The organism is Pseudomonas sp. QLc11A, assembly GCF_052112305.1.
GTDB classification, from domain to species: domain Bacteria; phylum Pseudomonadota; class Gammaproteobacteria; order Pseudomonadales; family Pseudomonadaceae; genus Aquipseudomonas; species Aquipseudomonas laurylsulfatiphila.
Window position 1 is genome coordinate 1 of the sequence record NZ_JAVAJJ010000012.1, and the last position, 114,612, is coordinate 114,612.

The 114,612-nt window shown below is 59.4% G+C and carries 105 protein-coding genes, 4 tRNA genes and 1 pseudogene (1 of these 110 only partly in view); 51 read left to right on the plus strand and 59 right to left on the minus strand.

Annotated elements, in window-relative coordinates:
* Window positions 1–209: 209 nt before the first annotated feature.
* From msrQ to mrcB, 9 genes are all read right to left on the minus strand, one after another.
* Window positions 210–824 (minus strand): protein-methionine-sulfoxide reductase heme-binding subunit MsrQ, encoded by a 615-nt coding sequence (gene msrQ / locus Q8X48_RS17755; RefSeq protein WP_407802369.1) that lies wholly within the window; start codon window positions 822–824, stop codon window positions 210–212.
* Window positions 824–1,837, minus strand: coding sequence for a protein-methionine-sulfoxide reductase catalytic subunit MsrP (gene msrP / locus Q8X48_RS17760; RefSeq protein ID WP_407802370.1), 1,014 nt, complete (start codon window positions 1,835–1,837; stop codon window positions 824–826). The genes msrQ and msrP overlap by 1 nt, the downstream gene beginning before the upstream one ends.
* Window positions 1,838–1,895: 58 nt before the next feature.
* The gene (gene pssA, locus Q8X48_RS17765) at window positions 1,896–2,750 is read right to left on the minus strand and encodes a CDP-diacylglycerol--serine O-phosphatidyltransferase (RefSeq protein ID WP_407802372.1); all 855 of its coding nucleotides are present in this window, start codon (window positions 2,748–2,750) and stop codon (window positions 1,896–1,898) included.
* Window positions 2,751–2,894: 144 nt separating this feature from the next.
* Entirely contained in the window at window positions 2,895–3,911 is a 1,017-nt protein-coding gene (gene ilvC / locus Q8X48_RS17770) for a ketol-acid reductoisomerase (RefSeq protein ID WP_003228216.1), read from the minus strand.
* Window positions 3,912–3,956: 45 nt separating this feature from the next.
* Window positions 3,957–4,448, minus strand: a complete 492-nt coding sequence (gene ilvN / locus Q8X48_RS17775; protein ID WP_003176102.1) for an acetolactate synthase small subunit — start codon at window positions 4,446–4,448, stop codon at window positions 3,957–3,959.
* Between the two features lie 2 nt (window positions 4,449–4,450).
* The gene (locus Q8X48_RS17780) at window positions 4,451–6,175 is read right to left on the minus strand and encodes an acetolactate synthase 3 large subunit (protein WP_015096847.1); all 1,725 of its coding nucleotides are present in this window, start codon (window positions 6,173–6,175) and stop codon (window positions 4,451–4,453) included.
* A 483-nt stretch (window positions 6,176–6,658) separates the two neighbouring features.
* A complete protein-coding gene (locus Q8X48_RS17785; protein WP_095965611.1) occupies window positions 6,659–6,994 on the minus strand; it encodes a YqcC family protein in 336 nt (111 codons plus the stop codon).
* Window positions 6,994–7,731 (minus strand): tetratricopeptide repeat protein, encoded by a 738-nt coding sequence (locus Q8X48_RS17790; RefSeq protein ID WP_407802376.1) that lies wholly within the window; start codon window positions 7,729–7,731, stop codon window positions 6,994–6,996. The genes Q8X48_RS17785 and Q8X48_RS17790 overlap by 1 nt, the downstream gene beginning before the upstream one ends.
* Before the next feature lie 16 nt (window positions 7,732–7,747).
* Complete coding sequence (gene mrcB, locus Q8X48_RS17795; protein ID WP_407802378.1) at window positions 7,748–10,066, minus strand: penicillin-binding protein 1B; 2,319 nt, start codon at window positions 10,064–10,066, stop codon at window positions 7,748–7,750.
* A 115-nt stretch (window positions 10,067–10,181) separates the two neighbouring features.
* Between mrcB and Q8X48_RS17800 the strand changes: the two genes are divergently transcribed.
* From Q8X48_RS17800 to Q8X48_RS17815, 4 genes are all read left to right on the plus strand, one after another.
* Window positions 10,182–11,738 carry a bifunctional aminoglycoside phosphotransferase/ATP-binding protein gene (locus tag Q8X48_RS17800; RefSeq protein ID WP_407802380.1) on the plus strand — a complete coding sequence of 519 codons (1,557 nt, stop codon included), beginning with the start codon at window positions 10,182–10,184 and terminating at the stop codon, window positions 11,736–11,738.
* An 89-nt stretch (window positions 11,739–11,827) separates the two neighbouring features.
* Window positions 11,828–12,172 carry a pentapeptide repeat-containing protein gene (locus tag Q8X48_RS17805; protein WP_102675579.1) on the plus strand — a complete coding sequence of 115 codons (345 nt, stop codon included), beginning with the start codon at window positions 11,828–11,830 and terminating at the stop codon, window positions 12,170–12,172.
* A 240-nt stretch (window positions 12,173–12,412) separates the two neighbouring features.
* Entirely contained in the window at window positions 12,413–12,685 is a 273-nt protein-coding gene (locus tag Q8X48_RS17810) for a TfoX/Sxy family protein (RefSeq protein WP_007971093.1), read from the plus strand.
* A 467-nt stretch (window positions 12,686–13,152) separates the two neighbouring features.
* Complete coding sequence (locus Q8X48_RS17815) at window positions 13,153–13,470, plus strand: Rieske (2Fe-2S) protein (RefSeq protein WP_407802383.1); 318 nt, start codon at window positions 13,153–13,155, stop codon at window positions 13,468–13,470.
* Here Q8X48_RS17815 and sfsA read toward each other — a convergent pair.
* Window positions 13,467–14,180, minus strand: coding sequence for a DNA/RNA nuclease SfsA (gene sfsA, locus Q8X48_RS17820; protein WP_407802385.1), 714 nt, complete (start codon window positions 14,178–14,180; stop codon window positions 13,467–13,469). The genes Q8X48_RS17815 and sfsA overlap by 4 nt on opposite strands.
* On the minus strand, window positions 14,180–15,352 hold the full coding sequence (locus Q8X48_RS17825; protein ID WP_102701633.1) for a pyridoxal phosphate-dependent aminotransferase: 1,173 nt from the start codon (window positions 15,350–15,352) through the stop codon (window positions 14,180–14,182). Before Q8X48_RS17825 ends, sfsA begins: the two co-directional genes overlap by 1 nt.
* A gap of 335 nt (window positions 15,353–15,687) precedes the next feature.
* On the opposite strand from Q8X48_RS17825, the gene dksA reads away from it, so the two are divergent.
* The 15 genes from dksA to Q8X48_RS17900 all read left to right on the plus strand — a co-directional run bounded on the left by dksA (window position 15,688) and on the right by Q8X48_RS17900 (window position 36,388).
* Window positions 15,688–16,128, plus strand: a complete 441-nt coding sequence (dksA, locus tag Q8X48_RS17830; protein WP_007971100.1) for an RNA polymerase-binding protein DksA — start codon at window positions 15,688–15,690, stop codon at window positions 16,126–16,128.
* A gap of 199 nt (window positions 16,129–16,327) precedes the next feature.
* Window positions 16,328–17,221, plus strand: coding sequence for a tRNA glutamyl-Q(34) synthetase GluQRS (gene gluQRS, locus Q8X48_RS17835; RefSeq protein WP_407802388.1), 894 nt, complete (start codon window positions 16,328–16,330; stop codon window positions 17,219–17,221).
* A 78-nt stretch (window positions 17,222–17,299) separates the two neighbouring features.
* Window positions 17,300–17,476 carry a hypothetical protein gene (locus Q8X48_RS17840; protein ID WP_003176118.1) on the plus strand — a complete coding sequence of 59 codons (177 nt, stop codon included), beginning with the start codon at window positions 17,300–17,302 and terminating at the stop codon, window positions 17,474–17,476.
* Window positions 17,460–20,414 (plus strand): sensor histidine kinase, encoded by a 2,955-nt coding sequence (locus Q8X48_RS17845; RefSeq protein WP_007971103.1) that lies wholly within the window; start codon window positions 17,460–17,462, stop codon window positions 20,412–20,414. Before Q8X48_RS17840 ends, Q8X48_RS17845 begins: the two co-directional genes overlap by 17 nt.
* A gap of 22 nt (window positions 20,415–20,436) precedes the next feature.
* Window positions 20,437–21,876, plus strand: a complete 1,440-nt coding sequence (locus Q8X48_RS17850) for a sigma-54-dependent transcriptional regulator (RefSeq protein ID WP_407802391.1) — start codon at window positions 20,437–20,439, stop codon at window positions 21,874–21,876.
* Window positions 21,877–22,694: 818 nt separating this feature from the next.
* Window positions 22,695–24,095, plus strand: coding sequence for a polynucleotide adenylyltransferase PcnB (locus Q8X48_RS17855; protein WP_173862160.1), 1,401 nt, complete (start codon window positions 22,695–22,697; stop codon window positions 24,093–24,095).
* Window positions 24,096–24,098: 3 nt separating this feature from the next.
* Entirely contained in the window at window positions 24,099–24,584 is a 486-nt protein-coding gene (gene folK / locus Q8X48_RS17860; protein WP_407802394.1) for a 2-amino-4-hydroxy-6-hydroxymethyldihydropteridine diphosphokinase, read from the plus strand.
* A 387-nt stretch (window positions 24,585–24,971) separates the two neighbouring features.
* The gene (gene panB, locus Q8X48_RS17865) at window positions 24,972–25,772 is read left to right on the plus strand and encodes a 3-methyl-2-oxobutanoate hydroxymethyltransferase (RefSeq protein ID WP_015096862.1); all 801 of its coding nucleotides are present in this window, start codon (window positions 24,972–24,974) and stop codon (window positions 25,770–25,772) included.
* Window positions 25,769–26,629, plus strand: a complete 861-nt coding sequence (gene panC, locus Q8X48_RS17870) for a pantoate--beta-alanine ligase (RefSeq protein ID WP_407802397.1) — start codon at window positions 25,769–25,771, stop codon at window positions 26,627–26,629. The genes panB and panC overlap by 4 nt, the downstream gene beginning before the upstream one ends.
* Before the next feature lie 195 nt (window positions 26,630–26,824).
* Entirely contained in the window at window positions 26,825–27,205 is a 381-nt protein-coding gene (gene panD, locus Q8X48_RS17875; protein ID WP_003228271.1) for an aspartate 1-decarboxylase, read from the plus strand.
* Window positions 27,206–27,429: 224 nt separating this feature from the next.
* Window positions 27,430–29,094, plus strand: a complete 1,665-nt coding sequence (pgi, locus tag Q8X48_RS17880; protein WP_015096864.1) for a glucose-6-phosphate isomerase — start codon at window positions 27,430–27,432, stop codon at window positions 29,092–29,094.
* Window positions 29,095–29,287: 193 nt separating this feature from the next.
* Window positions 29,288–31,225 carry an acetate--CoA ligase gene (gene acs, locus Q8X48_RS17885; protein WP_126047582.1) on the plus strand — a complete coding sequence of 646 codons (1,938 nt, stop codon included), beginning with the start codon at window positions 29,288–29,290 and terminating at the stop codon, window positions 31,223–31,225.
* Between the two features lie 126 nt (window positions 31,226–31,351).
* Window positions 31,352–32,224, plus strand: coding sequence for an oxygenase MpaB family protein (locus Q8X48_RS17890; RefSeq protein WP_407802400.1), 873 nt, complete (start codon window positions 31,352–31,354; stop codon window positions 32,222–32,224).
* A 96-nt stretch (window positions 32,225–32,320) separates the two neighbouring features.
* A complete protein-coding gene (locus Q8X48_RS17895; RefSeq protein WP_407802402.1) occupies window positions 32,321–33,337 on the plus strand; it encodes a class I SAM-dependent rRNA methyltransferase in 1,017 nt (338 codons plus the stop codon).
* A 93-nt stretch (window positions 33,338–33,430) separates the two neighbouring features.
* Window positions 33,431–36,388, plus strand: coding sequence for a DUF748 domain-containing protein (locus Q8X48_RS17900; RefSeq protein WP_407802404.1), 2,958 nt, complete (start codon window positions 33,431–33,433; stop codon window positions 36,386–36,388).
* A 215-nt stretch (window positions 36,389–36,603) separates the two neighbouring features.
* Here Q8X48_RS17900 and Q8X48_RS17905 read toward each other — a convergent pair whose 3' ends face one another.
* Window positions 36,604–36,960, minus strand: coding sequence for a BON domain-containing protein (locus Q8X48_RS17905; RefSeq protein ID WP_015096869.1), 357 nt, complete (start codon window positions 36,958–36,960; stop codon window positions 36,604–36,606).
* Window positions 36,961–37,261: 301 nt separating this feature from the next.
* Window positions 37,262–37,684, minus strand: a complete 423-nt coding sequence (locus Q8X48_RS17910; protein WP_407802406.1) for a pilin — start codon at window positions 37,682–37,684, stop codon at window positions 37,262–37,264.
* 227 nt (window positions 37,685–37,911) lie between these two features.
* On the opposite strand from Q8X48_RS17910, the gene Q8X48_RS17915 reads away from it, so the two are divergent.
* From Q8X48_RS17915 to yacG, 4 genes are read left to right on the plus strand one after another with little or no spacing between them, the layout of a single operon-like run.
* The gene (locus tag Q8X48_RS17915; RefSeq protein ID WP_407802408.1) at window positions 37,912–39,129 is read left to right on the plus strand and encodes a type II secretion system F family protein; all 1,218 of its coding nucleotides are present in this window, start codon (window positions 37,912–37,914) and stop codon (window positions 39,127–39,129) included.
* A gap of 1 nt (window position 39,130) precedes the next feature.
* On the plus strand, window positions 39,131–40,003 hold the full coding sequence (locus Q8X48_RS17920; protein WP_407802410.1) for a prepilin peptidase: 873 nt from the start codon (window positions 39,131–39,133) through the stop codon (window positions 40,001–40,003).
* A complete protein-coding gene (gene coaE / locus Q8X48_RS17925) occupies window positions 40,000–40,623 on the plus strand; it encodes a dephospho-CoA kinase (RefSeq protein ID WP_126047595.1) in 624 nt (207 codons plus the stop codon). The genes Q8X48_RS17920 and coaE overlap by 4 nt, the downstream gene beginning before the upstream one ends.
* A complete protein-coding gene (gene yacG / locus Q8X48_RS17930) occupies window positions 40,620–40,820 on the plus strand; it encodes a DNA gyrase inhibitor YacG (RefSeq protein ID WP_007970539.1) in 201 nt (66 codons plus the stop codon). Before coaE ends, yacG begins: the two co-directional genes overlap by 4 nt.
* Before the next feature lie 18 nt (window positions 40,821–40,838).
* Here yacG and Q8X48_RS17935 read toward each other — a convergent pair whose 3' ends face one another.
* Both Q8X48_RS17935 and Q8X48_RS17940 read right to left on the minus strand, forming a co-directional pair.
* Window positions 40,839–41,528 (minus strand): energy-coupling factor ABC transporter permease, encoded by a 690-nt coding sequence (locus Q8X48_RS17935; protein ID WP_095965633.1) that lies wholly within the window; start codon window positions 41,526–41,528, stop codon window positions 40,839–40,841.
* 71 nt (window positions 41,529–41,599) lie between these two features.
* The gene (locus Q8X48_RS17940; RefSeq protein ID WP_407802414.1) at window positions 41,600–42,532 is read right to left on the minus strand and encodes a LysR family transcriptional regulator; all 933 of its coding nucleotides are present in this window, start codon (window positions 42,530–42,532) and stop codon (window positions 41,600–41,602) included.
* Between the two features lie 121 nt (window positions 42,533–42,653).
* On the opposite strand from Q8X48_RS17940, the gene Q8X48_RS17945 reads away from it, so the two are divergent.
* Complete coding sequence (locus Q8X48_RS17945) at window positions 42,654–42,896, plus strand: DUF2790 domain-containing protein (protein ID WP_008052099.1); 243 nt, start codon at window positions 42,654–42,656, stop codon at window positions 42,894–42,896.
* 9 nt (window positions 42,897–42,905) lie between these two features.
* On the opposite strand, the gene Q8X48_RS17950 is transcribed toward Q8X48_RS17945, so the two are convergent.
* Genes Q8X48_RS17950 through Q8X48_RS17960 form a run of 3 tightly spaced genes read right to left on the minus strand, consistent with a single transcriptional unit; the run spans window position 42,906 to window position 46,758 of the window.
* A complete protein-coding gene (locus Q8X48_RS17950) occupies window positions 42,906–44,174 on the minus strand; it encodes an OprD family porin (protein ID WP_407802417.1) in 1,269 nt (422 codons plus the stop codon).
* A gap of 16 nt (window positions 44,175–44,190) precedes the next feature.
* Entirely contained in the window at window positions 44,191–45,411 is a 1,221-nt protein-coding gene (locus Q8X48_RS17955; protein ID WP_102675791.1) for a benzoate/H(+) symporter BenE family transporter, read from the minus strand.
* Window positions 45,412–45,414: 3 nt separating this feature from the next.
* Complete coding sequence (locus tag Q8X48_RS17960; RefSeq protein ID WP_407802419.1) at window positions 45,415–46,758, minus strand: aromatic acid/H+ symport family MFS transporter; 1,344 nt, start codon at window positions 46,756–46,758, stop codon at window positions 45,415–45,417.
* Window positions 46,759–46,977: 219 nt separating this feature from the next.
* Between Q8X48_RS17960 and Q8X48_RS17965 the strand changes: the two genes are divergently transcribed.
* The 4 genes from Q8X48_RS17965 to Q8X48_RS17980 are packed head-to-tail and all read left to right on the plus strand — an operon-like array spanning window position 46,978 to window position 49,714.
* A complete protein-coding gene (locus Q8X48_RS17965; RefSeq protein ID WP_007970534.1) occupies window positions 46,978–47,604 on the plus strand; it encodes a DUF1780 domain-containing protein in 627 nt (208 codons plus the stop codon).
* Entirely contained in the window at window positions 47,601–48,128 is a 528-nt protein-coding gene (locus Q8X48_RS17970; RefSeq protein WP_407802420.1) for an MOSC domain-containing protein, read from the plus strand. Before Q8X48_RS17965 ends, Q8X48_RS17970 begins: the two co-directional genes overlap by 4 nt.
* A 53-nt stretch (window positions 48,129–48,181) precedes the next feature.
* Complete coding sequence (locus Q8X48_RS17975; RefSeq protein ID WP_007970531.1) at window positions 48,182–48,355, plus strand: DUF3094 domain-containing protein; 174 nt, start codon at window positions 48,182–48,184, stop codon at window positions 48,353–48,355.
* A gap of 60 nt (window positions 48,356–48,415) precedes the next feature.
* Window positions 48,416–49,714 (plus strand): NAD(P)/FAD-dependent oxidoreductase, encoded by a 1,299-nt coding sequence (locus Q8X48_RS17980; RefSeq protein ID WP_007970529.1) that lies wholly within the window; start codon window positions 48,416–48,418, stop codon window positions 49,712–49,714.
* A gap of 172 nt (window positions 49,715–49,886) precedes the next feature.
* On the opposite strand, the gene Q8X48_RS17985 is transcribed toward Q8X48_RS17980, so the two are convergent.
* The 7 genes from Q8X48_RS17985 to rluD all read right to left on the minus strand — a co-directional run bounded on the left by Q8X48_RS17985 (window position 49,887) and on the right by rluD (window position 54,981).
* Window positions 49,887–49,963, minus strand: a tRNA-Pro gene (locus Q8X48_RS17985).
* Between the two features lie 95 nt (window positions 49,964–50,058).
* Window positions 50,059–50,134 (minus strand) — tRNA-Lys (locus Q8X48_RS17990).
* A 5-nt stretch (window positions 50,135–50,139) separates the two neighbouring features.
* Window positions 50,140–50,216 (minus strand) — tRNA-Pro (locus tag Q8X48_RS17995).
* A 9-nt stretch (window positions 50,217–50,225) separates the two neighbouring features.
* Window positions 50,226–50,301, minus strand: a tRNA-Asn gene (locus Q8X48_RS18000).
* Window positions 50,302–50,601: 300 nt separating this feature from the next.
* Entirely contained in the window at window positions 50,602–53,166 is a 2,565-nt protein-coding gene (gene clpB, locus Q8X48_RS18005; protein WP_015096877.1) for an ATP-dependent chaperone ClpB, read from the minus strand.
* Between the two features lie 130 nt (window positions 53,167–53,296).
* A complete protein-coding gene (gene pgeF, locus Q8X48_RS18010) occupies window positions 53,297–54,022 on the minus strand; it encodes a peptidoglycan editing factor PgeF (RefSeq protein WP_126047606.1) in 726 nt (241 codons plus the stop codon).
* On the minus strand, window positions 54,019–54,981 hold the full coding sequence (gene rluD / locus Q8X48_RS18015; RefSeq protein WP_007990414.1) for a 23S rRNA pseudouridine(1911/1915/1917) synthase RluD: 963 nt from the start codon (window positions 54,979–54,981) through the stop codon (window positions 54,019–54,021). Before rluD ends, pgeF begins: the two co-directional genes overlap by 4 nt.
* A gap of 151 nt (window positions 54,982–55,132) precedes the next feature.
* Between rluD and Q8X48_RS18020 the strand changes: the two genes are divergently transcribed.
* From Q8X48_RS18020 to Q8X48_RS18035, 4 genes and pseudogenes are all read left to right on the plus strand, one after another.
* Window positions 55,133–56,155, plus strand: coding sequence for an outer membrane protein assembly factor BamD (locus tag Q8X48_RS18020; RefSeq protein WP_015096879.1), 1,023 nt, complete (start codon window positions 55,133–55,135; stop codon window positions 56,153–56,155).
* Between the two features lie 124 nt (window positions 56,156–56,279).
* Complete coding sequence (locus Q8X48_RS18025; protein WP_407802421.1) at window positions 56,280–56,513, plus strand: PP0621 family protein; 234 nt, start codon at window positions 56,280–56,282, stop codon at window positions 56,511–56,513.
* A 69-nt stretch (window positions 56,514–56,582) separates the two neighbouring features.
* Window positions 56,583–56,861: pseudogene (locus Q8X48_RS18030) on the plus strand (hypothetical protein); the annotation flags it as partial.
* Window positions 56,858–58,195, plus strand: coding sequence for a sigma-54-dependent transcriptional regulator (locus Q8X48_RS18035; protein ID WP_126047612.1), 1,338 nt, complete (start codon window positions 56,858–56,860; stop codon window positions 58,193–58,195). The pseudogene Q8X48_RS18030 and the gene Q8X48_RS18035, both read left to right, overlap by 4 nt.
* A 13-nt stretch (window positions 58,196–58,208) precedes the next feature.
* Here Q8X48_RS18035 and thiO read toward each other — a convergent pair whose 3' ends face one another.
* The 7 genes from thiO to Q8X48_RS18070 are packed head-to-tail and all read right to left on the minus strand — an operon-like array spanning window position 58,209 to window position 62,295.
* A complete protein-coding gene (thiO, locus tag Q8X48_RS18040) occupies window positions 58,209–59,309 on the minus strand; it encodes a glycine oxidase ThiO (protein ID WP_407802422.1) in 1,101 nt (366 codons plus the stop codon).
* 56 nt (window positions 59,310–59,365) lie between these two features.
* Window positions 59,366–59,767 carry a type IV pilin protein gene (locus Q8X48_RS18045; protein WP_007970514.1) on the minus strand — a complete coding sequence of 134 codons (402 nt, stop codon included), beginning with the start codon at window positions 59,765–59,767 and terminating at the stop codon, window positions 59,366–59,368.
* A 14-nt stretch (window positions 59,768–59,781) separates the two neighbouring features.
* The gene (locus Q8X48_RS18050; RefSeq protein WP_407802423.1) at window positions 59,782–60,195 is read right to left on the minus strand and encodes a hypothetical protein; all 414 of its coding nucleotides are present in this window, start codon (window positions 60,193–60,195) and stop codon (window positions 59,782–59,784) included.
* Window positions 60,182–60,622 (minus strand): pilus assembly PilX family protein, encoded by a 441-nt coding sequence (locus tag Q8X48_RS18055; RefSeq protein WP_015096883.1) that lies wholly within the window; start codon window positions 60,620–60,622, stop codon window positions 60,182–60,184. The genes Q8X48_RS18050 and Q8X48_RS18055 overlap by 14 nt, the downstream gene beginning before the upstream one ends.
* A 49-nt stretch (window positions 60,623–60,671) precedes the next feature.
* Window positions 60,672–61,379: a PilW family protein gene (locus Q8X48_RS18060; protein ID WP_407802424.1), complete on the minus strand. Its 708-nt coding sequence runs from the start codon at window positions 61,377–61,379 to the stop codon at window positions 60,672–60,674.
* Window positions 61,376–61,825: a type IV pilus modification protein PilV gene (gene pilV, locus Q8X48_RS18065; protein WP_015096885.1), complete on the minus strand. Its 450-nt coding sequence runs from the start codon at window positions 61,823–61,825 to the stop codon at window positions 61,376–61,378. The genes Q8X48_RS18060 and pilV overlap by 4 nt, the downstream gene beginning before the upstream one ends.
* Window positions 61,822–62,295, minus strand: a complete 474-nt coding sequence (locus tag Q8X48_RS18070; RefSeq protein WP_407802425.1) for a GspH/FimT family pseudopilin — start codon at window positions 62,293–62,295, stop codon at window positions 61,822–61,824. Before Q8X48_RS18070 ends, pilV begins: the two co-directional genes overlap by 4 nt.
* A 124-nt stretch (window positions 62,296–62,419) precedes the next feature.
* On the opposite strand from Q8X48_RS18070, the gene Q8X48_RS18075 reads away from it, so the two are divergent.
* Window positions 62,420–62,959, plus strand: a complete 540-nt coding sequence (locus Q8X48_RS18075; protein ID WP_095965649.1) for a GspH/FimT family pseudopilin — start codon at window positions 62,420–62,422, stop codon at window positions 62,957–62,959.
* Here the strand turns inward: Q8X48_RS18075 and ispH are convergent.
* The 6 genes from ispH to murJ form a co-directional block, all read right to left on the minus strand.
* Entirely contained in the window at window positions 62,928–63,875 is a 948-nt protein-coding gene (gene ispH, locus Q8X48_RS18080; RefSeq protein WP_015096888.1) for a 4-hydroxy-3-methylbut-2-enyl diphosphate reductase, read from the minus strand. The genes Q8X48_RS18075 and ispH overlap by 32 nt on opposite strands.
* 154 nt (window positions 63,876–64,029) lie before the next feature.
* On the minus strand, window positions 64,030–64,467 hold the full coding sequence (gene fkpB / locus Q8X48_RS18085; protein ID WP_172435717.1) for an FKBP-type peptidyl-prolyl cis-trans isomerase: 438 nt from the start codon (window positions 64,465–64,467) through the stop codon (window positions 64,030–64,032).
* Window positions 64,468–64,474: 7 nt separating this feature from the next.
* Window positions 64,475–64,987 (minus strand): signal peptidase II, encoded by a 513-nt coding sequence (gene lspA, locus Q8X48_RS18090; protein WP_007970932.1) that lies wholly within the window; start codon window positions 64,985–64,987, stop codon window positions 64,475–64,477.
* Complete coding sequence (gene ileS / locus Q8X48_RS18095; protein ID WP_007970927.1) at window positions 64,980–67,811, minus strand: isoleucine--tRNA ligase; 2,832 nt, start codon at window positions 67,809–67,811, stop codon at window positions 64,980–64,982. The genes lspA and ileS overlap by 8 nt, the downstream gene beginning before the upstream one ends.
* Before the next feature lie 13 nt (window positions 67,812–67,824).
* Window positions 67,825–68,763 carry a bifunctional riboflavin kinase/FAD synthetase gene (gene ribF / locus Q8X48_RS18100; protein WP_007970925.1) on the minus strand — a complete coding sequence of 313 codons (939 nt, stop codon included), beginning with the start codon at window positions 68,761–68,763 and terminating at the stop codon, window positions 67,825–67,827.
* 129 nt (window positions 68,764–68,892) lie between these two features.
* Window positions 68,893–70,431 carry a murein biosynthesis integral membrane protein MurJ gene (gene murJ / locus Q8X48_RS18105; protein ID WP_407802426.1) on the minus strand — a complete coding sequence of 513 codons (1,539 nt, stop codon included), beginning with the start codon at window positions 70,429–70,431 and terminating at the stop codon, window positions 68,893–68,895.
* Between the two features lie 252 nt (window positions 70,432–70,683).
* Between murJ and rpsT the strand changes: the two genes are divergently transcribed.
* Entirely contained in the window at window positions 70,684–70,962 is a 279-nt protein-coding gene (rpsT, locus tag Q8X48_RS18110; protein WP_007970922.1) for a 30S ribosomal protein S20, read from the plus strand.
* Window positions 70,963–71,143: 181 nt separating this feature from the next.
* On the opposite strand, the gene Q8X48_RS18115 is transcribed toward rpsT, so the two are convergent.
* From Q8X48_RS18115 to rplU, 5 genes are all read right to left on the minus strand, one after another.
* Complete coding sequence (locus tag Q8X48_RS18115) at window positions 71,144–71,608, minus strand: CreA family protein (RefSeq protein ID WP_008022496.1); 465 nt, start codon at window positions 71,606–71,608, stop codon at window positions 71,144–71,146.
* Between the two features lie 12 nt (window positions 71,609–71,620).
* Window positions 71,621–72,739, minus strand: coding sequence for a glutamate 5-kinase (gene proB, locus Q8X48_RS18120; protein ID WP_033047437.1), 1,119 nt, complete (start codon window positions 72,737–72,739; stop codon window positions 71,621–71,623).
* A gap of 133 nt (window positions 72,740–72,872) precedes the next feature.
* Entirely contained in the window at window positions 72,873–74,096 is a 1,224-nt protein-coding gene (cgtA, locus tag Q8X48_RS18125; protein ID WP_007970919.1) for an Obg family GTPase CgtA, read from the minus strand.
* A gap of 195 nt (window positions 74,097–74,291) precedes the next feature.
* Window positions 74,292–74,549 (minus strand): 50S ribosomal protein L27, encoded by a 258-nt coding sequence (gene rpmA, locus Q8X48_RS18130; protein ID WP_003281574.1) that lies wholly within the window; start codon window positions 74,547–74,549, stop codon window positions 74,292–74,294.
* Between the two features lie 35 nt (window positions 74,550–74,584).
* Entirely contained in the window at window positions 74,585–74,899 is a 315-nt protein-coding gene (gene rplU, locus Q8X48_RS18135) for a 50S ribosomal protein L21 (protein WP_003176051.1), read from the minus strand.
* Between the two features lie 240 nt (window positions 74,900–75,139).
* Between rplU and Q8X48_RS18140 the strand changes: the two genes are divergently transcribed.
* The 3 genes from Q8X48_RS18140 (at window position 75,140) to Q8X48_RS18150 (ending at window position 77,113) form a co-directional block, all read left to right on the plus strand.
* Entirely contained in the window at window positions 75,140–76,108 is a 969-nt protein-coding gene (locus tag Q8X48_RS18140; protein WP_007970914.1) for a polyprenyl synthetase family protein, read from the plus strand.
* Window positions 76,109–76,311: 203 nt separating this feature from the next.
* Window positions 76,312–76,653, plus strand: coding sequence for a zinc ribbon domain-containing protein YjdM (locus Q8X48_RS18145; protein ID WP_007970912.1), 342 nt, complete (start codon window positions 76,312–76,314; stop codon window positions 76,651–76,653).
* Between the two features lie 202 nt (window positions 76,654–76,855).
* Window positions 76,856–77,113, plus strand: a complete 258-nt coding sequence (locus tag Q8X48_RS18150) for a PA4570 family protein (protein WP_007970910.1) — start codon at window positions 76,856–76,858, stop codon at window positions 77,111–77,113.
* Window positions 77,114–77,240: 127 nt separating this feature from the next.
* On the opposite strand, the gene Q8X48_RS18155 is transcribed toward Q8X48_RS18150, so the two are convergent.
* The 3 genes from Q8X48_RS18155 to Q8X48_RS18165 form a co-directional block, all read right to left on the minus strand.
* On the minus strand, window positions 77,241–77,858 hold the full coding sequence (locus Q8X48_RS18155; protein WP_007970907.1) for an FKBP-type peptidyl-prolyl cis-trans isomerase: 618 nt from the start codon (window positions 77,856–77,858) through the stop codon (window positions 77,241–77,243).
* Between the two features lie 120 nt (window positions 77,859–77,978).
* Window positions 77,979–78,269 carry a DUF6482 family protein gene (locus Q8X48_RS18160; protein ID WP_015096896.1) on the minus strand — a complete coding sequence of 97 codons (291 nt, stop codon included), beginning with the start codon at window positions 78,267–78,269 and terminating at the stop codon, window positions 77,979–77,981.
* A gap of 203 nt (window positions 78,270–78,472) precedes the next feature.
* Window positions 78,473–78,961, minus strand: a complete 489-nt coding sequence (locus Q8X48_RS18165) for a TIGR00645 family protein (protein WP_007970904.1) — start codon at window positions 78,959–78,961, stop codon at window positions 78,473–78,475.
* A gap of 170 nt (window positions 78,962–79,131) precedes the next feature.
* Here Q8X48_RS18165 and Q8X48_RS18170 point away from each other — a divergent pair, with 170 nt between their 5' ends.
* Complete coding sequence (locus Q8X48_RS18170) at window positions 79,132–80,961, plus strand: hypothetical protein (RefSeq protein ID WP_407801064.1); 1,830 nt, start codon at window positions 79,132–79,134, stop codon at window positions 80,959–80,961.
* Window positions 80,962–80,967: 6 nt separating this feature from the next.
* Here the strand turns inward: Q8X48_RS18170 and Q8X48_RS18175 are convergent, their stop codons facing one another.
* The 3 genes from Q8X48_RS18175 to Q8X48_RS18185 all read right to left on the minus strand — a co-directional run bounded on the left by Q8X48_RS18175 (window position 80,968) and on the right by Q8X48_RS18185 (window position 85,427).
* Window positions 80,968–81,309 (minus strand): PA4575 family protein, encoded by a 342-nt coding sequence (locus Q8X48_RS18175; protein ID WP_007970902.1) that lies wholly within the window; start codon window positions 81,307–81,309, stop codon window positions 80,968–80,970.
* A 542-nt stretch (window positions 81,310–81,851) separates the two neighbouring features.
* Window positions 81,852–82,880, minus strand: coding sequence for an IS110 family transposase (locus Q8X48_RS18180; RefSeq protein ID WP_407801062.1), 1,029 nt, complete (start codon window positions 82,878–82,880; stop codon window positions 81,852–81,854).
* A 108-nt stretch (window positions 82,881–82,988) separates the two neighbouring features.
* Window positions 82,989–85,427, minus strand: coding sequence for a Lon protease family protein (locus tag Q8X48_RS18185; RefSeq protein WP_126052828.1), 2,439 nt, complete (start codon window positions 85,425–85,427; stop codon window positions 82,989–82,991).
* A gap of 280 nt (window positions 85,428–85,707) precedes the next feature.
* Here Q8X48_RS18185 and Q8X48_RS18190 point away from each other — a divergent pair, with 280 nt between their 5' ends.
* From Q8X48_RS18190 to Q8X48_RS18200, 3 genes are all read left to right on the plus strand, one after another.
* Window positions 85,708–86,196, plus strand: coding sequence for a DUF3015 domain-containing protein (locus Q8X48_RS18190; protein ID WP_007970900.1), 489 nt, complete (start codon window positions 85,708–85,710; stop codon window positions 86,194–86,196).
* A 120-nt stretch (window positions 86,197–86,316) separates the two neighbouring features.
* On the plus strand, window positions 86,317–88,170 hold the full coding sequence (locus tag Q8X48_RS18195; protein ID WP_407801059.1) for an Lnb N-terminal periplasmic domain-containing protein: 1,854 nt from the start codon (window positions 86,317–86,319) through the stop codon (window positions 88,168–88,170).
* A 320-nt stretch (window positions 88,171–88,490) separates the two neighbouring features.
* Window positions 88,491–88,985, plus strand: coding sequence for a GreA/GreB family elongation factor (locus Q8X48_RS18200; RefSeq protein ID WP_007970897.1), 495 nt, complete (start codon window positions 88,491–88,493; stop codon window positions 88,983–88,985).
* On the opposite strand, the gene gdhA is transcribed toward Q8X48_RS18200, so the two are convergent.
* Entirely contained in the window at window positions 88,982–90,319 is a 1,338-nt protein-coding gene (gene gdhA / locus Q8X48_RS18205; RefSeq protein ID WP_407801057.1) for an NADP-specific glutamate dehydrogenase, read from the minus strand. The two genes, Q8X48_RS18200 and gdhA, sit on opposite strands and share 4 nt — an antisense overlap.
* A gap of 369 nt (window positions 90,320–90,688) precedes the next feature.
* The gene (ettA, locus tag Q8X48_RS18210) at window positions 90,689–92,353 is read right to left on the minus strand and encodes an energy-dependent translational throttle protein EttA (protein ID WP_007970893.1); all 1,665 of its coding nucleotides are present in this window, start codon (window positions 92,351–92,353) and stop codon (window positions 90,689–90,691) included.
* Between the two features lie 556 nt (window positions 92,354–92,909).
* On the opposite strand from ettA, the gene Q8X48_RS18215 reads away from it, so the two are divergent.
* From Q8X48_RS18215 to Q8X48_RS18235, 5 genes are all read left to right on the plus strand, one after another.
* Window positions 92,910–96,758: a bifunctional diguanylate cyclase/phosphodiesterase gene (locus Q8X48_RS18215; protein ID WP_407801054.1), complete on the plus strand. Its 3,849-nt coding sequence runs from the start codon at window positions 92,910–92,912 to the stop codon at window positions 96,756–96,758.
* A gap of 249 nt (window positions 96,759–97,007) precedes the next feature.
* A complete protein-coding gene (glyA, locus tag Q8X48_RS18220) occupies window positions 97,008–98,261 on the plus strand; it encodes a serine hydroxymethyltransferase (protein ID WP_007970889.1) in 1,254 nt (417 codons plus the stop codon).
* Between the two features lie 246 nt (window positions 98,262–98,507).
* Entirely contained in the window at window positions 98,508–99,821 is a 1,314-nt protein-coding gene (locus Q8X48_RS18225; protein ID WP_015096905.1) for a C4-dicarboxylate transporter DctA, read from the plus strand.
* Between the two features lie 48 nt (window positions 99,822–99,869).
* Window positions 99,870–100,574: a FadR/GntR family transcriptional regulator gene (locus tag Q8X48_RS18230; protein ID WP_407801069.1), complete on the plus strand. Its 705-nt coding sequence runs from the start codon at window positions 99,870–99,872 to the stop codon at window positions 100,572–100,574.
* A 25-nt stretch (window positions 100,575–100,599) separates the two neighbouring features.
* A complete protein-coding gene (locus Q8X48_RS18235; protein WP_407801051.1) occupies window positions 100,600–101,289 on the plus strand; it encodes a GntR family transcriptional regulator in 690 nt (229 codons plus the stop codon).
* Window positions 101,290–101,391: 102 nt separating this feature from the next.
* On the opposite strand, the gene yjiA is transcribed toward Q8X48_RS18235, so the two are convergent.
* The 3 genes from yjiA to Q8X48_RS18250 form a co-directional block, all read right to left on the minus strand.
* Complete coding sequence (gene yjiA, locus Q8X48_RS18240) at window positions 101,392–102,363, minus strand: GTPase (RefSeq protein WP_407801049.1); 972 nt, start codon at window positions 102,361–102,363, stop codon at window positions 101,392–101,394.
* Window positions 102,364–102,502: 139 nt separating this feature from the next.
* On the minus strand, window positions 102,503–102,700 hold the full coding sequence (locus tag Q8X48_RS18245; RefSeq protein WP_007895266.1) for a YbdD/YjiX family protein: 198 nt from the start codon (window positions 102,698–102,700) through the stop codon (window positions 102,503–102,505).
* Between the two features lie 15 nt (window positions 102,701–102,715).
* Window positions 102,716–104,782 carry a carbon starvation CstA family protein gene (locus Q8X48_RS18250; protein ID WP_407801047.1) on the minus strand — a complete coding sequence of 689 codons (2,067 nt, stop codon included), beginning with the start codon at window positions 104,780–104,782 and terminating at the stop codon, window positions 102,716–102,718.
* A gap of 160 nt (window positions 104,783–104,942) precedes the next feature.
* On the opposite strand from Q8X48_RS18250, the gene Q8X48_RS18255 reads away from it, so the two are divergent.
* Window positions 104,943–105,311, plus strand: a complete 369-nt coding sequence (locus Q8X48_RS18255; protein ID WP_407801045.1) for a PilZ domain-containing protein — start codon at window positions 104,943–104,945, stop codon at window positions 105,309–105,311.
* 103 nt (window positions 105,312–105,414) lie between these two features.
* Here Q8X48_RS18255 and radA read toward each other — a convergent pair whose 3' ends face one another.
* Window positions 105,415–106,782, minus strand: coding sequence for a DNA repair protein RadA (gene radA, locus Q8X48_RS18260; RefSeq protein WP_007981045.1), 1,368 nt, complete (start codon window positions 106,780–106,782; stop codon window positions 105,415–105,417).
* Between the two features lie 599 nt (window positions 106,783–107,381).
* Between radA and mscL the strand changes: the two genes are divergently transcribed.
* Complete coding sequence (gene mscL, locus Q8X48_RS18265; RefSeq protein WP_015096912.1) at window positions 107,382–107,795, plus strand: large-conductance mechanosensitive channel protein MscL; 414 nt, start codon at window positions 107,382–107,384, stop codon at window positions 107,793–107,795.
* A gap of 42 nt (window positions 107,796–107,837) precedes the next feature.
* Here the strand turns inward: mscL and Q8X48_RS18270 are convergent, their stop codons facing one another.
* Window positions 107,838–108,614, minus strand: coding sequence for a ferredoxin--NADP reductase (locus Q8X48_RS18270; protein ID WP_407801042.1), 777 nt, complete (start codon window positions 108,612–108,614; stop codon window positions 107,838–107,840).
* Between the two features lie 306 nt (window positions 108,615–108,920).
* On the opposite strand from Q8X48_RS18270, the gene Q8X48_RS18275 reads away from it, so the two are divergent.
* Window positions 108,921–109,634 carry a helix-turn-helix transcriptional regulator gene (locus Q8X48_RS18275; protein WP_407801040.1) on the plus strand — a complete coding sequence of 238 codons (714 nt, stop codon included), beginning with the start codon at window positions 108,921–108,923 and terminating at the stop codon, window positions 109,632–109,634.
* A gap of 175 nt (window positions 109,635–109,809) precedes the next feature.
* Window positions 109,810–110,934 (plus strand): methyltransferase, encoded by a 1,125-nt coding sequence (locus tag Q8X48_RS18280; protein ID WP_407801038.1) that lies wholly within the window; start codon window positions 109,810–109,812, stop codon window positions 110,932–110,934.
* A gap of 64 nt (window positions 110,935–110,998) precedes the next feature.
* Here the strand turns inward: Q8X48_RS18280 and Q8X48_RS18285 are convergent, their stop codons facing one another.
* The 3 genes from Q8X48_RS18285 to Q8X48_RS18295 form a co-directional block, all read right to left on the minus strand.
* Window positions 110,999–111,166, minus strand: coding sequence for a DUF2474 domain-containing protein (locus Q8X48_RS18285; RefSeq protein ID WP_095942044.1), 168 nt, complete (start codon window positions 111,164–111,166; stop codon window positions 110,999–111,001).
* 86 nt (window positions 111,167–111,252) lie between these two features.
* Window positions 111,253–112,260: a cytochrome d ubiquinol oxidase subunit II gene (gene cydB / locus Q8X48_RS18290; RefSeq protein ID WP_217836421.1), complete on the minus strand. Its 1,008-nt coding sequence runs from the start codon at window positions 112,258–112,260 to the stop codon at window positions 111,253–111,255.
* Between the two features lie 3 nt (window positions 112,261–112,263).
* On the minus strand, window positions 112,264–113,700 hold the full coding sequence (locus tag Q8X48_RS18295) for a cytochrome ubiquinol oxidase subunit I (RefSeq protein WP_407801035.1): 1,437 nt from the start codon (window positions 113,698–113,700) through the stop codon (window positions 112,264–112,266).
* A gap of 484 nt (window positions 113,701–114,184) precedes the next feature.
* Between Q8X48_RS18295 and Q8X48_RS18300 the strand changes: the two genes are divergently transcribed.
* Window positions 114,185–114,612, plus strand: partial view of an MFS transporter gene (locus tag Q8X48_RS18300; protein WP_407801033.1) — the beginning only. It continues 832 nt past the right edge of the window; the window shows 428 of its 1,260 coding nt (coding positions 1–428); the start codon lies at window positions 114,185–114,187; the stop codon falls past the right edge of the window.

Consider the following 114,612-nt stretch of genomic DNA (forward strand, 5'->3'; position numbering starts at 1 on the left):
ATCTCTCGTCAGCGGGAGGCGAATTCTACAGCGTTACTCGCTGCTGTCAACACCTCTTTTTCAACTTCCTTGGCGCTTCGATAAACTGAAGCAACCTGCTGCCGAAAACTGCGTAACTCTTTGTTTACCAAGGAGTTTTCCGTTTCGACTGCGCCGGAAGTGGGAAGAATTATAGGCCTCCAGAATCTGCCGTCAACACCTATTTACGCCTATTTGGCAGAAGAGGCCTTTTTAGCCGTTAAACGAGGGATTCTACGAGCTACGAGCGGTAGCCGCAGCACTAACAACAACGCACCTATAGACGCATAGATCGCCCACTCCTTGAGGTCGGCACGCACAATCCAGAGCATATGCAGCAATCCAAGCCCGAGAATGACGTAAGCCAGGCGATGCAACTTCTTCCAACTCGCCCGCAATCGCCGCTGACTGTATCGATTGGACGTCACCGCCAATGCCAGCAAACCAAGAAAGCCCAGCGCCCCGACAATAATGTAAGGCCGCTTGCGCAACTCAACGCCCAATTGCGACCAGTCAAAACCAAGAATGAATGCGGCATAGCTACTGAGGTGGAGCACTACATAGGCAAAACACCACAACCCCAACTGTCGCCGCACAACAATCCACCCCGGCCAACCGGTGAGTTTCTGCAAGGGCGTCATACTCAAAGTCACGAGCAGCAGAACAAGCGCCCCCAACCCCAATCGATCGACCAGCACCTTGCCCGGATCCGGCCCGAGGACATCCTCCCAAGCCTGATACAACCACAGCAGCGGCCACACCAGCACCACGACAAAGACACCGATACGCCAAAACGGATAGCGCATCAGTAGTTCTTCCTCAGGTCGAGCCCCGTATATAGAGAGGCAACTTCCTCTGAATAGCCGTTGAACATTTGCGTGTCGCGCACATTGGGCTTGAACAAACCGCTCGGCAGGCGGCGTTCACGAGCCTGAGTCCAGCGAGGATGATCAACCGTGGGATTCACGTTCGCATAAAAGCCATACTCATCCGGAGCAATACTCTGCCAGGTGGTTTTCGGCTGCTCGCTGACCAGACTGATGCGCACAATGGACTTGATGCTCTTGAAGCCATATTTCCAGGGCACCACCAAACGCAACGGCGCGCCGTTTTGATTCGGCAACTCACGCCCGTACATGCCTACCGCAAGAATCGCCAACGGGTTCATCGCCTCATCCAGACGCAGCCCTTCTATATAGGGCCAGTCGATCAAGGCAAAACCGGAGCGCTGGCCCGGCATGCTTTTGGAATCCTGCAGGGTTTCGAAGCGGATGAATCTGGCTTTGGAGGTCGGCTCTACTTCCTTGAGTAACGCCGAGAGGGGAAAGCCGATCCAGGGAATGACCATCGACCAGGCTTCCACGCAACGCAGTCGGTAGATTCGCTCCTCAAGCTGGTACGGCTTCATGAAGTCCTCCAGCGCATACCGCCCTGGCTTGCCCACCTCCCCGTCCACAACCACCGACCAAGGCTCAGTCTTCAGCGTGCCGGCATTGGCTGCCGGATCACCCTTGTCGGTGCCGAACTCGTAGAAGTTGTTGTAGTGGGTCGCATCCTTGAACGGCGTGATCGCCTCATCCTTGACGTTGACCGCACCCCACTGGGTAGCGGGAAGTTTTTCGCTGAACCAGGAAGGCGCATTGCCGGGTTCAACATCCGGGTAACGCGCAGCATCGCCAGCGCTGGCCCATTGCGGCAGGCTGCCCAGGGCGAAACCGGCAACCGCGGCGCCGAGCACATTGCGTCGAGAAAGATAGAGGGATTCAGGCGTGACGTCCGACTCATGACAGTCGGACGTTCTGGTGACTTTGATCAGCATGGTTACTCCGCAGCTCTGGAAGACAGGTGCACCCATAGACTGCGGAGTATGAGGGAAATTACGCGCTCTTGTTACGGCGAAGACGTAACAGGTATTGAACCGGGCCGGAGGCTGCATAGGCGAGAAACACCAGCAACAGGATGCGCGGCGGATCACTGAACACCACTGCAAACACCAGCACCACGGCGAGAATCGCCACGAACGGCACGCGCCCTTTCAGATCCAGCTCCTTGAAGCTGTTGTACTTGATGTTGCTGACCATCAGCATGCCGGCCGCAGCCACCATCAGCGCAACCAGGAAGGACATCTTCGACCCCTGAATACCGTAATCGCTGAACGCCCAGACGATGCCTGCAACAACACCCGCCGCCGCCGGGCTGGCCAGGCCGATAAAGTAGCGCTTGTCCGCCGTACCGACCTGAGTGTTGAAACGTGCGAGACGCAGCGCCGCACCCGCGACATAAACGAAGGCGACCATCCAGCCAACCTTGCCCATGTCACCCAGAGCCCAACCGAAGGCCAACAATGCCGGCGCGACACCAAAGGCAACCATGTCCGACAGCGAGTCATACTCGGCACCAAAGGCGCTCTGGGTATTGGTCATACGGGCCACGCGGCCATCAAGGCCATCGAGCACCATCGCAACGAAGATGGCGATGGCCGCAAACGCGAAATACTTGCTCGCATTGACCGCGTCACCCGCACTCAGGGCCGCCTGGGCGCTCATCGAGTTGATGATGGAGTAAAACCCTGCGAACAGGTTCGCAGTGGTAAACAGGTTCGGCAGAAGATAGATACCACGATGCCGGACTTTACGACCTTCAGCGTCATGGCCCTCCTCGACATGTTCATCGATGGGCAGCAGGCTTTCGGCGTCAGAAGCCTGGCTTGGCTCTTCGGGGCGTTCGCTCATGGACATTACCTTGCAACGGGGTGGAAAGTTTGGACAGGTGTCTGGGACGACGGTTCGGCCGCAAACGATGCAGCTTTATACCAGAACCGATCTCCCAAACGAAAAAACGCGGCCTAAGCCGCGTTTTTCGTACAAGGGCGTGACTTAGTTTTTAGCTTTGTCGACGATCTTGTTGGCACCGATCCACGGCATCATGGAGCGCAGTTGCTCGCCGATGATTTCGATACCGTGAGCGGCATTGTTACGACGCTTGGCGGTCATCGAAGGATAGCCGGTAGCGCCTTCGCTGATGAACATCTTGGCGTATTCGCCGTCCTGAATACGTTTCAGGGCGTTGCGCATGGCCTGACGGGATTCGGCGTTGATGACTTCCGGACCAGTCACGTACTCGCCGTATTCGGCGTTGTTGGAGATCGAGTAGTTCATGTTGGCGATACCGCCTTCGTACATGAGGTCAACGATCAGCTTCAGTTCGTGCAGGCACTCGAAGTAGGCCATTTCTGGCGCGTAGCCAGCTTCAACCAGAGTTTCGAAACCGGCTTTTACCAGTTCAACGGTACCGCCACACAGAACGGCTTGCTCGCCGAACAGGTCGGTTTCGGTCTCGTCCTTGAAAGTGGTTTCGATGATGCCGGTACGACCGCCGCCAACGCCGGCAGCGTAGGACAGTGCAACGTTCTTGGCGTTGCCCGAGGCGTCCTGGTAGATAGCGATCAGGTCAGGGATACCGCCGCCCTTCACGAACTCGGAACGTACGGTGTGGCCTGGAGCCTTCGGCGCGATCATGATCACGTCGAGGTCAGCGCGCGGCACAACCTGGTTGTAGTGGATCGCGAAGCCGTGGGAGAAGGCCAGGGTGGCGCCTTTCTTGATGTTCGGCTCGATTTCGTTCTTGTACAGGGAGGACTGGAACTCGTCCGGGGTCAGGATCATGACCAGGTCGGCAGCCGCAACAGCGGAAGCAACGTCGGTCACTTTCAGGCCGTGAGCTTCTGCCTTGGCAACGGTAGCCGAACCTTTACGCAGGCCAACAGTCACGTCAACGCCGGAGTCTTTCAGGTTGCACGCCTGAGCGTGGCCTTGGGAACCGTAACCGATGATGGCAACTTTCTTGCCCTGGATGATCGACAGGTCGCAGTCTTTATCGTAGAAAACTTTCATGAATTTCCCCTATATCAGGCCGTTCAGGCCGTTCGCTAATTTGGTTTAGATGCTGAGTACTTTGTCGCCGCGGGCAATGCCGGTCACGCCGCTACGGACGGTTTCCAGAATCGAGGCGGTGCCGATGGACTGAATGAAGCTGTCGAGCTTGTCGCTGGTACCGGTCAGTTGAACGGTATACACGCTGGCGCTGACATCTACGATCTGCCCACGGTAAATATCGGTAGTGCGCTTGATCTCGGCGCGCTGGGCGCCGGTGGCCTTGACCTTGACCAACATCAGTTCGCGCTCGATGTGAGCACTTTCCGACAGGTCGACCAGTTTTACCACTTCGATCAGCTTGTTCAGGTTCTTGGTGATCTGCTCGATGACTTCATCGTGACCGACAGTGGTCAGCGTCAGACGCGACAGGGTCGGGTCTTCGGTTGGGGCCACGGTCAGGCTTTCGATGTTGTAGTTGCGCTGCGAGAACAGGCCAACCACGCGAGACAGAGCGCCGGGTTCGTTTTCCAGAAGCAAGGAAATAATGTGCCGCATGATTAAGTACGCTCCGTCTTGCTCAGCCACATATCGCGCATGGAGCCGTCTTTGATCTGCATCGGATAGACGTGCTCGCTGGTGTCGACCGAAATGTCGATCACCACCAGGCGATCCTTCATGGCGAACGCCTCTTCCATCTTCGACTTCAAGTCCTTCGAATCGGTGATACGCACGCCAACGTGACCGTAGGCCTCTGCCAGTTTGACGAAGTCAGGCAACGATTCCATATAGGAATGAGAGTGGCGGCTGCCGTAGCTCATGTCCTGCCACTGGCGAACCATGCCCAGCACACCATTGTTCAGGATGACGATCTTGACCGGCAAACCGTATTGCAGGCAGGTCGACAGCTCCTGAATATTCATCTGGATACTGCCCTCGCCGGTGACGCAAACGACGTCGTCATCCGGAAAGCTCAACTTGATGCCCATGGCCGCCGGGAAACCGAAGCCCATGGTGCCCAGGCCACCGGAGTTGATCCAGCGGTTCGGCTTGTTGAACGTGTAGTACTGCGCCGCGAACATCTGGTGCTGACCCACGTCAGAGGCTACAAAGGCATCGCCCTTGGTCACTTCGCACAGGGTTTCGATCACGGCCTGCGGCTTGATGACGCTGCCGTCGCCCTTGTCATAAGGGAACAGGCCACGATCACCGCGCCACTCATCGACTTGCTTCCACCAGCTGGCAACGGACTCCTTGTTCGGGGTCTCGCCGATTTCCTTGAGGATCGCGACCATTTCGGTCAGGACACTCTCGACCGGACCCACGATAGGCACGTCGGCCTTGATGGTCTTGGAGATCGAAGCCGGGTCGATGTCGATGTGAATGATCTTGGCGTTCGGGCAGAACTTCGACGCGCCGTTGATGACACGGTCGTCGAAACGCGCGCCGACAGCGAGGATCACGTCAGCATGGTGCATCGCCAGGTTGGCGGTGTAGCTGCCGTGCATGCCAAGCATGCCGATGAACTGACGGTCGGTGCCAGGGTAGCCACCGAGGCCCATCAGGGTATTGGTCACTGGCAGGTTGAGCATCTTCGCCAGTTCGGTCAGTGGTGCGGAACCACCGCCGAGGATCACGCCGCCGCCCGAGTACAACACAGGACGTTTGGCCGCCAGGAGCATTTCTGCCGCCTTGCGGATTTGACCGGAGTGACCGCGAACAGCCGGGCTGTAGGAACGCAGCTTGGCTTTTTTCGGGAAGACGTATTCGAACTTCTCGGCCGGGTTGGTCATGTCTTTCGGAATATCGACAACGACCGGACCAGGGCGACCGGATTGCGCCAGGTAGAAGGCTTTCTTCATGACTTCCGGGATTTCCGACGCGTGCTTGATCATGAAGCTGTGTTTCACGATCGGCCGGGAGATACCGATCATGTCGGTTTCCTGGAATGCGTCGGTGCCAACCATGGTGCTCGGCACCTGGCCGGAAATGACCACCATCGGAATGGAGTCCATGTAGGCCGTGGCAATACCGGTGATGGCGTTTGTCGCGCCCGGCCCGGAAGTCACCAGTACCACACCGGCTTTACCGGTGGCACGGGCGTAGCCGTCAGCCATATGGGTAGCCGCTTGCTCGTGACGAACCAGGATGTGGGTCACTTCCGGTTCTTTGAACAGGGCATCGTAGACATGAAGAAGAGCACCACCCGGGTACCCGTAGATATATTTGACGCCTTCGTCGCGCAAAAAGCGGACGAGCATCTCACCGCCAGATAAAAGCTCCACGTTGCTCACCTCTAAAACGCCAGAATACCGCCCACGAAAAATGGGACGGGTCTTAATAGGTTTACTTCTCGGCAGAGCATGAGCGACGGTGGTCGCCGACTACGTCAGCACTGACTGAGCAAGTATTGGGATCGTCCCAAGTGTTGCGGGGCTTTCCCACCCAGCGCGAGGTAACGCGTTGCGGGTGTAACAGGTCGACGCGGATATGCGCCTCATGATCTGCTGAGAGGGTCTGCTTCTGGCAGTCCCTGTACAGCGGACTTTGGATTCTTCTGTTTCGCCCTTCGCAAGTCAAGTCGTCTATGAGCTTTATTCTACTAAGCACATGAGAACGCAAGAAAAAACCCGTAAATCAGCCCCGTGTTAGCTTCGATTGCGCAACTTTTGGCAAAAAATTGGCACGCGCATGCACTTACCCTGCAGTAGCCGACAAAATAGAGAGAGATTGTGGACAACTGCCAGCGGACGCTGGCAGCTTCTGACTCAGCGAGAGGCGCTGATCAACTGATCAAACTCTTTGAGCAATACCTGCAACTGCCGATCCTTGCCCTGGACATTGCGTCCGGCAAAGACCATTTCAGCCATTTCCTGAATGCCCGAAGCATTGGGTAGCGGCAAATCCTGCTCGAGGATCATCTTCATGCGCGGCAGGAAGATCCATTGCAGCCATTGCTCGAAATCCAGTGTATCGACCGAAAACGGCTCGACACTGGAAAGCGCTTCGGCCGATGGCGAGACTTCATCCCACCAGCCTTGCACCCGCAACTCGCGCTCGATCAACAACAGTTGATCGGCGATTTTCAGAAAGCGCGCATCCATCACAGCGTTACCTTGGCCTTCTGGCGCGCCAGTGCGGCGCCCTGGGAGTCACCCTGCTTTTCACGTGCCTGGGCAATCAGATCCCACAAGTTGGCCTGAAGGGCCGGACGCCCATTGGCCAAGGTCAGCCCACGGCGAGCGAACTGCTCGGCCTGGGCTGCATCGCCTTGCGCCATCCGCACCTGCGCCAGGCGGTACAGCACCTGCGGTTCACGCGGAGCAACGCGCTGGGCGCGTTCAAGGCTGGAAGAGGCACCATTGAGATCACCGCTCGCCTGTTGCTGCTGAGCGGTGGTCAGCAAAGCCAGTACCGGGCCGTCCAGCTGCTCGTCGGCAGAGAGCCCGCCCGAGCTGGCCGACGGAATCCCGCTTGGCGACGACGGCATGCTGTAGCTGCCCTGGTTGATCGGCGCCGGCTGTACCGGCGACGTGTCAATCGGCCCCGGCGTGATCGGCCCCGGGGTAATAGGCGTAGTGCTGATTGGCGTTGAAGTCGTTGCAGCACCTGGCACCATCACCACGACGCCGCTGTCACCTTGCACAATCGCCTGGGTCTGCGACTGACCTTGTACAGGGCGCTTGACGGTCGTCTGGCGGAAGCCGCCATTGGCCGAGATGCGCTCACTGTTGGACACCGCGGTGCCGGAATCCACAACCGGAATCGAACCACGTTGGACGGAAGAACAACCGCTGAGCAAAGCTACGGCGGCAACCGCTGGAATCAACCACTTGTTCACTTGAAACCCTCTTTGCTTAATTCATCCAGCCCTTGACCCAATCCATCACCGACTCCGCAGGGTTTTCACCACCGCATGCGGCGCCGGGAGGCGGTTCGCTGCCGCGAATATACGGCATCTGCACGGCACCGGGGCAACCGGCGTCAGAACCTTGCCCGGTTCGCGAATCCACCCAAGCCTGAACGATATTATCCGGCTGCGGCATGTCCAGCGGCAACGGGTCGGCCTTGCGCATGAAGCTGGTCCAGACCTGCAAGGCCCCGGTGGCGCCCGTGAATGGCGTCTTGCCGTTGTCATCGCGCCCCAGCCAGACCACCGCCAGCAAGTCCTGACTGAAACCGGCAAACCAACTGTCTCGCGAGTCGTTACTGGTGCCGGTTTTACCCGCGAGAGTCAGCGTTCTTGGCAACACGTTATAAACCGAGCTGCCGGTACCTTCTCGCATCACGCGCTGCATGGCGCTCTGGATCAGGTAAATGGAGGCCGGATCGAAACGCTGCTGAATCTGGAACGGGTAACGCTTGAGCGGCTCGCCTTCGGCGGTCAGTACGCTGCGAATCCCGCGCATCGGCGTATTGAAGCCACCGTTGGCGAGGGTCTGGTACATGGTCGCCACTTCGATGGGCGTCATCCCGCCAGCACCGAGCAACATCGACGGGAAGGCCGGGAATTCACGAGACACCCCCAGGCGTTCCACCGTCTTCAGGACGTTCGGCACACCGACCGCCAGGCCGAGACGCGCGGTCGACAGGTTGTAGGAATGCGCCAACCCCTGATAGAGGAAGACGGTACCGTGAGAACGACGATCATAGTTCTGCGGCTTCCAGACCTGGCCGTCGGCGCCCTTGACCGAGAAGGATTCGTCCGACAGCCAACTGGTCAACGTGTACTGGCTCGGTTTCTCCAGCGCGGTCAGGTACACAGCCGGTTTGATCAACGAGCCGATCGGCCGCACAGCATCCAGTGCCCGATTGAACCCGGCAAAACCGGCCTGACGACTGCCGATCATGGCCTGTACTTCGCCGGTCTCCGGGTTGGTCACGACCATGGCCGCCTCGACGTCATCGGAACCCTTGCGCCCGGCCAGGCGCTTGAAGGTGTCGTTGACCGAGGCTTCAGCCTTCATCTGCAGGATCGGGTCGAAACTGGTGAAGATGCGCAGGCCTTCCTCGGTCAAGTCTTCGTCGCGATAGTCTTCGCGCAACTGACGCTTGACCAGATCGAGGAATCCGGGGAACGAGCTGTCCGCCAGACTGCCGCGTTTGGTCACGCCCAGCGGCATTTTCTTCGCCGCCTCAACCTGCTCGGCAGTCGCGACGCCCTGCTCCTGCAGCACATCGAGTACCAGGTTGCGCCGCTCAAGGGCACGTTCCGGATAACGACGCGGGTTATAGGAAGACGGCCCTTTGACCATCCCCACCAGCAGTGCGACTTGATGCAGCTTGAGTTCGGCCAGCGGCTGGCTGAAGAAGAACTGGCTGGCCAGACCGAAACCGTGCACCGCGCGCTGACCGTCCTGCCCGACAAACACTTCGTTGAGGTAAGCCTCAAGGATTTCGCGTTTGTCGTAATGCAGCTCAAGCAGCAGCGCCATCATCGCTTCGGTGAGCTTGCGGCTCAGGCTGCGCTCGTTGGTCAGGTAGAAGTTCTTGACCAATTGCTGAGTCAGGGTACTGCCACCCTGACGCATGCGACCGGATGAACCGTTGACCCAGATCGCTCGGGCGATCGACTTCGGCGAAACACCGAAGTGATGATAAAAATCGCGGTCCTCGACAGCCACCAGCGTTTCCAGCAGATACGGCGGCACCTGATCGATCTTGATCAGAATCCGGTCTTCGAGGTTTTTCGGGTACAGGCCACCGATCAGCAGCGGTTCCAGGCGTACCACCGACAGCTTCGAGCCTTTGGGCCCCGCCAACTCGGCCACGTAATCGCCGGAGAAACGCACCCGCACCGGTTGCGCCTGCTCCATGCCTTCATAGAACTGGAAGCCACGGGTGTTCAGGTCAACGGTATTGCCGCTGACCGACGCCGCGCCCGGACCGTTGGCCACGCTTTCACGGCGATAGCCCAGGGCATCGAGCTCGGTCAGGAAATCATCCCTGCTCAGCTTTTGTCCGACGAACAGCTCGAGCGGACGTGCGTAAACCTTGGCCGGAATCGTCCAGCGCTTGCCGGAGAACTTCTCCTGGACAATTGCATCAAGGTAAACGGCGAATCCGGCCAGCACTACCAGGCCGACCAGACTGAGTTTAATGGCCCAGCCCAGCCACGGGCGCAGGCCCCTGGAGGGTGGTTTTTTTGGGGTACGGGGAGTTCGAGTACGAGTCATGGCGGCGGATTATACGCACTTTATTCATACTCAACAGGAGCGCCCCGAGGTTTGCGTCAAGCGGACTTGCAGCCATAATGACGGCCTTGATTTTCCAGACTCTGAAGGATCGCCTGTGAGCCAGACCTTGATCGCTGCCCTGCAAAACCCTGCCCTCTACCCGCACCCGGTAGAAGGATTCCAGGTCATCGAAACCCATATCTCCTGGGTCATTCTCACCGGCCCCTTCGCTTATAAAGTGAAGAAACCGGTCAACTTCGGTTTTCTCGACTTTACCGGCCTTGAGGCTCGCGAGCATTTCTGCACTGAAGAGCTGCGCCTGAACCAGCGCCTGACCGACGATTTGTACCTGGAAGTGCTGCCCGTCACCGGCAGCGCCGAGGCTCCGCAATTGGGCGGCGAAGGGCCAGCCATCGAATATCTGCTGAAGATGCGCCAGTTCCCGCAAAGCGGACTATTGAGCACCCTGCAAGCCAATGGCGAATTGACCACCGCGCACATCGACGAGATGGCCGAGCAAATCGCCCGCTTCCACCTCAGCGCCCCCAAAGTGCCGGCCGGGCACGAAGCCGGCACCCCGGACAGCGTCATGGCGCCGGTACGGCAGAACTTCGAGCAGATCCGCCCGTTCCTCAGCGATAAAGCCGACCTGTTGCAACTCGACGCCCTGCAAGCCTGGGCCGAAAGCAGCTTCGAACGCCTCAAACCACTGCTCGCCCAGCGCAAGGCCGAAGGCTTCATTCGTGAATGCCACGGTGACATCCACTTGGGTAACGCAACCGTGATCGACGGCAAGGTCGTCATCTTCGACTGCATCGAATTCAACGAACCCTTCCGTTTTACCGACGTTTATGCCGACACTGGCTTCCTGGCGATGGACCTGGAAGATCGCGGCCTGAAGTGCCTGGCGCGCCGTTTCGTCAGCCAGTACCTGGAGCTGACCGGCGACTATCGCGGCCTCGAGCTGCTGAACTTCTATAAAGCCTACCGCGCCCTGGTTCGCGCCAAGGTCGCCCTGTTCAGCATGCCGGCCGACGCCACTGCGGTGCAGCGCGCCACAACCCTGCGCCAGTACCGCAATTACGCCAACCTGGCGGAAAGCTACAGCACCATTCCTTCGCGCTTCATGGCCATTACCCACGGTGTTTCCGCTGTCGGTAAAAGCCATGTCGCCATGCGTCTGGTCGAAGCCCTGGGCGCGATTCGCCTGCGCTCCGATGTCGAGCGCAAGCGCCTGTTCGGCGAGCAGACCGTCGAGAATGATGTACAGGCCGGTATCTATAGTGCCGACGCCAGCGCGGCGACCTACGCCCGCCTGCACGAAATCGCCGACGTCATTCTGCGTGCGGGCTTCCCGGTAGTGGTCGACGCCACTTACCTCAAGCGCGAGCAGCGTGACAGTGCGGCGAAGGTGGCCGAGGCCACGGGTGCCCCCTTCCTGATCCTCGACTGCAATGCACCACAGGCCGTGATCGAAAGCTGGCTGGCCACACGCCAGGCCGACAAGAAGGACCCGTCCGACGCCACGCTGGCCGTAATCGAAGCCCAACAAGCCAGCCGTGAAGCGCTAACCCCCGCAGAGATCCTCTGCAGCAAGCGCGTCCAGACCAATGAAAGCGGGACTCTCGATACCGTTGTGGAACAGATTCGCCAGCGCCTGCCGGGCCTGTAAAACTATTTCAGTCGTGAGGCCCTCGCTGGCCTCACGGCTGTTAAACAGTGGCACTATACTGGCGTCATAAAACCATCAGGTGATGCGACATGAGCCAGCCAAAACTTCTCGACACTCCGCTTTATGCCCTGCTGCACAAAGACGACATCAGAGGCTTCAACAGTGAGCGCCCCAAGGATGGCCCTATCGACATGGTGGGTGGCGATTTCCGGGGGCTTGACCTGCGCGAACTGAATGCCGACGGTGTGGACTTCAGCGACGCCTACTTCCGTTCCGCCGACTTGCGCGGCATCGATTTTCGCAACGCGAACCTGGAAGGCGCGAGCCTGGCCCACGCACAAATCTCCGGCACCTACTTTCCAGTGGAACTGAGTGCCGACGAAATCCTCATGTCGATGAACTTCGGCACGCGATTGCGCTACCGTACCCGCTGATCATCGTTGCCGACTGACACGTCCAGTGCCCCCATTGCGCTGGACTGCGGGGATATTCACTCGCCATCCCTGATTGCCCCTGCCTCTTCCTTGCGCGCGCGCCAACTTCCCCCCAGCCAACACTTTTCTCTTAGAAGCTTTTGCGTCGAAAACGAGCAAACGATCACGCTTTTCCTACTGATGGCTACACTCCTCAGAAGATTGCCCACGCTCTCCATTCGGCCATCGCAAGGAGGCTTGATGAATGATGAACTGCAACACCTGAAGAATCTTGGCAAGACGTCAGCGCAATGGCTGCATGCCGTGGGCATCCATAGCGCATCGGACTTGCGTCGCCTCGGGGCGGTGGATGCTTATCGGGCCGTGCGTACGCGCGGTTTTCGGGCGTCCAAGGTGTTGTTGTACGCGATTGAAGGTGCCCTGATGGACGTTCACTGGAATGACATCCCTGCCGAGCGCAAGGAAGCGTTGAACAAACAACTGGAAGCTATTTCTTCACGCCACAAGAACTGATCCGACAAATATTTCCGAAGTTTTTCAACCTGAAACCCAATGATTACGGGGCCTGCAGAAGTAATTTCGGCGAATCGCAATGAAATCAAAAAACAGCGGTTGACTTGGTAATGAGAATCGATATGATTATCACAACTGGTCGCGAGACTGGTCGATATTCTGAATAGCCCTTGGTTCGGACTCTCAGATTATCTCCTCATCAGGCTAATCACGGTTATTTGACCCGGCTCTTGCCGGGTCTTTTTTTGCCTGTGGAAAAGTACTGACGGGATTCGGCGATGGATGCGCCATGCCGATCACCACAATGCGAGTGGTCAGACGCATGACAGTTTCCCGGGCATCGAACGGTCAGGCCAAGTATCCTCGACGATAGGCACTTGTCCCCGGCGGGCAAGACGGCCAATTGATCGCATTTAACCGTCAAGCCCGGACCTATCCGGTCACGAGCTGCGGTACTGAGGATAGAGATGAAGTTGCTTTGCGCAGGCGCCGAACTGGTCAATGACAGCAGTCGCGGTTTCGATATTGACGGCCAAAAGCTTTTTGCGGTGCGCCGCAGCGGTCAGGTCCATGTCTACATCAATCGCTGCCCGCACCGGGGTGTGGCCTTGGAGTGGCATCCCGACCAGTTTCTCGACCCCAGCAACAGCCTGATCCAGTGCGCCACCCATGGCGCACTGTTCCTTATCGAAGACGGCGAATGCGTCGCCGGCCCGTGCGCGGGGCAAGCCTTGACCGGAGTGGCCTGCCGCGAGGATGAACAAGGGATCTGGATCAGCCTTTAGCCGCCCGGCAACACGTCCAGACGCCGGTCGACCAGCATTTCTGCGTGGCTCAACCGCACACCGTAAGCCAGCACCTCGACCCCACACTCAATAGCCTCACGCAAGGCCTGCGCATAAGCCGCATCGATTTCCTGCGCCGGACGCACGGCCTCGATACCGGTCAGGCAAACACAGTACAACTGCACCGCGCGAATACCGTCCCTGGCCAGGTGGGCCAGTTCCCGCAGATGCTTGGCGCCACGCTGGGTGACCGCATCGGGAAACGCCGCCACCGCCGTACCGTCGAAACCCAGGGTCACGCTTTTGACCTCGACGTAGGCAGGCCCTTCGGGGTAATCGAGCCGGAAATCGATACGACTGTTTTCCTGACCATAAGCCACTTCGCGCTTGAGCCCGGTAAAGCCGTTCAATTCCGTGATGACGCCCGCTCGCAGCGCCTCTTCGACCAAAGCATTGGCTCGGGCGGTGTTCACGCAAAACAGCCGACCTTGCGGGGTTTCGCCGATCTCCCAGGTGCCGGGCAACTTGCGTTTCGGGTCGTTGGAGCGGCTGAACCAGACCTGCCCGCCTTCGACCTGACAATTGAGCATCGAGCCCGTATTCGGGCAGTGAATAGTCAGCAACTCGCCGTCAACGGTTTCGATATCGGCGAGAAAACGCTTGTAACGTCGAATCAGGCGACCTTCTTCGAGGGGGGGATGAAATCGCATCAGCCTTGCCAGCTCCGCAACCCACGGGCAATGCGCTCGACCGCTTCCTGCAAACGCTCGAGATTTTGCGTGTAGGCGAACCGCACATGATGCCCGGCCTGATAACGCCCGAAATCCAGCCCCGGGGTGAAGGCCACATGCTCGGTTTCGAGGAAATGTTTGCAGAACGCGAAAGCATCGCCGCCGAACTTGCTGATATCGGCGTACAAGTAGAATGCCCCTTCCGGCTCCACGGCAATGCCGAAGCCCAATTCACGCAAGGCCGGCAGCAGGTAATCCCGACGTCGGCCAAATTCGGCGCGACGCTCTTCAAGAATACTGATGGTTGCCGGCTCGAAACAGGCCAGCGCGGCATGCTGCGCCATGCTGGGAGCGCTGATGTAGAGATTCTGGGCGAGCTTTTCCAGCTCACCGACGGCTGCATCGGGGGCCACCAGCCATCCCAACCGCCAACCGGTCATCCCGAAGTACTTCGAAAAACTGTTCAGCACGAAGGCACTGTCGTCGACTTCCAGCACGCTGGCCGCATCGGTGCCGTAGGTCAGGCCGTGATAGATCTCGTCGACCACCAGATGACCGTGGCGCTCCTTGATCGCGACAGACAGTTTCGCCAGTTCATCGCGGGTCAGGATCGTGCCGGTCGGATTGGCCGGCGACGCCACCAATGCACCCACGCTGTCGTGATCCCAATGACGCTCGATCAGGCCAGGCGTCAATTGATAACGCACCTCCGGACCGACCGGCACCAATTGCGCCGCGCCTTCGACCAGTCGGAGGAAGTGCCGGTTACAGGGGTAGCCCGGGTCCGCCAGCAACCAGTGCTTGCCGGGGTCGACCAGCAAAGCGCTGGCCAGCAGCAACGCGCCGGACCCGCCTGGTGTGATGAGGATGCGTCGAGGGTCGATGTTCAAGCCATAACGCTGCTGGTAAAAGCCCGAAATGGCCTCACGCAGTTCCGGAATGCCGCGCGCGGCGGTGTAACGGGTCTTCCCCGCTGTCAGCGCAGCCTGGCCGGCCTGGATGATCGGTTCGGCGGTGGTGAAGTCCGGCTCGCCGATTTCCAGGTGGATCACATCGTGGCCAGCCGCCTGCAATTCATTGGCCCGCGCCAACAGCGCCATGACATGAAAAGGTTCGATCGCGCGACTGCGGGCACTGTAGGACTGAGCCATTGGCCTTCCTTCAACTGGGAAAAAAAACCGATTCTACCCAAGCGCAGGAACGAGCGAGAACCTAAAGCGGTCAGAGGGCTTATAACCCTGACTACAAACGATTCAAGCGTGTGCGCAAGGTTTGACTAAAATCAATAGTTGAGCAGGGTTCCGGAGCCGCCAGACAACGGTTTGTCATCATTGGCAAGCACCATGAGCCGCAAGCTCGACATCCGGGAGTAGCGCGGCCCGAGTTGATCTGGTAAGTTCGCCCGCTTGCAGCCGCAGGGCCGGCAGGTGTCGGTGATGGAGCAATCCTGCGCAGATGGATTACAAGAGTAGAGGCGGTCTATTTCATGTCCACCCAAGCAAAGCAGCAAAACCAGGCAATCAGCGGCTTCGAGCCCTATGTTCAGAAAGCTGGCGAAGAGTACATGGGCGAGCCCATGCGCAAGCACTTCACCAAGGTCCTGAATCAGTGGAAAAAAGAGCTGATGGAAGGTGTCGACAAGACCGTGGACCACATGAAGGACGAAGCGGCCAACTTTCCTGATCCGGCAGACCGTGCCAGCCAGGAAGAGGAATTCGCCCTCGAACTGCGCGCCCGCGATCGTGAACGCAAGTTGATCAAGAAGATCGACAAGACCCTTCAGCTGATCGAAGACGAAGAGTACGGCTGGTGTGAATCCTGCGGCATCGAGATCGGCGTCAAGCGCCTCGAAGCGCGCCCTACCGCCGACCTGTGCATCGACTGCAAGACCCTGGCGGAAATCAAGGAAAAGCAAGTCGGCAAGTAATTGCGACTTGAACGAAGAACGGAGCGTGCGAACGCTCCGTTTTTGTTTCCAGGATTCACCTCGGCAAAACACTGTGGGAGCGAGCCTGCTCGCGAAGGGCCGTCAACTTCGACATTGATGCTGGCTGATACACCGCTTTCGCGAGCAGGCTCGCTCCTACAGGTACCTGGCGCAGGCCCGAAACAGTGACATTGCATTCATGACCACCACCTCCCCCACTTACATCGGGCGCTTTGCCCCCACTCCCAGTGGCCATCTGCACTTCGGCTCGTTGGTCGCCGCATTGGCCTCCTACCTTGACGCGCGCTCGGTGGGCGGACGCTGGCTGATGCGCATGGAAGACCTTGATCCGCCCCGCGAGGAACCCGGCGCCCAGGCGGCCATACTCAAGGCCCTGGAAAGCTATGGCTTCGAGTGGGATGGCGACCTGGTTCGCCAAAGCGAGCGGCACGACGCCTACGCCGAGGTGCTCAATCGCCTGTTCAATCACGGCCTGGCCTATGCCTGCACCTGCTCGCGCAAACAGCTGGAACCGTATCATGGGATTTATCCCGGACTGTGCCGCAATGCCGGCCATGGCGCCGATGATGCCGCCATCCGCCTGCGCGTACCGGAGCTGGAGTACCACTTCCTCGACCGGGTGCAGGGCGAGTACCGCCAGCACCTGGGCCGGGAAGTCGGCGATTTCGTGATCCGCCGCCGCGACGGGCTCTACGCTTATCAACTGGCCGTGGTCCTGGACGATGCCTGGCAGGGCATCACCGATATCGTTCGGGGTGCCGACCTGCTGGACTCCACGCCCCGCCAGTTGTACCTGCAAGAACTGCTCGGCCTGCCGCAACCGCGTTATCTGCATATCCCGCTGATTACTCAGCCCGATGGCCATAAACTCGGTAAATCCTACCGTTCGCCGCCGTTGACCGAGGATCAGGCAACGCCCCTGTTATTGCGGGCGTTGCGTGCACTGGGACAGAACCCGGGAACCGAACTGATTGATGCCACGCCACGGGAAGTGCTGAACTGGGGCATTGCCCACTGGGATGCCTCGCTGATCCCGCGCACACTGAGCCTGCCCGAGGCACAGCTGTTGTGATCACACTTGCAGTGCCGCGCCCATCCGTTACCATCGCCGCACGTTTTCGGGCACGCACATAAAAAAAGAGAGGCCGGGATGTACATCTATCGCTTGGTCCTGCTTTTGGTAGTGGGCATTTACCTGTTTTCCCCGGCCATCATGGATTGGTGGATCGACGCCACTGGCGCCTGGTATCGCCCTTATCTGCTCTGGCTGATTCTGATCGTCGTGACCTTCATCCTGCAGAGCCAAAAAGATGCCGATGAGCTTTAGCCTGACCCAGATGATCCTGATCAGCGCCGCGTACCTGGCGGTACTGTTCGGTGTGGCCTGGATCAGTGAACGGGGCATGATTCCCCGGGCAATCATTCGCCACCCGCTCACCTACACCCTGTCACTGGGCGTCTATGCCAGTGCCTGGGCGTTTTACGGCACCGTGGGCCTGGCCTATCAGTACGGCTACGGCTTTCTGTCCAGCTACCTGGGCGTTTCCGGGGCCTTTCTGCTGGCGCCGGTGTTGCTTTATCCGATCCTTAAGATCACCCGCACTTATCAACTGTCGTCCCTGGCGGATCTGTTTGCCTTCCGCTTCCGCAGCACCTGGGCCGGAGCGCTGACCACGATTTTCATGCTGGTCGGCGTATTGCCGTTGCTGGCCCTGCAGATTCAGGCGGTCGCCGACTCCATCGGCATCCTCACCCGCGAACCCGTACAAAATCGCGTGGCCTTGAGTTTCTGCGCACTGATCACGCTGTTCACGATTTTCTTCGGCTCCCGCCACATCGCCACCCGGGAAAAGCATGAAGGCCTGGTGTTCGCGATTGCCTTCGAATCGGTGATCAAGCTGATCGCCCTCGGCGGTGTCGGGTTGTATGCGCTTTACGGCGTGTTCGACGGCCCGCAACAGCTTGAACTGTGGTTGCTGCAAAACCAGACCGCGCTCGCGGCCCTGCACACGCCTTTGCAGGAAGGCCCGTGGCGCACCCTGTTGCTGGTGTTCTTCGCCTCGGCGATCGTGATGCCGCACATGTATCACATGACCTTTACCGAAAACCTCAACCCGCGTTCGCTGGTCAGTGCGAGCTGGGGCCTGCCGCTGTTCCTGCTGCTGATGAGCCTGGCGGTGCCGCTGATTCTATGGGCCGGCCTGAAACTGGGCGCCACCACCAATCCGGAATACTTCACCCTGGGCATCGGCATCGCCGCCAACAGCAAGGCGCTGGCGCTGCTGGCCTATGTCGGCGGGCTGTCCGCCGCCAGCGGCCTGATCATCGTCACCACGCTGGCGCTGTCCGGGATGGCCTTGAACCACCTGGTGCTGCCGCTTTATCAGCCACCGGCCGAAGGCAACATCTACCGCTGGCTGAAGTGGACCCGCCGGGCGCTGATTGTCGCGATCATCATGGCTGGCTACGGCTTCTACCTGATGCTTGGTGCCGAACAGGACCTGGCCAACCTCGGCATCGTCGCTTTCGTCGCCACGTTGCAGTTCCTGCCGGGCGTGCTCTCGGTCCTGTACTGGCCGACCGCCAACCGCCGCGGCTTCATCGCGGGCTTGCTGGCGGGGATACTGGTGTGGCTGGTGACCATGTTGTTACCGCTGGTCGGTAACCTGCAGGGCTTCTACATTCCGCTGCTGAACATGATCTACGTGCTGGACGACACCAGCTGGCACATGGCGGCTATTGCCTCGCTGGCGGCCAACGTACTGATGTTCACCCTGATCTCGCTGTTCACCAACGCCAGCACCGAAGAGGCCAGCGCCGCCGAAGCCTGTGCCGTGGATAACGTGCGCCGCCCGCAACGCCGCGAACTGCACGCTGCCTCGCCCCAGGAGTTCGCCACGCAGCTTGCAAAACCGCTGGGGGCAAAAGCGGCGCAGAAAGAAGTGGAACAGGCGCTGCGCGACCTTTATCTGCCATTCGACGAACGTCGACCCTATGCCCTGCGGCGCTTGCGTGACCGCATCGAAGCCAACCTCTCCGGCCTGATGGGGCCGAGCGTGGCCCAGGACATGGTCGAAACGTTCCTGCCCTACAAGGCAGGTGGCGAAAACTACGTGACCGAAGACATTCACTTCATCGAAAGTCGACTCGAGGACTACCACTCGCGCCTGACCGGTCTGGCCGCCGAACTCGATGCCCTGCGTCGCTATCACCGCCAGACCCTGCAGGAATTGCCGATGGGCGTTTGCTCGCTGGCCAAGGATCAGGAAATCCTCATGTGGAACAAGGCCATGGAGGAGCTGACCGGCATCGCCGCACAGCGTGTGGTCGGTTCGCGCCTGAGCACCATTGCCGATCCGTGGAAAGAACTGCTGCAAGGCTTCATCAATCTGCCGGACGAGCACTTGCACAAGCAGCACCTGGCCCTCGACGGCCAGACACGCTGGCTGAACCTGCACAAAGCGGCAATCGACGAACCCCTGGCACCGGGTAACAGTGGCCTGGTGTTGCTGGTGGAAGACCTGACCGAAACCCAGATGCTCGAGGACAAACTGGTGCACTCCGAGCGCCTGGCGAGCATCGGTCGCCTGGCGGCCGGCGTGGCCCATGAAATCGGCAACCCGATCACCGGTATCGCGTGCCTGGCGCAGAACCTGCGCGAAGAACGCGAGGAAGACGGCGAGCTGAAGGAGATCAGCGGGCAGATCCTCGAGCAGACCAAGCGTGTGTCGCGCATTGTCCAGTCGCTGATGAGCTTTGCCCATGCTGGCAGCCATCAGCACAGCGACGAGCCCGTCTGTCTGGCCGAAGTGGCTCAGGATGCCATCGGCCTGCTGGCACTGAACCGACGCAATTTCGAAGTGCAGTTCTACAACCTGTGCGACCCCGAGCACTGGGTCGAAGGCGACCCGCAACGGCTGGCCCAGGTGTTGATCAACCTGCTCTCAAACGCCCGTGACGCATCGCCTCCCGGCAGTGCGGTGCGGGTCAAGAGCGAAGCCGGCGAACACACGGTCGATCTGATCGTGGAGGACGAAGGCAGCGGTATTCCGTCGAGCATCATGGACCGATTGTTCGAACCTTTCTTCACCACCAAGGACCCTGGCGAAGGCACCGGTCTGGGCCTTGCACTGGTCTATTCCATCGTTGAAGAGCATTATGGACAAATCACCATCGACAGCCCGGCTGATGTTCAAAGCCAACGCGGCACCCGAATCAGGGTTACCTTGCCGCGTCATGTCGAAGCGACGTCCGCTGTGAACTGAGACCGTCGAGAGTATCGAATCAATGCCGCACATTTTGATCGTCGAAGACGAAACCATTATCCGCTCCGCCTTGCGCCGCCTGCTGGAACGCAACCAGTACCAGGTCAGCGAAGCCGGTTCAGTGCAGGAAGCACAAGAACGCTTCACCATTCCCTCGTTCGATCTGATCGTCAGTGACCTGCGCCTGCCGGGCGCGCCTGGCACAGAGTTGATCAAGCTCGCCCAAGGTACGCCGGTGCTGATCATGACCAGCTACGCGAGCCTGCGCTCGGCAGTCGACTCGATGAAAATGGGTGCGGTGGATTACATTGCCAAGCCATTCGACCACGACGAAATGCTGCAAGCCGCCGCACGAATCCTGCGTGACCGACAAACGGCACAGGCCGGTGGTGAAGCGGTTCCCGGCAAAGCCGCCAATGGTGCGGCGAAATCCGGTACCGACAACAGCAACGGTGAAATCGGCATTATCGGCTCATGCCCACCGATGCAGGACCTGTATGGCAAGATCCGCAAAGTCGCGCCGACCGATTCCAACGTGCTGATCCAGGGCGAATCGGGCACCGGTAAAGAACTGGTGGCCCGCGCCCTGCACAACCTGTCCAGACGCGCCAAGGCACCGATGATTTCGGTGAACTGCGCAGCCATTCCGGAAAGCCTGATCGAGTCCGAACTGTTCGGCCACGAAAAAGGCGCATTCACCGGCGCCAGCGCCGGGCGCGCCGGCCTGGTGGAAGCGGCGGACGGCGGTACCTTGTTCCTCGACGAAATTGGCGAACTGCCTCTGGAAGCCCAGGCTCGCCTGCTGCGCGTATTGCAGGAAGGCGAAATTCGCCGCGTAGGTTCGGTGCAGTCGCAAAAAGTCGATGTGCGCCTGATCGCCGCGACTCACCGTGACCTCAAGAGCCTGGCGAAGATTGGCCAGTTCCGCGAAGACTTGTATTACCGCCTCCACGTAATTGCGCTGAAGCTGCCAGCCCTGCGCGAACGCGGTGCGGACGTCAACGAAATCGCCAACGCCTTCCTGGCGCGGCAAAGTGCGCGAATCAACCGCACCGACCTGAAGTTCGCCGCGGATGCCGAGCAAGCCATTCGTCACTACTCCTGGCCGGGCAACGTTCGCGAACTGGAAAACGCCGTCGAGCGCGCCGTTATCCTGTGCGAAAGCCCGGAAATCTCCGCCGAGTTGCTGGGCATCGACATCGAGCTGAGCGACCTGGAAGATGACGAATTCATTGGCCTGCCCCCACAACAGGGCAACGGCAACGCCAGCAACAACAATCACGAGCCGACCGAAGACCTCTCCCTGGAAGACTACTTCCAGCATTTCGTCCTCGAGCATCAGGACCACATGACTGAAACCGAACTGGCCCGCAAACTCGGGGTCAGCCGCAAATGCCTGTGGGAACGCCGTCAGCGCCTGGGCATCCCGCGGCGCAAGACCGGAGTGGCCAGCGAAAGCTGAACCCCACCTGTCTCATGTGCGGGTAACACGTGACTTTGTGAAAAAACTGTTACCTCAGCTTTTTCACGTAACAGAAGCCGGGGCTTACGGTAACGAAGCCCCGGCTTTTTTTTGCCTTCAAAATGCCTACCGACCGGTCTAACCCCTTGTTTTATTGGGTTTCGCAAAAGTTGGCACGCACCCTGCTATATGTTTGGTACAAGAACAATAACAAGCAATGCACAAGACAATAAAAATAAGACGAATCGACTCACGCACAATAAAAACAAGACGGCGAGAGGCGCAGCTAACTGATTCTTTTGGAGAGGCGTTGTATTTGGGGCTAGCCCCACGACCAGGCCGAGAACAACAAAAACTGTCCTAAGACAGAGCCTGTACTGGTTGGATCGAAAGATCACTGCAATTCAGCGACCAAAGCAATCCGTTTGCTCTTGGCTCCCGATTGGGAGGGTCATGAAGGAAAGCTTCATGGCAAGGGCACTTAACAAAAACAAAAAGCCCGAAACCAAAAATAAAAATAGAGCATGCAACTACTTCTTGGGGAGCTTCGGCTCCCCTTGTAGTTTCTGCGATTCAAGCCCCACACCCACTTCCTGTACCTGTAGGAGCGAGCTTGCTCGCGAATAACCTGAAGGCGCAGTTGGGTATCTGGCTGAACGCGCCATCGTTCACGTCCATCGCGAGCAAGCTCGCTCCTACGGACCTACAGCTCAAATCTGCTGTGTCCTACACCATCCCCCGACTAAATGCTAGAATCCCCGCCCATCATGCGGTCATTCTTCTGTTATGGCCGAATATTCCTTCAAACAGTGCATCCCATGCTGAAGAAGCTGTTCCAGTCATTCCGTTCTCCCAAGCGTCCTACGCAACACATTCGCAGCACGCCTGAAGTGCTCAACAGCGGCCAACACTCGCTGCAAAAGGCGCAATTCAGCCGCTACGCGGTGAATATCGTTGAACGCCTGCAGAGCGCCGGTTACCAGGCTTACCTGGTGGGCGGTTGCGTGCGCGACATGTTGCTGGGCATTACACCGAAAGATTTCGACGTTGCCACCAGCGCCACACCCGAGCAGGTACGGGCCGAATTCCGTAACGCGCGAATCATCGGGCGTCGGTTCAAATTGGTGCACATCCACTTCGGTCGCGAAATCATCGAAGTCGCGACCTTCCGCGCCAATCACCCGCAAAACGAAGACGAGGAAGACAGCAACCAGTCTTCGCGAAACGAAAGCGGGCGCATCCTGCGCGATAACGTCTATGGCACCCTGGAAGAAGACGCGCAACGTCGCGACTTCACCATCAATGCCCTGTATTACGATCCGGTCAGCGAACGCATCCTCGACTACGCCAACGGCGTACACGACATCCGCAATCACCTGATCCGCCTGATCGGCGATCCGAAGCAACGCTACCAGGAAGACCCGGTACGCATGCTGCGGGCCGTGCGTTTCGCCGCCAAGCTGAACTTTGGTATCGAAAAACACAGTGCCCTGCCCATTCGCGACCTGGCGCCGATGCTGCGCGAGATCCCGTCGGCTCGCCTGTTCGAAGAAGTGCTCAAGCTGTTCCTTTCCGGACACGCCGCCGATACGTTTGAAATGCTGGTCGACTTGCAATTGTTCGATCCACTGTTCCCGGCCAGCGCCGAAGCACTGGAATACAACCCGACGTACACCCACACCCTGATCAGCGAAGCCCTGATCAATACCGACCTGCGGATCAAGCAGAACAAACCGGTCACCCCGGCGTTCCTGTTTGCAGCCCTGCTCTGGCCTGCCCTGCCGGCGCGCGTCCTGCGCCTGCAGGAGCGTGGAATGCCGCCGATTCCGGCGATGCAGGAAGCGGCGCATGAGCTGATTGCCGAACAGTGCCAGCGAATCGCGATTCCGAAACGCTTCACCATGCCGATCCGCGAGATCTGGGACATGCAGGAACGCCTGCCGCGCCGCAGCGGCAAGCGTGCCGATCTGTTGCTGGACAATCCGCGCTTCCGCGCCGGCTATGACTTCCTGCTTTTGCGCGAGAGTGCAGGCGAGCAGACTGACGGCCTCGGCGAATGGTGGACCGACTATCAGGACGCCAATGAAAGCGAGCGTCGCGACATGATCCGCGACCTCAGCGGCAAGGAAGAAGGCACCGGCGCCCCGCGCAAGCGTCGCCGCAGCGCTGGTTCCAAGCGCAAGCGCGCCGCCGGTGCTTCGAGCACCACGGGCGAGTAATCCATGGAACGCATCTACATCGGCATGGGCAGCAATCTGGCTGACCCTGCCGAACAATTGCGCAGCGCCGCCGAGGCGCTGGCGTCCTTGCCGCAGTCCCGACTGGTCGGGGTTTCTGCGTTTTATCAAAGCGACTCGCTGCTTCCCGGACAACCGCGCTACACCAATGCGGTGGCCGCCCTCGACAGCACGCTGGCGCCACTGGAATTGCTGGATGCCTTGCAGGCCATCGAAAACGGCCAGGGTCGCGAGCGCCTTGAACGCTGGGGACCGCGTACGCTGGACCTCGATATCTTGCTGTTCGGTGATCGCCTGATCGACGAACCGCGCCTCAAGGTTCCCCACTACCACATGCAGGAACGGGCCTTCGTGCTTTACCCGCTGGCGGAGCTGGCACCTGCGGATTTGCAACTCGCCGATGGCCGAACCCTGGCCGAACTGCTCAAGGCATGCCCGTTCGTCGGCCTGGAACGCCTGCCCCCGAACTGACCCAAATCCCCTGTGGGAGCGAGCCTGCTCGCGATAGCGGTAGTACATTCAACATAGATATGGACTGACACACCGCCATCGCGAGCAGGCTCGCTCCCACATTGGTTTGTGGCGAACACTAAAGTGCGGCTGACCGCCGAATCGAACAAACCTGCTGAATCGCATCAGTTACTCCGGTAACACCCCACCCGTAACAATGCGGTAACACACGCAATTGACTTCCCTCGTTCTCCTCACGACTATAGGCGTCCCGCTGCCGCCTACACGGCGTTCAAGGGCGCAATCCAGGCCTTAAAAGCACGACGAAAGAGCGTGCGCCTGTATTCAACGAAGAATCACGCGCGTTACTCGCAGTAGTTTCCACAGCGCCTGAATGAGGAACTTTTCATGCCAGCCATCACCCTGACCACCCTGCAAGGTCTGAAGCAAAAAGGTGAAAAAATCACCATGCTGACCTGCTACGACGCAACCTTCGCCCACGCCTGCAACCAGGCCGGCGTCGAAGTGCTGCTGGTGGGCGACTCCCTCGGCATGGTTTTGCAGGGCCACGACAGCACCTTGCCTGTCACCACCGCAGAAATGGCTTACCACGTGGCTGCCGTCAAACGCGGTAACAGCGATGCCCTGATCCTCGCCGACCTGCCATTCATGGCCTATGCCACCACCGAACAAGCCATGACCAACAGCGCCCTGTTGATGCAGGCCGGCGCGCACATGGTCAAGGTCGAAGGAGCGTTGTGGCTGGCCGATTCGATCCGCCTGCTGGCCGAGCGCGGCATCCCTGTGTGCGCGCACATGGGCCTGACGCCGCAGTCGGTGAACATCCTTGGCGGCTACAAGGTCCAGGGTCGCAATGAAAACCAGGCGCGGCAGATGCGTGCCGACGCGATCGCCCTGGAACAGGCTGGCGCGGCCATGCTGCTGCTCGAGTGCGTCCCGAGCGAGCTGGCAGAAGAAATCACCCAGGCGGTGAAGATTCCGGTGATCGGGATTGGCGCCGGCAATCGCACCGATGGCCAGGTGCTGGTTCTGCACGACATGCTGGGGCTGTCCATAACCGGCCGCATGCCAAAATTCGTGAAGAACTTCATGACTGGCCAAACCAGCATTGAAGCTGCATTGAATGCCTACGTGACTGAAGTCAAGGCGGCGACTTTCCCTGGAATCGAACACGGATTCTCTGCATGAACACCGTAAAAACCGTACGTGAACTGCGGGCCGCTGTAGCCCGTGCCCGTAGCGAAGGCAAACGCATTGCCTTTGTGCCGACCATGGGCAACCTGCACAGCGGCCACGTTGCGCTGGTGACCAAGGCCTCCCAACGGGCGGACTTCGTGGTGGCGAGCGTCTTCGTCAACCCGCTGCAATTCGGTGCTGGCGAAGACCTCGACAAGTACCCGCGCACCCTCGCCGCCGACCAGGAAAAACTGCTCCAGGCCGGTTGCCATCTGCTATTCGCGCCAACCGTCGAGGAGATGTATCCCGACGGCATGACCGGCCAGACCCGCGTCAGTGTCCCGCAATTGTCCGAAGGCCTGTGTGGCGCAAGCCGGCCAGGGCACTTCGAAGGCGTGGCGACGGTGGTCAGCAAGCTGTTCAACATGGTCCAGCCGGACCTGGCAATCTTTGGCGAGAAGGACTTCCAGCAACTGGCGGTGATTCGCGCGCTGGTACATGACCTGAACATGCCGATCCAGATCATCGGCGAGCCGACCGTACGGGCGGCCGATGGTCTGGCACTGTCGTCGCGCAACGGTTTCCTCAACGAAGAGCAACGCGCAGTGGCACCGGTGGTCTACCGCACGCTGAATGCGATCAGCGAGGCGATCAAGCAGGGCGAACGCGATTACCCGGCGCTGATCGACACGCAGATCAAACAGCTCGAAACGGCTGGCCTGCGTCCTGACTATCTGGAAATCCGCCATGCCCTGACCCTGCGCCCGGCAACGGCGCAGGATCGTGACCTGGTGATTCTGGTGGCGGCGTTCCTCGGTACGACACGGTTGATCGACAACCTGCACCTGAACCTCGACGCGCCCGTCTAGCCAACACAACTCCCCTGTGGGAGCGAGCCTGCTCGCGATTGCGGTTGTTCAGTCACAACAATTTTGACTAATACACCGCCATCGCGAGCAGGCTCGCTCCCACAAGGGGATCTGCGCCGGTTTCCAAGCTGTATTGCCGCCCGCAACCCCTTCGGGCAAACTGCCCGCCGTTCGATTCCGACCTGGGAAACATTCATGCACGCCATCATGCTCAAAGCCAAGCTGCATCGCGCCGAAGTCACCCACGCTGTACTCGATTACGAAGGCTCCTGCGCCATCGACGGTGAATGGCTGGACCTGTCCGGCATCCGCGAGTACGAACAGATCCAGATCTACAACGTCGACAACGGCGAGCGCTTCACCACCTACGCCATCCGTGGTGAAGAAGGTTCGCGCATGATCTCGGTCAACGGCGCCGCGGCGCACAAGGCCAAGGTCGGTGATCGCGTGATCATCTGCGCTTACGCTCATTACAGCGAAGCCGAACTGCTCAACTTCAAGCCGCGCATGCTCTATATGGCACCGGGCAATGAACTGAGCCACACCAGCAATGCCATTCCGGTCCAGGTCGCCTGATCCGAGCCCTGTCTCTTCCGTTTGTCGGACCATTCCTAACTTCGATGTTAAAAAAGTACCGGAAACAGGTCAGACAAAGTCAAGACAGATCATTGCGCGGGGTTTACTGTATTCGCCCTGCGCCATGAAATCGTGTCGACGCAGTTGACCGGAACGCCCACCCACAGCGCTCCGGGATTTTTAGTGTTCAAAAGGCCGTTCAAGTAATAAGGAAACCCGCAGCGATGGCGTATTACCGCACTCCTCACGACGTTACCGCTCTGCCCGCCTGGCAAGCGTTGAATGACCACCGCCAAGCCATGCAGGATTTCAGCATGCGCGAAGCCTTCAATGCCGATCCGCAGCGTTTTACTCAATTCACCCTCAGCAGTTGCGGTCTGTTTCTCGACTACTCGAAAAACCTGATCAACGCCGAGACCCGTAATCTGCTGGTAGGCCTGGCCAACGAAGTCGACCTGAAGGGCGCGATCAAATCGCTGTTCGACGGCGAAATCGTCAACTCCTCCGAAGGCCGTCCGGCCCTGCACACAGCCCTGCGCCGCCCGGTTGGCGACAAGCTGTCGGTCAACGGCGTCAACGTGATGCCGGAAGTGCACAAGGTGCTGAACCAGATCACCGACCTCGTGGGCCGTATCCATGACGGTCTGTGGCGCGGCTACACCGAGAAGCCGATCACCGACGTGGTGAACATCGGCATCGGTGGCTCCTTCCTCGGCCCGGAACTGGTGTCCGAAGCCTTGCTGTCCTACGCCCAGAAAGGCGTGCGTTGCCATTACCTGGCGAACATCGACGGCAGCGAGTTCCACGAACTGACCATGAAACTGCGTGCCGAAACCACGCTGTTCATCGTTTCGTCGAAATCCTTCAATACCCTCGAAACCCTGAAAAACGCCCAGGCCGCCCGTGCCTGGTATCTGGCCCAGGGGGGGTCGGAAGCCGAGCTGTATCGCCATTTCATCGCGGTATCGAGCAACAACGCCGCCGCCGTAGCCTTCGGTATCCGCGAAGAAAACATCTTCCCGATGTGGGACTGGGTCGGTGGCCGCTACTCGCTGTGGTCGGCCATCGGCTTGCCGATTGCCCTGGCCATCGGCATGTCCAACTTCAAGGAACTGCTGTCCGGTGCCTACACCATGGACCAGCACTTCCAGAGCGCACCGTTCGAACAGAACATGCCGGTGCTGCTGGCCTTGCTCGGCGTGTGGTACGGCAACTTCTGGGGCGCGCAAAGCCACGCGATCCTGCCGTACGATCACTACCTGCGTAACATCACCAAGCACCTGCAACAGCTGGACATGGAATCCAACGGCAAAAGCGTGCGCCAGGACGGCAAGCCCGTGTCCACCGACACCGGGCCGGTGATCTGGGGCGGCGTCGGCTGCAACGGTCAGCACGCCTACCACCAGCTGCTGCACCAGGGCACCCAACTGATTCCGGCAGACTTCATCGTGCCGATCGTCAGCTTCAACCCGGTGTCCGACCACCACCAGTGGCTGTACGCCAACTGCCTGTCGCAAAGCCAGGCGCTGATGCTCGGCAAGACCCTGGCCGAGGCCGAAACCGAGCTGCGCGACAAAGGCATGAGCGAAGCCGACGTACACAAACTCGCGCCGCACAAGGTGATCCCGGGCAATCGCCCGAGCAACACCCTGGTGGTCGAGCGCATCAGCCCGCGTCGCCTCGGCGCACTGGTGGCGATGTACGAACACAAAGTCTTCGTGCAAAGCGTGATCTGGGGCATCAATGCCTTCGACCAGTGGGGCGTGGAGCTGGGCAAAGAGCTGGGCAAAGGTGTCTACAACCGCCTGGTCGGCAGCGAAGAAACCCCGGCCGAGGACGCCTCGACTCAAGGGCTGATCAACTACTTCCGCGGTCGTCACCGCGGATAATCTGACACCGCCCTGTTGTACCTTGTGGGAGCGAGCCTGCTCGCGAATGCGGTTTGTCAGTCGACTTTGATGTTGACTGACCCAACGCTTTCGCGAGCAGGCTCGCTCCCACAGTTGTTTTGTGTACGGCTTGAACCCATTGACCACTCGGCGCATCTTTATCCTTGTCGCAAAACAAGAATAAGGAACCGTCATGTTCGATATCAGCAAGTTCCCCAAAGCCGATGCCGTCCGCCGGGCTGCACAATTGAGTCAAGACGACTATCAGCGCCTGTACCGCGAATCCATTGAACACCCCAGCACCTTCTGGGCCGAACAGGCCACGCGTTTTCTCGACTGGAGCGCGCCCTGGGAAACCGTCCAGCGCTACAATCTGAAGACCGGCGAGGCCAGCTGGTTTGCCGGTGCGCAATTGAATGTCAGCTACAACTGCATCGACCGGCACCTGGAGAAACGCGGCGATCAGGTCGCCATCATCTGGGAAGGCGACGACCCTGCCGACTCGACATCGATCACCTACAAACAACTGCATGAAAACGTCTGCCGCCTGGCCAACGTGCTGAAAAGCCGTGGCGTGAAAAAAGGCGACCGCGTGTGCATCTACATGCCAATGATTCCCGAGGCGGCCTACGCCATGCTTGCCTGTACCCGCATCGGCGCAGTGCACTCGGTGGTGTTCGGTGGTTTCTCCCCGGACTCGTTGCGCGACCGCATTCTCGACGCTGACTGCCGCACCGTGATCACCGCCGACGAAGGCGTGCGCGGCGGCCGGCCCGTGCCACTCAAGCAGAACGTCGACAAAGCGCTGCAAAGCTGCCCGAACGTGAGCACCGTGCTGGTGGTCGAGCGCAGAAACGTACAGGTGAATTGGGTCGAAGGACGGGACATCAAGTACCAGCAGGCCCTGCGCGAAGCCAGCGCCGATTGCCCGCCCGAACCGATGGACGCCGAAGACCCGCTGTTCATCCTCTACACCTCCGGCAGCACCGGTAAACCCAAAGGCGTGCTGCACACCACCGGCGGCTACCTGCTGCAAGCGACGATGACCTTCAAGTACGTGCTGGATTACCGCGATGGCGAGGTCTTCTGGTGCACCGCCGACGTCGGCTGGGTCACTGGCCACAGCTACATCGTCTACGGTCCGCTGGCCAACGGCGCGACCACGCTGATCTTCGAGGGCGTGCCGAGCTACCCGACGACCTCGCGCTTCTGGCAGGTGATCGACAAGCACAAGGTGAACATTTTCTACACCGCCCCGACGGCCCTGCGCTCGTTGATGCGCGAAGGGCCCGCCGCGTTGAAGGAAACCTCCCGCGCCAGCGTCAGACTACTCGGTACGGTCGGCGAACCGATCAATCCGGAAGCGTGGGAGTGGTACTTCCATGAGGTGGGCGAAGAGCGTTGCCCGATCGTCGATACCTGGTGGCAGACCGAAACCGGCGGCATCATGCTCAGCCCTTTGGTCAGCGCCCAACGGATCAAGCCCGGTTGCGCCACACAACCGATGTTCGGCGTGCAGCCGGTGCTGCTCGACGAGCAAGGCAAGGAAATCAAAGGCGCCGGCAGCGGCGTACTGGCCATAAAATCCAGCTGGCCGGCGCAGATCCGTAGCGTCTATGGCGACCCGCAGCGCATGGTCGACACCTATTTCAAGCCGTATCCCGGTTACTACTTCACCGGCGATGGCGCGCGGCGCGATGAAGATGGCGACTACTGGATCACCGGGCGCATCGACGATGTGATCAACGTGTCCGGCCACCGTATCGGCACCGCCGAAGTGGAAAGCGCCCTGGTGCTGCACGAAAGCATCGCCGAGGCCGCTGCGGTCGGTTACCCCCACGACATCAAGGGCCAGGGCATCTATGTCTTCGTCACGCCCATGAACGGCGTTGAGACCAGCGATGAACTGAAGCAGGAATTGCTGGCCCTGGTCGGCAAGGAAATCGGCAATTTTGCCAAACCAGACTTGATCCAATGGGCGCCAGCCTTGCCGAAAACACGCTCAGGCAAGATCATGCGGCGCATTCTGCGCAAGATCGCCTGCAACGAACTCGATAGCCTGGGCGATACTTCGACCCTGGCCGACCCGAGCGTGGTGCAAGGGCTGATCGACAAACGCCTGAATCAATAACGTGCCTTTGCAGGAGCGAGCTTGCTCGCGATGAACTCAAGTGCTCCGCGTACATTCAGGAGAAACGCGTTACCGTTGAAGTCCATCGCGAGCAGGCTCGCGCCTACAGGAAATTACCGGGACACCATGGAATTCATCCGCACCCGCATTGAAACCCAGATCATGAGCCTGACCGGTTTGTCCCTGGGCAAGCTCGACCTGGAAAACCCCAAGGGCGACCCCGGGCTGTTCGGACCGGACTCGGTGAGCTGGCAAGTCCATGGCGATTTCAGCAGCATGCTGATCGGTGGCATCAGCGCCCTGATGCTGCAGGCCCTGCACCCGCTGGCATTGGCAGGGGTCTGGGACCATTCGAATTTTCGTGAGGACATGCTCGGTCGCTTGCGTCGCACCGGGCAGTTCATCTCCGGCACCACCTTCGGTTCGCGGCAAGACGCCGACTGGTTGATCGAGAAGGTTCGCACCATTCACTTGCAGGTAACCGGCACGGCGCCGGATGGACGCCCCTATGCCGCCAGCGATCCCGATCTGCTGACCTGGGTGCACGTCGCCGAGGTCAGCAACTTCCTCGCCGCGCATTTACGCTATCGCAACCCGCATCTGTCCCCAGTCGATCAGGATCGCTATTACGCAGAGATCGCCTTGGTAGCCGAGCGGCTCGGTGCCCGGGAGGTGCCCCGTTCGCGACAGGCCATTGCCGACTACCTTGAGCACGTGCGCCCGCAACTGCTGTGCGACGAGCGCAGCCGCGAGGTGCTGCGCCTGTTGTTGAACGCGCCCTCTCCCAGTCGTTTGGCCAAGCCGTTCGGGGGGCTCATGATGCAGGCGGGGATCGATCTGTTGCCGGATTGGGCCAGTGACATGCTCGGCGTCAGCCAAAACCCGCTGCAACGCAAACTGATCCGCGCCAGCGTCAACCGCAGCGCGCCAATGCTGCGCTGGGCGGTGCGTAATGGATCGGTGCATCGGGCTAAACGAAGGATGGGTTTACTGACCTGATGCTCAGAGCCGCAAGCTCAAAGCTTGAAGCTTGAAGCTTGAAGCTCAGTAACTGTTAAACTCCCGCGCCCAATTCTCTCCTGCAAGGCGCCCAGCATGTCTTCCTTGAATCAGGCGCTGCGCGCCGCCCTCGATCAACGCCAGGACCTGCTCGCCGAACTGCACCAGCAGGGCACCGACTGCTATCGCCTGTTCCACGGCAGCCAGGAAGGTGCCGGTGGCCTGACCATCGACCGCTACGGCCCGCAATTGCTGGTACAGAGCTTCCACCAGCCGCTGGAGCGCGAGGCGCTGCTGCAACTGCACGTCGCGATCAACCAATACCTGGGTTTTGAAACCCTGCTGGTCTACAACGACCGCTCCCGCGGCAACTCGCGCATCGATCGCGAAGACATCGTCTACCGCGCCGACGAGGCCGCCATGCAAGACCTGGTCGGCCACGAATGGGGCCTGAACTATCGGGTGCGTGGCCGCCATGCCGGACAAGACCCGCTGCTGTTCCTCGACCTGCGCAACACCCGCGGCTGGGTCAAGGATCACAGCAAAAACAAAAGCGTGCTGAACCTGTTCGCCTACACCTGTGGTGTCGGCCTCAGTGCCGCCGCCGGCGGTGCGCGCGAGGTGTGCAACCTGGACTTCGCCGAAGGCAATCTGGCGGTCGGTCGCGAGAACGGCCAACTCAACCCGCAGTTGCCGACCATGGAATTTATCCAGTCCGACTACTTTCCGGCCATTCGCCAACTGGCCGGCCTGCCGATCAGCCAGCGCCGCGGGCAAAAACTGCCGAGCTATCAGCGCCTGGAACAGCGCCAGTACGATCTGGTGCTGCTGGACCCTCCGGCCTGGGCCAAGAGCGCATTCGGCACCGTCGACCTGCTGCGCGACTATCAGAGCCTGCTCAAGCCGGCCTTGTTGACCACCGCCGACAACGGCGTGCTGATCTGCTGCAACAACCTGGCGAAAGTCAGCATGGACGACTGGCGCGAGCAGGTTTTGCGTTGTGCGGAGAAGGCCGGGCGGCCGGTGCGTGAGTGGAGCGTGATGAAACCAGGCGCCGACTTCCCGTCGATGGATCAGCAACCACCGCTGAAAACCCTGATTCTGCAGCTCTGACAGCTGTGGGAGAAATCTGAAACTTCCTCGACAGGTCAATCACTTCGGAACCGGAAACGCGTGCCATACTCCAAGGCACTCCGATTCAGACAGATGAAGCCGCACATGTACAAAGGATTGATCCGCGCCATCGGCGCCTTGTTGACTGCTCTGGCCCTCTACAGCTTGCTGGGTTTTCTGATTTTACCGGGTGTGGCGTTGCGCATTGCCAACCAGCAACTGGCCAATTACGCCACCACCCCCGCCACGATCCAGCGGATCGAGTTCAATCCGTTCAGCCTTGAACTGACCCTCTGGGGCTTGAACATCGGCGAGCCCGGCAAGGAGCAGGTCGCTTTCGAACGTTTGTACGCCAATCTGCAACTCGACAGCCTGTGGACCAAGGCGGTGCACCTGTCCGATATCGAACTGGACAAGCCCAAGACCGAAATCCTGTTCGGCAAGGACGGCAAACTCAATCTGCTCGGGCTGTTCAAACTGCCAGCAAGCGAACCCACGCCCGCCGACCCGAACGCCAAGCCGTTTCCGCTGCGTATCGAGCGCATCAAGCTGGCCGGCGGCGCCCTGCACTTTGTAGACGCCCGGCCCAGCGAGCCTATCGAGTTTCTCTACGACTCCCTCGATTTCGAATTGAAGAACCTCAGCACCCTGCCCGATGACAGTGCCGACATGACCCTGGTGGCCGTCGGCCCCAATGGCGGACAGATCGACTGGACGGGTAATTTCAGCCTGATCCCGATCGCCTCCGAAGGTAAGCTGAAAATCACTGATGGCAAGATGAAAGCCTTTTGGCCCTATGTGCGCGATGCCGTGCCACTGGACCTCGAAAACGGCGTCATGAGCATCAGCACCGACTACAAACTCAGTCTGTCCAAGGAAACCGAGCTGCTGTTGAGCAATGTAGCGGTCACTGTCGCCCCCTTCGCGATCAAGGCGCCGGATGGCCGGCCGCTGGTAAAGCTTGAGCGCCTGGACGTCAGCGAAACCACGGTGGACCTGGCCAAACAGCAGGTGGTGGTCGGCAAGATCCGCAGCCACAAACTGGAAACCTGGGCCGCGCTGGAACCGGACGGCCAACTCGACTGGCAGAAACTGTTCGCCAGCCAACCGTCAAAAGCCACCGCCAAAGCCAAGGCGGATGCCGAACCGGCCAGCACTCCGGCGGCGGCAGACTCACCGAAACCCGAACCGGGCGCACCCGACAAACCCTGGCAGGTGCTGCTCAAGGATGTGCAACTGCGCGACTACAAGGTGCATCTGGCTGACCGCAAGGCACAGCCTGCCGTCGCCCTGGACCTGGCTCCGCTGAACCTCGACCTGCAAAACTTCGACAGCCTCAACGGCTCGCCCTTTACCCTCAAGCTCGATACCGGTGTGGGCAAGCAAGGCAAGATCATGGCCGACGGCGAGGTCAATCTGGCCCCGGTCAGCGCCAGGCTGAAGGTCCAGACCAGAGACATCGACCTGCGGGTTGCCCAGTCCTACATCACGCCCTTCATTCGCCTGGAACTGCGCAGCGGCATGCTCGGCAGCGATCTGGCGGTCAACCTGAAAAGCACCGAGCCCCTGGCCTTCAACGTCACCGGTCGCGCCCAGGTCGATCAGTTGCATACCCTGGACACCCTGAAAACCCGCGACTTCCTCAAGTGGCAACAGGTCGTGGTCGAAGGCCTGAACTATCAGCATGGGGACAGCCTGTCGATCGACAAGGTCAACCTGTTCCAGCCCTATGCGCGTTTCATGATCAACGATGATCGCACCACCAACATCGACGACCTGCTGATTCCGCAACCGGCGGACTCCGGGGCAAAACCGGCAACGAGCAAACCGACAAGCAACGAAAAACCTCTTGGCATCCACATCGGCGGTATTTTCATCAATGACGGTTCGGCCAACTTCGCCGACTTCAGCCTGACCCCGAACTTCGCCACCGCCGTCCAGCAACTCAACGGGCAGATCGGCACCATCGACAGCCGTCAGCGGAAACCGGCCAATGTCGACGTCAAGGGCAAGGTCGATCGCTACGCGCCGGTGACCATCAAGGGCTCGGTCAACCCGTTCGACCCGATGGAGAGCCTCGACATCGCCACCAGCTTCAAACGCGTGGAACTGACCACGCTGACCCCCTACTCCGGCAAGTTCGCCGGCTACCGCATCCGCAAGGGCCGGCTCAATCTCGACCTGCATTACCAGATCACCAAGGGGCAGCTCAAAGCCGACAACAAAGTGGTGGTCGAGCAACTGCAACTGGGTGAAAAAGTCGACAGCCCGGATGCCGTGAGCCTGCCGCTGAAACTGGCCATTGCCTTGCTCAAGGACGTCGACGGCAAGATCTCCATCGAGCTGCCGGTCACCGGCGATCTGAACAACCCTCAGTTCAGCGTCATGCCGATTATCTGGCAGACCTTGCGCAACCTGATCGTCAAAGCCGCGGCGGCACCGTTCAAACTCATTGGCGGGCTGGTCAACGGTGGCGGTTCGGAAGACCTGGGCAGCGTTTCATTCGCGGCGGGTTCCAGCGAGTTGGGCAAGGACGCCGAAGGCGCCCTGGACAAACTGTCCAATGCGCTCAAGGAACGCCCGGCCCTGCGTCTGGAAATCGAAGGCACCGCCGCCCAGAGCAGCGATGGCCCGCTGATCGCCGAACAACGCCTGGAGCGTGAGTACCAGTACAACTACTACAAAATGCTCCAGCGTCGCGGCGACAAGGTCCCGGCCCAGGCTTCGTTGCTCGAAGTGCCGGACGGGGAAAAAGGCCCGTTGCTCGAAGGCATCTACCGCACCCGCCTTAAAACCCAGCCCCCTGCCGAATGGAAGGACCTGGGCAAGGAAGAGCGCACCGCGAAAATGCGCGCCGAGGTGATCAAGTTCTGGAGCTCCAGTGACGTACTGTTGCGTCAACTGGGTCAGGAGCGCGCCAGCAGCATCAAGGATTACCTGGTCGACAAGGCCAAACTGGAAGATCAGCGGGTGTACTTCATCGACGCCAATCTGGGCGAAGCGGAAAGTGACGGCCGCGTGGTGACACCGATGCATCTGGATGCCGAGTGATGCCCGGTCAGAGCTGATGGGGCATCACCAAAACTTCATATAGCCCGCACAGCTTTTTGTATTTCTCCCCAAATAAAACAGGCCCCGGCAAAATTGCGCGGGGCCTGTGATGGCCAATATCCGTTTGGCCCTTCGCATGAACACTCAGGTTGCAATAGACGTATGACTCGGCTCGTCTGTCGCGCCTTCTCCCGGTCCAGGCGAGAAGTCTTGCCTTACTCGGCTTTCAGGCCGTCAGCGGAGACCGCCTTGACGCCTTTGATTTTCTTGGTGATGGCCACAGCCATTTCCTTTTGCGAATCGGTCACGGCGGTGGTTGACGACAGCGATACCACACCTTTGTTGGTTTCAACCTTGATGTCACTACCTGGAATGCCTTTTTCAGTCATCAGGTCAGCTTTGACTTTGGTGGTGATCCAGGTATCGGAAGTAGCTTCTTTCGCTTCGGTCATCTCACCGGCAGCCAGCACCATTGGCGACTGGGTTGCCTGGGTGGTTTGAGCAAACGCGGCGTTGCCCATGGTCAGGGTCAGCGCGGTAGCAGCAGCGGCAGTGATAGCGAACTTCTTCATACGAGTAACTCCTGTTTTTCGGAAAGTCTGCCGGGTGTCTTGTCGGCAGGGTTACCAAGGGTATTGCGAACGCTGTGCCAACTTTGAAACAGAGAATAAAACCTTATAAATCAATAAATTATAAAATCAGCCAATTTTCGGAATCATGCAAAATGCACGAGATTCAGAAACACTGCATGCAAGTTGCGGGTTTGTGGAAAGTTCCTAAGATGCTGAAATTTCTGAGCTTTCTTTTTAGCTTCTGAGGACGGGTCGACAAACAGGAAAACCCCGCAAAAAAGCGGGGAATTGATTCAGCAACTCATGCCGCAGAACCGGAACACCCTTTAGGCAAGTAATCCGGGGAAACACTGCTCTTGCATGACCAGCCTTTGGTTTCGTCCCGTGTCAGGGTGACAGTTTTGCCTTGAACCACCCCCGGAGCATTGTGCAACGTACAGACGATTGATCCCGCTCCCTCCGGCGTTGTAGCCGTCACAGACAGGGCGCAATGGGTGGTCGATGCCACACCGGCGGGCGCCACGTTGGCAATTGTCGGAGTTTCCCCCTGATTGATCACATCCTCGAACGGCACTTTCATCGCAGTCAGCTCGGCCAGCGCCGCCGTGACCTTGGCCCGGGCCTGGTACTTGGAATACATCGGCAGGCCCAGTGTTGCCAGGATTCCGATGATCGCCACCACGACAAGCAACTCGATCAGGGTAAAACCTTTCTGATTGTTCATTTACAAGCTCCATGCATGAGTCGGAGGCTCATGACCTGCCCCATGGCAGCACAGCCTGTGCCAAGGCCGGAAGCCCCTGTTGGCAAGGGATCTGGTAGCCATCAGGCCTTTTCCTCCTACCAGGACCCGCACTATCTGACGTTTTTTGTCACCTCACCCTTGCGGGTTTGGCCTCATCCTTTGACTAGGCTATAAGAGCAATTCAATCGGAATCCCCAGGACTGAACATGGCGGTCAAGGCAGCGAAAATCAGCGTGTATGCATGGGAAGGCATCGACCGCAAAGGCACAAAAGTGACCGGCGAACTCAGCGCTCAAAACCCGGCGCTGATCAAGGCGAAACTACGCAAGCAAGGCATCAGTCCGGGCAAGGTTCGCAAGAAAAACCAATCGGTTTTCAGCATGGGCAAGCGTATCAAGGCCCAGGACATCGCCCTGTTCACCCGGCAAATGGCGACGATGATGAAGGCCGGCGTGCCGTTGTTGCAGTCCTTCGACATCATCGGCGAGGGCTTCGACAATCCGGCCATGCGCACGCTGGTGGACGAACTGAAACAGGAAGTTGCGGCAGGCAGCAGCTTTGCCGCCGCCCTGCGCAAGAAGCCCCGGTATTTCGATGAACTGTATTGCAACCTGGTGGATGCCGGCGAACAGGCCGGTGCCCTCGACACCCTTCTGGAGCGAGTCGCGACCTACAAGGAAAAAAGCGAATCCCTCAAGGCCAGGATCAGGAAAGCCATGACCTACCCGCTAGTTGTGGTATTCGTCGCGGCGATTGTCACCGGAATTCTGCTGGTCAATGTCGTGCCGCAGTTCGAGTCGGTCTTCAAAGGCTTCGGCGCCGAACTGCCGGCCTTTACCGTGATGGTCATTGGACTGTCGCAATTCATGCAGGCCTGGTGGTGGGTGGTCCTGGGCGCGCTGCTCACGATGGCCTTCGGCGTGCGCCACATCCTCGGAAAGTCCCCAGCCTTGCGTGACCGGATGGACACCTGGCTGCTGAAGCTGCCGCTGGTGGGCACCCTGATGCACAAGTCCGCCGTGGCCCGGTTCGCCCGCACACTGTCGACCACTTTCGCTGCCGGCGTGCCGCTGATGGAGGCCCTGCAATCAGTGGCCGGCGCGACTGGCAATAGCGTGTTCAAGCGCGCTGTGTTGCGCATCCGGCAAGACGTTTCGACCGGCATGCAATTGAATTTCGCCATGCGTACCTGCGGCGTCTTTCCGAACATGGCGATACAGATGACGGCCATCGGCGAAGAGTCAGGCACCCTGGACGCCATGCTCGACAAAGTCGCGGGGTTCTACGAAGACAACGTCGATAACATGGTCGATAACCTCACCAGTCTGATGGAGCCGTTCATCATGGTGGTGCTGGGTGTTATCGTCGGTGGACTGGTAGTTGCCATGTACCTGCCCATCTTCCAACTTGGCTCAGCGATCTGACATGCCCTTGAATGAAATCCTGATTCACTCTCCGCTGGCCTTTGTCCTTCTCGCAGGCATCACTGGCCTGCTGGTCGGCAGTTTCCTCAATGTCGTGATCTGGCGCCTGCCGAAAATGCTCGAACGCGACTGGCGTGAGCAGGCCCATGACATTCTCGGGCTGCCTGGTGAAACGCCGTTGCCGACCTACAACCTGTTGCTACCCCACTCCCAATGCCCGCACTGCGAACACCGAATCCGCGTCTGGGAAAACATCCCGCTGCTCAGTTATGTGTTTTTGCGCGGCCGTTGTTCAGCCTGTGCGGCGGCGATCAGCCCGCGCTATCCGTTGACCGAATTGGCCTGCGGCCTGTTGTCAGCGTTTGTTGCCTGGCACTTCGGCTTCGGTTGGCCGGCCGGCCTGATGCTGATCCTGAGCTGGGGGTTGCTGGCGATGAGCCTGATCGACGCCGAACATCAGATATTGCCGGACGTACTGGTGCTGCCGTTGATATGGCTGGGGTTGATCATCAACAGTTTCGGCCTGTTCGTGTCGTTGCACGAGGCGCTTTGGGGGGCGGTCGCCGGCTACGGCCTGCTGTGGTCGGTGTTCTGGCTGTTCAAGCTGGTCACGGGCAAGGACGGCATGGGCTACGGTGATTTCAAGCTGCTGGCGATGCTGGGCGCCTGGGGTGGCTGGCAGATTTTGCCCCTGACCATCCTGCTGTCCTCGCTGGTGGGTGCCATTATCGGGCTGGTGCTGCTGCGCTGGCGCCATGCAAAAACCTCGACGCCGATCCCTTTCGGTCCCTATCTGGCCATTGCCGGCTGGATTGCGTTGCTCTGGGGTGGTCAAATAACCGACTTCTATTGGCAGTCTGTCGGTTTGAAATGAATACCCCTGTGGAAAAACCCTGGATTCTCGGCCTGACCGGCGGCATCGGCAGCGGAAAAAGCGCGGCCGCCCAACACTTCATCGATCTGGGCGTGCATGTGGTCGACGCCGATCATGCCGCTCGCTGGGTCGTTGAACCCGGCCGCCCGGCACTGGCACAGATCGCAGAACACTTCGGCCCCGGTGTGTTGCAGACCGACGGACAACTGGACCGCGCTGCGCTACGCAAATTGATCTTCGAAGTGCCTGAAGAGCGCCGCTGGCTGGAGGGCCTCCTGCATCCACTGATCGGCGAGGAAATCGCTCATCACCTGGCGCTGGCAAAATCGCCTTATGCGATTCTGGTATCGCCGCTGCTGATCGAGTCCGGCCAGTACGCCATGACCCAACGGGTACTGGTGATCGATGCCCCGGAACAATTGCAGATTGAACGCACCCTGCAACGTGACCAGACCAGCGAGCAGCAGGTCCAGGCGATTCTCAAGGCCCAATCCAGCCGTCAGGATCGCGTAAGTCATGCCGACGACGTCGTGGTCAATGACCGCGACCTGGCCTGGCTGCACAGCGAGGTCGAACGCCTGCATCACTTTTATCTTACTTTGCGTGGAGGCCAGTCATGAGCCAACCAACAACCGTCGAATGCCCAACCTGTGGCGCCCCCGTGGAATGGACCGCCGAAAGCAAATTCCGGCCATTCTGCTCCGATCGCTGCAAACTGATCGACCTGGGCGCCTGGGCGTCCGAAGAACACAAGATCCCAGTGGCCCCCGATGCCGAGGACGAGATGTTCAGCGGTGACTTCGACCCGCGCCACTGATCCACCGGGTCGACGATTTCAGGGCTTGGGATCGTCGTCCTTCCAGGGGGCCGAGAGGTAGCGGGTGCGGTTGAACGTCTCAAGCCACTCCGGACAAAACACGACCAGCGCACTGACGATCATGCCGTTGATAAACGCTTCGGGAAAAATGATCAGCCATAGATATCCGACAAAATCTTCCAGCCAGTACGGCATGGCAAAACGCTCGTCGAACCATAACAACCAAAGCGCCAGCAGCAGACACAGCAATGCCGACAGCGCGGCGGCAAAGAATCCGGAGACGAAGATATACACGAAGGGATTTCGTGGCTGCGCCCGCTCCACCAGGATCGCGCAGCACTCGGTGACCAGCACCGGCAGCGCAATCAACAGCGCACCATTGACCCCGACCGCCGCCAGGTCCTGTCGGCCGAGCAGCACCAGCCCCGTTTGTGCAACCAACCCGCCAACCAGCGCCAGCGGCCAGTCCAGCAGTAGCGTCACCGCTGTCATGCCGATGAAGTGGTACGACACGCCGGTATCAAAGTCGCGCCGCACCAGCCACAACAGAAACAGCGCAAACACCGTTCCAAACAGCAGATGCTGACGACGGCTGTCGGTGAACAGTTCAACCCACGGCGCGCGCCAGATCGCCCAGATCAACACCGGCACATAGATCAGCCATCCGGCCGCAAGGGTTTGCGATGACAGCAACTCTGCACCGATCATGGCTATGCGCGACTCCTTGGCGAAAGACAAACGACACTCAGTCTACACCGCCGCTCGCCCGCCCTTCGACTTCAAGCCCAATGCCGCGGATCGTTCATCACCACGTCATGTTCGGCGAACAGCTTCGGCAGCTCAGACTTGAGAAAGTCCACCCAGGTGCGGACCTTGGCATCGAGAAAGCGTCGCGAAGGATACAGCGCATACACATTACGCTCGCGCAGGCGCCATGCAGGTAACAGGCGCAGCAAAGTGCCATCACTCAAGGGCCGCGTCGCGGTGTAGAACGGCAGCAGGCTGACGCCCATGCCCGCCTCCGAAGCCTTGACCATCGACTCGGCAACGTTGCACTGAAAGGTCTTGGCCGGGCTGACGGCGTGCTCGCCGTGCTCGTCCTGGAAAAGCCATTGATCGCCGTACAACGGGTCGAGCATGCGCAGGCATTGATGATCGTTCAACGCCTGCGGCTGCCGCGGCACACCCCGGCGTTGCAAGTAAGCCGGGGAGGCACAGGGCACGCTGTAGATCTGCCCGACGGCCTGCGCAACCATTTGCGAGTCGGCCAGTTCGGGAGCTATCGAAATCACCACATCGTGCCCCTCCTCCAGCGGATCGGGATTGAGCTGCGACAAGGTCAACTCGAACACCACATCGGGATACAGCTCGCTGTAGCGGGCGATCAACGGCGTGAGCAGCACACCCAGGCCGTTCATGCTCTGCACCCGCAAGCGTCCGGCCGGCTTGATATGAGCGCCACGGGCCTCGGCCGTCGCCTCATCCATGGCCTCGACGATTTGCCGGCTGCGCAGCAGGAAGCGCTCGCCGGCGTCGGTCAGGCTCAAGCGCCGCGTGGTGCGTTGCAGCAGGCGCGCCTGTACATGTTCCTCCAGATCCGCCACCAATCGGGATACCTGGGCGGTCGACAGATCCAGCGCATCGGCAGCCCCGGTGAAACTGGCGCAATCCACCACCCGGATGAACACGCGCAAGTTGTTAAGCACATCCATAAGCCCCCCTCGGGCGATGACTGTTACGGTTTATGTAAGGCTGCATCCACCGTTCGCCCCTTTATCCGTGGGTGGCAAAGACTAAAATTCAAACATCACAAACAACACGGAGCACGCCAACATGAAAACGTTGATCAGCCTGTTGCTGACCGTCATCGCCACCTCGGCCATGGCCGCTGACAACGAACCGCTCGCAGTCCTGTACAACCCGGCGCAGCCACTGGACATCGCCAAGGTAGTTTCGGTGTCCGACACCGCGACCGCGTGCGGGGTCGTACCGGCGACCATGGAGTATGTCGATCATCAAGGCCAGACTCACCGCGTGACCTATAACGTCATCGGTGATTGCACCAGCAACCTGTGATCAATGGGCTCACAGCAAGGTCCAGGTGTAGCTGAGGATCAAGCGGTTCTCGTCGATATCACTGCGGTAGTTTGAACGCGCCATCGCGTTGCGCACTCGGATGCCAAGACCTTTGAGGCTGCCGCTCTGCAACACATAGCCGATGTCCAGGTCACGCTCGCGATCCTTGCCTTCATAGCCCTTGCCGGTATCGACGTTATTGCCGCTGATGTAGCGCACGGTACTGGTCAGCCCCGGTACGCCGAGCGCCGCGAAGTCGAAGTCGTAGCGCGCCTGCCAGGAACGTTCATCGGTGGAGGCGAACTCGTAGGTCGGCACTTCGTTGCCCAGCGGCGAGATGTTGGCAAATACCCGTGGAAATGCGCTGTCGCCGAACATCCCCTGATAGCCGACGTAAAACGTATGACCGCCACGCTTGGCCGACAGCAACGAGAAGAACGCCTGGTTGTCGATGTTGCCCAGCAGTTTTTTGCCGTCCTCGCGCGAATCGTAGTAACCGAGGTTGGCGCCGAGGATCCAGTCGCCCACCGGTTCACTGTGCTTTAAACCCAGAAAACGCTGGTTGTAGATATCTTCCAGTTGCCCGTACCAGGCGCTGACCGAGCTGCGCTTGTCGTTGAAGGCATAATCAGCGCCGGCAAAATTGAAACCGTCACTGCTGACCTGGCGCTGCGGCACGTGACCCAGCATCGCTTGCATCTTTTCGTCGCCAGCCTCGTTGCGCAGGCTGGTTGAACTCAAGTGACCACCCTGCAGCGTCAGGCCATTGATCTCGCTGGAGGTGATACTTGCGCCCTGATAACTCGGTGGCAGCAGGCGGATATCGCTGAATGCCAACACCGGCAGATTGGGTTGCAACTCACCGACTTTCAGCTCGGTTTTGGAGTAGCGCATCTTCAACGCACCTTCCAGACGGCTGTAGTTGTCTGCCGCGCGGCCGTCGTCCTGCACCGGCAGCAAACCGGTATTGGTCCGGTCCGGAGCGCTGTCGAGCTTGAGGCCAAGCAAGCCGATGACGTCCACCCCAAACCCGACGGTGCCTTGGGTGTATCCAGACTTCACGTTGAGGATGAACCCCTGGGCCCACTCTTCAGCTTTCGATTGCTGGTTGGCGCCGACGATGTCGGAATAGTCGCGGCTGAAGTAGTAATTGCGCGCCTGCAACGTCGCGGTGGTGTCTTCGACAAAGCCGGTTTGCGCCGCCATCGCGCCCGTGGAAAAACTCGAGACGACAGCCAGGGACAACGCCGAACCGGTTGTTGGGAGAATCTGTTTCATCGTTTTTCTCTTATTGTTATTGATCGACTGGTTGTAGGACTTCAGTTGCAGTTGATTGGCGACGGGGAACGGGGCGACGGACGCTCAACAGCACATGGGTGACCATGCCGAAAATCAGCCCCCAGAATGCCGCGGACAAACCGAACAACGACATGCCCGAAGCCGTGACCAGAAAGGTCACCAGCGCGGCTTCACGATCGCTCGGCACTGCCATCGCGCCCGTCAACGCACCGGCAATGGCGGCGAACAGGGCCAGCCCGGCCAGCGCCGCGATCAACTCTTTGGGGAATGCTGAAAACAGCGAGACCAGCGTGGCGCCGAAGATCCCCAACAGCAGGTAGCACAGGCCGCCGACGACCCCGGCCACGTAGCGTTTGCGAGGATCTTCGTGAGCTTCGCGACCGGTGCAGATCGCCGCGGTGATCGCCGCCAGGTTCAGCCCATGGCAACCAAAGGGCGCCAGCAGTGCCGTGCCCAGCGCGCTGCTGGCGATGATCGGGCTCGCCGGCGTCGGATAACCGCTGACGCGCAGCACCGCCATGCCGGGCACGAACTGACCGGTCAGCGCCACCATCACCAGCGGCAAGGCGATGTTCAGGATCGCGCCCAGGCTGAACTCGGGCGTGATCCACACCGGCGTGGCCAGGCCGATCACCAGCGCTTCACGATGCAAATCACCGGTGAACGCGGCAATCGAGCAGCCCACCAGCAGCACCATCATCACCGCATAACGCGGCATCACTCGCTTGCAGATCAGGTAGCAGGCAAACATCGCCAGGACCAGCACCGGCTTGTGCTGCATCGACACGAACAACCCGGTGCCGAAACTGAACAGGATCCCCGCCAGCATCGCCGCCGCGATCGCAGCGGGCAGCTTGCTGATGATCCGGTCGAAAGCCCCCGAGATGCCAACCAGGAAAATGACCAGGCTGCTGACCAGATAAGCCCCCACTGCCTCTGCCATGGAGATGTCCGGCAACAGCGTCACCAGCAACGCCGAGCCCGGCGCCGACCAGGCGATGATCACCGGAACGCGGTAGCGCAGGCTCAAACCGATACCGAGCACGGCACTGCCAATGGAGATCGCCCAAATCCAGGACGACAACATTTCCCGCGAAAGATGTGCCGCTTCTGCCGCCTGAAAGATGATCACCAATGGACCGGCATAGGAAATCACCGTGGCAATGAATCCAGCCACAGCGGCTGACAACGAGAAGTCCTGGAAAAACGCTTTCATGATTCAGGCACCGGTCGCTGACAACGCTGGGTTGACGCCAGCAGCGCTGCGTCGGCTGCTGATGGCGAACACGGTCATGGCCAGGGCCGCCACTGCACCGGGCAAGGCAAACGCCATGAAGTTCAGTTGCAGGGGCAGGCTGATCCCGAGCAAGACACCACCCAGCAGCGGACCGACGATGGCCCCGTTGCGCCCAATGCCCGACGCCCAGCCCAGACCGGTAGAACGAATTGTCATGGAATAAAACTGCGCGGCGCAGGCGTACAAGAGAATTTGCGAGCCAATGGTGGTGGCACCCGCAATGGCGATCAGCAGGTACAACACCGGCATCGGGCTGTTGAAGCCCAACAGGGTTATCGACACCGCCGCCATGGCGAAAAACACCGCCAGCACCCGCGGCAGATTGAGTTTGTCGCCCAGCACCCCGCCACCGACCGCCCCGAAGATCGCCCCGAAATTCAACACCAGCAGGAACGACAGGCTCGAACCCAGGCTGTAACCGGCGTTGGCCATCAGTTTCGGCAGCCAGGAACTCAGCGCGTACACCATCAACAGGCAGCAGAAAAACGCCAGCCACAGCATCAGCGTGCGCAGCGCACGGCCTTCACGGAACAGCTGCAACACCGGGGTGCCCGTGCCTTTTACCTCGCCCATGTGCAATTGATCGCAGGTTTGCGCGACGTAGGCCGGATCGATGCGCTGAAGAATATTGCGCGCCTCTTCATGACGCCCCTGACGCAACATGAAGCCCACCGATTCGGGCAGGAAATACATGATCAGCGGCAACAACAGCAACGGCAGGACCGCCACGTAAAACACCGACTGCCAGCCGAAACCCGGGATCAGCACAATGCCCAGCCCGGCGGACAGCATGCCGCCCACCGAATAACCGCTGAACATGATCGCGACCAGAGTGCTGCGGATTTTTTTCGGCGCGTACTCGTTCATCAGTGCGACGACGTTAGGCATCACGCCGCCAATGCCGAGCCCGGCAATGAAGCGACAGAGGCCGAACTCGGTGGGGTTGCGGGCGAAACCATTGAGCACGGTGAAGCCACTGAAGAGCATCACGCAGATCGTGATGGCTTTTTTGCGGCCGATCCTGTCCGACAGCGGACCGAAGAACAGCGCGCCGAACATCATGCCGAACAGTGCATAGCTGCCCAGTGCACCGGCTTGCAGAGGACTGAGCCCCCACTCTTTCATCAGCATCGGCAAGACCACGCCGTAGATCACCAGATCGTAACCGTCGAAGATGATGATCAGGGCACACCAGAACAGCACCATCCAGTGAAAGCGGTTGAAACGAGCGTTGTCGATAACCTCATGTACGTCGATCTTGCGCATGGCATCTATCTCTTGTTGTTGTTTTTTAGAGCGGCGGTAACACGGCTTACGTCCGTACAGCCGAGGGTAGAGCCGCCCGCCACGTGGCAATAGCCAGTGCGCGCAGATCACTATCCGTTTTGTGCAGGGCCCTGAAACGGGCATGGGAACGGAAGGCTTATGAGCCTCTCCGACAAATTGTCTTCTTTGCGATCACATTTGAACGCTAAGCTTGGGCCTATGGATGACTCAGATTATTTACGCCTGCTGACCATCGCGGCCGAGCAAGCCAACGCGTTTCTGTCCAATGCCCGCAAATGGGAGCGGGAGCGTTGGGTGTGCCAGCGCCTGTTGCAAGGTTTGAACATTCCCTATCGCGCCGATGAATTCGCCCCCGCCGGGGAGCCGCCGGACGTGTTGTTTCGCGATGCCAGTTTCGAGGTGTTCTTCGTGCTCGACGAAGGCCGGCGCCTCAACGATGAATGGCGCGACGAACTGCAGCGCCGACGCAGCGCGTTTTCCCTGAGCCAACTGGTACGCCGCGAGGCCAAGCCACGACGCATCCCCGCCAACGAGTTCTTGTTGCGATTGGCGCCGACCTTGCGCAAAAAAGCGCACAACTACAAAGAGCGCGGCATGGACCTGGGTGAACTGGACATCATTGCCTTCGCCAGCCTCAAACGCGAAGTGCTGGACCTCAACAGCCATTTCCCGCCGCCGACCGAGTACCTGCGCCAGGGCTGGCGTTCACTGTCCCTGGTCGGGCCGACTTTTGCCCGCGTGCTGTTCGCCCACCCGGATGCACCGGACTTCTTGCGCAGCAACCTGGGGCGCAGCATTGTCTTTGACGTCGGGATCAGCCTGTGAGCCCGCTGCAGGCGCTGATCGCCGAGGTGCCACAACAAGGTCGTGTACGCTGGATCGGCGTGCGCCCGCAATCACGTTCGGCAATGCTTGAACTCGATGCCGTGGAAGCGCGCCTGGAGGCCGGCCTGACCGGCGACCACGCCCGCCCCGGCGTGCGCAATGCGCGGCAGGTCACGCTGATTCAGTGGGAGCACCTGGCGGTGATCAGTTCGCTGATGGGGCGTGCACAGGATCATCCGGTCCGGCCTGAAGATCTGCGGCGCAATCTCGTTATCAGTGGCATCAACCTGTTCAGCCTCAAGGGCCGCCGCTTCCGGATTGGCCAGGCAACGTTCGAAACCACTGGATGGTGCCAACCCTGCGCGCGCCTTGAAAGCAACCTGGGCATCGGCACCTTTCAGGCCGTGCGCGGACATGGCGGAATCACTGCCCGGGTGTTAAAAAGTGGAATCATTCGCCTGGACGATATCGTCAGCGTCGAACCCGTTCCAGACAGCGGCTATGCTGCGTTCAACCCTGGGTAAAAACACTGTAGCTTCCACACATTCAGCAACGTCTACCTTTGACGAGGCCCGATATGACCAGCCGCCTGAACCCCGACGACCAAAAGCATGTCGAAGAGTACCTGCAGTTGTCCCAGCACCAAGTCGAGCGCCGGCCTTTCCGGCCGTGGATGCTCCTTGTACTGGTATTGGCAGTGACCATTGGTCTGGGCCTGTTGAGCCGACTTATCAGTTACCTGACGCTATGAGCTGCCTTGCGCTCGCTCGGGTAATTGCACCGATTTCTTTTAGCCTTGCGAGTTATCCCCATGTCCCATCGTATTGTCATTGTCGGCGGCGGCGCCGGCGGTCTGGAGTTGGCTACCCGTCTGGGTAAGACTCTGGGCAAGCGCGGTACGGCCAGCGTGATGCTGGTCGACGCGAACCTGACCCACATCTGGAAACCCTTGTTGCACGAAGTGGCAGCCGGGTCCCTGAACTCTTCCGAAGACGAACTCAACTATGTCGCCCAGGCCAAATGGAACCACTTCGAGTTCCAGCTGGGGCGCATGAGCGGGCTCGATCGCGCGAACAAAAAAATCCAGTTGGCCGCCACCTACGACGAGGCCGGTCTGGAACTGGTGCCGGCGCGCGAAGTGCCTTACGACTCGCTGGTGATCTCCGTCGGCAGCACCACCAACGATTTCGGCACCCAAGGCGCAGCGCAACACTGCCTGTTCCTCGACACCCGCAAACAGGCCGAGCGTTTCCACCAGCAACTGCTCAATCACTATTTGCGCGCACACGCCGGTCAGACCGACGCAGTGGAACAAATCAGCGTGGCCATCGTCGGCGCCGGTGCCACCGGGGTTGAGCTGGCCGCCGAGCTGCACAACGCCGCCCACGAACTGGCGGCCTATGGCCTGGACCGGATCAAACCGGAAAACATGCACATCACCCTGATCGAAGCCGGTCCACGGGTGCTGCCGGCGCTGCCGGAGCGGATTGGCGGGCCTGTGCATAAAACCCTGGAGAAACTCGGGGTCAACGTCATGACCAATGCCGCGGTCAGCGAAGTGACGGCCGACAGCCTGATCACCGCCGACGGCAACGAAATCAAGGCCAGCCTGAAAGTCTGGGCCGCGGGGATTCGTGCGCCGGGTTTCCTCAAGGACATCGATGGCCTGGAAACCAACCGCATCAATCAGCTGCAAGTGCTGCCGACCCTGCAAACCACCCGCGACGAGAACATCTTCGCCTTCGGCGACTGCGCCGCCTGCCCGCAACCAGGCAGCGACCGCAATGTGCCACCACGCGCCCAGGCCGCTCACCAACAGGCTTCGTTGCTGGCCAAATCGCTGAAGCTGCGCATCGAAGGCAAGCCCCTGCCGGAGTACAAGTACACCGACTACGGCTCGCTGATCTCACTGTCGCGCTTTTCGGCCGTGGGTAACCTGATGGGCAACCTCACCGGCAGCGTGATGCTCGAAGGCTGGCTGGCGCGGATGTTCTACGTGTCGCTGTACCGCATGCACCAGATGGCGCTGTACGGGCCGTTCCGCACGGCGATGCTGATGTTGGGCAGCAAGATCGGGCGCGGTACTGAGCCACGGCTGAAGCTGCACTGATGTAAACCTGTGGGAGCGAGCTTGCTCGCGATGGCGTCCTTTCTGTCGATATCAATGTCGCCTGATACACCGTCATCGCGAGCAAGCTCGCTCCCACAGGGTTTTGCGGCACGCCCAGTATTATCGAAGGCAAAAAAAATCCCCGTATCTTTCGATACGAGGATTTTTAATATGGTCGGGGTAAGGGGATTCGAACTCCTGACATCCTGCTCCCAAAGCAGGCGCGCTACCGGACTGCGCTATACCCCGGTAAAAAAAAGGCACCTTTGAAAGGCGCCTTCTGCGAACAGAGCTTTTGGCGTCTGATCTTAAGATTCGATTCCAGCGCAAACTGGTTTCAAAAATGGTGGGTCGTGTGGGATTCGAACCTACGACCAATTGGTTAAAAGCCAACTGCTCTACCAACTGAGCTAACGACCCAAATATGGTCGGGGTAAGGGGATTCGAACTCCTGACATCCTGCTCCCAAAGCAGGCGCGCTACCGGACTGCGCTATACCCCGGTTTGAAATTGGCTCCGTGACCAGGACTCGAACCTGGGACCCAATGATTAACAGTCATTTGCTCTACCGACTGAGCTATCACGGAACTACACATTTCAATTTACAACTTTGAAGCTTTACTGCGTTCTCTTCGACCCGTTCGCATCGCTGCGTTCGTGTGTCTGAGGCGCGCTATTCTACAATCTTCAGCACCTCTGTCAACCCCCTAAATTGCTTTCAAGTTAATGATTTGCAACTTATTTTGGATTCCTGCTTGGGGAGCGGAAACCCTGGCGGGTGACTGACTGCGGGGCGCACTTTACAAGCCTTTTCCTTTGAGTTCAACAGCCTAACGAAAAAAAGGCCTCGTTATGCGAGGCCTTTTCGATTTTGTTGCCGTTAAGGATCAGACAAAGACGATTTCGTCGTTTTCCACCACACCGTGAGCGGTATCGCCCGGCATGAATCGACCAGACAGAATCAACTGCGCCAGCGGGTTCTCGATCCAGCGCTGGATCGCGCGCTTGAGCGGCCGTGCGCCGTACACCGGGTCGTAACCGACCGCGATCAGCTTGTCCATGGCTTCAGGGCTGAGCTCAAGCTTCAGCTCGCGCTCGGTCAGGCGGCTACGCAGACGGCCCAACTGGATCTCGGTAATGCCGGCGATCTGATCCCGCGCCAACGGCTCGAAAATTACCACTTCATCGACCCGGTTGATGAACTCCGGCCGGAAGTGGCTGGAAATCGCATCCATCACCGCCGCGCGCTGCGCCTCACGGTCACCGACCAGTTCCTGGATCTGCACTGACCCCAGGTTGGAGGTCATGACAATCACAGTGTTCTTGAAATCCACCGTGCGGCCATGGCTGTCGGTCAAACGGCCGTCTTCGAGCACTTGCAGCAAGATGTTGAACACATCCGGGTGCGCCTTCTCGACTTCGTCCATGAGGATCACCGAATACGGCTTGCGACGTACAGCCTCGGTCAGGTAACCGCCCTCTTCATACCCCACGTAGCCCGGTGGCGCACCGATCAGGCGAGCCACGGAGTGTTTCTCCATGAACTCGGACATGTCGATCCGCACCATCGCCTCTTCGGTATCAAAGAGGAATTCGGCCAACGCCTTGCACAGCTCGGTTTTACCGACACCGGTCGGGCCGAGGAACATGAACGAACCACTCGGACGATTCGGGTCGGACAACCCGGCGCGCGAACGCCGCACCGCGTTGGAAACGGCCACCACCGCTTCATCCTGGCCGATCACACGCTGGTGCAACAGGCTTTCCATCTTCATCAGCTTGTCGCGCTCGCCTTCGAGCATTTTCGACACCGGAATACCGGTCCACTTCGACACGACTTCGGCGATCTCTTCTTCAGTCACCTTGCTGCGCAGCAACTGGTTTTCGGCTTTTCCATGCTGATCGACCATTTGCAGGCTGCGCTCCAGGTCCGGGATCACCCCGTACTGCAATTCGGCCATGCGGTTCAGGTCGCCTTTGCGGCGGGCTGCCTCCAGCTCCTGACGGGACTGTTCGATTTTCTGCTGGATCTGCGCAGAACCCTGGACTTCGGCTTTCTCCGAGTTCCAGATTTCTTCGAGATCCGAGTACTCACGCTCATGACGAGCGATTTCTTCCTGCAATTTTTCCAGACGCTTCTTCGCCGCGTCGTCGCTTTCTTTCTTCAGCGCCTGGGATTCCACCTTCAGCTGAATCAGGCGACGCTCCAGACGGTCCAGCACTTCGGGCTTGGAGTCGATCTCCATGCGGATGCGGCTGGCGGCTTCGTCGATCAGGTCGATGGCCTTGTCCGGCAACTGCCGGTCAGTGATGTAGCGATGACTGAGCTTGGCCGCCGCAATGATCGCGCCGTCAGTGATGGCCACCTTGTGGTGAACCTCATAACGCTCTTTGAGGCCACGCAGGATGGCGATGGTGTCTTCTTCGCTCGGCTCGTCCACCAGCACTTTCTGGAAACGTCGCTCGAGAGCGGCGTCCTTCTCTATGTATTGGCGGTATTCGTTCAGCGTGGTGGCGCCCACGCAGTGCAACTCACCGCGGGCCAGGGCCGGCTTGAGCATGTTGCCCGCATCCATCGAGCCTTCGCCTTTACCGGCGCCGACCATGGTGTGCAGTTCGTCGATGAACAGGATGATCTGCCCTTCCTGCTTCGACAGTTCATTGAGCAGGGATTTCAGGCGCTCTTCGAACTCACCACGATACTTCGCACCGGCAATCAGCGCCCCCATGTCCAGGGACAACAGACGCTTGCCCTTGAGGCCATCCGGCACTTCGCCATTGATGATGCGCTGGGCCAGGCCTTCGGCGATGGCGGTTTTACCCACGCCAGGCTCACCGATCAGCACCGGGTTGTTCTTGGTACGACGTTGCAGCACCTGGATGGTCCGGCGAATTTCGTCGTCACGGCCGATCACCGGATCGAGCTTGCCGTCTTCGGCGCGCTTGGTCAGGTCGACGGTGTACTTGTCCAGGGCCTGGCGTGCTTCCTCGTGGTTCGGGTCGTTCACGGCCTCGCCACCACGCAGGTTGTTGATCGCGTTTTCCAGGGCTTTCTTGCTCACGCCCTGACCGAGCAACAGCTTGCCGAGCTTGCTGTTCTCGTCCATGGCGGCAAGCAGCACAAGCTCGCTGGAGATGAACTGGTCGCCTTTCTGCTGCGCCAGACGATCGGCCTGGTTGAGCAGGCGCGCCAGATCCTGCGACATATTCACATCGCCGGTCGGGTTCTGGATTTTCGGTAGCTGGTCGAGCTCTTTGGTCAGCTCTTTACGCAGGCTGTTGACGTCGAAGCCCACCTGCATCAACAGGGGCTTAATCGAGCCGCCCTGCTGCTCGAGCAAGGCCTGCATCAAGTGCGCCGGTTCAATGGCCGGATGATCGTGGCCGACTGCCAAGGATTGGGCATCGGACAACGCTAACTGCAATTTGCTGGTTAAACGGTCTATACGCATGGGTCACCTTCCTTTTGAGCAGGCCGGACCTATAAAACATCCTGAATGAAGAAACCTGCCAGATATCACAATAGATGCGGTCGATTCTGGGAGTTTCAAGCGTCGTGACGTTGATGCAGATCAGACAAGTCTAGCGTTCGAGCCAAACCAAGGAGGCAAACCGACCAGTGCGAGGCGCACGGCGGTAAGAAAAGAAGCGCGGATCGGTTACGGTGCAGAACCCGCCACCATAAACGGCGGTGACACCGCGAGCGGCCAGACGCAAGCGCGCCAGCCTATAGATGTCGGCCATGAACTTGCCGGGGTTTTGGCTCGGCACAAATGCCTCAGCCGCTTGCGGCAATTGCTGCACAAAGGTCTCGCGCACTTCCGGGCCGACTTCAAAGGCTTGCGGGCCGATGGCCGGGCCGAGCCAGACCAATACGTCTTCGGGCGCAACGTCCAGCGTATCGAGCGTCGCTTCCAGCACGCCTGCCGCCAACCCGCGCCAACCGGCATGGGCTGCCGCGACACGCGTCCCGGCACGGTCGCAAAACAGTGCAGGCAGGCAGTCCGCAGTCATCGCTGCGCAGGCGACACCCGGCGTTGATGTCCAGCTGGCATCAGCTGTATCCACCCGCCCCGGATCGGCATGAGCCACGACAATGCCGTGGACCTGCTGCAGCCAGGCCGGTTGAATGGAGAAATGATCGGTCAAACGACGGCGATTCTCGGCAACCGCTTCGGGGCTGTCGTCGACGTGATCGCCGAGGTTGAGGCTGTCGAACGGCGCCACACTGACGCCGCCCGCACGGGTGGTCACACAGGCTTTGACCCCGGCCGGCGCGGGCCAGTCAGGAATCAGCCAGTCACTCATCCGATGAACGCCTCGCGGTCTTGCTTGAGCAGGGTCAACAGCCAGACGAAGTCTTCCGGCAACGGCGATTCCCAGCTCATGCGCTTACCGGTGGTCGGATGATCCAGTTCCAGGAAACGCGCATGCAGCGCCTGACGCGGGAAGTTCTTCAGCGACTCGACCATGGTCGGGTTGGCGGCCGGCGGAATTCGGAAACGACCGCCGTAGGCGGGATCTCCGACTAACGGGTAGTTGATGTGCGCCATGTGCACGCGAATCTGGTGCGTACGACCGGTTTCCAGCTTCACCCGCACGTGAGTGTGGGAGCGGAAGCGCTCAAGCACGCGGTAATGGCTGACGGCTTGCTTGCCACCTTCCATCACGGCCATGCGCTGGCGTTGCTGGCCGTGACGACCGATCGGCGCGTTGATCTTGCCGCCGGCTGTCACCACACCGATCACGATGCACTCGTAGATCCGGCTGACGCTGCGGCTCTGCAACTGTGTCACCAGCTGCGTCTGCGCTTGAATGGTCTTGGCCACCACCATCAGACCGGTGGTGTCCTTGTCCAGGCGATGCACGATACCGGCGCGGGGCACATTGATGATGTCCGGCACGTGGTGCAGCAAGGCGTTGAGCAAGGTGCCGTCGGCATGACCGGCAGCCGGGTGCACCACCAGGCCCGCAGGCTTGTTGATCACCAGGATGTCGTCGTCTTCGTAGACGATGTCCAGGGCTATGTCTTGAGCGACCCATTCGCCCTGAGCTTCCTGCTCGGCAGTCAACTCAAGGATGGCGCCACCATGGACGATGTCTCGCGGGCGGATAACCGCCCCATCCACAGTCAGGCGGCCGTCTTTGATCCAGGCGGAAAGGCGCGAGCGCGAGTGCTCAGCGAATAATTGTGCGGCGACTTGATCGAGGCGTTGGCCGCCCAATTCGGACGGCACCTCTGCGCGAAGTTCAATTTTATCGGACATGCTCAGACTAGGCGTCGGCACAGCCTTTGGTTTCGGCTGCGCGCTTGTGGTTAAATACGGCGTCTTTTGCCCCGAGGCTTTTCAACGGGGCGCTCATCATAACAGGACGGCCACGCCCAAGACAGCGGCCGTCATAGGGACGCAAGCCGCCATGCAAGTGAAACACCTGCTGCTGATCGCCATCCTCGCATTGACCGCTGCTTGCTCATCGAAGGAAGTCGTAGACGAAAACCTCAGTGAAGTCGAGCTGTACCAACAGGCTCAAAATGACCTGGACAACAGTAGCTACACCTCCGCCATCGCCAAGCTGAAGGCTCTGGAGTCGCGTTATCCGTTCGGTCGCTATGCCGACCAGGCGCAACTCGAGCTCATCTACGCCAACTACAAGAACACCGAGCCGGAAGCGGCCAAGTCCGCGGCTGAGCGCTTCATTCGTCTGCACCCACAGCATCCGAACGTCGATTATGCCTACTACCTCAAGGGTCTGACTTCTTTCGACCAGGACGTCGGCCTGCTGGCGCGTTTCCTGCCGCTGGACATGACCAAGCGTGACCCGGGCGCCGCCCGCGACTCCTATAACGAGTTCGCCCAGCTGACCAGCCGCTTCCCGAACAGCCGTTACGCACCGGATGCCAAGCAGCGCATGATCTATCTGCGCAACCTGCTGGCGGCCTACGAAATTCACGTAGCCGACTACTACCTGACCCGTCAGGCCTATGTCGCGGCGGCAAACCGCGGTCGTTACGTGGTGGAAAACTTCCAGGAAACCCCTTCGGTCGGCGACGGCCTGGCAGTGATGACCGAGGCCTATCAGCGCCTGCACCTGGACGAACTGGCTGCCACCAGCCTGGAAACCCTGAAGCTCAACTACCCGAACCACCCGACGCTGGTAGACGGCCAGTTCGTGCCGACCGTGGCCGAAGCCGACAACCGTTCGTGGCTGAGCAAGGCGACCCTGGGCCTGATCGAATCCCGTCCGCCGCTGCCACCGGGCGAAACCCGCGCCAATCAGGATGTACAGAAGCAGTTCCAGGACGCCAAGGACGCGATTCCATCCGAACTCAAGCCTAAAGACGACAATGGCGACGTGATCGAAGAAGAAAATCACGAAGCGGAAGGCAACAACAGCGACCGCTCGTGGTTCAGCTACATGACCCTGGGCGTGTTCGACTGACACCTCGCGCTGTGCAAAAGGGAGACTCTCGGGTCTCCCTTTTTTATTTCAGTGCTTTATTACACTGTGCGCCTGTCAGGTCCTTGGCTAAACTGCCGGATCATCAGTCGAAAAGCAGCTCACCATGCTTCGTATATTGTTCTGGATTGCCCTGATTGCCGCTGCCGTATGGTTCTGGCGCAAGTTCAAGGGTCAGGCATCCACCCCCAGCCCCCCTGCCGAACGGGATGCGGCGCCCATGGTCCGCTGCGCCCATTGCGGTGTTCACCTGCCCCGTGACCGCGCGCTGAGCCTCGACCAGCGGTGGTATTGCAGCCAGGCTCATCTCGAGCAGGACAAGGACTCCAGCGACCGCTGACACTCTCCCGATTTGGCAACCGATCGAGGACTATCGCTGGCACCCAAGGAACTGAAAGGCATCGAGTGACGTCTGACACAGATTATTCAAGACCTCTCTCTGCGAATGAACCGGGTAATCGAAAACGTCCTGTACCTGCAGCGCCGCGCGCAAATGTCGCCGCCATGGCTTGACCTGAAATCACTGGAAATACTCCATCCCGAAGCCCCCGCCCCGTCTATCAGGGGCCTGGGGCTTTATCTGTCCGGCCAGCCGGGCGAAAGCACTCCGTCCCGCCTAGACTTCAAGGCACGCCAGGAAAGCGGCTGCTTTTGCATGACCTTTGCTCACGGACGGAACCCAGTTTGAACACGAGACCACGACAAAAAGTCTTGATCGTCGATGACGAACCAGACATACGCGAACTCCTGGAAATCACCCTGGGAAGGATGAAACTGGAGACGTTCAACGCCCGAAATGTCGTCGAAGCGCAATCGCTGCTGAAAAGCGAAACATTCGATCTCTGCCTGACCGACATGCAATTGCCGGATGGCACCGGCCTGGAATTGGTGCAGCACATCCAGCAACGTCACCCTCAGGTCCAGGTGGCGATGATCACCGCCTATGCCAGTCTCGAAACCGCTATCAATGTGCTCAAGGCCGGAGCATTCGACTTCCTGACCAAACCGGTGGACCTAACGCGCCTGCGTGAACTGGTCACCAGCGCCCTGCTGCTTCCTGCCCGCGGAGTCGACATCGATCGCCGTTTGCTGGGCGACTCATTACCCATGCGCAACCTGCGCAAGCACATCACCAAACTGGCCAACAGTCATGCGACGGTATACATCAGCGGAGAATCCGGCAGTGGCAAGGAATTGGTCGCGCGCCTGATCCATGATCAAAGCCCCCGCGCCAAGCAGCCGTTCATTGCGATCAACTGCGCGGCGATTCCCTCGGAACTGCTGGAGAGCGAGTTTTTCGGCCATCGCAAAGGCAGCTTCAGCGGCGCCATCGAAGATAAACCCGGTCTGTTCCAGACAGCTCACGGCGGCACCCTGCTCCTGGACGAAGTGGCTGACCTGCCGCTGGCAATGCAGGTCAAACTGCTACGCGCCATTCAGGAGAAAGCCGTACGCAGCGTCGGTGGGCAGCAGGAAGTGGCGGTGGATGTGCGCATTCTCTGCGCTACACACAAGGACCTTGGCGCCGAAGTCGCCGCCGGGCGATTTCGGCATGACCTTTACTACCGTTTGAATGTGATTGAACTGCGGGTGCCGCCCTTGCGCGAGCGTCGCGATGACATCGAGATGCTGACCAGCCACATACTCAAGCGCCTGGCCGCCGATACGGGTCAACCGGCAGCCAGACTCCACCCCCAAGCCCTCGATGCGCTGAAAAGCTATCGCTTCCCGGGCAATGTGCGGGAACTGGAAAATATGCTCGAACGGGCTCACACCTTGTGCGAGGACAATCAGATCGAAGCCAATGACCTGCGCCTGGCTGAAGGCAATTGCGCAGCTGAAAGTGGAATGCCGGACCTGTCCCGGATAGACAATCTGGACACCTATCTGGAAAACGTCGAGCGCCAACTGCTGCTCCAGGCCCTGGAGGAAACCCGCTGGAACCGCACGGCGGCGGCTCAGCGGTTGAATCTGTCATTCAGGTCGATGCGTTACAGGCTCAAGAAATTGGGACTGGATTGAGACTTTAAACAGATCACAGTCTTCCAGCAGGCGCATAAGGCGTCGGATCGATAATCGGCGTACGGCCCAGCATCACATCGGCAAACAACTGACATGACGCCGGCGCCAACACCAGTCCGTTACGGTAATGCCCACAGTTGAGCCAGAGCCCGTCAAACCCCGGCACCGGGCCGATATAGGGAATGCCCTCGGGTGATCCCGGGCGCAATCCGGCCCAGTGCCCCACCACTTCGGCATCGGCCAGTGCCGGGATCAATTCCACCGCCGACGCTTTCAGGCTCTCCAGTGCCGCCCCGGTCGGTGTCTTGTCAAAACCTTCATGCTCCAGCGTACTGCCGATCAGTATGTGTCCGTCGCGCCGGGGAATCGCATAACGGCCCTTGGCCAGGACCATGCTTGGCAGGAAGTCCGCCGCGCACTTGTAGAGAATCATCTGCCCTTTCACCGGCTCGACCGGCAGCGTCAGATCAAGACGCTTGAGCAACTCACCGCTCCAGGCCCCCGCCGTCAGGACGACTTGATCGCCGAGAACAGCACCTGTGGCGGTCTGCACGCCGACCACTTTGTTGCCGTCACGAACAAACCCGCTGACTTCGCACTGCTCATGGATCGTCACGTTCGGCAGCGCCAGCAACGCGACCTTGAGCGACTTCACCAGACGCGGGTTACGCACGTTGGCGACGTCGGCCATGTAGATCGCCCGGGAAAAACCGCTGCCCAGCACTGGCACGGCGTCGTGTGCCGCCGAGATATCCACGGCACTCAACGGACGATGTTCCCGGGCGGCCCATGCCAGCGCTTGGGCCTCGTCATCCAGATCCAGCCAATACAGACCGGTGGTATGCACTTCAGGATCAACACCGGTGGCGGCAAACAAGCGCTCGCCCAGTTGTGGATAAAAGTCCTGGGACCAGTGAGCCAGCGCGGTGACCGCCGGGCTGTAGCGCCACGGGTAAAGCGGCGAAACGATGCCGCCACCAGCCCAGGACGACTCCTGACCGACGTTCGAGCGATCCAGCAGCACAACGCTTTGCACTTCGGAGGCGAGATTGAAGGCCGTCAGCAAGCCAATCACCCCACCGCCGACAATCACCACTTGCTGTTGCCTGGTCATGTTCTGATCCAATCGTTAAATAGACAGAGGGTGCAAAAGGCACCCGAAAAAGAAACTCAGCGCCCCCAGCAATCTTTGCTGGTCAGGCCGGACTTCGCATTGACCATACCCAGTACACCGGTGTTGGTGATGGTCAGATCACCGCATTTGTCAGTGGCCATGCTTGAGCCGGCCTTGCGTACCGCCGTCAGCAGAAAAGTCTGGTCGGTCAGGGCTGGAGTGATGCTGTAGTAGTCATTGCCGGCGCTGAGGCCCGTCGCATCGGTGTAGACATTTTTCTGCGAGTAGAAGCGCTCCAGCAGCTGCGCCTGCTCCGAAAGCAGACCAGCGACTTCCGCGCGACGGCCCTTGTTCAGGTACTCGGTGAAACTCGGGGCGGCAATAGTCATGACAATCCCGATGATCGCAATCACGATCATGATTTCGATCAGGGTAAAACCGCGGTTGGAACTACGCATGCCTCAACTCTCACTTACTGTATTTGTCGCCACATGATGCGACGGCTGCCGCCGGATTTTTCCATCCCCGGCGTATCGTCGCCAGTGGAATCGTTCACGCCCCCGCCATTATCACCGGCGTCCTGGGTCGAATGCTCTCCGACAAAGATTACGCCATCAGACAGCGTGTCGATGTTGTCGACCACTCCATCGGCGTTGCTGTCGAGCATCTTAACGCTGATCGCTTCGGGCAGCTTCAGGCAGACTGCTTGCAAGCCCTGATTGCCATGATAGAAACCGTACCAGTTACCATTCGACAGACAGGTTGGCCGGTTCAGCGCTGGCGAATCCGATGGCGTGGCTGCATGCGCCGACATCGACAGGTCAAGCGCGACAACGACGCCGAGCAGGTGTGACCATAACCTGACTGGTCGCTCAGTACTTCGCATAGATACTCTCCACCACACTGCGCGAATGCCCCGCGATGCCGACTGCCGTTACCCGATACAAGGTCGCCGGGGTATTGATTGGCACATTCACCGCCTTCTTGCTGACACCGATGTTTTGCACGCCATAAAAACCCTTGCCCGATGCAATCCAGGTCACTCCGGAAGTGGCGTTGAAGCCGGCTGCGGTAATGGTCGAGGACTCGGACGGTGGTGCACATTGAACGATGCCGCTGCAAACAGGTAGCGCATAACTGTCCCGTTGCACTCCACTCTCGCCCACCCGCAATGCTGCCTCGGCGCTCTGGAACGACTGGTTGTGCAAGGCGACGCTACCGGCCATTTTTTCCTGCAGGGTCGCACTCTGCATCGAGGAAAGACCAATCAGCGTCAGCAAGAGCAAGAACACCAGACTGACCAGCAGCGCCATGCCGCGCTGGGTGTAATACGTCTCGGGAGAACGACTCAATGGTATCTCCTCATGGCAAGCGGTTGCGCAGAGCGGCAACCACGTTGAAGGTTTGATCGCTCACCCGGCGACTCGGATCGGTGAGGGTCAGGCTCAGGCGTACGCTACGAATCAGCGCGGGGTCCGGCGGGTTGCTGCTGTAGCGGGATGCAGCCAGATCAGTGGCCGTGCTGGCCAAGCCGAAGCTCACGTCGAAAGCGCGGACGTTATCCACCAATACCTGGGGTGCTGCGGCCCCGCCCTGCATGAGCAGTTGGTTGTTGCTGAAGCGGTAAGTCAGACGCCGGATCGGAAATGCCTGCTGCCCTGCCGCTGGCGACCGGCCTTCGCTGTAGGCCGTCGAACTGTTTCGACAATCGGAAAGCACGGTCCAGTCCGGTTTGTCGCCATTACCGCCGACATCCGCCATAACCAGCGTCAAACTGCGACTGCCATTGTCCCAACGGATCGGCGTTGTGCGACTGGCATGGAAATCACCTTTCTCACTTGAATCAGTGATCGTTTCCAGACAACCGAACATCCCGACCATGCGGATTTCCTTAATCATTTTGCTCAACACGAAACGTGCATCCTCCTGCATGTTCGCGGCCGCATTCTGACTGAGATAGGTGTTCTTGGCCGCGATGAAAACCTGCACCACGCCCAGCACCACGATCAGGCTCAATGCCAGGGCGATCAGCAACTCGACCAGGCCAAAGCCTCTGCTACGCCGACTCACGGGATCACCACCGGATCAATGGCCGTCCGGCTGCTCAGGACAAAGCTGCGCCGAGAGTCGGCAGCATTGGCAGCCCGTGAGTCGTCCCAGGTGATCGTGATGGTGTACACCTGCTGATTGACAGTGACACTGCCGGTCGCGGATGCACCGAGCGAGCTGACAATATTGGCGTTGAAGTCAAACAGGTCCTGATCCCGGGCAACGTCCGGATTGCCCGAAGCCGGAGGCGCAATGGTGTAGTCCGCAGCGGCATTGGCGCGAATGCGGTCCAGCATGTCGTAGGCGATAAAACTGGCCTGACTGGTCATGCGCGCGCTGTCCGTGTACTTCAGCGCATTGAGCTGAAACGCCGCTGCGCCCAGCAACCCCACTCCCAGAATGACTAACGCCACCAGGACTTCGACCAGCGTCATGCCCTCCTGCGAGCCTTGCATCCCTGCTCTCATCCGCAACGTCCACCCAATAGAATTCGGCCGTTCAAACACACTGTCAGCGTCCTGCTTTGTGCTCCTCGCCCATAGCTGATCACCACCTCCGAGGACGGTGATGACAATCCGCCCAGACTGTTGAAATCGATGGCAGTGACGCCAGAGGTTAGCGCCAGAGTTGCGCCGTTGCTCATCGCCGGAACAACCCGCAATACATTGGCCAAAGCGCCAGTACCGTCGTAAATCGCCAGCTCCCCACTCCAGACCTCCCCGCCGGCTGTCGGCCGCACACGCGTGGTATTGCCCCGATCGATGGCTTCGAGCCGGGCAACATTCAACGCTCGTTTCAGGTCCGCGATTTCGGTATCAGCCCTGGTTGTCTGCGTCGAGCGGGTAAACGCCGGGACGGCCATAGTCAGCAGGATCAGAAGAATCGCGAGCGCGACCAGCAACTCGATCAGCGTGAAACCTTTTGTACGATGCTCCATCGGGCCCTTCTGTTTCCTTCGGCTATACCTGCTGTTGCGCAGCACAACGTTCGAACGATGCTGTGCGTTGCCATTTCTCGCGCACGGATTGCGCGAGCCACAGCACGCCACGGAGGGAAATATCATGCGACAACACGGCTTCAGCCTGATCGAACTGCTCATGGGACTGGCAATTACAGGAATTGTTCTGCTTCTGGTCACTCCGGCGTTCGCAACGCTGATCGAGTCGAACCAAAGACAGCAAGCGGCGCAGGCTCTTTTCAGTGGTATTCGCACCGCCCGGAGCGAAGCCATCGTCCGCAACCAGGCCGTGGTGATTCACGGCATCAATGGCGACTGGAGCCAAGGCTGGCGGATGATCCTGGATATCAGCGGCAAAGGGGAGATGGACAGCGACAATCCACTGCTGGCCGAACGCCAGAGCGGCGCACGCGTGTCGATTGCGGGGAACGGTTCGGTCGAAAGCTCAATACGATTCAGAGGTCAGGGCGAAGCACTGATTGGAGGGACGTTACACATTTGCGCGGTTCGCGAACCGGTAAGCCAACATCAAGTGGTGTTGGCACGGACCGGTCGCGTCAGCCTGCGCAACGACAAGGTTGAGCAGGCGTTATGCGAAAAAAGGACTGAATTCAGAGCAACGAGCGAACGCGCAGTTCTTTAGGCATCGAGAACGTGATGTTCTCCTCGCGACCCGCCAGCTCATCGGCACCGGTGGCACCCCAGGCCTGCAACTGCTGGATCACGCCGCGCACCAGGACTTCCGGGGCGGATGCGCCAGCGGTGATGCCAATACGCTCGACGCCGTCGAACCAGCTCTTTTGCAGGTCTTCGGCACCGTCGATCAGGTAGGCCGGAGTGGACATGCGCTCTGCCAGCTCGCGCAAGCGATTGGAGTTGGAGCTGTTCGGACTGCCGACTACCAGCACCACGTCGCACTCATCGGCCAATTGTTTGACCGCGTCCTGACGGTTTTGCGTGGCGTAGCAAATGTCGTCCTTGCGCGGTCCACCGATGGCCGGGAAGCGCGAACGCAGAGCGTCGATAACGCGACTGGTATCGTCCATCGACAAGGTGGTCTGGGTCACGAAGGCGAGCTTTTCAGGGTTGTTCACCTGCAACGCCGCGACATCTTTCTCGTCTTCGACCAGGTAGATCGCGCCACCGTTGCTGGCATCGTACTGGCCCATAGTGCCTTCGACTTCCGGGTGACCGGCGTGGCCGATGAGAATGCACTCTCGGCCGTCACGGCTGTAACGCGCCACTTCGATGTGAACTTTGGTCACCAACGGGCACGTAGCATCGAACACCTTCAGCCCGCGGCCAGCCGCTTCGCTGCGCACGGCCTGGGAAACGCCATGTGCACTGAAGATCACAATGACGTCGTCCGGCACCTGATCCAGCTCTTCGACAAAGATCGCGCCACGGGAGCGCAGGTCTTCGACGACAAATTTGTTGTGGACCACTTCGTGGCGTACGTAGATCGGCGGCCCGAAGACTTCCAGGGCGCGGTTGACGATTTCGATCGCCCGGTCCACACCGGCGCAGAAGCCACGGGGGTTGGCGAGTTTGATTTGCATGCTGTGCCTCGTGTCTTGCGCGCGAAATATTGGATCACTGCAATCCCTGTGGAAGCGGGCTTGCCCGCGATGAGGGCCTGACAGCCAACTTTGATGTCGGCTGATGTACCGCTATCGCGGGCAAGCCCGCTCCCACAGTGGTCTGCTTTGTTTCTTACAACGCTTTGACGGAAATGATTTCCACGTCAAAGGTCAGCGTCTTGCCCGCCAGCGGGTGGTTGAAGTCGATGGTCACTTGCGCGTCGTCGAACTCTTTCACCACGCCCGGCAGTTCAGTATTGGCCGCATCGTTGAAGATCACCAGCAAACCCGGCGACAGTTCCATGTCTGCAAACTGCGAGCGCGGAATGATCTGCACGTTTTGCGGGTTCGGCTGGCCGAAGGCGTTTTCCGGCTCGATGCTCAGTGTACGCTTGTCACCGGCCTTGAAACCGAACAGGGCTGCTTCGAAACCCGGCAACAGGTTGCCGTCACCGACCTTGAAGGTCGCAGGGGCTTTGTCGAAGGTGCTGTCCACCGTGTCGCCATTCTCCAGGCGCAATGCGAAATGCAAGGTGACTTCCGTGTTCTGGCCGATGCGTTGCTCAGCCAATACCTGTTCAGTCATGAACGGTTTCTCCGGTCTTTTTACTTTTGAACATATCCAGTGCCAGCATGACAGCACCTACCGTGATTGCACTGTCGGCAAAGTTGAACGCCGGGAAATACCAGCGGTTCTGCCAATGCACCAGAATGAAATCGATCACATGGCCCAGGGCAATGCGGTCATACAGGTTGCCCAGCGCGCCACCGAGTACCAGGGCCAGCGCGACCGCCAGCCAGGTTTCGTTGCGCCCCAGACGCTTGAGCCACACCACCAGCACCGCACTGACCACCACCGCGATCAAAGCGAACAACCAGCGCTGCCAGCCGGAGCTGTCAGCCAGGAAGCTGAACGCCGCGCCAGTGTTGTAGGCCAGGGTCCAGCTGAAGTAATCGGGGATGATCACGATCTGCTGGTACATCTGGAGCTTGCCTTCGAAGTAGAACTTGCTGGCCTGGTCGATGACCAGTACCAGCAAACTCAACCAGAGCCAGCTCAGCCGTCCGAAACGGCCAACGGCATTAGGCATAGTGACGGACCTCGCCAGCGCCGCTGATGTTATCCACGCAACGACCGCAGATTTCCGGATGCTCCGGATTCACGCCGACGTCTTCGCGGCAGTGCCAGCAACGGGCACATTTGGCGTGGGCCGACTTGACGATTTTCAGCTTCAGGCCGCTGACTTCAGTAACGACCGCGTCCTCTGGTGCCTTCACAAACGGTGCAACGCTGGCAGTTGAGGTGATCAGCACGAAACGCAGTTCGTTGCTCAGCTTGGCCAGGTCGGCAGTCAGCGCGTCTTCGGCGAACAGCGTCACTTCGGCTTGCAGGTTGCCACCGACAGCCTTGGCAGCACGCTGGATTTCCATCTCCTTGTTGACCGCGACCTTCACTTCCATGATGCGGTCCCAGTAGGCACGACCCAGCTCGAAGCCTTCCGGCAGTTCGCTCAGGCCTTCGTACCAGGTGTTGAGCATGACGGACTCGTTACGCTCGCCCGGCAGGTACTGCCACAGTTCGTCGGCGGTGAACGCCAGGATCGGCGCGATCCAGCGCACCAGCGCTTCGGAGATGTGGAACAGCGCGGTCTGGCACGAACGACGAGCCTTGCTGTCGGCGCCGGTGGTGTACTGGCGATCCTTGATGATGTCGAGATAGAAGCCACCCAACTCCTGCACGCAGAAGTTGTGGATCTTCGAGTACACGTTCCAGAAGCGGTATTCACTGTAGTGTTCTTGCAGCTCGCGTTGCAGCAGCAGTGTGCGATCCACGGCCCAACGGTCCAGCGCCAGCATTTCTTCGGCCGGCAGCAGGTCGGTGGCCGGGTTGAAACCGGTCAGGTTCGACAGCAGGAAGCGCGCGGTGTTACGGATACGCCGGTAGGCGTCCGCACTGCGTTGCAGGATCTGCTCGGAAACGGCCATTTCACCCGAGTAATCGGTCGAGGCAACCCACAGGCGCATGATGTCGGCGCCCAGGGTGTCGTTGACTTTCTGCGGCGCGATCACGTTGCCCAGGGACTTGGACATCTTGCGGCCGGACTCGTCGACGGTGAAGCCGTGGGTCAGCAGCTCGCGGTACGGCGCGTGGTTGTCGATGGCGCAACCGGTCAGCAGCGACGAGTGGAACCAGCCGCGGTGTTGGTCCGAGCCTTCCAGGTACAGGTCGGCACGCGGGCCGGTTTCGTGGCCCATCGGGTGCGAACCGCGCAGGACGTGCCAGTGCGTGGTGCCCGAATCGAACCAGACGTCCAGGGTGTCGCTGATCTTGTCGTACTGCGGCGCTTCGGCGCCCAGCAGCTCGGCGGCGTCCAGCTTGAACCAGGCTTCGATGCCTTCGACTTCGACGCGCTTGGCAACTTCTTCCATCAGCTCGACGGTGCGTGGGTGCAGTTCGCCGCTTTCCTTGTTCAGGAAGAACGGGATCGGCACGCCCCAGTTACGCTGACGGGAGATGCACCAGTCCGGACGGTTGGCGATCATCGAGTGCAGGCGCGCCTGGCCCCAGGCCGGGACGAACTGGGTGTCTTCAATGGCCTTGAGCGAGCGCTGGCGCAGGGTGTCGCCGGTGGTCGGCTGCTTGTCCATGCCGATGAACCACTGCGCGGTAGCGCGGTAGATCAGCGGAGTCTTGTGGCGCCAGCAGTGCATGTAGCTGTGTTCGATGACGGTGGTGTGCAGCAGCGCACCGACTTCGGTCAATTTGTCGACGATGGCCGGGTTGGCCTTCCAGATGAACTGGCCGCCGAAGAACTCCAGCGAAGGCACGTACACGCCGTTGCTTTGTACCGGGTTGAGAATGTCGTCGTTGACCATGCCGTACTTCTTGCAGGTCACGAAGTCGTCCACGCCATAGGCCGGTGCGGAGTGAACCACGCCAGTGCCGGCGCCCAGCTCGACGTAGTCAGCCAGGTATACCGGCGACAGGCGGTCGTAGAACGGGTGACGGAAGTTGATCAGTTCCAGCGCCGAACCAGCAGCGGTAGCGATCACCGAACCTTCCAGCGAGTAGCGCGCCAGGCACGACTCGACCAGCTCTTCAGCCAGCACCAGCAGCTTGTCGCCGACATCGACCAGGGCGTAGTTGAATTCCGGGTGGACGTTCAACGCCTGGTTGGCCGGGATGGTCCACGGGGTGGTGGTCCAGATCACGATCGAGGCCGGCTTGCCCAGGGCAGGCAGACCGAAGGCGGCGGCCAGCTTGGCTTCGTCGGCAATCGGGAAGGCCACGTCGATGGTCGAGGACTTTTTGTTCTCGTACTCGACTTCCGCTTCAGCCAGGGCCGAACCGCAGTCGAAGCACCAGTTCACGGGCTTCAGGCCCTTGAACACGAAACCGCCCTTGACGATTTCAGCCAGGGCACGGATTTCCCCGGCCTCGTTCTTGAAGTCCATGGTCTTGTACGGGTTGGCGAAGTCGCCCAGCACGCCCAGACGGATGAACTCGGATTTCTGCCCTTCGATCTGCTCGGTGGCATAGGCGCGGCACAGTTCGCGGGTCTTGTCCGCGCCAAGGTTCTTGCCGTGGGTCACCTCGACCTTGTGCTCGATCGGCAGGCCGTGGCAGTCCCAGCCCGGGACATAAGGTGCGTCGAAGCCCGACAGGGTCTTCGAGCGGATGATCATGTCCTTGAGAATCTTGTTCAGCGCATGACCGATGTGAATCGTGCCGTTGGCGTACGGAGGGCCGTCGTGCAATACGAACTTCGGACGATCCTTGCCAATCTCGCGCAACTTTCCGTACAGGCCAATACTGTCCCAGCGCTGCAGGATCTGCGGTTCGCGCTGTGGCAGGCCGGCCTTCATTGGGAAGGCGGTGTCCGGAAGGTTTAGCGTGGCTTTATAGTCGGTCATTTAAGGCTCTTCATTAGCGATGGGCGCTAGGTGCGGCTAGTGCACGGGCGGCGGCGACATCCGCGCTGATCGCCGTTTTCAGTGCCTCCAGAGAGGCGAAACGCTGCTCTTCACGCAGCTTGTGGTGGAAAACCACCGTTAAACGCCGGTCATACAGATCGCCGGCAAAATCTAAAAGATGCACTTCCAGGTGGGCTTTGCCATCACCTTGAACCGTGGGCCGCACGCCGATATTGGCGACGCCGGGCCAGGTCTTGCCATCGATCTCGACATCCACCAGGTAAACCCCGGTAAACGGTACGCGACGGCGCTTGAGTTGTATGTTGGCCGTGGGCGTACCCAACTGCCGAGCAAGCTTCTGGCCATGCAATACGCGACCGGCGATCCGGTACGGCCGCCCGAGGAGGCGTTCGGCCAGGGCGAAATCCGCGGCGGCCAGGGCATTGCGGACCTGCGTGCTGCTGACCCGGATGCCATCCAGCTCGACGGTTTGCGCCGCTTCGACGGTAAATCCCTGAAGGATGCCGGCTTGTAGCAGGAAATCGAAATCTCCCGCGCGGTCACAACCGAAACGGAAGTCATCACCGACCTCCAGGTGCTGGACACCCAGGCCATCGACCAGAATGGTATCGACGAACTCGCTCGCGCTGAGTTTGCTCAGGCGCTGGTTGAAAGCCAGGCACAGAACGCGGTCGACGCCTTCGGCGGCCAACAATTGCAGCTTGTCCCGCAGACGGGCCAGACGGGCCGGTGCGGTCTCCGGAGCGAAGAACTCGCGCGGTTGCGGCTCGAAAATCACCACGCAACTGGGCACGCCCAACTCGAGCGCACGCTCACGCAGCCGCGCCAGGATAGCCTGGTGGCCACGGTGTACACCGTCAAAGTTGCCAATAGTGGCGACACAGCCCCGATGCTGGGGGCGCAGATTGTGGAGGCCTCGAACCAGCTGCATAACGCGCTTCTTGCTCATAAAGTGGTCGATTATAACCACACCCGGCGGCCGACGACAGGTAACACCGTAACCCAAAGTGATCGAGCCGACAAAACCGCCGGCTCGCCCGTGTTTATCGAGGCCGGAACCTCAGCCAAGCGTCTTGCGATTGAAGTCGCGCAAACGGAAGCCCATCAACACTAACATGCCGAAATAAGCCACCACACCGGCAACGACCAAGGCACCCAGACGCAGGAAACGCTCAAGCATCTGCCCCTCACCCCAGGCTGGCATGAAATGCATCCCGGCCAGCAACACGCCAGACATCACCGCCACCGCAATCACCAGCTTGAAGCCGAACTTTGCCCAGCCCGGCTGCGGCTGGTACATCTGCTGTTTACGCAGCTGATAGAAGAGCAACCCCGCATTGAGGCAGGCGCCGGCGCTGATGGCGAGCGCCAGGCCCGCGTGAGCCAGAGGACCAATCAGCAACAGGTTAAACAGCTGAGTGACGACCAGCGTGAAAATTGCGATTTTCACCGGCGTACGGATGTTTTGTTGCGCATAAAAGCCCGGCGCCAGCACTTTAATCACGATAATCCCGAGCAACCCGACGGAATAGGCGACCAACGCACGCTGGGTCATGGCCGCATCATGGGCATCGAACTGACCATACTGGAACAGGGAAACCGTCAGCGGTTCGGCCAGAATCCCCAGCGCCAGGGCGCAAGGCAATACCAGCACGAAGCATAGACGCAGGCCCCAATCGAGGATGCGCGAGTATTCGTGGCGATCCTTGCTGGCGTAGGTCTTGGCCAGGGTCGGCAGCAAAATCGTCCCCAACGCCACGCCCAACACCCCGGACGGCAGCTCCATCAAACGGTCGGCGTAGTACATCCACGACACGGAACCGGCAACCAGGAAAGACGCGAAGATCGTATTGATGATCAGCGAAATCTGGCTCACCGAGACACCGAGAATGGCCGGCAACATTTGCTTCATGACGCGCCACACACCGCTGTCACGCAGGTTCAGGCGCGGCAGTACGAGCATGCCGATCTTTTTCAGGTGCGGTAGCTGATAGAGCAACTGCGCCAGGCCGCCGACCAGTACCGCCCAGCCGAGCGCCATGACGGGCGGATCGAAGTACGGGGTCAAAAACACCGAAAAGATGATCATGCTGACGTTCAGCAGAGTCGGCACGAAGGCCGGTACCGAAAATCTGTTCCAGGTATTAAGGATCGCACCGGCCAACGACGACAGGGAAATCAGCAGGATGTAGGGAAAGGTCACCCGCAACAGACTGGAGGTCAGTTCGAATTTTTCCGGTGTGTCGGTGAAACCCGGCGCGGTGACCCAGATGACCCATGGCGCGGCGATCATGCCCAACACCGTGACCAGCGCCAGTACCAGCGTCAGCAGGCCCGAAACGTAGGCAATGAAGGTACGCGTCGCCTCTTCGCCCTGCTGACTTTTATATTCGGCAAGAATCGGCACGAACGCCTGGGAAAACGCCCCCTCGGCAAAGATTCGCCGCAGCAGATTGGGTAATTTGAAGGCGATAAAGAAGGCGTCAGTCGCCATTCCTGCGCCAAATGTGCGCGCGATGAGGGTGTCTCGGACAAATCCCAGAATCCGGGAAAGCATCGTGATAGAGCTGACGGCGGCCAACGATTTGAGCAGATTCATGGAAAGAGTTTGTGCCTGTCGATAAACAGCAGGCGAACTAAGCGCCTACTTGTGCGATACTCCGCGCCGCAACAGCACAGAGCCAAAGCTCGCGAGTTTACAGGTCACACGCCGGAAAGAAATATCCCGTCGCACCACGCCTACCACTTAGCGGAACGTTTCAAGCGCCCTTGACAAGACTTCAACTCATCGGCATGATTCGCGGCCTATTTTGTTTGCTATTTCCTAAAAAGTCTTTCGAGGAGCTCGACGGTGGCCAACTCACCTTCCGCCAAAAAACGTGCAAAACAGGCTGAGAAGCGTCGCAGCCACAACGCCAGCCTGCGTTCCATGGTTCGTACCTACATCAAGAATGTAGTTAAGGCCATCGACGCAAAAGACGCTGCCAAAGCTCAAGCCGCTTACGTTCTGGCTGTGCCAGTTATCGACCGTATGGCCGATAAAGGCATCATCCACAAGAACAAGGCCGCTCGTCATAAGAGCCGCCTGAATGGCCACGTCAAGGCCCTGAACGTTGCCGCTGCTGCCTAAGCGACACGCTCATTAAAAAACCGACCTCAGGGTCGGTTTTTTATTGCCTGCGAATTGATGGGCACATAAAAAACTGTGGGAGCGAGCTTGCTCGCGATGACGGATTAACATTCAGCACTTGTGCTGGCTGGATATCCGCTATCGCGAGCAAGCTCGCTCCCACAGTTTGATTTGCGTGAAATTACTGAGCGTGCGCCCACGGCAGAATCGGAATCGCCGTCACCGCATTCTGCGGACTGCCCTCGATCAAGCGATCGCTGTACACCAGGTACACCAGCGTATTGCGCTTCTTGTCGAGGAAGCGCACCACCTGCATGGTCTTGAACACCAGGGACGTGCGCTCCTTGAATACCTCGTCGCCATCCTTGAGCTCACCCTTGAAGCTGATCGGCCCGACCTGCCGGCAGGCGATGGACGCCTCGGCACGATCCTCGGCCAATCCAAGACCACCCTTTACCCCACCCGTCTTGGCGCGCGACAGGTAGCAGGTCACACCATCGACCTTGGGATCATCAAAGGCCTCGACCACGATCCGGTCATTTGGCCCGACGAACTTGAACACCGTTGACACCTGGCCGATTTCCTCGGCCGAAGCCAACAGCGGCATCGCCAACAGCAATCCCAATAATCCTTTTGCCACGCGCATTCAGGTATTCCTTCAGACCAGGATCAGGTTATCGCGGTGAACCAGTTCCGGTTCCGCCATGTAACCCAGCAGACCGACAATCGCCTCGGACGACTGACCAATGATTTTTTGTGCTTCCAGCGCACTGTAGTTGGCCAGGCCGCGGGCAATCTCACGACCGTCCGGCGCCACGCAAACCACCATCTCGCCACGACGGAAGCTGCCCTGCACCAATTTGACCCCGACCGGCAGCAAGCTCTTGTTGCCCTGGGACAACGCAGTCACCGCACCGGCATCCAGCACCAGGGTGCCACGGGTTTGCAGATGACCGGCCAGCCACTGCTTGCGCGCCGCCAGCATGCCACGCTCCGGCGAGAGTAAGGTACCGATGCGCTCGCCCGCCTTGAGGCGATCCAGCACACGCTCAAGCCGCCCACCCACGATAATGGTGTGAGCGCCGGAACGGGCCGCCAGACGCGCCGCACGCAGCTTGGTCTGCATACCGCCACGCCCCAGCGCCCCGCCCGTACCGCCCGCCACTGCATCGAGCGCCGGATCATCGGCACGCGCTTCGTAAATCAGCTGGGCATCCGGATTGTTGCGCGGATCGGCGTCGAACATGCCATCGCGATCCGTCAGGATCACCAGCAAGTCTGCCTCGACCAGGTTCGCCACCAGCGCCGCCAGGGTGTCGTTGTCGCCGAAACGGATTTCGTCGGTGACCACGGTGTCATTCTCGTTGATAACCGGAATGACCTTGAGCTCGACCAATGCGCGCAAGGTACTGCGGGCGTTCAGGTAGCGCTTGCGGTCGGACAGGTCGTCGTGAGTCAGGAGAATCTGCGCGGTATGCCGGCCGTGCTCGGCAAAGCTCGATTCCCAGGCCTGCACCAGCCCCATCTGGCCGATTGCAGCAGCGGCCTGAAGCTCGTGCATCGCACTGGGTCGCGAAGTCCAGCCCAAACGGCTCATACCGGCCGCCACCGCCCCGGAGGACACCAACACCAGCTCGACACCCGCCTCATGCAAGGCCACCATCTGCTCAACCCAGACACCCATTGCCGCGCGATCCAGGCCCTTGCCGTCCGCCGTCAGCAAAGCGCTGCCGATCTTCACGACCCAACGCTGCGCACCTGTCACCTTGCTCCGCATCATCTTCAACCTTAGCTTGAGGACAGCGCGACCTGGCACTGCCCGTGACGTTATTCGTGGCTATTCGCGACCAACGATTTACAGATACTAAAACGCCGCTCGATTGAGCGGCGCTTAAGTTTATCGCAACGAATCAGTCACGCACGTAAATGATTTCCGGACCGTCTTCGTCATCCACATCTTCTTCGTCCCAATCATCGTCGCCGATGTCGTGGACCGACTTCACGCCGCTGCGACGCAGTGCACGCTGGTCGTCCAGCGCCTGCAACTGGGCACGGGCTTCATCTTCGATGCGCTGATCGAGCTCAGCCAGCTCTTCCTTGTAGGCAGGATCGTTAGCCAAGCGATCGGCACGATCTTCCAGGTAACGCATGATGTCGTGGCACAGGCGCTCGGTGTTCTGCTTGGCAATTGCCGAGATCACGTAGACCGGACCGGTCCACTCCAGGCGATCGACGATCTCCTTGACGCGAGCATCGTGCTCCTCATCAAGAATCTGGTCGCACTTGTTCAGGATCAACCAGCGATCACGCTCCGCCAGGGACGGGCTGAACTTGGTGAGCTCGCTGACGATGACTTCAGCGGCGTCCGGAGCACTGGTTTCATCCAGCGGCGCCATGTCGACGAGATGCAACAACAAGCGAGTACGCGACAAGTGCTTGAGGAAGCGAATCCCCAGGCCCGCGCCATCGGAAGCACCTTCGATCAGACCCGGAATGTCCGCGACCACGAAGCTTTTCCAGCGATCGACGCTGACCACACCCAGGTTCGGCACCAGCGTGGTGAACGGGTAGTCGGCCACTTTCGGCTTGGCGGCCGATACCGAGCGGATAAAGGTACTTTTACCGGCGTTCGGCAAGCCCAGCAGGCCGACATCCGCCAGCACTTTCATTTCCAGCTTCAGGTCACGCTGCTCGCCCGGCTTGCCTGGCGTAGTCTGGCGTGGCGCACGGTTGGTGCTGGATTTGAAACGGGTGTTGCCCAGGCCGTGCCAGCCGCCATGTGCAACCAGCAGTTTCTGGCCAGCCTTGGTCAGGTCGCCGATCACTTCCTGAGTGGCCGAGTCGATCACCGTAGTACCCACCGGTACACGCAGGATCAGATCCTCGCCCTTCTTGCCGGTGCAGTCGGTGCTGCCGCCGTTGGAGCCACGCTCGGCATCGAAGTGCCGGGTGTAACGGTAGTCCACCAGGGTATTGAGGTTTTCGTCGGCCATCATGTAGATGGAACCGCCATCACCACCATCACCACCGTTCGGACCACCGTTTTCGATGAACTTTTCGCGACGGAAACTCATGCAGCCATTGCCGCCGTCACCGGCCTTTACTCGAATCGATACTTCATCAACAAACTTCATAACAAACGCCTCTCGCCATACGGACGAGCCGAAAAACAATCAAGACATAAGACTCTTGCAAAAATGAGCGCAGCGACCCCAAACCACGACACCTACATCGTACGCCGACAGCCCATACAAACAGCTTTGCAAGAGACTCACCCCACAAACGAAAAAGCCCCGTCGCGAGACAGGGCTTTTCCAGCGATCGCGCAATTAAGCTGCGACTACGCTCACGTAACGACGACCGAAGGCGCCTTTTACTTCGAACTTGATCACGCCTTCGACTTTAGCGAAGAGGGTGTGATCCTTACCCATGCCAACGCCGTAACCAGCGTGGAATTGGGTACCGCGCTGACGCACGATGATGTTGCCTGCTTTGATAGCCTGGCCGCCATACATCTTCACGCCAAGGCGTTTGGCTTCTGAGTCGCGACCGTTACGGGTACTACCACCAGCTTTTTTGTGTGCCATGAGTTCAATTCTCCTAGTGAGGAATTAGGCTGAAATTAAGCCTGAATACCGGTGATTTTGATCTCGGTGTACCACTGGCGGTGGCCCATACGCTTCATGTGATGCTTACGGCGACGGAACTTGATGATGCGGACTTTATCGTGACGACCTTGGGAGATCACTTCAGCCACAACGGTAGCGCCAGCAACAACTGGAGCGCCGATATTCACGTCGTCACCGTTGGCAACCAACAGAACGCGATCAAAGGTAACGGATTCGCCGGTAGCGATTTCCAGTTTTTCGATCTTCAGGTATTCACCTGGGGCGACTTTGTACTGCTTGCCGCCAGTAACGATTACTGCATAAGACATGGTATTTCTCCGATAATCCTGCTCACCCAGCTCTTTATAAGAAGAGGTATTGGCTGGCATGGCTGCATGGGGCTGGAAGGCCCGCTTGCAATTGCGTAAGGCAGGTGCTGCCCAGGAAGTTCAGGGTGCGCGATTGTACGCAAGGCACGAGCGCCTTGCAAGGGGCCGTCCATCGCGCCTTGACACCTGCTGGCGTGGGTCCTAGCATGCCGCGCAACCCTTCTGGAGCGACTGTCGCTGATGCAACCCCAAGCTTTCTACCGCGCGGTGGCGGACGATTTTAGCGCCGTTGACGGCATCATCAAGAAGCAGCTGACTTCGCGGGTGCCGCTTGTATCGAAAATCGGCGATTACATCACCTCGGCCGGCGGTAAACGCCTGCGCCCCTTGTTAGTGCTGCTGTGTGGCAAGGCCCTGGGCCGTGAAGGCGACGAACTGCGCCTGTTGGCCGCCACCATCGAGTTCCTGCACACCGCCACCCTGCTGCATGACGACGTGGTCGACATGTCCGGCATGCGCCGTGGCCGCTCGACCGCCAACGCCATGTGGGGCAACGCGCCAAGCGTGCTGGTCGGTGACTTCCTGTATTCGCGCTCCTTCGAAATGATGGTCGAACTGGGTTCCATGCCAGTGATGAAGATCCTTTCCCAAGCCACGCGCATCATCGCCGAAGGCGAAGTGTTGCAGCTGTCGAAGGTGCGTGACGCCAGCACCACCGAAGAAACCTACATGGAAGTCATCCGCGGCAAGACCGCGATGCTCTTCGAAGCCTCGACCCACAGTGCCGCCGCCCTGTGCGAAGCCACGCCGGAACAGGCCGAAGCCCTGCGTACATTCGGTGATCACCTGGGGGTGGCCTTCCAGCTGGTCGACGACCTCCTTGACTACAAAGGCGACGCCGAGACCCTGGGCAAGAACGTCGGTGACGATCTGGCCGAAGGCAAGCCAACCCTGCCGCTGATCTACACCATGCGCGAAGGTACGCCGGAACAGGCCGCGCTGGTGCGCAAGGCGATACAGAAAGGCGGAATCGAAGATCTGGAAAGCATCCGCGAAGCCGTGGAAGCCTCGGGTTCGCTGGAGTACACCGCGCAACTGGCCCGCGATTATGTGGCCCGCGCGATCAAGTGCCTCGAAGCGCTGCCCGCCAGCGAATACCGCGATGCGCTGGTTGAACTGAGTGAGTTCGCGGTAGCCCGCACGCACTGACAAGACTGCAAAACCCTGTGGGAGCGAGCTTGCTCGCGATTAGGCACTTACATTCAACATTATTGTTGACTGAAAGGACGCCATCGCGAGCAAGCTCGCTCCCACAGGTATGTTCCCCACAGGTTTTCCAGCGCCGTGCCCTCTCCCACCTAAAACCCTATATAATGTGCGCTTTTTAACGATCCTGAATCCAAGGAGCCTTAGTGAGCACGCTGCCACCCTGCCCAAAATGCAATTCCGAATACACCTACGAAGACGGCACCCAGCTGATCTGCCCCGAGTGCGCCCACGAATGGTCCGCCAGCGGTGAAGCCGAAGCGGCGTCCGATGACACAGTGAAAAAGGATTCGGTCGGCAATGTCCTGCAGGACGGCGATACCATCACCGTGATCAAGGACCTCAAGGTCAAGGGTACGTCCCTGGTGGTCAAGGTCGGCACCAAGGTCAAGAACATCCGACTGTGCGATGGCGATCACGACATCGATTGCAAGATCGACGGCATCGGCCCGATGAAACTCAAGTCCGAGTTCGTCAGAAAAGTCTGATCCTGCTGTTATCCATCCCGCGCCCCGCACGGGATGGAGCCCCCCCCCCCCGCTTCGCCCGGTCAATCCAGGTAATAGCCAGACGCCAGTCCTTTTGACCTGACGCAATCTTTACCCGGAAAAAAGCGCAAACAGCCAATAGGCCCTTGCTATTTGATGAATAAGAATTATTCTCATCAAACCTTCAATGGAGATGAGAACCATGACTTATTTGATCGATGCCTGGCTGGACCGCCCACACCCTTACCTCAGGATCCTGCATCGGGAAACCGGGGAAGTCTGTGCCGTGCTGGAAGAGGAAGCCTTGAACGAGCTGCAGGACCAGGGTGACCTGGACGTCAGCGGCCTGAGTTCAAGCGAGCCGGTGGTGCTCAAGGAACTGGTGCGCAATCTGTTTCTGTTCTGCTATGCCCGGGCGTTGCGCCCGCACAGTGAACTGCACCACAAAATCGAACTATGAGAAACGTCGCAAGACTCTGTAGGAGCGAGCCTGCTCGCGAAAAACTCAAAGACACGCGTTCATTCAGAATACCCGCGTAATCGTTGACGCCCATCGCGAGCAAGCTCGCTCCTACAGGTAATCGGTGTTACAGAACGTCAAGCAGCTCGACGTCGAACACCAGTACGCTGTGCGGCGGGATGCCGCCAACGCCTTGAGCGCCGTAAGCCAGTTCGCTCGGCACGTACAGGCGCCATTTGCTGCCGGCGTTCATCAGTTGCAGGGCTTCGGTCCAGCCGGCGATCACGCCGCCAACCGGGAATTCTGCAGGCTGGCCGCGCTCGTAGGAGCTGTCGAACACAGTGCCGTCGATCAGGGTGCCGTGGTAATGAGTACGCACGGTGTCTTCACGGGATGGCTTGGCGCCTTCGCCAGCAGTCAGAACTTCGAACTGCAGGCCGGAAGCCAGAGTGGTGATGCCTTCACGCTTGGCGTTTTCAGCCAGGAAAGCCAGGCCTTCGCCAGCGGCCGCTTCAGCCTTGGCTGCAGCTTCGGCCTGCATGATTTCACGGATGACCTTGAAGCTGGCGGACATTTCTTCCTGACCCACACGGCTTGGCTTGCCGGCGAATGCGTCGGTCAGACCCGCCAGGATCGCGTCCAGGCTGACACCCGGTGGCGGGTTGTCACGCAACTGGTCGCCCAGCTGACGGCCGATACCGTAGCTGACGCGGGTTTCGTCGGTGGACAGATTTACTTCGGACATGACACTGCTCCGCTGTGCGGACGGCCTGGAACTTGCCGTGCGTGCACAGCGCGTCCCGGAGCGCCCGGAACCAAAAGGGCCAGCAGACTAGCACAGATGTCATGCCATTGATGAGGGACGTCAGGCGATCGGCACCTTCAGGGTATCCTGCACATCGGCAACCAGCCCGCACATCTCGTCATGCACGACGGTGTGCACAAGGTTGAAGTGCAGCTTGGGAAAGGAGCGCAGCACATCACGGGCATGCTCCACCGAACGCAGGCTCATCATGTGCCCGTGCGCATCGCTCAATGGATACGCCGCGCCGTGCATCCGAGCCTCAAGCAGGTAGATGCCGCCCTCCATGGAGATCAGGTTCAGCTCATCGACCTTCCCGGCGACGGCATAGGCATTCAACTCTTGCAGGTTCATGTACGCACCTCACGCAATGGCGAGCCAACATACTTACAGGGATAGGCTTCGGTGCATCAAAGCACAAGCCACAAACGGCGCCGCCCGTCTGTTTTGCAACCCTGTGGGAGCGTGGCTTGCCCGCGATGGCATCACTGCGGTTCATCGTTAGACCGAGATGATGCCATCGCGGGCAAGCCACGCTCCCACAATGGAAGTTGAAATCAGTGCTTGGTGACTTTATCCAGGTAACCCATGGCAAATGCCGAAACCACGAAGGTCATGTGGATGATCACATACCACTGCAGATGCTCGGGGTCGACGTTCTTGGCGTCCATGAAGATGCGCAGCAGGTGAATGGACGAGATTGCCACGATCGACGCGGCCACTTTCATCTTCAGCGACGAAGAGTCCATGGTGCCGAGCCAGTTGAGCTTTTCCTTGCTGTCGTCGATGTCCAGTTGCGAGACGAAGTTCTCGTAGCCGGAAATCATCACCATCACCAGCAAACCGCCCACCAGCGCCATGTCGATCAACGACAGCAGCACCAGGATCAAGTCCGATTCGGCCATCGAGAACACGTTCGGGATGACGTGGAAGACTTCCTGGAAGAATTTCAGTGCCAGCGCCAACAGCCCGAGGGACAGGCCGAAATAGATCGGCGCCAGCAGCCAGCGCGAGGCGTACATTGCATTTTCGATAAAGCGTTCCATTGAATCTCACATGTGGACTGTAAATGGCGGCGAGTATATCAGTCGCCCGCCCCTATCCAGAAGCTGCCAGAAAACGTCGAAAAATCCGCCACCTGCACCTGTGTATCAAGGTTTTTCTGCTAGTGTCCAAATCATTGAACGCTCAGTGATATTGGACAGGAAGACTGGAAATGGATGTGCGATTGCCTTTGACGAGTGCCGGAGTTTGCCTGGCACTGCTGCTAAGTGGCTGCTCACCCAGCGATGAAAAACGCCAGGTCAGCCTCGAAGAAAAAACCGCGCAGTTCGAAAAGTCGCTGGACGCCATCCAGGATCCGAAGCTCAAGGATGCCGTGGCGGAGCTGGGTGGCTCACTGCTGCTGCTCGAGCGCGCGCAACTCAAGCTCGACAGCAAACCAGTGGAAACCGAATACGGCGAAGACGCCCTTGCCATGCTCAAGCACTACCCGACCCCGCAAGCCCTGGTCGACACCTACATCAACGGGTTGTTCGTGCTGCAAAAGGATTCCAGTTCCGACTACCTGACCGATCTGCAACCGGTGTTTCCCTTCACGTTCAGCGTTCCTGCCGCGTTTTTGTTTCCCCACGGCCTGGAGTGGCAGTCCGTCACCCTGAGCAATAAACGGGTCATTGCCTTCCAGCCGGAATGGTCGGAAACCGACCCCGGCATTCAACTCAGCCCATCGAGCTCCAACCTGACCAACCCCGATGACCTGACAGTGTCTTACCCCTTCATCGAAGGCCTCGACATAGACAAAAAAAACCAGCCGCAGCCCGTGAGCCTGCAGGGTAAGGTCGAAGTCATCGCGCCCCGCCGGCTCTACAGTTTCGACCTGACGAAAAAGGACATCGGCCAGACCCGCACCAATGACAACCTGAGCGTCACCTTGCTCACACTGACGAACAACTACGCGGAAATCGAATACAACGACAGCGCGCCGCTGGCGCCTGAAGTCAGTGAAACACCACTGAACCCGTTGATCGTCCAGGCCAGGGACAGCACCGGGCAATACATCACGCGCGCAGGTTCGATCAACGAAACCGCGGCACAAATTGCCTTCTATCGGCAGCAACTGGCCAAGATGCAGCAACAACAGAGCTGGAGCGAGACGCTGGAAAAGCAACTGGACGAAGAACAACGCACCTTTGAGAAACGGCAGACCCGACGCTATTCAAAGGTATATTTCAACGGGACGATCGAAACACTCGAAGTCAGCATGCTGGATTTTTCCGCCGTCACGGTCACCCGCAAGGACCTTGACCTGCCGGTCCGGCACTTCGATGCCGAGACCCCGGACAAGGGCATTCAGCCCTTGAACCTGCCTGTGGTGGTCTATGACGACCAGGCCGCAACCTGGCTAAAAGGGGCAACGCTGAGCGAGGATCAACTGAAAAAGAACGTCAGCATCAGCCAGTCGGTCGACGACCCCAGCGCTGCTCGAATCGAATTCACCCATCTGCGCAGCTTCAACGATGAACTGCTGGGCACATCACTCAACCCCGGTGAAAGCCCGGTGAGCTTCTTTACCGAAGACACTCTTGGCAAACGCGACGAACCGATCGAGCTGTCACCGGAGGCCTACCAGATCGATCCACTGCGCGGCACCATCACCTACGATCTGAATCTGTTTCCGGAAACGCCGGCCTACGCAGTGGGCTCGATGCCACTGTTCCTGGCCACGATCGAGCAAAAAACCCTCGATACCCGTCAACTGCCCAAAGGCCTTGAGCTCAAGGACAATGCTCTGATAGTGAATCTGAAGGCATTTCCCGCCCAGGACTGGCGCTTTTTCGCCAAGGACGACAGTGGCAATTACTTGAAGGAAATTCTATCGGTCAGCCATGGCGCGAACGCACAAGGCCGGGCGCAATTTGCCGTGCATTACTTCTACGGGCATCCTACGCGCCTGGAAACCTATCAGCGCACTGACCTCGCCACCGTGCAATATGGTTTCGAGGTCAAACTCGACAAGGCCGACATGACACGCCTTGATCAATAGTGCGACTCAGTGCTCGGGGTGAAACTCGAAGCCGCCCAGGTTACGGCAGCGACCACCGTTGATTTCCCGCAACTGGGCTTGCAGGTGCAGGCACCAGATTTGCGGATCGTCGGCCAATTCGTAGCCGTGCAAGGTCAGGCTTTCAACGATGGTGTCGAGGATTGATTCAGCGGCGATTGGACCATGAAACGGGCCTTGGGCCTTGATGGCCGAAGGTTGTTCACCGGCCATTCCGGCGGCGAACAACAGAGTCCACATGCCCGTGTCTCCTGCCAACGGACGGATGGCACACTCGATACGGGTCACAAGGCCCAGGCATTGACGGGTGAGGCAGAGGTTGCGCGACATGGCGGCGACCCTCGGTAGATCCGGTATTCAGCCCCCATGTGAAGGCTGTTTCGATCCTGTGATTACTGTCGATATCCCTGAGCAGAGAATAGAAGAAAAGTCTGGCTTGCAGGCCGAGGCGAGACCGAAAGGCGCCGAATGGTCATAGTGTGAATATTGACGTCATTTCGACGACGCTTTTCGATGCCCACCACAAAAAAACTTGCTCGCGATGGCGGTCGAACATTCAACATATTGGTCGAATGAAATTCCGCTATCGTCGGAACGCCGCCCGGAGCAAGCTCGCTCCCACATCTATGGTTACCCCCTTTTCTGCAATACTGTTTTTGATGCGTGTTTGGCTTGCTTTCATCTATCCGGCGTCTGAGTTGGGGTTGTAGCCCCAGCGCCTCGATGAGAATCGATGCCCAACGATCCTGATTAAGAGAACGGCCTTTCAGCCGTGTGAGAGCCCAGGGTTATCGTCAGGCCGGGTGGCCGTTCACGTCATCTGTTATCCAGCATCGCAAAACCAGGTGGGTGGTGCTCGGGTGACAGCGGGGTCAGGCGTTCATCGCGGCTGGCCCCGCATCGAATTCAGTGTGATGGGCCGCAATCCCCCAAGCGATCCTGGCCAGCTTGTTGGCCAGCGCGCAGACCACGAGATTGGAGTGATGGTGCGATGCCAAGAGCTGGCGGACCCAGTCCGCCAAAGCGCCTTTCTGGCGGTCCAGCTGTATTAAATAAACCCGGGCGCACTGGATAAGCAGGCGCCTCTGATTTCGATCGCCGCGTTTACTGATGCCCAAAAGCACTGTTTGGCCGCCCGTGGAGTGCTGTTTGGGCACCAAGCCGATGGAGGCCGCATAACCTCGCCCGCACTTGAACTGTTTGCCATCACCGAGCTCGGCAGCCAGGGCGCTGGAGGTGATCGGGCCGACACACGGCATGGTCATCAAACGAGCCGCCAGATCATCTTCAGCGGCTTGGCACTCAAGGTCTTTGTCCGAGGTCTTGACCTGCTCATCCAGATAACAGAAATGCCCATGCAGCCTCATCAGAATGTTTTTGAGAGGGGCAGAAAATGAACTCGCTTCCAGCAGCGCCGGAAGTTCTTTGATGGACTTGAAACCTGGGGCCAGGCTGACGCCAACCTCCAGGAGAGCGGCGTGAATCCGATTGACGGTAGCGGTACGGTCTTTGATGAACGCATCACGTGTCGAGTTGAGCATGGCCAGCACCTGCTGGGCCTGGGTCTTGGCGGCCACAAAACGCATGGTCGGGCGGGTCGCCGCCTCGCAGATCGCTTCGGCGTCGGCGAAGTCATTCTTGTTGCTTTTGACGTAGGGGCGCACCAGATGCGGGGCAATCAGCTTGGGTGTATGCCCCAGTTTGGCCACCTCCTGTGCCATGAAGTGGGCTCCACCGCAGGCCTCCATCGCGACCGTACAGGGATCGAGGTTGGCCAGATATTGAATGAGAGACGGCCGAGTAAACTTTTTACGGCAAAGCTCATGACCGCGCTCATCTTGAGCGTGCAGGTGAAAAGAGTGTTTTCCCAGGTCGATGGCGGCAATAGCGACTTTGTTCATGGCAACGATCTCCGATAAACCCCCTGTGAAAGCTTAGTGGGCGATCACAGGGGGCAGCGGGGGTAGCCATTTCATTAAGGGATTGCACAGTTTCAGATCAACGATGCATCACGCAGGCTTGGTTTCCGCCAACGCCTCTTGCGCCAACTCCTTCTCGGCTTCCTTCAGATCATCCTCGCTGATCATTTCCGCGATAACCCGCAAGCGCTCCACGACCCGCGCGTTCACGCTGCCTTCAGGGAACTCGCCATTTTCGTCCGGTTCGCCGGCCGGCTCGCCGACCAGCAAACTCAAGGCTTCGTCGGCCTGACGGACCGCGTACACATGGAACTGCCCCGCACGCACCGCCGCCAGCACCTTCTCGTCGAGCATCAGCGTGGCGACGTTGGCGTGAGGAATGATTGCCCCCTGCTCGCCCGTCAACCCGCGGGCTTCGCACAGACGGAAGAAGCCCTCGATCTTCTCGTTGACCCCGCCGACCGCCTGCACTTCGCCGAACTGGTTGATCGAACCGGTGATGGCAAAGCACTGTTTGAGCGGGGTTTTCGACAAGGCCGAGATCAGGGTGCAGGCCTCGCCCAGGGACGCACTGTCGCCATCGACATAACCATAGGATTGCTCCAGGGCGATGCTCGCGGAAATCGCCAGCGGGAATTCCTGGGCGTAGCGGCTGCCCAGATACCCCGTGAGGATCATCACGCCCTTGGAGTGGATCGGCTGGCCGAGGTTGACCTCGCGCTCGATGTCGACAATACCGCTGCCACCCGGGTACACCGTGGCGGAAATCCGCGCCGGTACACCGAAAGCCGAGTCGCCGACCTCCAGCACGGTCAAGCCGTTGCACTTGCCGACCGCTGCGCCATCAGTGTCGATCAGGATGATCCCGGCCAGCATGTCGTCGAGAATCCGCGCCGAAACCCGCCCGGTTCGCGTGGCCTTGGCCTTGAGTGCCCGTTCGATGTGCCCGGCGTCGGTCATTTCATCACCGGCCAGGTGGCGGATGAAATCGGCCTCGCTGACCAGCTGGAACAAGTCACCGATACGCGCCGACAAGCGCCCCTGGTGCTCGGCCAGGCGGGCGCTGTAAGTCGCCAGACGCGCCACCGCATCGGCCGTCAGCGGTGCCATGCCTTCTTCGGAAGTACGGGTTTTGAGCAACTGGGCGAACTGCTCCAGGCTCTCGTCAACCATCGGGATGTCTTCGTCGAAATCCACCAGGACGCGGAACATCTCCTGGAAGTCCGGATCGAGGTCTTGCAGCGTGTAATACAGCTGACGGGCACCGATGATGACGACTTTGACCTGCAGCGGAATGTGTTGCGGTGTCAGGGTCACGGTGGCCAGACGGCCCAGCTCGCCCAGCGGTGATTCCATTTTCAGCTTGCGCGATTGCAGGGCGCGTTTCAGCGCGTCCCACACGAATGGCTCGCTGAGCATTTTGTCCGCTTCAAGGATCAGGAAACCACCGTTGGCCCGGTGCAAGGCCCCCGGCCGCAGTTGGCGGTAGGTGGTATACAGCGCGCCCTGGTCGGTGCTGTATTCGATACGACCGAAGAGGTTTTCGTAGGTCGGGTGCGGCTCGAACACCACCGGCGCACCGCCGCTGGCCGAGTGACCGACCACCAGGCTCGGCGCGTATTGTTCTTCCAGCAACTTGCGGGCGACAGCGTCGGTCTTGCTGTCGTCCACCAGTTGCTCGACCACGGTCTTGAGCAAATACACCTGCATCGCTTGTAGATAACCGCAAACCGCCGCGTTCTCGGCGTACTTCTCCGACAATGGCGACAACAAGGGTTGCAAGGCCAGGGTGATGGTCTCTTCGTTCAGATGACGCAACTGGTTGCTCGACTCACGCTTCCATTGCGGCAGGCTGGCGAGCTCTTCGTTCAGGCGCTCTTCCAGTGCCGAAATATCCTCGTGAAAGCGCTCGCGTTCGGCTTCCGGCAACTGGGCGAATTCAGCTTCGTCCAACGCCTTGCCGTCGCCCATCGGGGTGAAGGCGATATTGCTGGCGTCGCGGTAGAGCGCGACGTCCTTTTCCAGCGCCAGACGCTCGATGACGTCCAGGGCCTTGTCGTAGCGCTGGTTGAAGGCGCGGTCGATGCCACTTTTCTTCTGTTGGTAGGACGGATGCTCGAAGACAGCCGGAAACGTCGCCAGCAGGTTGTCGATCAAGCCGTTGATGTCACTGATGAAGGCACCGGCGGTGCCCGACGGCAGTTCCAGTGCGCGCGGCTCGCGCGGCTCATCGAAATTGTTGACGTAGACCCAGTCAGCCGGAGTCTGCAGGCGCTTGCCTTCGGCCTTGAGGTAGCGTTTGACGAACGAGAACCGGCCAGTCCCGGGTTCGCCCATGACGAATACGTTGTAACCGGGGCGTGGCATGGCCACACCGAACTGCAAGGCTTCGACCGCACGTTCCTGGCCAAGCACACCGCGAAAGGGCTCCAGATCATTGGTGGTAGAGAAGCTGAACTGTTCAGCGGAAAACGGACGGGTCAGCGCTTCGGGCGCTAGACGCAAGCTGGCAGCAACAGGATCAGGCATCGGGCTTCCTTAACAATCAGGCGGGGCAGATGGCAGCATTCTGGCGCTGCCCATGCCCGACTGGCAAGGAGTGCCGCAGGCCAAAGCATAGACAAGCCGAAACCCCGACGTAGAGCCGCGCCAAATCACTGTTTGCGACGATTGTTTTTGCAAAAAATCACGGAACCCCGCGATCGTGCCTAAACTCCAAACTGCGCGGCTGGACTAATGACCGGCCCACTGGCACCAGACGGGCCAGAACCCCTTGTCAAACTGGTATGCACATAAAGAGAACAAAGCTATGAAACGGATTCTTCTTGGTACTCTCTTCACCGCTGTATCCATCAACGCCATGGCTCAGGCGCCAGGCGGCCCGGATTGCGGTTGGGGCAACATGCTGTTCGAAGGCCAGCGTGGTACTCCGGCTCACTTCCTGGCATCCACCACCAACGGCACTTCCGGCAACGCAACCTTCGGCATGACATCCGGCACCAACGGTTGCGCAACCAATGCGTCGCTGACCTACGGCGGCAAATCCTGGTTTGCCATGAACGGCATGATGAACGAACTGTCCGAAGACATGGCCAAGGGTCAGGGCGAAGCGCTGACCACCTATGCCGTGGTACTGGGCGTAGCGCCGGAAGACCGTGCGCACTTCGCCGCTGTCACTCATGAGCACTTCCAGCAGATCTTCAGCAAGGCTGACGTGACTGCCGAAGATGTGCATACCAACACCCTGGCCGTGCTCAAAGCCGACCCTCGTCTGGCCAAGTACGCAACTCAAGCTTAAGCTCGACCCGCCCCGCTTCTTTCGGGAAGCGGGTTTTGTTTTTGGACCTGCCCCCTTTTTGGGTAATGCCAACCATCAATTGCGCTGGTCCTGGTTTTTTTCCTGTTTAAGTTGCCATCTATGTTCAAACGCCTTGCCTGGCTGGCGCTGTGTGTCTGCGCCCCACTGTCCGCCGCGCCTCACATCGACCCACAACGCTTGCAGCAACTGGCCAACGACCCTTTCTGGATATCCCTGGGCCATTACGAAACCGCCAAGCTCGGCGGCTGGCGCAGCTATGTCAGCGACCGGAAATTCTTCCTCGCCACCGATGGCAACGAACATCCGGACCATGAACTGGCGGCGACTGTACAAGCCTTGTATGCCCCGGCCAGTGCCGGTGAACAACATGCGCAATGCGTCTACCCGGCGCGCACCCGCTGGCTGAAGGAACAACTCGACCTGACCGGTCTGCCAACGCCGGACTGCGCAGCGTTCAAACAATGGTTCAAGGACGTCTCGCCCGACAGCGCAGTGATGATCTTCCCGGCGGCCTACCTGAACAGCCCCTCCTCGATGTTCGGCCATACCCTGCTGCGCATCGACCAGGCCGAAGTGAAGACCGACAAGACTTCGCTGCTCAGTTACGCGATCAACTTCGGCGCCTACATCGAGGGCTCGGACAACAGCATCATCTATGCCTGGAAAGGCCTGATGGGCGGTTATCCCGGCCTGTTCGCGATGGTGCCCTATCAGGAAAAACTCTCGGAATACCGCAGCCTGGAAAACCGCGACCTGTGGGAGTACCGCCTTAACCTGACCCCACAGGAAACCGCACGCATGGTCGAGCACGTCTGGGAGCTGAAACAGATCAAGTTCGACTATTTCTTCTTCGACGAAAACTGCTCATACCGCTTGCTGGAACTGCTGCAAGTGGCCCGTCCGGGCCTGCGCCTGACGGATCAATTCCCGCTCACGGCCATCCCCACCGACACCGTCAAGGCCGTGAAAGCGGCCGGGCTGGTGGAATCGATCCAGTATCGCCCGTCCCGGGAGCGCGAGTTGCTCAGTCGCGCCGAGCCGTTGAACCCGCAAGAGCAGCAATGGGTGCTGAAAGTCAGCGCCGACCAGAAACAACTGCACGATCCGGCGTTCAAGGCACAACCCCGCGACCGCCAGGCGCTGATCATCGATGCCGCCTATCGCCTGGAGCGCTATCGCGCCAACGGCCAGGAACGCGATCCGGCGCGCGCCCAGCGCAGCTTCGAACTGCTGCGGGCGATCAACCAGAACCCGGCGCCGGAGCTGAATATCCCGCAACCCGGCCTGCCTGAAGACGGTCACGAGTCGCGCACCTGGCAGCTCGGTCTCGGCACCCGTGGAGACAAAGCCTTTGGCGAGTACGGCTTGCGCATGGCTTATCACGACCTCAATGACAACAGCGAAAGCTTTCCCCTTGGCGCGCAGATCGAAATCCTGCAATTGAAACTGCGCCAGTACGAAGGCAACGACTGGCAGGTGCAGCAACTGGACCTCGCAACCATTCGCTCCCTGACCCCGCGTAACGAATTGCTGCAACCGCTGTCATGGCAAGTCACGGGTGGCCTGGAACGGGTGCCGGGCAAGCACGATGACCAAACCCTGGTCAGCCATGTCAACGGCGGTGGTGGTGGAACCTGGCAACTGAGCGAGGACATGCTCGGATTTGTCCTGGGCACTGTGCGTATCGAGCACAACAACGACTTCGCCGAATTCATCGCGCCGGCCGCCGGTTTCAACAGTGGGGTGCTGTGGAAAAACCCGCTGGGCAATTTGAGCCTCGAAGCCAAGGGCGACTTTTTCACCAATGGTGAAGTGCGCCGCAGCCTGAGCCTGAAGCAGCAATGGGAAATCTCCCGCAATCTCGGACTGCGCTTGAGCGCCCAGCGGGAGTTCAGCCATTTGGCGTCGGCCGAGAACGAAGTGATGCTTGAGCTGAAGTGGTATCACTACTGATCCCAACGCCACGTACCCTTGTGGGAGCGGGCTTGCTCGCGAAAGCGGTGTGTCAGTCAGCATTAATTTTGAATGACAAATCGCATTCGCGAGCAAGCCCGCTCCCACAGGGGTACGTGGCGCTCGACAAAATGCATACACACCTTTCACAAACACCCGACGCATCCACTTCTAGACTTTCCTTATCAGCCGCGTATCGGCCTGGCAGCAGAAGGATCAGAATGCCGCCCGGGCCTGTCACTCGCCGTAAGTCGCTTTCAGACATCCAGTGAAACCAAATGCCTGCGACCATGGCCCAAATTCTATATCGGGAGAATTTCATGAGTCGTGCCTTCGTCAATGAAGATAACGCCGCCGCGCAGGCCGATCAGCCAGTCGAACGCCAGGTCAGCGCGCAGCCCAATTACGTCACGCCGCAAGGCCTGAGCCTGTTGCAGGGTAAAGTCGCTGAACTGCAAAGCCTGCACGCCGAACAATCGGCAAAAGGCGAGCAGGCGGACAAGCAGCGCCTGGCCGATCTCGAACGTGATCTGCGTTACTTCAAGCAGCGCCTGGGCAGCGCTCAGGTGGTACCCGCCGCGACTTCAACCGAAAAAGTGCAGATCGGCAGTTGGGTAACCTACGCCGATGAGCACGCCACCGAACGCCGAGTACAACTGGTGGGCGAAGATCAGGCCGATGCCGCCCACGGCCTGATCAATTGGGGTTCACCGCTGGGGCGGGCACTGCTCGGTGCACGACTCAACGACGAAGTGCTGTGGCAGCGCCCTGCCGGGGATCAACTGATTGAAGTGATCCGCATCGAGCCGACTTAGACCACGCCCTGGGCAAGCATGGCATCGGCAACTTTGACGAAGCCCGCGATGTTCGCCCCCTTGACGTAGTTGACCCGACCATTCTCTTCGCCGTAATGCACGCAGGCGTGGTGAATCGACTGCATGATCGCGTGCAGCTTGCTGTCCACTTCGCCACCGGTCCATGCCAGGCGCATGGCGTTCTGCGACATCTCCAGTCCGCTCACCGCCACGCCACCGGCATTGGACGCCTTGCCCGGCGCGAACAGAATATCGGCGTCGATGAACAGGTCCACCGCCTCCAGGGTGGTCGGCATGTTCGCGCCCTCGGCCACGCAGATGCAGCCGTTGCGCAGCAAGGTGCGAGCGGCTTCGGCGTCCAGTTCGTTCTGCGTCGCGCACGGCAGCGCGATATCGCAGCTCAGGCTCCACGGAAGCTCACCTGCGCGAAACTCCAGGCCAAAACGGCCGGCCAGTTCACGGATGCGCCCGCGCTGTACGTTTTTCAGTTCCAGCACCGCCAGCCATTGCTCCTCGGTCAAACCGCTTTCGCAATACAACGTGCCTTCGGAGTCGGACAGCGAAATCACTTTGCCGCCCAGGTCCATGACCTTGCGCGCCGCGTATTGCGCAACGTTGCCGGAGCCGGAGATCGCTACGCGTTTACCTTCCACGGCCAGACCGCGGCGCTTGAGCATTTCTTCGGCGAAGTACACGCAACCGAAACCGGTGGCTTCCGGACGAATCAGGCTGCCGCCGTAGCTTGGACCTTTGCCGGTCAGCACGCTGGTGAACTGGTTGCTCAGGCGCTTGTACTGACCGAACAGGAAGCCGATTTCCCGCGCGCCGACACCGATATCCCCGGCCGGCACGTCAACGTCCGCGCCAATGTGGCGGTACAGCTCGCTCATGAAGGCTTGGCAGAAGCGCATGACTTCCGCGTCGCTTTTGCCTTTGGGGTCGAAGTCAGAACCACCCTTGCCGCCGCCCATGGGCAGTGAAGTCAGGGAGTTTTTGAAGGTCTGTTCGAAGGCGAGGAATTTCAGGACGCCCATGTTCACCGACGGGTGAAAACGCAGGCCACCCTTGTACGGGCCGATCGCGCTGTTCATCTGGATGCGGAAACCACGATTGACCTGGACCTTGCCCTGATCGTCGACCCACGACACGCGAAACACCACCGCTCGCTCCGGCTCGCAGATGCGCTCCAGGATGCCGGAGGTCAGGTAATGCGGATTGACTTCAAGAAAAGGCCACAGGGTACGCAGGACTTCTTCGACAGCCTGGTGAAACTCGGGTTGATCCGGGTCGCGTTTTTTCAGGCGCGCAAGGAAGGATTCGACGGATTCGATCATGGAAAAGTCTCGGCAAATTTATTGTCGTTGGAGGAGATTGAGCCGGACTGTAACAAACGATTCGCGCACAAGAACAGAGCAAAATGTCGCATTAATGAAATTAAATGGTGCGAATGATATAAATAAACCCTATTTTCCAGGTCATTCATGCACCTTAATGGGGAGAGCAACTCAAGTCTTGCACCAACAGTTACATCGCCATCGCTGGCAAGCCAGCTCCCACAAATTTTGGCCGAGCACACATTTTGGGCATTACCCAAACCCTGTGGGAGCTGGCTTGCCAGCGATGAATCCACCTCGGTATCCCTGAAAAAACGCGCAAAAAAAACGGAGCCCGAAGGCTCCGCTCTTTATGCAACCAACCCGAAATCAGGCCAGTTTCTTGTGCCGTACACGATGCGGCTGGGCAGCCGCTTCGCCGAGACGCTTTTTACGGTCGGCTTCGTACTCGGTGTAGTTGCCTTCGAAGAACACCGCTTGCGAGTCGTCTTCGTACGCCAGGATGTGCGTCGCGACGCGGTCAAGGAACCACCGGTCGTGGGAGATCACAATGGCGGCGCCCGGGAAGTCCAGCAGGGCCTCTTCCAGGGAACGCAGGGTTTCAACGTCGAGGTCGTTGGACGGTTCGTCGAGCAGCAGGACGTTGCCGCCCTCTTTCAGGGTCAGGGCCAGGTGCAAGCGACCACGCTCACCACCGGACAGGTCCTTGACGAACTTCTGCTGATCGCCGCCCTTGAAGTTGAAGCGACCAACGTAGGTGCGCGACGGGATCTCGTAGTTGCCGATGCGGATCTGGTCGGAACCGTCGGAAATCTGCTGGAACACGGTCTTGCTGCCGTCCAGGTCTTCGCGGCTCTGATCCACGCAAGCCAGTTGCACGGTTTCGCCGACTTCGATGCTGCCAGAATCCGGCGTTTCCTTGCCCATCAGCATGCGGAACAGGGTCGATTTACCAGCACCGTTACCGCCGATCACGCCGACGATGGCGCCTTTAGGCATGGAGAACGACAGGTTGTCGATCAGCACGCGGTCGCCATAACCCTTGGTAACGTTCTTGAATTCGATGACCTTATCGCCCAGGCGCGGACCGGCCGGGATGTAGATCTCGTTGGTTTCGCTGCGCTTCTGGAATTCCTGCGATTGCATCTCTTCGAAGCGTTGCAGACGAGCCTTGGATTTCGACTGGCGGGCCTTGGCGCCTTTGCGCACCCATTCCAGTTCTTCCTTCATGGCCTTTTCATGAGCCGACTGCTGCTTGGATTCGGCAGCCAGACGATCGGACTTGGCTTCCAGCCAACCCGAATAGTTGCCCTCGTACGGAATGCCCGCACCGCGGTCGAGTTCCAGAATCCAGCCAGCGACGTTGTCCAGGAAGTAACGGTCGTGCGTGATCGCAACCACAGTACCCGGGAAGTCGTGCAGGAAATGCTCGAGCCATGCAACGGAGTCGGCGTCCAGGTGGTTGGTCGGCTCGTCGAGCAGCAGCATGTCCGGTGCGGACAGCAGCAGGCGGCACAGGGCCACACGACGCTTTTCACCACCGGACAGGTGTTCGACCTTGGCATCCCAGGCGGGCAGGCGCAACGCATCGGCGGCGACTTCCAGCTGGCGCTCCAGGTTGTGGCCGTCGCTGGCTTGCAGGATGGCTTCGAGCTTGGCCTGTTCGGCGGCCAGCTTGTCGAAGTCGGCATCCGGATCGGCGTATGCCGCGTAGACCTCGTCCAGGCGTGCCTGGGCGTCCTTGATCACGCTGACCGCTTCCTCGACCACTTCACGCACGGTCTTGGTCGGATCCAGTTGTGGTTCCTGCGGCAGGTAGCCGATGTTCAGCTCCGGCATCGGACGGGCTTCGCCCTCGAATTCGGTGTCGACGCCAGCCATGATTTTCAACAGCGTGGACTTACCCGAACCGTTGAGGCCGAGGACACCGATCTTGGCGCCGGGGAAGAACGACAGAGAAATGTTTTTCAGGATTTCCCGCTTCGGCGGAACAACTTTGCCCAGCCGATGCATGGTGAATACGTATTGAGCCATGGAGAACCTAGGGTCAGTGACTGATGAATGATTAGGGCACAGGCGAAGCCTGGCCAGGCTGTGCGCGTCACCCGATTGAGAGCTTTCAATATAGGCGCGCTGAAAAAGCCTGAGTATGGGGGCGTTCTCAATTAGTTTCCACGCCGCGTTGTCGCCTTAAAGCGGGCCAGGCAAGGCGCAGGCCGCTGGAAATGGTCGCTCCCTTTCCAAGGCCTGCAACGCAGCCTGGCCCGCTTTAAGGCACAACCCGAAGGGCCGGGTCTGCTGTTGTGCAGGGCTGCGTTGCTCGAAGCTTATTTGGAATGACCAAACCACGCTTCTCGCGCCTTGCCCTGCACAACAGCAGACCCGGCGCGGTGCGGAAACTAATTGAGAACGCCCCCCCGGAGCTGGAACGCTCCCGCGTAACCGGCAAAGCTACCTTAATGACCGATGGCAGTCCAGCCGACGGGCTGGGGCTGGCACTTCGCCACAACTCAAGGCATGCTAGCCGCCCTTCGGGCGTCCGGCTTATAGTGCACGTCGCGCCAGTCCAGCCAAACCGCAGGATTACAGCTTGTCCAATGTCCCTCCGCCCCTGACTTCCAGTGCGCCGACCATAGCGCCCGGCTCCCCTCTGCGCGGAACCTTGAAGGGCACCTTGGCGACACTTGCATTGTTGCTGCTGGCATTGCTGTTCTGGCAGTTGCTCGATCAGTTGCGCGAAACCCAGAAAAACCAACGCCAGTACACCATCGACTACACCGCCGATCTGGCCGCTCAGGTCAGCCTGAACATGGCACTCAACGCCCAGATTGCCCTCAACCTGTTGCCCATCTTCGAGCAACCGCAGGATGCCGATGAACTGCAGGCCCTGCTGCGCAAGCTGCAACAGTCGCTACCGGAACTGCGCAGCCTGGCCTTGCTCAGCCCCTCGGGGAAAGTCATCAGTGACAGCGCTCCCGACAGCGAAGACAGTGACTACCTGGGTGATCTGGTACGCCGCAGCCGCGCCCAGGCGCACTACTTCAGCAACGCCACCGATGGCTCCGTGGTGCATTTATTGCTGCATCAGGCCAGTGGCAGTTCCCGGGGCTACTGGGCCTTGCGCCTGACACCGACCTTCTTTTCGTCCTTGACCAAGCAAAACGAGACCGGAAGCCGTCCGTTGTGGCTGGTGGAAAACCGCATCAATCATCAGATCATCAGCCGTGACGAAGGATTGCCCTCGGTCAATCCGGGCACACTGACCGAGGACGATGTCGCCAACAGTGTGCTGACGGTTCCGCTGAGCAGCAGCGATTGGCAATTGCGCGGCTTGTTTGACCGTCAGCGCGTACTGGAAGCGCTGCTTCCGGCGTTCATCGGCAAATGCCTGCTGGGCCTGGCGTTTTCCATGCTGCCGTTCATCGCTTTGCTGAACATGCGCCGGCGTCAACGCCAATTGAATGAAGGCCGCCGGCGTTATCAGGACATTTTCGAAGGCACCGGTGTGGCCTTGTGCGTCCTCGACATGTCCGGGCTGAAGAGCTTTTTCGACAAGGCACACCTGCAGGACAGCGAACAACTGCAAGCGTGGCTGGCGATCCCGGAAAAACGCCGACAACTGCTGCAGGAACTGCGGATCACAGAGGTTAACCAGGTCGCACTGCAGTTGCTCAATGTCGATAACGCCAATAAAGCCTGGAAGCTGCTGATCGACGGCCATCCCCTGGACGGCACCGCCATCGGCAACCAGGTGCTCGACGCGGTGCTCAATCAGCAGCAACAGCTTGAGCTGGAAATCAAATTGCAGGATGCCGGCGGTCGCGACCAGCACCTGTGGCTGGTACTGCGCCTGCCGCAAACCCAGGACGACTATAAATCGGTAATTTTGAGCATCACCGACATCACCAGCCGCAAGCTCATCGAACTGTCGTTGCAGGAACGCGAAGGGTTTTGGTCGGACGTGGTGCGTACCGTACCGGATCATCTGTATGTGCAGGATGTAATCAGCCAGCGCATGATCTACAGCAACCACCATCTGGGCCAGACGCTGGGTTACAACCGCACAGAACTGCACCAGATGGGCGAATACTTCTGGGAAATCCTCCTGCACCCCGAAGACGCCGACTATTACCACCGCTCCCGCCAGATCCAGCGCCAGGCCGGTTATCGCCAGTTGATGCAGTGTCAGTTGCGCTTCCGCCATCGGGACGGCCAGTGGCGACGCTTCGAGATTCGCGAGCAGGCACTGGCGCGGGACAACGAGGACCAGGTCACGCGGATCATCGGCGTGGCCAAGGACATCACCGACCAGATCGAAGCCAGCGAATCCCTGCGCGACAGCGAGCAGCGCTACCGCATGCTCGCCGAAAGCATCAGCGACGTGATTTTCTCCACTGACAACCGCCTCAACCTCAATTACGTCAGCCCTTCGGTGCAAGCCGTGCTGGGCTATGACGCCGAGTGGATCTTCCAGAACGGCTGGCAATCGACCATCGCCAACCCGCAACAACTGACCGGCATCTACCACCTGATGGACCGGGTCAGCAAGGCGCTGGATCAGCCGGACCAACTGGCGGTGTTACGCAGCCAGGTACAAACCCAACTGTTCCTGTTCGATTGCCTGCGGGCCGACGGGCGCAAGATCCCGATCGAACTGCGCCTGGTATTGGTCTGGGACGAGCACGGGACGTTCGAAGGCGTACTCGGCGTCGGTCGCGACATCAGCCAGCAACGCCGGGCCGAAAAAGACTTGCGCATGGCCGCCACGGTATTCGAGCACTCGACCTCGGCGATCCTGATCACCGACCCGGCCGGCTATATCGTCCAGGCCAACGAAGCCTTCAGCCGTGTCAGCGGCTATGCCGTGGAACAGGTGCTCGACCAGTTGCCGAACATGCTGACCGTCGACGAGCAGCAGGAAGCGCATCTGCGTTATGTGCTCAAGCAATTGGGCCAGCACAGTACCTGGGAAGGCGAAGTCTGGCTCAAGCGCCGCAACGGCGAGCATTACCCGGCCTGGGTCGGGATTACCGCCGTACTCGACGACGAAGGCGACCTGGCCAGTTATGTGTGTTTCTTCAGCGACATCAGCGAGCGCAAGGCCAGCGAGCAGCGGATTCATCGCCTCGCCTACTACGACGCCCTGACCCACCTGCCCAACCGCACGCTGTTCCAGGATCGCCTGTACACGGCATTGCAATCGGCCGAACGGCAGAAGTCGTGGGTGGTGCTGATGTTCCTCGATCTCGATCGTTTCAAACCGATCAACGACTCCCTCGGCCACGCCGCCGGCGACCGCATGCTCAAGGAGATGGCCACGCGCCTGCTCGGTTGCGTCGACGATGACGACACGGTGGCGCGCATGGGCGGTGACGAATTCACCTTGCTCCTGCAACCGCGAGCCAACCGTGAAATCGCCTTGAACCGGGCCATCCACGTGGCCGAACAGATACTCGCCAGCCTGGTGAAACCCTTTGTGCTCGAGGGCCGCGAGTTCTTCGTCACGGCCAGTATCGGCATCGCCCTGAGTCCGCAGGACGGCAACGAACTCAGCCAGTTGATGAAGAACGCCGACACGGCGATGTACCACGCCAAGGAGCGTGGCAAGAACAACTTCCAGTTCTATCAGGCGGACATGAACGCCAGCGCCCTGGAGCGACTGGAACTGGAAAGCGATTTGCGCCATGCCCTGGAACAGAACGAATTCGTGCTGTATTACCAGCCGCAGTTCAGCGGCGACGGCAAGCGCCTGACCGGTGCCGAGGCGCTGTTGCGCTGGCGTCATCCCCGCCGCGGGCTGGTGCCGCCGGGGGACTTCATTCCGGTGCTCGAAGAGCTCGGGCTGGTGGTGGATGTCGGCGACTGGGTGATCAGCGAAGCCTGCCGTCAACTCAAGGCCTGGCATCAGGCCAGGGTACGGGTGCCGAAGGTGTCGGTGAACATCTCGGCGCGGCAGTTCTCCGACGGCCAGCTCGGTACGCGAATCGCCACCATCCTCAAGGAAACCGGCCTGCCGCCGGCGTGTCTGGAGCTGGAACTCACCGAAAGTATCCTGATGCGCGAAGTCAGCGAGGCGATGCAGATACTCGCCGGCCTGAAGAACCTCGGCCTGAGTATTGCAGTCGACGATTTCGGCACCGGTTACTCATCGCTCAACTACCTCAAGCAGTTCCCGATCGACGTACTGAAAATCGACCGTACCTTCGTCGACGGATTGCCTTCGGGCGAACAGGATGCGCAGATCGCCCGGGCGATCATCGCCATGGCCCACAGTCTTAACCTGGCGGTGATCGCCGAGGGTGTGGAAACCCACGAGCAGCTTGATTTTCTAAGGGAACACGGTTGCGACGAGGTGCAGGGTTACCTGTTCGGCCGGCCGATGCCGGCGGGGCGGTTCGAAGGGCAGTTCAGCAATGATGCCCTCTTCATGTTCGACTGAGGTTTGCAGCGCGGCAATTGGCCTCATCGCGAGCAAGCTCGCTCCCACAGGTTTTTGGGGTGTACGCACCATGTGTGAATACCAAAGACCTACTGTGGGAGCGAGCTTGCTCGCGATGAGGCCGGCACGATCACCGCTGATCCCGTCATGAAGCCCACTTGTCTGCGACATGATGCCGTTTCATATGCCATCTAAAACCCATTGGGTTAGAATGCCCCCCTTTTCCGCCCCCGATCCTTGAGGACCGCCATGTTCAGCCGTGATTTGACTATTGCCAAGTACGACGCCGATCTCTTTGCCGCCATGGAGCAAGAAGCTCAGCGCCAGGAAGAGCACATTGAGCTGATCGCTTCGGAAAACTACACCAGCCCTGCTGTGATGGAAGCTCAAGGCTCGGTACTGACCAACAAGTACGCCGAAGGCTACCCGGGCAAGCGCTACTACGGTGGCTGCGAGTATGTCGACATCGTCGAGCAACTGGCTATCGACCGCGCCAAAGAGCTGTTCGGCGCCGACTACGCCAACGTTCAGCCGCACGCCGGCTCGCAAGCCAACAGCGCCGTTTACCTGGCCCTGCTGTCGGCCGGCGACACCATCCTGGGCATGAGCCTGGCCCACGGCGGTCACCTGACCCACGGTGCCAGCGTTTCGTCCTCGGGCAAGCTGTACAACGCCATCCAGTACGGCATCGACGCCAATGGCCTGATCGACTACGACGAAGTCGAGCGACTGGCCGTTGAGCACAAGCCGAAAATGATCGTGGCCGGTTTCTCTGCCTACTCGCAGATCCTCGACTTCCCGCGCTTCCGTGCAATCGCCGACAAGGTTGGCGCGTACCTGTTCGTCGACATGGCCCACGTGGCCGGTCTGGTCGCCGCTGGTGTCTACCCGAACCCGGTTCCATTCGCTGACGTCGTGACCACCACCACCCACAAGACCCTGCGCGGTCCACGTGGCGGCCTGATCCTGGCTCGCGCCAACGCCGACATCGAGAAGAAGCTGAACTCCGCAGTATTCCCGGGCGCCCAGGGCGGCCCGCTGGAGCACGTGATCGCAGCCAAGGCGATCTGCTTCAAGGAAGCGCTGCAGCCTGAGTTCAAGGCATACCAGCAACAAGTGGTGAAAAACGCCCAGGCCATGGCCAGCGTATTCATCGAGCGTGGCTTCGACGTGGTTTCCGGCGGTACCCAGAACCACCTGTTCCTGTTGTCGCTGATCAAGCAGGAAATCTCCGGTAAAGACGCCGACGCCGCTCTGGGCAAAGCGTTCATCACCGTGAACAAGAACTCCGTGCCAAACGATCCACGCTCCCCGTTCGTCACCTCCGGCCTGCGCTTCGGCACTCCGGCTGTGACCACTCGTGGCTTCAAGGAAGCAGAGTGCAAGGAACTGGCCGGCTGGATCTGCGACATCCTGGCTGACCTGAACAACGAAGCGGTAATCGACGCCGTTCGTGAGAAGGTCAAGGCCATCTGCAAGAAGCTGCCGGTGTACGGCGCTTAATTGCGACGTTAAATCCGCAGCATGAAAAACCGGCCAAGTGATTGGCCGGTTTTTTTTCGCCCGCGATTTCCCTTTAGGCCACTGGTCAGACCGGTCATGCCAATTTTATGCTTTCCACTTGTAATCGAGAAAAAATCCAGCGTAGACTGCGCCTGCACTGGACATACCGGTAAGACCACAATAATTAAGTCCTGAATCTGATGTGCCCCGCACACGGCAGCCAGGACACCGACCAGGATTCCTCCCATGCTCAGATGGTGCTCGCGTTCAATCTTCCTCCAAGTGGTTCTCGGACTGGTGCTCGGCATCGTCTGCGGGCTGACCCTTCCCGAATACTCCGCCCAACTCAAACCCCTCGGCGACGGTTTCATCAAGTTGATCAAGATGCTCATCGGCTTGATCGTGTTCTGCGTGGTGGTCAGCGGCATCAGCGGCGCCGGCGACCTGAAAAAGGTCGGGCGCATCGGTCTGAAATCGGTGATCTACTTCGAAGTGCTGACCACTATCGCCCTGGTGATCGGCCTGGTGCTCGCCTTCAGCACCGGCATCGGCAGCGGCGCGAACATTCATCTGGAGCAGCTTTCCGCAGCCGACATGGGCGATATTGCCCAGCGCAGTCAGCACATGCACACCACTGCGCAGTTCTTGATGAACCTGATTCCGACTTCGGTGATCGGTGCCTTTGCCGATAACAATATCCTGCAGGTCCTGCTGTTTTCAGTGTTGTTCGGCAGTGCCCTGAATCTGGTGGGCGAGGCGGCATCGGGTATTTCGCGGCTGATCAACGAACTCAGCCATGTGATCTTCCGCATCATGGGCATGATCGTGCGGCTGGCACCGATCGGTGTTTTCGGTGCGATCGCCTTCACCACCAGCAAATATGGCCTGGACTCGCTGCAGCACCTGGGCAGCCTGGTCGGCCTCTTCTACCTGACCTGCGTTGCCTTCGTGGCCCTGATTCTCGGCCTGGTGATGCGCCTTTCCGGCTTGAAGATGTGGCCGTTGCTCAAGTACCTGCGCGAAGAACTGCTGATCGTCATGGGCACCGCTTCGTCCGACGCGGTGCTGCCACAAATCATGCGCAAGCTTGAGCACCTAGGCATCGGCAGTTCAACGGTCGGCCTGGTGATTCCAACGGGTTACTCGTTCAACCTCGACGGTTTCTCGATCTACCTGACCCTGGCCATCGTGTTCATCGCCAACGCCACCGGCACGCCGCTGGCCATGACTGACCTGCTGACCATTCTGCTGGTGTCGCTGATCACATCCAAAGGCGCCCACGGTATTCCTGGCTCGGCGCTGGTGATTCTGGCGGCCACCCTGACAGCCGTTCCGGCAATTCCGGTGGTGGGCCTGGTATTGGTGCTGGCCGTGGACTGGTTCATGGGCATCGGCCGGGCGCTGACCAACCTGATTGGCAACTGTGTGGCGACCGTGGCCATCGCGCGGTGGGAAAAGGACATCGATGTGCAGCGGGCGAACAAGGTACTTTCCGGCCAGGCGGGTTATACCTTTCAGCCAAGAAAACCGGTTGCTCAAGCGGCAGCCAAAGAATTCTGAATGATCGCCGTGCCTGCCGACCGCAGGCACGGCTCGTGGAGCGAACAAGTGATTACCTCATCAACCGTCGTCAATTCAGTGGTAGAAAAACTTCGGGCCGCTTTGGCCCGAGGTCAGTGGCGCTCCGGAGAAATGTTGCCTGGGCAACGTGAACTGGCCGAACAACTGGGTATCAGCCGTCCGAGCCTGCGTGAAGCCGTCATCGTTCTGGAAACCCTCGGACTGGTGCGCTCGATGCCGGGCAAAGGCGTGGTGGTGCTCGAAGCCAATCTCGCAGACAGCCAGGCCCATGACAACGCGGTAGCCGCAGCGAGCCTGGAAGACGTGCTGCAACTGCGCTACACCCTTGAGCCATTCATCGTCGGCCTCGTCGCGCAGTCCATCAGCAGCAAAGAGGTCGGGCAACTGCGCCTGACCTTGATGGACATGCGCGAAGCCCTGGAGGCCAATGACAGTGAAGCCGGCGTAAACGCCTACATTGAGTTCCACGAAGAGCTGTTCACGCTGACGTCGAACCCGATCTTCCAGAGTGTGGTGCAGCAAACCAGCAATGCCCTCAAGCAAAGCGCCGAAGTGTTGCGCAACTCCCCGGAGCATCTGGCCGAGCGACTTGAAGAAAACGAAGCCGTGGTGCGGGCAATCCGCAGCAAGAACAGCGCCCAGGCCAGCGCCGAGATGCGCCGGCACATTCTGCGCGAAGGTCAACGCATGGGCATCGAACTGAACATCCCGGAAGACAACCTCGGCAGTTGAAACCTCTTCGAACTGGAGATCGGCCATGAACCGCTTCGCCTCGCCACAAACACTCGCCACCCTGCCCGTCCGCCCTTCCGTGGATGATCTGTACTCACGGGTCCTCGAGGCCATTTTCGAGCAGCGCATCCATTCGGCCAGTCGCTTTACGGAAGAAAGCCTTGCGCAGATGTTCGGTGCAAGGCGCAGCGACATGCGGGAGGTGCTGAGGCGACTGTCCCATCAGCACATCATCCTCCTGCGCGCCAACCATCGTCCCCGCGTCACCGAGCCTGATGCCGAGCAGACCCGGCAGACACTGCACGCCCGTCGGCTGGCCGAGATCACGCTGTTGCGGCTGGCCGCTCAGCGAGCCTGCGCGCAAGACTTGAAGCGCCTGCGGACACTGGTCGAAAACGAGCGTCAATGCGCCGAGCGTGGCCGGGCGATTCGTTTGTCGGGAGAGTTTCATTTGCAGTTGGCACAAATGGCGGGAAATGCACCGCTAGCGCATTTTCTTGAAAGCCTTGTCCCACTGACTTCGTTGGCGATTGCGAAGTTTGCTCTGCAGCAGAAGGATTATTGCGCAGGAAAAGTGCACCTAGAGATTCTCGATGCGCTGGAGCGAGGAGATGCAGCAACGGCGCAAGTCGCGCTCAACCGGCATCTGGATTATCTGGAAGACTTGTTGCTGAGTCCTGCGTCGGCACTGGGTCAAAACTGTGCCGCCGGTTAGACCGCTTTCGCGAGCGGGCTCACCCCCACAGGCAACTGCACTTTAAATGTGGGAGCGAGCCTGCTCGCGATGGCGGCTCAAAGCTCGCTGCAATTTCTGACTTTACTGCGCCGCCACACGCGCAAACCCCTCGCGAATCTTCTCTTCCGGCAAATCGTCAGCAATGAACACGATCACGCTTTCACGCGATTCATCGTCAGCCCACTCCGTGTCCCAATCGAATCCGTACAACTTCAGGACACCCTGAAACACCATCCGCCGCGGCTCGCCGAGGATGTTCAACACGCCTTTATAGCGCAGCAACTGCTTGCCATGCTCCTCCAGCAGCTCGTTCATGAACTCGCTGAGTTTGTCGATATCCAGCGGTTTTTCGGTGCGCAGGACCAGACTGGAAATACGGTCGATGGACGGTGCCTGGCTGACCGGTCGCAAACTCACACCGCCACCGAGGTCGGCGTTGAGATTGAAACCGCGTACGTCCAGCAATTCGGCCAGGTCGATCTTGCCGTGGTCGACCACGCGGATCGGCGCACGACGGTTGATGCGGGTCAGGCGTTCGCTCAATGCGGTGAAGATCGGTTCGTCCACCAGATCGCGCTTGCTCACCAGCAAGCGGTCGGCGAAACCGATCTGCGCCTGGGCGATGGTCTGGGTCAGGTGCAAGTCGGCATGTGCCGCGTCGACCAGCGTAATGATGCCGTCGAGGATGTAGCGTTCGCGCAGTTCTTCATCGATGAAGAAGGTTTGCGCCACGGGTGCAGGATCGGCCAGGCCGGTGCATTCGATCACCAGTCGGTCGAAGGCGATATCGCCTTGGTCCAGACGTTCGAGCAGCAGATAAAGCGCTTTGGTCAGGTCCGTATGGATGGTGCAGCAGACGCAGCCGTTGGAGAGTGTCATCACCTGGACCGGTTCATCACCCAACAATTGGGTATCGATACCGGCGTCGCTGAATTCGTTCTCGATCACGGCGATTTTCAGGCCGTGCTCGGCCTTGAGCAGGTGGCGCAACAGGGTGGTCTTGCCGGCGCCGAGGAAGCCGCTGAGGATCGTGACCGGGATGGGGGAGGACAAACGGGTTCTCCTTGGAAATGGAAACGCAAAAACAACTGTAGGAGCGAGCTTGCTCGCGATGGACGCAAGGATAACGCGAGCATTCAGACAGCACGCGTTATCGTTGACGTCCATCGCGAGCAAGCTCGCTCCCACAAGATCAACAGCACTTCGGCCCACCCTTGCCACCGTAACGGGCTTCCTGACGCTCGCGAAAGAACATCTCGTAGCTCATCACCGGTTTGTCCGGGTGCTTGGTCTGCATGTGCTCGACGTAGTTGTCGTAGTCGGGCATGCCGACCATCAGGCGCGCGGCCTGACCGAGGTATTTACCGAGGCGACTCAGGTCATTGAACATGATGCAAATCCTCGATCACGCTTCCGGCAGAGCCTGGAATGGCGCTTCTTTATCCGTACGCTCTTTGCTGCCCCAGGCGGAAATACCGACCTTGAGCGCATAGAACAGGATGCTGAACACCACGCACAGAAACAGCGCGGTCAGCGTGGCGTTGGTGTAGGCGTTGAAAATCACATGCTGCATCTGCGTGATGTCCTTGGCCGGGGCGAGGATCTGGCCGTTAGCCAATGCATCGCTGTATTTTTTCGCCAGGGCGAGGAAGCCGATCGCCGGGTTGGCATCGAACAGCTTGATGAAGCCGGCGGTGGTGGTACAAATCAGCAACCACATGGCTGGCACCAGGGTCACCCAAATGTAGCGCTGGCGTTTCATCTTGATCAGCACCACGGTGCCGAGCATCAGCGCGATACCGGCCAGCATCTGGTTGGAGATACCGAACAGCGGCCACAAGGTGTTGATGCCGCCCAGCGGATCGATCACGCCCTGGTACAGCAGATACCCCCACATGGCCACGCAACCGGCGGTGGCGATCAGGTTGGCGGTCCAGGATTCGGTGCGGCGCAGGGCCGGCACGAACGAACCGAGCAGATCCTGAAGCATGAAGCGCCCGGCACGGGTACCGGCGTCGACTGCGGTCAGGATGAACAGCGCTTCGAACAGGATCGCGAAGTGGTACCAGAACGCCATGGTGTTCTCGCCCGGCAGAACACTGTGCAGGATCTGCGCGATCCCCACCGCCAGGGTCGGCGCACCACCGGCACGGGCCAGGATGGTGGTTTCACCAATGTCATGGGCCACCGCTTGCAGGGCTTCCGGCGTGATCGCGAAGCCCCAGTTACTGACGGCTGTCGCAACGGCCACAACATCACCGCCGACCACGGCCGCCGGGCTGTTCATGGCGAAGTACACGCCAGGCTCGATCACCGAGGCGGCGACCATGGCCATGATGGCCACGAAGGATTCCATCAGCATGCCACCGTAACCGATGTAGCGGGCATTGGTTTCGTTATCCAGCAGCTTTGGTGTGGTACCGGAAGAGATCAGCGCGTGGAAGCCCGACACCGCGCCACAGGCGATGGTGATGAACAGGAACGGGAACAGACCGCCCTTCCAGACCGGGCCGGTGCCGTCGATGAACTGGGTCAGGGCCGGCATTTTCAGCTCGGGCATGGTCACCAGGATGCCGATGGCCAGGGCCACGATGGTGCCGATTTTCAGGAAGGTCGACAGGTAGTCACGGGGTGCCAGGATCAGCCACACCGGCAACACCGCGGCAACGAAACCGTAACCGATCAGCATCCAGGTGATCTGGATACCGGTGAAGGTAAAGGCCTTGGCCCACACCGGATCCGCGGCAATCTGCCCGCCGAGCCAGATCGAACCGAGCAGCAACAGCACGCCGATCACCGAGATCTCACCGATGCGGCCCGGGCGGATGTAGCGCATGTAGATGCCCATGAACATCGCAATCGGGATGGTCGCCATCACCGTGAAGATCCCCCAAGGGCTCTCGGCCAGGGCCTTGACCACGATCAGCGCCAGCACAGCGAGGATGATGATCATGATCAGGAAGCAGCCGAACAGCGCGATGGTGCCGGGGATGCGGCCCATTTCTTCACGGACCATGTCGCCCAGGGAGCGGCCGTTGCGGCGGGTGGACATGAACAGGACCATGAAGTCCTGCACGGCACCGGCCAGCACCACGCCGGCGATCAGCCACAGGGTGCCGGGCAGGTAGCCCATCTGCGCCGCCAGTACCGGACCGACCAGCGGACCGGCACCGGCAATGGCCGCGAAGTGGTGACCGAACAGCACGTGTTTGTTGGTCGGAACATAGTCCAGACCATCGTTATTGAGCACAGCCGGCGTGGCCCGTCGCGCATCGAGCTGCATGACATTGTTGGCGATGAACAGACTGTAGTAACGGTATGCGACCAGATAGATGGCCACGGCAGCGACCACAATCCACAAGGCATTGATTGCCTCCCCTCGGCGTAATGCCACAACACCCAGGGCGCACGCACCTACGATTGCCAGCACCAGCCAGGGCAGATGGCGTAGCGGGCTATTATTATTTTTCATTTTATTATTCCAGCCAGAGTGGACAAGAAAGACAGCCACACCGAGTTTAGCGCTCCTGACGGCAAAGGCCATACCCCGACATAGGTCTGGACACCCGCCAGCGTTGGCAGCCTTGAAGAATGCAGGTCTATAGTCAGCGTACATCTACGAGGATCGTGCCATGAGCGAGCACCCTGCCGACCGTCGCCGCTTCAAACGTATTGCATTCGATGCCCGAACCGAGCTGAGTCAGGGTGAGTTCACCTGGTCGGTGAAGTTGGTTGATCTGTCGTTCAAAGGGGTGCTGATTGAGCGACCCGATTCGTGGCAGGGCAATCCGCAGCAGGACTTTCTGATCGACATTCATCTGAGCGAAGACGTCGACATCACCATGGATGCGAAACTGGCCCACGATGACCATGACCAACTCGGCTTTGCCTGCCTGCACATCAGCCTGGAGTCCATAGAACGGCTGCGGCGGCTGATCGAGCTCAATCTGGCCGACGAGGTCGAACTCGAACGGGAGTTGGGGGCACTGATCGAAATCTGAGCGCACCTCCCTGTAGGAGCTGCCGCAGGCTGCGATCTTTTGATCTTGAAAATGCAAGATCAAAAGATCGCAGCCTGCGGCAACTCCTACAGGGAGACAATCGTTACTCGAAGAGTGCGTCGAGCGCCTGCTCCAGACGGGTCACGGCAATAATCTGCAACCCCGGTGGCGCCTCCTTCGGGGCATTGCCCTTGGGCACGATGGCCCGCTTGAAGCCGTGCTTGGCAGCTTCCTTCAAACGCTCCTGACCGCTCGGCACCGGTCGCACCTCACCGGACAGCCCCACTTCGCCGAACACCAGCAGATCGTGAGGCAACGGCCGGTTGCGCAAACTGGACATCACCGCTGCCATCAACGCCAGATCGGACGCCGTTTCGAGCACCTTGACCCCGCCGACCACGTTGAGAAACACGTCCTGGTCGTGGGTCGGAATGCCACCATGACGGTGCAGCACCGCCAGCAGCATCGCCAGCCGGTTTTGATCCAGCCCCAGCGTGACCCGCCGCGGGTTGGCCAAATGACTGTCGTCCACCAGCGCCTGTACCTCCACCAACATCGGCCGCGTGCCTTCCCACGTCGCCATCACCACACTGCCCGGGACCTCTTCCTGGGCCCGGGTCAGAAAAATCGCCGAAGGGTTGGAGACTTCTTTCAGGCCCTTGTCAGTCATGCCAAACACGCCCAGTTCATTGACTGCACCGAAACGGTTCTTCACCGCGCGCAGCAGACGCAGACGCCCGTCGGACTCGCCTTCGAAATACAGCACAGTGTCGACCATGTGCTCCAGAACCCGAGGGCCCGCCAGCGCGCCTTCCTTGGTGACGTGCCCCACCAGGAAAATCGCCGTACCGCTCTGCTTGGCATAACGCACCAGCAACGCCGCGCTTTCACGCACCTGGGATACACCACCCGGTGCCGATTGCAGTTGCTCGGTAAAGATCGTCTGGATCGAGTCGATCACCATCACCCGGGGCTTTTCCTGGCGGGCCGTGGCAATGATGGCTTCGATGCAGGTTTCGGTCATGACCCGCAGTTGATCCTGAGGCAAACCCAGGCGTCGCGCACGCATGGCCACTTGCTGTTGGGATTCTTCACCGGTGACGTACAGTGCCGGCATGCTCTTGGCGAGGTTACACAACGTTTGCAACAGAATGGTCGACTTGCCGATGCCCGGATCGCCACCGATCAGCACCACCGAGCCATCCACAAGGCCACCACCCAGAACCCGGTCGAGTTCGCTGGAAGCGGTGGAGAAACGAGGAACTTCTTCGACACTGACTTCAGCCAGCGTCTTGATCTGCGCCTGCTGCCCGGCCCAGCCGGTCCGACCGCTGGGGGCGGCTGCCCCGCCGCTTTCCACCATGGTTTCGGTGAGCGTGTTCCAGGCCCCGCATTCACCACACTGGCCGGCCCATTTGGGGAAGGTTGAGCCGCACTCGGTGCAGCCGTACATGCGCTTGGCCTTGGCCATCGGAACTCCCGGAAAAAACGCGATGATAGCTCAGCTGAGGCACGCGAGTGCGGGCAGATATTTTGTAATCTCTTGAATGATGTCAAACAGCCTTATTACATTCGTGTTTTTTTTGAAACACGACCGCTATACAAAAACCTTGTATAAGTTTTCACACAACACACTCAACAAACTCTTGATACGAGCCTCACTACCGCCTTAAAAACTTATACAAGCTTTATTCACTATCATACCTGATGCATAACTTAAAAATACTCAAACAAAACCGAGTCCAAACTAACAAAACAGTTAACAGCACTGCAGTCAATTTCAATGGCGGCTTTTTGTTTAACAACTACCCGAACAATTTCAAAACCCCAACTCAAGGATGGTCCTTCAACCTGGTTCGCTCATACAGCGAAGTCATATCGCTGAAACAAATCCAAAAGCGAACCGCCGCAGAAGGGCTGACCGGCCCACAGATGAGATCAATCGACGAGCTCTCCATGCCCCCCCCTGATCTATTGCCGGCAAGCACGGCAGGCCGTTGATTCGAGCAGAATGCGATTGGCTGATTTACACTGCGTTCATCAACCTCATCTGTAACAAGGAAATAACCTATGGGCGTGCTAAACGAGTTCAAGGCCTTCGCGGTCAAAGGCAACGTGGTCGACATGGCCGTCGGCATCATCATCGGCGCAGCCTTCGGCAAGATCGTCACATCGTTTGTCGGTGACCTGGTCATGCCGCCAATCGGGATGCTGATCGGTGGCGTGGACTTCAGTGATCTGGCCATAACGCTCAAGGCAGCAGAGGGTACGACTCCGGCGGTGGTGCTGGCCTATGGCAAATTCATCCAGACCATCATCGACTTCATCATTGTCGCCCTCGCGATCTTCGTGGGCGTCAAGGCCATCAACCGCCTGAAGCGCGAAGAGGCCGTGGCCCCTAGCCTGCCGCCGGTTCCAACCAAGGAAGAAGAGTTGCTGGGCGAGATCCGCGACTTGCTCAAGGTCCAGAACAACCGGCCTTGACCGCGCCAGCCTAAAAACGGCGCCTTCGAGGCGCCGTTTTTTTTACCAGAAGTTTTCCACCGCCACCTGACCGGGTCGCCGACTGAGGCTCAAGTGCATGTCCCGCAGTTTAAGCAGCTTGCGCGTGTCATCGATCATCTGCGGATTGCCGCACAGCATGACCCGTGAGTGTTCAGGCGTCAGCGCAACACCCGCGGTGCGCTCCAGTTCGCCGCTTTCAATCAGTGTGGTGATCCGCCCGTTCAATGCGCCAGGATGTTGTTCACGAGTGACCGTGGTGATCAATTGCAGTTTGTGTGCGTACTCGGCCAGATAGTCACGCTGCGTCAGACCCGCGATCAGTTCCTGATAAGCCAGTTCCCGGGCTTCACGAACGCTGTAGACCAGGACAATTCGCTCGAATCTCTCCCAGACTTCGAAGTCCTGCAGTATCGACAGAAACGGCGCCACGCCGGTCCCGGTGGATAACAGCCATAGATCGCGCCCATCGACAAAACGGTCCGGCGTCAGGTAGCCAAAGGCCTGGCGGTCGACCAGCAATTTGTCGCCAACAACCAGCCGGCTGAGCTCGCTGGTGAACTCACCGCCCGGTACGACAATGGAAAAGAACTCGAGGAACTCGTCAAAGGGTGAGGACACCATGGAGTAGGCGCGCCATACCGTGCTGCCATCAGCCCTGGTGACGCCCAACCGGGCAAACTGCCCCGCCCGAAAACGAAACCCCGCATCCCGCGTGGCACGCAGGGTAAACAGGTTCGGGGTCAACGGATGAACCTCGAGCAAGGTCTGACGGGTAAATTTTTCTTCGCTGACGGACATGGAAGGCTCCAATCAATAGATACCTCAGTGTCCCGCAAAGACGGCAGCATAAACACAGACATTTTGTAGTGTTATTGAATGTGCAACTTATTGATTATTCGAATCGAGAAACACCAGCCAACTTAAAATGACATATGGCATTTAACATTTCACGCACGACTTAAGAACCCGGAACACACTTTTCAGCAGTTAAAAGAGCAAAATCGTCGAACCACACTTGTCGGACATGTCCTACACTCCGTCACGTGTCGGACCTCGGATCCAAAGTCAGCACCTTCCGAAACATACTGTTGGAGAACCCCGTATATGGAAATCTGGAAGGAGTCACAGCTTCAACTGCTTTCTCAAACACAGGACATTCATACGGCCTATCGAATATCACTGAATTTCGTCAGGAACCTTGGATATAAATTTTGTGCCTTTTCAACCATTTCAGCCAACAGTCGCACTGATTGCTGCCCCGTCAACCTGAACAACTATCCACACAACTGGAACACACAGTATGAACAAAGCAATGCCAGCGAGATTGACCCAGTAGCGGCCTATTGCAATCACTCCATGCTACCCGTGCTCTGGAGCAAAGAGCTCTTCTGCGCAACCCCGTGGTTATGGCAACTGCTGCAACAGCAAGGCTTGGCGCATGGCTGGTCGCAAGCAATTCACGATGAAGAAACCGGCCTGCGCAGCATTCTCAGTCTGGCCCGAAGCCATTGCCCGATTTCAGCCTATGAGCTGTACGAGAATCTTGGATTCTCGGTGTTCATCAGTCGCCACCTGCACGCCCTGGCGATCGGGATGCAACCGAAAAAACCGGTTCGCACTCAAGCGCCCCCCTTGTCACGGCGGGAAATCGAAGTATTGAAACTGTCGGCCGATGGCAAGACGGCTTATGAAATTGCCAGGATCCTCAATTTGAGTGAACGCACGGTCAACTTTCATGTGCACAGGGCTATCGAAAAGCTCGGCGTCAACAACAAGATGGCGGCAGTCATGGCCGCGGTCCGGGCCAAAGTCATCTGAAAACACCCGACCGCGGGAAAACCTGCGGGTAATCCAGGCAAAAAAAACGTACCATTTGCGGTCCCTCCTGAGTGATGGCGTGTAAACCTTCACGACGCAGTACACTCGGACGGCTCCGCCCGCACCAACGCCTGAGGGCAGCGGGACATCCGTTGATTACCCAGAGCCCCGCCCCATGCCTTTGCTCGAAACACCTTTCGCCAGCCTCGACCTGATCCGCCAGCCTGAACAGCAGAACGAACCGTTGCAAGCTTTCGATGCGGCTGATGAATACCTGCTTAACCATCTGGCGGAACAGCAACCGACGGCCGATACCCGGGTATTGGTGCTCAACGACAGTTTCGGCGCCTTGGCGGCCAGCCTGGCGGGCAAGGTGCGGGTAGTCAGTAGCGGTGATTCATTCCTGGCCTTGCAGGGTCTTGAAAAGAACCTGGTGCGCAACGGCCTGGCGTTTGATGCGGTACCGAGCGTCCCCGCCAGCGAGCCCCCCGTCGGGCCATTCGACTGCGCGCTGATCCGCGTACCGAAAACCCTGGCACTGCTGGAAGAGCAACTGATCCGCCTGCAAGGCCAACTGGCACCCGGCGCCCAAGTGGTCGCCGCGGCCATGATCAAGCACTTGCCTCGGGCGGCGGGCGATTTGCTGGAGCGTTACATCGGCCCCGTACAAGCCTCGCTGGCGGTGAAGAAGGCGCGGTTATTGATTGCCACGGCGCAAGAAAAACCCTCGGCTGTGTCACCTTACCCGACACGGTACAGACTCGACGAACCGGCTATCGAACTGCTCAACCACGCCAATGTGTTTTGCCGCGAAGGCCTGGACATTGGCACCCGAGCGTTTTTGCCACATCTGCCAAAAAACCTTGGCTCGGCGCGGGTTGCCGATCTCGGCTGCGGCAACGGCATCCTGGCCATCGCCAGCGCCCTGCAAAACCCCGAGGCCCATTACACGCTGGTGGACGAATCGTTCATGGCCGTGCAATCGGCTGCCGAAAACTGGCGCGCAGCGTTGGGTGAGCGGGAAGTGATCGTACGTGCCGGCGATGGACTGGCCGGCCAGGAAGCGCAATCGCTTGACGTGGTGCTGTGCAATCCGCCGTTTCACCAGCAACAGGTCGTGGGCGACTTCCTGGCCTGGCGGATGTTCCAGCAAGCGCGCGAAGCGCTGGTTGTGGGCGGCGCGCTGTACATCGTCGGCAATCGTCACCTGGGTTACCACAGCAAGCTGGCGCGATTGTTCCGTGGCGTCGAGCAAGTGGCAGCCAATCCGAAATTCGTGATCCTCAAGGCGCGCAAGTAACAGGCAAAAAAAACCCTCCGCTCGGAGGGTTATAAATCCGCGCCTTGAGGCTGCGGGAGAGATGTCAGTGCGTCGTCAGGCCGGCCGCGTTCATGAACAGACGCATCAGGCTGGCGACGATGAACAAGGCGCCCACGCTGCCGACCCAGATCAGGGCCAACCAGCCAAGCCGCTGCCACAGCGGTTTTTTTTCGGCTTCTTCAATGTCGTGCAGGGTGTGTTTGCCGGACATGACTCAATTCTCCAGTAGAGAGGGTTGGCGCCTTTGAAGACGCCATCGCGAGCAAGCTCGCTCCCACAGGTTCGTTGTGCAGCACACTAGTGATACCCGTCTTCATGGGTGACCTTGCCGCGGAACACGTAGTAGCTCCAGAAGGTGTAGCCCAGGATGAACGGGATGATGAACAGCGTGCCCACCAGCATGAAACCCTGGCTTTGCGGCGGCGCGGCGGCGTCCCAGATCGAGATCGACGGCGGGATGATGTTCGGCCACAGGCTGATGCCCAACCCGCTGTAACCGAGGAAGATCAGCACCAGGGTCAACAGGAATGGCGTGTAATGCGCGTTGCGGGCCACGGCGCGGATCAGGCCGTACATCGTCACCAGCACCAGAATCGGCACCGGCATGAACCAGAACAGATTCGGCATGGTGAACCAGCGTGCGGCGATTTCCGGGTGGGCCAACGGAGTCCAGATGCTGACGATGCCGATCACCGCCAGCAGTACGAAGGCCAATGGCCGTGCCAGGTCATGCATCTGCTCCTGCAACTTGCCTTCGGTCTTCATGATCAGCCAGGTGCAACCGAGCAATGCATAGGCCACCACCAGCGCCGCGCCACAGAACATCGTGAACGGTGTCAGCCAGTCCAGTGAACCACCGGCGAACTGCCGGTTGACCACCGGCAGCCCATCAATGAACGCACCGAGCGCAACGCCCTGGAAGAACGTCGCGGTGACCGAGCCACCGATGAACGCCTTGTCCCACAGGTGACGCTTGTCGTCTTTGGCCTTGAAGCGGAACTCGAAGGCTACACCGCGGAAGATCAGCCCGATCAACATCAGGATCAGCGGCAGGTACAACGCCGAGAGCACCACCGAATAGGCCAGCGGAAACGCGCCGAACAGCGCCGCGCCCCCCAACACCAGCCAGGTTTCGTTGCCGTCCCAGACCGGGGCGACGGTGTTCATCATCACATCGCGATCAGTCTTGCCCGGAATGAACGGGAAGAGAATGCCGATGCCCAGGTCGAAACCGTCCATGACCACGTACATCATGATGCCGAAGATGATGATCACGGCCCAGATCAGCGGAAGATCAATACCCATGATTCAAATCTCCTTGGTCAGGCTGTGGCCGGCATCGGCGTGATCGTCGTCGGCTGCGGACAGCGGACGGGCCGGAGTGCGTTTCTGGCCGGGGCCTCCATCGTTGGTTTCCTTGCCTTCGTCGATCTTCGGCCCCTTGCGCACCAGGCGCATCATGTAGCCAAGACCGGCGCCAAACAGGGCGAAATACACCACGACGAACAGGATCAGGGTGATGCTCATCTGCATGACGCTATGGTTGGACGACGCATCCGCCGTGCGCATCAGGCCGTAGACCACCCACGGCTGACGGCCGATTTCGGTGGTGAACCAGCCGGCGAGGATCGCGATCAGGCCTGACGGCCCCATCCACAACACCAGGTACAGGAACGGCCGCGAGGTGTAGAGGGTGTCGCGCTTGCGCAGCCACAGGCTCCACAAACCGGTGAAGATCATCAGCATGCCCAGGCCCACCATGATCCGGAACGACCAGAACACAATGGTCGAATTTGGCCGGTCTTCAGGCGGGAACTCCTTGAGCGCCGGGACTTGCTTGTCCAGCGAGTGAGTCAGGATCAGGCTGCCCAGGTACGGGATCTCGACAGCGAACCTGGTTTTCTCCTCCTTCATGTCCGGCCAGCCGAACAGGATCAGCGGAGTCGCTTCGTTACCCTTGTTTTCCCAGTGGCCCTCGATCGCGGCGATTTTCGCCGGCTGATGCTCAAGTGTATTGAGGCCGTGGAAGTCGCCGATGACCGCCTGGATCGGCGCGACGATCAATGCCATCCACATGGCCATCGAGAGCATTTTGCGGATCGCCGGGTTGTCCTTGCCACGCAGCAAATGCCAGGCCGCAGAGGCCCCCACGAAGAAGGCCGTGGCTACAAACGCCGCCGTGGCCATGTGCATCAGGCGATAGGGGAACGATGGGTTGAAGATCACTGCCAGCCAGTCGGTGGGTATGACCTGCCCGTTGACGATCTCGAAGCCCTGCGGGGTCTGCATCCAGCTGTTGGACGCGAGAATCCAGAAGGTCGAGATCAGCGTACCGATGGCCACCATCACGGTGGCGAAGAAGTGCAGGCCACGCCCGACCTTGTTCCAGCCAAACAGCATGACCCCCAGGAACCCCGCCTCGAGGAAGAACGCCGTGAGCACTTCATAGGTCAGCAACGGCCCGGTAACCGATCCGGCGAAGTCCGAGAAGCGACTCCAGTTGGTACCGAACTGATAGGCCATGACCAGGCCGGAAACCACGCCCATGCCGAAGTTGACGGCAAAGATCTTCGACCAGAAATGGTAGAGGTCACGGTAGGTGTCGTTATGGGTTTTCAGCCACAGGCCTTCGAGTACCGCCAGGTAACTCGCCAGGCCGATGGTGATGGCCGGAAACAGGATGTGGAACGAGATGGTGAACGCGAACTGGATTCGGGCGAGATCAAGTGCCTCTAAACCGAACATAAGTCTTCCTCTGTCAGGTAGTACGGCTGCTGGCTGAAAGCCTGCACCCACGGCCCCCACGGATATGGAGTGTGGCGAATCTCTGTTTGTTCTTTTTTTGCACGCATCACAACGCAGGGAGTCTGGCCTTGCGGCCGCTGGATCAATTCCTTTTGCGGGTTTTGATCTGGATCAATCAACGTTGAAAGAGTAGTCCCAATTTCGGGGATGAACCGCGTGGTCTATTGCCGCGTGACAAGTTGCCTCATGGCCTTGGTCACGAGCTGAAATACATTTCCTGTGGGAGCGGGCTTGCTCGCGAAGGCTGAGTGTCAGTCAACATTGATGTTGAAGCTGATGCCCCCTTCGCGAGCAAGTCGAATCGTCGCACCGCCGCTCCCACAGGAAAATCGATGTCTGGCTAACTAAATTTTATGCCATGGCAACTTCTTGTTACAGGTTGGTGATAATCTCGCTGTTCCCCTCTCCCCAGATTTCCCCGCAGATGCCCAGCCAAGAGCCCTTGCTGTTACGTCACCATCGCCCTTTTCTCGCGTTCTGGCTGGCCCGGATCTTTACCGCCAGCGGCTTCCAGATGCTCACCGTGGCCATCGGCTGGAACCTGTATCAATTGACCGGCAATGTGCTCGACCTGGGCCTGGTCGGCTTGGTCGAGTTCGCCCCGCGCGTGCTATTCATGCTGCACACAGGGCACGTCGCCGACCGCTATGACCGGCGCAAGGTCGCGGCGATCTGCCAGTCCTTGCAGGCATTGATCGCCCTGTCGCTGGCCATTGGCAGCGCGACCGACCATGTCACTCGGGAAATGATCTTTATCCTGGCCTTCCTGCTCGGTGCCGCGCGTTCCTTTGAAATGCCGACCACCCAGGCCCTGCTGCCAAGCATCGTACCCAGCGCGCTGTTTCCCCGGGC

Bases quoted from the DNA above. Each gene is read 5' to 3' on its own strand.
- msrQ (WP_407802369.1), bottom strand. From the start codon at position 824: ATGCGCTATCCGTTTTGGCGTATCGGTGTCTTTGTCGTGGTGCTGGTG.
- msrP (WP_407802370.1), bottom strand. From the start codon at position 1,837: ATGCTGATCAAAGTCACCAGAACGTCCGACTGTCATGAGTCGGACGTC.
- pssA (WP_407802372.1), bottom strand. From the start codon at position 2,750: ATGAGCGAACGCCCCGAAGAGCCAAGCCAGGCTTCTGACGCCGAAAGC.
- ilvC (WP_003228216.1), bottom strand. From the start codon at position 3,911: ATGAAAGTTTTCTACGATAAAGACTGCGACCTGTCGATCATCCAGGGC.
- ilvN (WP_003176102.1), bottom strand. From the start codon at position 4,448: ATGCGGCACATTATTTCCTTGCTTCTGGAAAACGAACCCGGCGCTCTG.
- Q8X48_RS17785 (WP_095965611.1), bottom strand. From the start codon at position 6,994: ATGGATGCGCGCTTTCTGAAAATCGCCGATCAACTGTTGTTGATCGAG.
- mrcB (WP_407802378.1), bottom strand. From the start codon at position 10,066: ATGACTCGTACTCGAACTCCCCGTACCCCAAAAAAACCACCCTCCAGG.
- Q8X48_RS17805 (WP_102675579.1), top strand. From the start codon at position 11,828: ATGAGCCAGCCAAAACTTCTCGACACTCCGCTTTATGCCCTGCTGCAC.
- Q8X48_RS17810 (WP_007971093.1), top strand. From the start codon at position 12,413: ATGAATGATGAACTGCAACACCTGAAGAATCTTGGCAAGACGTCAGCG.
- Q8X48_RS17815 (WP_407802383.1), top strand. From the start codon at position 13,153: ATGAAGTTGCTTTGCGCAGGCGCCGAACTGGTCAATGACAGCAGTCGC.
- sfsA (WP_407802385.1), bottom strand. From the start codon at position 14,180: ATGCGATTTCATCCCCCCCTCGAAGAAGGTCGCCTGATTCGACGTTAC.
- Q8X48_RS17825 (WP_102701633.1), bottom strand. From the start codon at position 15,352: ATGGCTCAGTCCTACAGTGCCCGCAGTCGCGCGATCGAACCTTTTCAT.
- dksA (WP_007971100.1), top strand. From the start codon at position 15,688: ATGTCCACCCAAGCAAAGCAGCAAAACCAGGCAATCAGCGGCTTCGAG.
- gluQRS (WP_407802388.1), top strand. From the start codon at position 16,328: ATGACCACCACCTCCCCCACTTACATCGGGCGCTTTGCCCCCACTCCC.
- Q8X48_RS17840 (WP_003176118.1), top strand. From the start codon at position 17,300: ATGTACATCTATCGCTTGGTCCTGCTTTTGGTAGTGGGCATTTACCTG.
- Q8X48_RS17845 (WP_007971103.1), top strand. From the start codon at position 17,460: ATGCCGATGAGCTTTAGCCTGACCCAGATGATCCTGATCAGCGCCGCG.
- Q8X48_RS17850 (WP_407802391.1), top strand. From the start codon at position 20,437: ATGCCGCACATTTTGATCGTCGAAGACGAAACCATTATCCGCTCCGCC.
- Q8X48_RS17855 (WP_173862160.1), top strand. From the start codon at position 22,695: ATGCTGAAGAAGCTGTTCCAGTCATTCCGTTCTCCCAAGCGTCCTACG.
- folK (WP_407802394.1), top strand. From the start codon at position 24,099: ATGGAACGCATCTACATCGGCATGGGCAGCAATCTGGCTGACCCTGCC.
- panB (WP_015096862.1), top strand. From the start codon at position 24,972: ATGCCAGCCATCACCCTGACCACCCTGCAAGGTCTGAAGCAAAAAGGT.
- panC (WP_407802397.1), top strand. From the start codon at position 25,769: ATGAACACCGTAAAAACCGTACGTGAACTGCGGGCCGCTGTAGCCCGT.
- panD (WP_003228271.1), top strand. From the start codon at position 26,825: ATGCACGCCATCATGCTCAAAGCCAAGCTGCATCGCGCCGAAGTCACC.
- pgi (WP_015096864.1), top strand. From the start codon at position 27,430: ATGGCGTATTACCGCACTCCTCACGACGTTACCGCTCTGCCCGCCTGG.
- acs (WP_126047582.1), top strand. From the start codon at position 29,288: ATGTTCGATATCAGCAAGTTCCCCAAAGCCGATGCCGTCCGCCGGGCT.
- Q8X48_RS17890 (WP_407802400.1), top strand. From the start codon at position 31,352: ATGGAATTCATCCGCACCCGCATTGAAACCCAGATCATGAGCCTGACC.
- Q8X48_RS17895 (WP_407802402.1), top strand. From the start codon at position 32,321: ATGTCTTCCTTGAATCAGGCGCTGCGCGCCGCCCTCGATCAACGCCAG.
- Q8X48_RS17900 (WP_407802404.1), top strand. From the start codon at position 33,431: ATGAAGCCGCACATGTACAAAGGATTGATCCGCGCCATCGGCGCCTTG.
- Q8X48_RS17905 (WP_015096869.1), bottom strand. From the start codon at position 36,960: ATGAAGAAGTTCGCTATCACTGCCGCTGCTGCTACCGCGCTGACCCTG.
- Q8X48_RS17910 (WP_407802406.1), bottom strand. From the start codon at position 37,684: ATGAACAATCAGAAAGGTTTTACCCTGATCGAGTTGCTTGTCGTGGTG.
- Q8X48_RS17915 (WP_407802408.1), top strand. From the start codon at position 37,912: ATGGCGGTCAAGGCAGCGAAAATCAGCGTGTATGCATGGGAAGGCATC.
- Q8X48_RS17920 (WP_407802410.1), top strand. From the start codon at position 39,131: ATGCCCTTGAATGAAATCCTGATTCACTCTCCGCTGGCCTTTGTCCTT.
- coaE (WP_126047595.1), top strand. From the start codon at position 40,000: ATGAATACCCCTGTGGAAAAACCCTGGATTCTCGGCCTGACCGGCGGC.
- yacG (WP_007970539.1), top strand. From the start codon at position 40,620: ATGAGCCAACCAACAACCGTCGAATGCCCAACCTGTGGCGCCCCCGTG.
- Q8X48_RS17935 (WP_095965633.1), bottom strand. From the start codon at position 41,528: ATGATCGGTGCAGAGTTGCTGTCATCGCAAACCCTTGCGGCCGGATGG.
- Q8X48_RS17940 (WP_407802414.1), bottom strand. From the start codon at position 42,532: ATGGATGTGCTTAACAACTTGCGCGTGTTCATCCGGGTGGTGGATTGC.
- Q8X48_RS17945 (WP_008052099.1), top strand. From the start codon at position 42,654: ATGAAAACGTTGATCAGCCTGTTGCTGACCGTCATCGCCACCTCGGCC.
- Q8X48_RS17950 (WP_407802417.1), bottom strand. From the start codon at position 44,174: ATGAAACAGATTCTCCCAACAACCGGTTCGGCGTTGTCCCTGGCTGTC.
- Q8X48_RS17955 (WP_102675791.1), bottom strand. From the start codon at position 45,411: ATGAAAGCGTTTTTCCAGGACTTCTCGTTGTCAGCCGCTGTGGCTGGA.
- Q8X48_RS17960 (WP_407802419.1), bottom strand. From the start codon at position 46,758: ATGCGCAAGATCGACGTACATGAGGTTATCGACAACGCTCGTTTCAAC.
- Q8X48_RS17965 (WP_007970534.1), top strand. From the start codon at position 46,978: ATGGATGACTCAGATTATTTACGCCTGCTGACCATCGCGGCCGAGCAA.
- Q8X48_RS17975 (WP_007970531.1), top strand. From the start codon at position 48,182: ATGACCAGCCGCCTGAACCCCGACGACCAAAAGCATGTCGAAGAGTAC.
- Q8X48_RS17980 (WP_007970529.1), top strand. From the start codon at position 48,416: ATGTCCCATCGTATTGTCATTGTCGGCGGCGGCGCCGGCGGTCTGGAG.
- clpB (WP_015096877.1), bottom strand. From the start codon at position 53,166: ATGCGTATAGACCGTTTAACCAGCAAATTGCAGTTAGCGTTGTCCGAT.
- pgeF (WP_126047606.1), bottom strand. From the start codon at position 54,022: ATGAGTGACTGGCTGATTCCTGACTGGCCCGCGCCGGCCGGGGTCAAA.
- rluD (WP_007990414.1), bottom strand. From the start codon at position 54,981: ATGTCCGATAAAATTGAACTTCGCGCAGAGGTGCCGTCCGAATTGGGC.
- Q8X48_RS18020 (WP_015096879.1), top strand. From the start codon at position 55,133: ATGCAAGTGAAACACCTGCTGCTGATCGCCATCCTCGCATTGACCGCT.
- Q8X48_RS18025 (WP_407802421.1), top strand. From the start codon at position 56,280: ATGCTTCGTATATTGTTCTGGATTGCCCTGATTGCCGCTGCCGTATGG.
- thiO (WP_407802422.1), bottom strand. From the start codon at position 59,309: ATGACCAGGCAACAGCAAGTGGTGATTGTCGGCGGTGGGGTGATTGGC.
- Q8X48_RS18045 (WP_007970514.1), bottom strand. From the start codon at position 59,767: ATGCGTAGTTCCAACCGCGGTTTTACCCTGATCGAAATCATGATCGTG.
- Q8X48_RS18050 (WP_407802423.1), bottom strand. From the start codon at position 60,195: ATGCGAAGTACTGAGCGACCAGTCAGGTTATGGTCACACCTGCTCGGC.
- Q8X48_RS18055 (WP_015096883.1), bottom strand. From the start codon at position 60,622: ATGGCGCTGCTGGTCAGTCTGGTGTTCTTGCTCTTGCTGACGCTGATT.
- pilV (WP_015096885.1), bottom strand. From the start codon at position 61,825: ATGAGAGCAGGGATGCAAGGCTCGCAGGAGGGCATGACGCTGGTCGAA.
- Q8X48_RS18070 (WP_407802425.1), bottom strand. From the start codon at position 62,295: ATGGAGCATCGTACAAAAGGTTTCACGCTGATCGAGTTGCTGGTCGCG.
- Q8X48_RS18075 (WP_095965649.1), top strand. From the start codon at position 62,420: ATGCGACAACACGGCTTCAGCCTGATCGAACTGCTCATGGGACTGGCA.
- ispH (WP_015096888.1), bottom strand. From the start codon at position 63,875: ATGCAAATCAAACTCGCCAACCCCCGTGGCTTCTGCGCCGGTGTGGAC.
- lspA (WP_007970932.1), bottom strand. From the start codon at position 64,987: ATGCCTAATGCCGTTGGCCGTTTCGGACGGCTGAGCTGGCTCTGGTTG.
- ileS (WP_007970927.1), bottom strand. From the start codon at position 67,811: ATGACCGACTATAAAGCCACGCTAAACCTTCCGGACACCGCCTTCCCA.
- ribF (WP_007970925.1), bottom strand. From the start codon at position 68,763: ATGCAGCTGGTTCGAGGCCTCCACAATCTGCGCCCCCAGCATCGGGGC.
- murJ (WP_407802426.1), bottom strand. From the start codon at position 70,431: ATGAATCTGCTCAAATCGTTGGCCGCCGTCAGCTCTATCACGATGCTT.
- Q8X48_RS18115 (WP_008022496.1), bottom strand. From the start codon at position 71,608: ATGCGCGTGGCAAAAGGATTATTGGGATTGCTGTTGGCGATGCCGCTG.
- proB (WP_033047437.1), bottom strand. From the start codon at position 72,739: ATGCGGAGCAAGGTGACAGGTGCGCAGCGTTGGGTCGTGAAGATCGGC.
- cgtA (WP_007970919.1), bottom strand. From the start codon at position 74,096: ATGAAGTTTGTTGATGAAGTATCGATTCGAGTAAAGGCCGGTGACGGC.
- rpmA (WP_003281574.1), bottom strand. From the start codon at position 74,549: ATGGCACACAAAAAAGCTGGTGGTAGTACCCGTAACGGTCGCGACTCA.
- rplU (WP_003176051.1), bottom strand. From the start codon at position 74,899: ATGTCTTATGCAGTAATCGTTACTGGCGGCAAGCAGTACAAAGTCGCC.
- Q8X48_RS18140 (WP_007970914.1), top strand. From the start codon at position 75,140: ATGCAACCCCAAGCTTTCTACCGCGCGGTGGCGGACGATTTTAGCGCC.
- Q8X48_RS18150 (WP_007970910.1), top strand. From the start codon at position 76,856: ATGACTTATTTGATCGATGCCTGGCTGGACCGCCCACACCCTTACCTC.
- Q8X48_RS18155 (WP_007970907.1), bottom strand. From the start codon at position 77,858: ATGTCCGAAGTAAATCTGTCCACCGACGAAACCCGCGTCAGCTACGGT.
- Q8X48_RS18160 (WP_015096896.1), bottom strand. From the start codon at position 78,269: ATGAACCTGCAAGAGTTGAATGCCTATGCCGTCGCCGGGAAGGTCGAT.
- Q8X48_RS18165 (WP_007970904.1), bottom strand. From the start codon at position 78,961: ATGGAACGCTTTATCGAAAATGCAATGTACGCCTCGCGCTGGCTGCTG.
- Q8X48_RS18170 (WP_407801064.1), top strand. From the start codon at position 79,132: ATGGATGTGCGATTGCCTTTGACGAGTGCCGGAGTTTGCCTGGCACTG.
- Q8X48_RS18175 (WP_007970902.1), bottom strand. From the start codon at position 81,309: ATGTCGCGCAACCTCTGCCTCACCCGTCAATGCCTGGGCCTTGTGACC.
- Q8X48_RS18180 (WP_407801062.1), bottom strand. From the start codon at position 82,880: ATGAACAAAGTCGCTATTGCCGCCATCGACCTGGGAAAACACTCTTTT.
- Q8X48_RS18185 (WP_126052828.1), bottom strand. From the start codon at position 85,427: ATGCCTGATCCTGTTGCTGCCAGCTTGCGTCTAGCGCCCGAAGCGCTG.
- Q8X48_RS18190 (WP_007970900.1), top strand. From the start codon at position 85,708: ATGAAACGGATTCTTCTTGGTACTCTCTTCACCGCTGTATCCATCAAC.
- Q8X48_RS18195 (WP_407801059.1), top strand. From the start codon at position 86,317: ATGTTCAAACGCCTTGCCTGGCTGGCGCTGTGTGTCTGCGCCCCACTG.
- Q8X48_RS18200 (WP_007970897.1), top strand. From the start codon at position 88,491: ATGAGTCGTGCCTTCGTCAATGAAGATAACGCCGCCGCGCAGGCCGAT.
- gdhA (WP_407801057.1), bottom strand. From the start codon at position 90,319: ATGATCGAATCCGTCGAATCCTTCCTTGCGCGCCTGAAAAAACGCGAC.
- ettA (WP_007970893.1), bottom strand. From the start codon at position 92,353: ATGGCTCAATACGTATTCACCATGCATCGGCTGGGCAAAGTTGTTCCG.
- glyA (WP_007970889.1), top strand. From the start codon at position 97,008: ATGTTCAGCCGTGATTTGACTATTGCCAAGTACGACGCCGATCTCTTT.
- Q8X48_RS18225 (WP_015096905.1), top strand. From the start codon at position 98,508: ATGCTCAGATGGTGCTCGCGTTCAATCTTCCTCCAAGTGGTTCTCGGA.
- Q8X48_RS18235 (WP_407801051.1), top strand. From the start codon at position 100,600: ATGAACCGCTTCGCCTCGCCACAAACACTCGCCACCCTGCCCGTCCGC.
- Q8X48_RS18245 (WP_007895266.1), bottom strand. From the start codon at position 102,700: ATGTTCAATGACCTGAGTCGCCTCGGTAAATACCTCGGTCAGGCCGCG.
- Q8X48_RS18250 (WP_407801047.1), bottom strand. From the start codon at position 104,782: ATGAAAAATAATAATAGCCCGCTACGCCATCTGCCCTGGCTGGTGCTG.
- Q8X48_RS18255 (WP_407801045.1), top strand. From the start codon at position 104,943: ATGAGCGAGCACCCTGCCGACCGTCGCCGCTTCAAACGTATTGCATTC.
- radA (WP_007981045.1), bottom strand. From the start codon at position 106,782: ATGGCCAAGGCCAAGCGCATGTACGGCTGCACCGAGTGCGGCTCAACC.
- mscL (WP_015096912.1), top strand. From the start codon at position 107,382: ATGGGCGTGCTAAACGAGTTCAAGGCCTTCGCGGTCAAAGGCAACGTG.
- Q8X48_RS18270 (WP_407801042.1), bottom strand. From the start codon at position 108,614: ATGTCCGTCAGCGAAGAAAAATTTACCCGTCAGACCTTGCTCGAGGTT.
- Q8X48_RS18275 (WP_407801040.1), top strand. From the start codon at position 108,921: ATGGAAATCTGGAAGGAGTCACAGCTTCAACTGCTTTCTCAAACACAG.
- Q8X48_RS18280 (WP_407801038.1), top strand. From the start codon at position 109,810: ATGCCTTTGCTCGAAACACCTTTCGCCAGCCTCGACCTGATCCGCCAG.
- Q8X48_RS18285 (WP_095942044.1), bottom strand. From the start codon at position 111,166: ATGTCCGGCAAACACACCCTGCACGACATTGAAGAAGCCGAAAAAAAA.
- cydB (WP_217836421.1), bottom strand. From the start codon at position 112,260: ATGGGTATTGATCTTCCGCTGATCTGGGCCGTGATCATCATCTTCGGC.
- Q8X48_RS18295 (WP_407801035.1), bottom strand. From the start codon at position 113,700: ATGTTCGGTTTAGAGGCACTTGATCTCGCCCGAATCCAGTTCGCGTTC.